The following is a 115,343-nucleotide window of genomic DNA, read 5'->3' as shown; positions in this document are numbered from 1 at the left end:
CGCCGCCAACCCCCGTGAGCGGGCCATGCGCAGCGCACACAGCGGAAAGCCCAGCACCACCCCGGTGGCGAACGCACACAGGGTCACCCCCAGCGTCCACGGCACGCCCGTGAGCAACATCGAGAGAATGTCGTTCATCAGCGGTCCCTCACGGCCTGGAGAAACTTCACCACCCGCTCATGCTGTGGCTGGCGCATCACCCGGGCACTGGGGCCCTGTTCGAGGATACGCCCGTCAGCCATCACCACCACCCGGTCGGACACCGTCTCGGCAAAGTGCATCTCGTGGGTGACGACGATCATCGACATGCCCTCGGCAGCCAGCTCCTTCATGACCGCCAGCACTTCCAGCCCCAGCTCCGGGTCCAGCGCCGAGGTCGGCTCGTCGAACAGCATCAACTCAGGCTCCAGCGCCAGTGCCCGAGCGATGGCGATACGTTGCTGCTGGCCACCGGAGCACCTCGCCGGGTAGTGCCCGGCCTTGTCGACCAGGCCCACCCGCTCCAGCAACTGCAGCGAGCGCGCATCGGCCTCGCGCTGGCTGCGACCGAGGGTGCGCACCTGCGCCAGGCTGACGTTGCGCAGCACGGTCATGTGCGGGAACAGGTTGAACGACTGGAACACCATGCCGATGCGCCGGCGCAGCTTCAGCAGGTCGGCGCGTGCCAGTGGCGTGGCCGCGTCGATGTCCAGCTCGTCGAGGCGGATGCGCCCGCGGGTCGGCGGCTCCAGCTGGTTGATGCAGCGCAGCAAGGTGCTCTTGCCCGAGCCGCTGGGGCCGATGATGGCCACCACCTCGCCCTTGCGCATCTCGAAATTGACGTCGTGCAGCACCTCATAGGGGCCGAACTGCTTGTGGATCGACTCCAGGCGCAGGAACGCAGGTTTGGGCTCAGGCACGGCTGGAACCTGGCGCAGCGGAACGCTCATCGGGTTCATGGGCAGGCCCTCCGCTCAAGACCGCTGGTCATCGACCAGGGGCGTGCTCGACAGCTTGAGCGCGCCCTGGGCGGTGATCAGCACCTGTTCTTCCAGCTTCACGCCTTCACGCCCGCCGCGTTCGCCGATGTAGCTTTCCACCGAGACCACCATGTTTTCCTGGAACAGGCCGTCATAGCCCCACTCGGCGAAGTCCACGGCGTAGGCCACGCTGGGGTATTCGTCGACCAGGCCGACGCCGTGCAACATCATCATGTAGCGGTTGTGCTCGAACTGGCGCGGCACCGGCCAGCAGCGCTCGGCGAACTCGCGGAACGACAGGCCCGGGCGCAGCAGCCCGACGTTATGGCTGATCTGCTGGCTGGCGATGTCGAGCAGTTCGCGCTGGGCCGCCGTCACCGGCTTGCCGGGGCAGACGAAGCTGCGCGAGATGTCCGACAGGTAGCCACCGGGGCCGACCATGTCGGTGTCGAAGCAGACCATCTCGCCGGCCTCGATGACTTTGTCGGTAGCGTCCTGGAACCATGGATTGGTGCGCGGGCCGGAGCTGAGCAGGCGGCTTTCGGCCCACTCGCCACCTTGAGCGACGTTGGTGCCATGGAGGATGCTCCACAGCTGGTTTTCGGTAATGCCCGGCTGCAGGCTGGCGCGCATGCGGGCGATGGCCAGGTCGCAGACCGCCATCGACACCCGGTGACTGGCGACCTCTTCAACCGACTTGATCAACCGCGCCTGCTCCATCAGCGGTTGCGCATCGAACAGCTCGATGCCCTTGGCCTTGAGCTTCTCGGCACCCCATGGATCGCAGCGGTCCACGGCCAGGCGACGGTTGCCACCGCTGTGGCGGACCATCAGCTCGGCCACTTCAGCCGCCCACAACGCGGCTTTTTCGTCGACCCGCGGGCCGGCCAGGAAGTACAGCCATGGCAGCGCCGGGCGGATCTCGTCGATGGTCTCGACGTGCTCGCTGTTGTGCCGGCTGCTGGTGAACTCGAACAGCACCAGCGGGCCCTCGGTGGGCACGAACACATAGCGGCTGGGCGAATGCATGACCCACAGGCCGAGGTTGTTGGTGTCGGTGGCGTAGCGGATGTTGATCGGGTCGGCGAGCAGGATGCCGCCGTAGTCATGGGCGCGCAGCTGCTGGCGGATGCGCTCCAGGCGATAGCGGCGCAGGGCCTTGCGGTCGATCGCGGCCTGGGCAGCGAGCAGCTCGCTGTCCACCGGGGCCAGGGCGTGGCCGGTTACGCTGACGTCGTCACGAAACTGCAGGGATGGCGCGGGGCTCGGTCGGGTACCGATGTGCATGGTTACACTCTCCACTGGATATCGTTGTCGTTGTTGGAGCCAGGGCAGTAACAAGGAAGCGCGAAACGGGTGCTGCTGTTCTTATGGTTTTTGTGGCGCGTGGCTCAGAGGTCTTTGACCAGGCGCAGGGCGTCGTAGATGGCGGCATGGGTGTTGCGCGAGGCCACCGCGTCACCGATGCGGAACAGCTGGAAGCGGCCGTCGTCACGCCGCGCCACAGCCTGTGGGCGGCCGGCGATCAGATCCATGTACTCCACCGCGCCTTCGTTGCTCGACAGCGGGCACAGCTGGAAGTACAGGTCGTCCAGCGGCCGCGTGCCGTGGTTGACCACCACCTGGTCGACCAGCCGGGTCTGGCGCAGCTCGCTGTAGTCGGTGCCGATGGTTGCCAGCAGGCCGTCGGCGGTTCTGCTCACCGCTTTCAGGCGCCAGGTCACGGTGAAAGTGGTGTCCAGCTGCTGCAAGGCGCGCATGTAGGGCACCAGGTTCATGCCCATGACCTCGGGCGAGAAGGTGCGGTCGGGGGTCATGATCTCGGTGCGCGCACCGCTCTGGGCGATGAACTCGGCGGCCTGCAACGCGGCGTGGTCGCCGGCATCGTCGTACACCAGCACATTGCGCCCGGGTTTGACGTCGCCCGAGATGATGTCCCAGCTCGACACCACCAGCTCATTGCCCTGCTCCAGCACCTCGGTGTGCGGCAGGCCGCCGGTGGCGACGATGACCACGTCGGGGGCTTCGTCGAGGAGGATCTGGCTGTCGGCCCAGACGTTGTAGTGGAAGGTCACGCCCAGGCGTTCGCACTGGGCCAGACGCCAGTCGATGATGCTGATCATCTCCTTGCGCCGCTCCGACTGCGCAGTCAGGCGGATCTGCCCGCCAGCCTTGTCGGCCACCTCGTACACCACCACTTCATGGCCCCGTTCGCCCGCCACCCGCGCAGCCTCCAGGCCTGCCGGGCCAGCCCCGACGATGACGATCTTGCGCTTGCGCCCGGCCTTGGGAATCTGGTGCGGCATGGTGGTCTCGCGGCCGGTGGCGGCGTTGTGGATGCAATAGGCGGAACCGCCGTGGTAGATGCGATCGAGGCAATAGTTGGCGCCGACACAGGGGCGGATGTCGTCTTCGCGGCCTTCGATGATCTTGCGCACGATGTGCGGGTCGGTCATGTGCGCGCGAGTCATGCCAACCATGTCCACCTTGCCGCTGGCAATGGCATGGCGGGCAGTGGCCACATCCGGGATCTTCGCCGCGTGGAAGGTCGGGAAGCCGGTCAGCGAACGGATCTCGCCGGCGAAGTCCAGGTGCGGCGCGTTGCGCATGCCCTGGATCGGGATGATGTCGGTCAGGCCGGCGTCGGTGGCGATGTTGCCGCGGATCACGTTGAGGAAGTCGATCATGCCGCTGTTCTTCAGCAGCTGGGAGATCTGCAGGCCCTCCGCTTTCGTCAGCCCGCCGGCCAGCACTTCATCGCCGGTATAGCGAATGCCGACGATGAACTGATCGCCGACCCGTTTTCGAATGGCCGTGAGCACCTCGAAGGTGAAGCGCAGGCGGTTTTCCAGCGAGCCACCGTAGACGTTCTGCAGTTCGTTGGTCAGCGGCGACCAGAACTGGTCCATCAGGTGGCCGTAGGCCTGCAGCTCGATGCCATCGAGCCCGGCGGCCTGCATGCGTTCGGCGGCATCGGCGTAATCCTTGACGATGCGCTCGATGTCCCAGATTTCCAGGCGCTTGGGGAAAGCCCGGTGCGCCGGCTCCTGGTTGTGCGACGGTGACACCACCGGCAGCCAGTCGCCCTTGTCCCAGCGGGTGCGGCGGCCCAAGTGGGTGAGCTGGATCATCACCGCCGCACCGTGCTCGTGGCACTCGTCGGTGAGGTCCTTCATCCAGCCTACCACTTCGTCCTTGTAGGCCAGCACGTTGTTGAACACCGGCGGGCTGTCGCGGGAAATGGCAGCGGAACCGGCCGTCATGGTCATGGCCACGCCGGCCTTGGCGCGCTCGACGTGGTAGGCGCGGTACAGCTGCTTGGGCATGCCGTCTTCGGGGTAGGCGGGTTCGTGGGAGGTGGTGATGATGCGGTTGCGCAAGGTGAGGTGCTTGAGTTGGTACGGCTGAAGCAACGGGTCATTTGACATGATTGTTCTCGCGTTCAGGGCATCAGGCAAAATCGACATTAGACCCCATGTACACCAGTGTCAATAAATTCGACAGTGGTGTACATTGAGCTTGTCAGGCCCCCATGGATACGGAACAATGCGCCTATGAACATGACCTCGAACCACCCGGAAATCGCCACCCGCGGCTCGATCGAGAGCTGGCTCAACGCGGCCTTCGAAACCCTCAAGGAGTCGGGGGTGGATGCCGTGCGCGTGCTGCCGCTGGCCAAGAAACTCAACCTCGCCCGCACCAGCTTCTACTGGTACTTCGAAGACCGCGAAGCCTTGCTCGCGGCGCTGATCGAGCAGTGGAAGAACAAGAACACGCGCAACCTGGTGAGCCAGTCACAGGCCTACGCGGCGTCCATCACCGAGGCGATCCTCAACGTGTTCGACTGTTGGCTGAACAGCGAGCTGTTCGATTCGCAGTGCGAATTCGCCATGCGCAGCTGGGCGCTGCAGTCGGAGCAGGTAGCCGAGGAAATAAAGCAGGCCGACAACCTGCGCATGGCGGCGCTGAAGGCGATGTTCGACCGCTTCGGCTTCAGCGAAGACGCCGCCGCCACCCGCGCCCGCTCGATCTACCTGGCGCAGATCGGCTACATCAGCATGAAGACCGTCGAGCCGCTGGAATACCGCATGCGCTTCATACCGGAGTACCTGCGCATCTTTACTGGTGAAGAGCCGGCGACACATGAGCTGGAGCGGTTCTACCAGCGCAATGACTTTGTGCCGCCCGGCGCTTGAGCTGGATCATGCTGCGACGGCAATTGTCGATTCCCAGCGCGGCGTGGGCGCCTCGGCAAGCAGCTTTGTACTGGCTGCCTCCGGGGCGAATGCCGCCATCGCATCCACCAAGTTGGCAAGGTTGGGTGCCTCCAGGGGTGCCATGCCGGGCAAGGTCGCCGCTGCTGGTGGGGCAAAGATGAAATCGTCAACCGTTACCTGGGCCAGTTCCAGCGCATCCAGATACAGCAGCTGCACCGTGCTGTCCTGCCCCGCCACGGTCACACCGTGTATCTGGGCAAAACCATTCAACTGGAACCGCTCGTCCTTGGTGAGCTGCAAGTCTTCGTAGCGGCTGATGCCGGTCTGGCTCAGGTCGATCTTGTCGATACCGTGCCGGAAGCCACGCACCGTGTTCTTGTAGTTGGTCACACCGTCCTGTTTTTCCACCACGAAGACACTGGGCGCGACACTTGCCGGGCCATAGATCGTGCCTGTCAACGACGCGACAAGTTGCCCCGAGGCATCCGATGTCAGTGACACCCCTCCAGAACCGCCACTGAGCAGCACGGTACCGCTGGATGGCTCCTGCACTTGCCCTTCAGGGCTGCCGTCGAAATATCCCGGCGCAGTAATCAGCGTGTCCAGAAAACGGAAGTTGCTCGGCTGCAGGTCGGCGACAGTCTGTTGTGCAAAGCGCAGAGTCTGCCCATTACCCAGACCAACCACGGCAGTCTCGCCATCCTGGCTCAATTGCAAATCGGTAAAGGCCTTGTTGCCAAAACCAATCAGATCGACGACCTCTCGGGAGCGCTCGAACTGTTCGAGCTCATCACGGCCCTCCGCACGCTTGTGAATGACATAGCGATCCGTTCCGCCGCCGCCTTTGAGCAGGTTGTAACCACGTCCGCCATCGAGCCATGCACCGTCCGCCCCAGCGATGAGAGTGTCGTCACCGTCACCACCGATCAGGTTATGCACCGCGCCAGGTGCGAGGGTGAGTGCGGTCCCGCCAATGCTGGCTATGCCACTGACCAGATCGACCGAAATACTCCGGCTCAGCGCCGCGGCATTGAGGGTATTGCGCCCGCCTGCAGTGCCATTGACTGCATCGTCTAGCACGGCACGCGCTGCGTTCTGGGCAACGGCATCGGCGTAGTCATTGGTGTAGTAATAGACATCATTGGCATTGCTAGGGCTGCCCACGACGCGCAGTGCCCAGCGATCAAGCGTCAGTGGCAGCCCGTTGCCGGCATTGCTGACTTCCAGCCGCCACTCGCCGACCGAGCGTTCACCGCGCTGATGGGTCGACATGAAGCCGTACTTGAACTCGCCCGAGCGTGGATTGCCCTGATCATCGTCAGCCGAACCCGGTGCCTTGCCGGCGCGGTCCAGCAGTACACTGCGTGTCCCGCCAGGCGATATCAGCGTGAGGGTCATGTCACCGAGGCGGCCAACCTGGGAGTGAAAATCGACTTCGACATGCTCCACCAGCACCCCGGCCGGCATGCTCAAGGCAAATGTGCTGACTTGCCCCGGCGCAATCACCTGTGCAAGCGCTTCGCTAGCGGCCGTCAACTGCTGCTCGTTGGCCTTGCTCGCCTGGCCGGCCCACGACTCGGCCAGGCGCACGGCAGCACGAGCGTCGACCATGCCGAAGCCGTAGTCATGGCTGGCGCGCATGCCACCGCCATTCCAGTTGGACCCGGCGTTGTCGCGCCAGACCGTAGCCGGGTCTTCGACCTTGCGTGCGGACAACGCCAGAATCTGCTGCACATCGCGGTAACCAAGCCCGGGGTTGGCCTGCAGCATCAACGCCACCACACCGGAGACGATCGGCGCGGCGAAGCTGGTGCCCTGGGTCGTGCCATAGGCACTGCCAACCTTGGCACCACGCTCGGCCTCCAGGTTGATGCCGCTGGACAGCACATGGCTACCGGGCGCCGCCACCAGCAGGCTCGAACCGGGGTTGGAAAACGGCGCACTGGCCACCTGCAGTACCGAGAGGTCGGCCTTGGCATTGACGGCCGCCACTTCGATGGCGTGACGGCTGTTGTTGATCAGCGACCCTTGCGCACTACCGCCTTGTTCGCGCTGGTTGCCACCCGAGGTGACGATGACGGTACCCAGCCCGCCGCGCCCGTTGGTGGCCGCCAGCGTTGCGCTGAAGGCCAGGGCCAGGGCAGTGTCGACCCTGCCTTCGGGCACGTTGCCGATGGCGAAATCGGTCTTGAAGCCCCAACTGTGGTTGGCGATGTCGTAATTGACCATCTGCCCCAGGTTGGTCAGGTCATCGCCTTTGTTGGCCAGGTAGTGCCCACCGAGTTTCGCATCGTAGGCAACACCGATGCCGCCTTGATCATTGCGCGCACCGACCATGACCCCCGCCACTTGCGTCGCATGATGGGAAGCCAGGGCCGGAAGCGTGCCATTGCTGCGTTGGGTCTGTAGCCAGATGGGGTCGATGTTGGCTTGCAGGTCCGGGTGCTGGATGTCGAAGATCTCCGGCGCAACGGCAAATTCACCCCCGGGCTCGAACTGGCCGATCCTCACGCCCTTGCCCGAGAAGTCACGCCAGACCGGCTGAACATCGATCTCATTGAGGTACCACTGACGCGATGCCAAAGGATCGACAGGTGACTGCTCGTGACGCAAGGTCACCGTGGCGCGCAAGGAGGCCGATGCGCCGCTGGCGACCTCTGTCACGCCCACCGATGGGTTGCCGGCAGCATCGACGAGGTCGTAGCGGAAGGTCACATCCGCGTCATGGCCGGGCATCGGCGTGACTTCGACATCACCCTGATCATTGAGCCGAACGGTCGCGCCCTTGCCGTCGCCGACCGAGGCAATCCGCAGCGGGCCAGTGCTATTGAGTGGCTGGTCATTGGCCAGCAACACCGAGGCAGGAATGACCAGGGCGGTTGGCGTGGTGGTGAATGTAGCCATCTGTTCCGGGGCAAGCGTATCGCCAATCGGCAGTGCGCCGGGGCCCTGCAGGTCGACCGCCGCGATATCGGCGAAACTGATTTTCTGAACATTGCTCAGGGTAAGGCTGCCATCGCGCTCAGCCTGCCGATCGCTTACTTGATAGCCCGTCGCCGTGCGGGTAATCAGGTACTCATCATGGTTGCCATGCAGGGTGACCAGATTGATCCCGCCTGCGCCGTCAATGGTGGCATTGCCGCGCCCGGCCTCGATGACGTCGTCCGCCGCACCGCCCGTAATCTGGTCTGCACCGCCGCCGGCATGGATGATGCTGCCAGCGGCCGAAGCCTGAATGCGGTCGCCATTGGGGCCGGCATAGATGACTGCCTTGCCCGTGCCGCCGATGATGGTGTTGCGGCCCGTGCCGCCAACCAGCACATCGTTACCGCCGCCACCGATCAGCAGGCTGTCACCCGATCCGCCCTTGATGAAAACACCACGCTGCCCGCCACTGACGATGACGTCCTTGCCACGCCCGCCCTGCGCGATGGTCAGCCCGGCTTCGGCCATGTTCAGGCCAACACCGTGCTCACCGACGATCAGAGCAGTGTCACGCCCGCCATTGCCATGGATGTTCGCCGCCTGGTCACTGGCGCTGATCACCAGCACATCATCACCGGCGCCGCCCACATACGTGTTGCTGCCACCGCCGCCAACCAGCCAGCTGCCACCTGTCGCGGCCTTGAGCACATCGTCACCCGCCCCGCCCTGCACGGTATCCACACCCAACACGGCGGCATCCAGCTCGGCGCCCTGCGGGCTGTTGCTGACATAGGATCGGCGCGTGGTCGCTCCGCTGATGGAGGTCAGCACGGTGGCGCCGTCTTGCTGCTCGACAAGGTTGCCGACGGTGTCGGCGAGGTACTTCACCGCCAGCACTTCTCGCTCCACGCCATTGGCCACAAACGCGCCGCGGGAGATGACTTCATTGCCCTGGCGAACCTCGTTCAGCGGCTGGACCTGACGCAGGTCGATCTGCGTGATGCCATGTTCCGGCAGCGCCCTGAGTTCACCGGCATCGGCACGGCCGTCGTGGTTGGCATCGACCCAAAGCTTCAGCTGTGCCCACGCCGCATCGTCGGCGGTAATCAAGCCATCGGCATTGGCATCGACACTGGCCAGTGCGGCGAAACCATCCTTGAACGGCGCCTCGCCTGGGGCGCCATTGCTGCCCGGCTGGCCGCCGAAGTATTCAGAGAACAGCTGGCGGATGCTGACGACCTGGCCACTGCCATCGTCGTGCACCAGCATCCCGGTCTGCCGATCGGCCCAGCCCGTGCGCCGCAGCTGGCCGCTGTTGTCGACATCGAACAGCACCGCGTCCTCGATGCCAGTCAGCCCTGCGCCTTGGCCGCTGAGGTCGAACAGCAGCGGGTCGACGAAGGTATTGACCGTGGTCATTGCGGCCAGGCCGTTCAGCACGGCGGCGTTGCGCAGGCTGAAGTCGGGCTGGTCAGTGGCGTCCTGATAGAACTGGGCCAGGTGCTGGTTGGGGCGGACGTTGGGGTCCAGCTGCAGCTCGCCGGGGCGAATGCCGCCCGTGGCCAGGCTGCCCAGTTGGGCGGAGGTGAAGTCTGTGTTGTTCAGGGTGTTGTCGGTGAAGGCGATGCTGTGGGTCAGTCGGCGGTTGACGTAGCCGGCGGAGACATCGTTGCGGATGTCGTCCTGGCCTTGCAGGTCGCGGCGGGATTCTGAGGTTGGGGTAATTTCGATCTGGATGGGTTGGGAAGGTGCGGGCTCATCTGATCGAACAAGGTCGGAAATCAAGCCATAGATACCATTTGCTGTGACGGCACCTACGCCCAGCACAACCGCCCCTAGTCCTCCAGGTGAATCGATCCTCGCTTTCCAAGATGCTGCTCTTGCACGCAAATCCTCAGGCGCCATCGCTGCAGAAAATGCAACGCTCGCATCAGTTCGAACCGCTAACAAGAGTTCCCAGCCAGGACTACCTGCTGCGTCCAGAACACCTTCCCAGTAGGCCTGCCGATTGTCGGGATGAAGCAGATCAAAAATGGTATTCAGCGTCCAAGCATCTTTTGATCGCCCCAAGTCTTTGAAAACATCAGAGTGAAAATCCCAGACTTCCAAATGATTGACTTCAACACCGATAGTTCCTGCTTTGACCTTTTCACTCAGCAAATCCAGATAGGCCTCGGCCATTTTGAATCGCACGTGCTCGACATCCTCCTCCTGCATAGGACGGCCGGCTCCCTGCTCCGTGCGCTTCATGAAGTCGATCGCCGCAATACCTGCTATTGAGTTCCCCTTTGCCACGCCATTCGCGAGGGTAGCATAACGATCACCTTTGCTTTCCAAATAATCATACATTGCGCCCACTCCCTGAGACTCGAAGAGTTCACGTGCACGCCTTACATCCTCCTGAAGCAAACCAGACATATATCACCTCATATCTTATTGATGAAAATCACAAACATCTGCAGCAAAGCCAACACCTGCCATCGGGAGAAAAATCAAGATCAAAAACAAAACCCTCAGCACGTTCCACACCACGATCAACGCATACATACCCAAGGACTTTTTCACGCAGCCTCCTAAGCCAATCAAACATCAGCCACTCTTCTTGCTGCTGACAAGAAACGCTTCCAGCGCACGCAGCACTTCGAACCAGTGCACAAAATTTTCCGGCGACATCGTAACTTTCACCATCAAATTCCCGCTCATCACAAAGGTCATTTCACAAGCATAAAAATCTGGCTCCTGCGCTTGCCAGTTGCAAAGGCTCACCGACGTAACCACCCCTAACTCTTCGCTCCAATAAAATTTTCTGCTTCTCCTACCCCAAGAATAATCGCTCCCCACGGTTCTATAGAGGCGTAGCGAATTGTCGTATGTAACAACTGACGCGCCCTGAGATGAAAATTTATCCAATAAATGATCTCGCACTTGCCTCAGGTCGTTTTGAGTCGCCTCAACCGGAGTAACTGCAACCATCAAGCCTTGATTATCCAAAAGCCGTTCATAAACCCGTAGATTCTCTGCGGGCTCCAACGCCGGCCATATCATCGCCAGGACAAGTAACTTAATATTGCTATCGCAGTCATGCCTCTCCACATAATACGAACCATCTGTACGTTCCTCCTCATACTCGGGCCAAAACGGAAAATAGAGACGGGAGAACTCATACACCTCACCCGCCATTTTCCCGCAGGCAACAGGAGGTGGCTCATAGGATTGCGCTGACTTTGTATGGATACCATACAAAGCCCAAGAATATAAAACGACCCGCATCATCAAGAGCAAACCAGCACAGACCCTCAGCGCCTGCCAAGCAATAACATATAGCCGAACAGCATAACTCTTCAGCATTTTCGCCCCCAATAAAACCACCCCTAATCAACGTTCCCCTAAGCTTTCCTTAACATGCCGCTGCAACGGACTCAGGAAGTAACTAATCACCTTGCGCTTATCAATAATCAACTCAGCACGCACCGCCATACCCGGAGCAAGTGGCATGTCCTTATCCCCAACCCGCAAACTACTTAACTCCAGTTGAATCCGAGCGTTATAAACCCATCCCCGCCGCTCATCCTCAACAGCATCATTGGAAACACTCTGAACAACCCCCGGCACCACGCCATACTTGGTAAACGTGAACGTCTCCACTTTCACTTCCACCGCCTGCCCCGCCCGAACAAAGCCGATATCCTTGTTCTCGATCTGCACTTCCACTTCAACCGGCTGATCACTCGGCACAATCACCATCAATGTTTGCGCCGGCGTCACAACGCCGCCCTGGGTATGGATGGCCAATTGCTGCACCGTGCCGTCGACCGGGGAAGTCAGTGCCCTGAGTCGGTGGCGTTGTTCGGCCTTGTACAGTTCCTGGCTCAGGGTCGCGATCTGCCGTTCAGCCTCGGCATGCAGGTCGAGCATTGCCCGGCGCAGTTGGGCAATAACGCCTTCGCGGCGGTGCTGGGCCGCCAGGCGGGCAGCGACCAGTTCTTCGATGCGCGAACGTTGAATGGCCAGCTCGCGCTCCTCCTCCAGGCGGGCCTGTTCCTTCTCCAGGTAGGTGTGCTTGGCGACCGCCGACTCGCTGAACAGCTGCTGATAGTCAGCCGTGAGCTGGCGGGTGATCACCAGCAATTGCTGCAGTGCATCGGCGCGGGCTTGTGCCGAGCGGATCTCTGCGCTGCGCTGGGCAATTTCGGCATCGGCCTGTTGCAACGAGGTACGCAGTTCCTGGTACTGCCCTTCCAGCCAGCGTTGCGCGGCCGCTTGCTGTTGTGCCGTGGCCTGGGGAATACGGGGCGCCAGCGAGGTGGGCGCGGTGTGGCCATCGAGTGCTTCGAGCAAGGTAGCGGCGCGGGCCAGGTCGATCCGGGCGGCCAGCAGTTCGCTGTTCAGGCGCTTGATGTCGGCGGCGGTCAGCTGCCCTTCGAGTTCGACCAGCAGGTCACCTTTGCCAACGGTTTGACCGTCCACCACATGAATCGCCTGCACCACCGCGACCTCACTGGCCTGGATCACTTTGCTCCTGCCGCTGGGCACGATCCTGCCCTCGGCACTGGCGACCACATCGATTTCCCCTAAGCATGCCCACAGCAAGGCCAGCGTTATGAGTGCCAGCAAGCTCCATTGCAGACGGCGCGGCAGCGGATGCACCGGGGTTTCCTGCAGGGCCAGAGCTGCGGGCAGGAACGCCAGCTCATCGGGCTCACGTGGCGCCCCCTGCATGGCGCGGCGGCGCCTCCAGGCGTTGCGCCATGTCTCGCGGTAGCGCTCCAGCAAGTCGAGGATCGGCGCACTCATGCTGCCGCCCCCTGCTGCAACCGATGCAGGTAGGCATAGGCGCCTTGTGGGTTGCCCAGCAGTTCATCGTGAGCGCCCTGCTCGATGATCTGCCCACAGTCCATGACCACGATGCGGTCGGCATGGCGCACGGCGGAAAGCCGGTGGGCGATGATGATCACGGTGCGTTGGGCGCAGATGCGCGCCATGTTCTGCTGGATGATCCGCTCGGACTCGTAATCCAGCGCGCTGGTGGCTTCGTCCAGGATGAGGATGCGCGGGTTGCCCATCAGCGCACGTGCTATCGCGATCCGTTGCCGCTGGCCACCCGACAGGCTGGCGCCGTGCTCGCCAACCAGCGTTTCATAGCCGTCAGGCAGTTCGAGGATGAATTCATTGGCGCCAGCCAGCGTCGCCGCTGCAATGACTTCCTCAAGGGAAGCGGCAGGGTTGGCCAATGCGATGTTCTCGCGCACGGTGCGCCGGAACAGCATGTTCTCTTGCAGCACCACGCCGATCTGCCGACGCAGCGACGTGACGTCGGCCAGTGCCAGGTCGGCCCCATCGAGCAATACCCGCCCTCTCTCCGGCGAGTGCAGCCGCTGGATCAAACGGGTCAAGGTGCTCTTGCCGGAACCTGACTTGCCGACGATGCCGATCACCTCGCCAGGGGTGATCCTCAGGCTGACGTCACGCAGGATCTCGTTGCCACCCGGGCGGTAACGGAAGCACACCCGATCGAGTTCGATCCGCCCTTTCAGCACGGGCAACTGCGCGCCCTGGCTGACCTCGGTACGGTTGTTGAGAATGTCGCCCAGCCGCTGGATCGAGATACCGGTCTGCTGAAAGCTGGTCCACAGCTGCGCCAGGCGCATGATCGGCTGCGCCACACGGCCGGCGAGCATGTTGAAGGCAATCAGCTCACCCACTGTAAGCTGCCCGTCGATGACCAGCCGCGCACCCAGCCACAAGGTGCCGACCGTGACCAGTTTGCCGATCAGGGCAACCGTTTCATGGGCGATGTTGGACAGGTTCTGGGTCTTGAAACTGGCGGCAACGTAAGCCGCCAGCTGCTGGTTCCAGCGACGCGTGACGTGCGGCTCGACGGCCATGGCTTTCAACGTGTCGATGCCATTGACCGCTTCTACCAGGAACGCCTGGTTTTCCGCCCCGCGCTGAAAACTCTGGTCGATCCGGGCACGCAACACAGGGGTGACCAGCACCGAAACCAGCAAGTAAAGCGGCAGGGAAGCGATGACCAGTAGCGTCAGCCAACCGCTGTACAGCCACATGACCACGATGAATACCGCTACGAACAACACATCCAACAGTAACGTGATGCTGTTACTGGTGAGGAAACTTCGGATGTTCTCCAGCTCTCGCACGCGGGCAACCGAATCCCCCACTCGCCGTGCCTGAAAATATGCGATCGGCAGTGCTATCAAGTGCTGAAACAACTTGGCACCGAGTTCGACATCGATGCGCGAAGCGGTATGCGCAGACACATAGGCACGCAATCCACTGAGCAGACTTTCGAATATCAATATAGTCAAAAGGCCCAGTGCGATGACATCCAACGTGGTAAGGCCCCGGTGGACCAGCACTTTGTCCATTACCACCTGGAAGAACAACGGCGTCAGCAGTGCGAGGACCTGGATGATGAATGAAACCAGCAATACCTCGCCGAGCAACTTCCTATGTTTGACCACTGCCGGGATGAACCAGGTCAGGTCAAAACGCTCCAGCCCACGAGGCAAGGTAGCGTCCGAGCGAACCAGAATCAGCTCCCCGGCCCAGCGCTGCCCAAGCTCGGCCAGCGTCCAGGTTTGCGGCGCACAAACCCGCGGGTCTTGCACCAGCACGTGCTCGCCCTCCATCCGGGCGATGATGAAACAGCCACCTTGCCGGTCCACCGCGATGGCCGGCAGCGGCATGTGCGCCAGACGCTTTGGGTCAGTGCGTCGATGTTTGGCTCTCAGGTGAAAGCGCTGGAATGCCTGCAGAATCTGGGCAACTGAAAATGGCTTGCCATCGGTTGCAAACTCATGACTCAGTTGTTCGGGAGAAACCGCTACGTCGTGATACCGCGCGAGCATGACCAAGCAGGCCAGGCCGCTATCAATTAAGTGGTGCTCACCGGTTTCAGATTGATCGGACACTTACCTACCCCATGTGCAATAGACATGGGCGAATGTTAGCGCCTGATTAAACGACAATAGTCCTACATAGTTCAGACTTATTCTGTAGGAATAATCCAAGCAAACTTATCACTACTCGGAATAGTGAAAGTAGTGCGTAGGAATTTATTACTGGCATGGTAGGAAATTATGCATCTCTTCAGGGCCGCTCCATACTCAGACGAAGCCGCAGCCCTGAAAAGAGCAGCACGCGCGGTCAGGCCTTTATTGCATCCACGGCGGAGTCGGTTCCTCTGCCTTGGCTGGCCCATGCTCGGCCTCATCCCGCGCCGCACGGCGGCGGGCTTCATCGCGCAGGGTGGCATCGATCTCGCGCATCACCCCAGCCACGTCGGCGGCATGGTCATCTTCCTCGAACTGCCCGCTCAACGGGCTGTCCGGGCGCAGCTCGCCGGCTTCGTACAGCGCCCACATCTCGTCGGCGTAGCGGGTGGCTTTGAGCTCCGGAGCAAAGCGCCCGAAGTAATGCGCCATGTTCGCCACGTCACGGTGCAGCATGCTAAAGGCGTGGTTGTTGCCCGCCGCATCCACCGCCTGCGGCAGGTCGATGATCACCGGGCCGTCCGGGCCCAGCAGCACGTTGAACTCGGACAGGTCGCCATGCACCAAGCCGGCGCAGAGCATCAGCACGATCTGGCGGATGACGAAGGCATGGTATTCACGGGCTTCTTCGGCTTCGAGGTGCACGTCGTTCAGGCGCGGGGCGGCATCGCCGTCGCCGTCGGTCACCAGTTCCATCAGCAGCACGCCGTCCTGGAAGTCATACGGCTTGGGCACCCGCACGCCGGCACTGGCCAGGCGGAACAGCGCCGCCACTTCGGCGTTCTGCCAGGCGTCTTCGGCCTCTTTGCGGCCGTACTTGCTGCCCTTGGCCATGGCCCGGGCCTGGCGGCTGTTGCGGACCTTGCGGCCCTCCTGGTATTCGGCGGCCTGGCGGAAACTGCGCTTGTTGGCCTCCTTGTAGACCTTGGCGCAGCGTACCTGGGCACCGCAGCGCACCACGTAGACGGCCGCTTCCTTGCCGCTCATCAAAGGCCGCAGTACTTCGTCGACCAGGCCGTCTTCGATCAGTGGTTCGATTCGTTTTGGTGTCTTCATCAGGCTGCGTTCGGGGTCCTGGCTGGGGTGGTGGACATCCTCTCACAGGCAGCGGCGACTTGCTCGTTTGTCTGCAAACGCCGATCGACGGTAGCCTCGGCCCAAACCTCACAGCCGCTGCAAGTAGCCCTGCAGGTAGTCGATGAATGCCAGCACCTTGCCACTGGCGCGGCGATGGCTGGGGTAGACCGCGAGGATATCTTCACCGAATGCATCCGGCTCGATCTCGCACTGCTCCATCACCCGCACTAGCCGCCCTTCCTGCAAGTGGCGGCGCACGCTCCATTCCGGCGTGTGCAGGATGCCGTGCCCCGCCAGCGCATTGCATAGCAGCAAGTCATAGTTGTCGCTTTCCAGCCGGGCCTTCTGTGGATACGGCAGGCGCATGCGCGCGCCGTCGCACTGCATCCACCAGAACTTGGCATCCAGTGCCGGATGAATGTACTTGAGCCACTGGTGCTGGCCGATGCTGTGCGCCGTCACCGGCAAAGGGTTGCGTTCTAGGTAGTCGGGGCTGGCGCAGAGAAAGATGCGGTTGTTGCCGATGACCCGGGCTATGAGGCCCGGCAGGTCGCTGTGCCCTTCGCGCAGGGCCAGGTCGTAACCGGCTTCGATCAGGTCGACGAAGGTGTCGGACAACTCCACCCGCAGCTGGATCTGCGGGTAGTCACGCATGAAACCGGCACAGGCATCTGCCAGGAACGCCCGGCCAAATGCCAGCGGCGCGGTCAGGCGCAAGGTCCCGGACACCCCTTGCAGCTGGCTGATCTCTTCACCAGCTTCATGCAGGCTCTTCAACACCTGCCGGGCGGTTTCCAGGTACAGCCGGCCTGCTTCGGTCAGCACGATACGCCGCGTGCTGCGCTCGAACAGCTGGCTGCCCAGCTCGCGCTCCAGGTGGGTGACCGCCTTGGTCAGTGCCGAAGGCGTCTTGCCCAACGCCTCGGCCGCGCGGCTGAAGCTGCCGTGCTCGGCAGTGGCGACGAACATCGAAATCGCACCCAAAGTGTCCATGCGGTTTTTCCTGAATGGCAAAAGGCTTTTTAGCGTTCTGGCGATTCTATGCCAAGCCCGGGCTGGGTAGGCTCGACTCACACCCATAAATACAAGAGGCTACACATGTCGAGATGTCTACCTGGTTTGCTGGCGCTGGCCGTGGCTTTTGCCTCGGGGCAGGTATTGGCCGCTGCCGACCTGGTGCTGGTCAACGGCAAGATCTTCACCGCCGACCGCAACAACCCGCAGGCGCAGGCCATTGCCGTCGAAGGCGGCAAGATTGTCGCCGTGGGCACCGACGCCCAGGCGCGGGCACTCGCTGACCCACAGACCCAAGTCATCGACCTGCAAGGCAAGCGCGTCACCCCGGGCCTGATCGACACCCACTCCCACGCCATCTTCGGCGGCCTGCAACTGAGTGGTGCCGACATGGGCGGCGAGGCAGTACCGCTGGAGGCGTTCGAAGCCCGCCTGCGCGGCTGGCGGGATGACGGGCGTGCCCGCAACGGCGATGTGCTGCAGGTCCTGGGGGTCAGCTCGGCCTATTGGGCCCAGGCCAAGGCGCTGAACGAGCGCTTCGGCCAAGGCGAGTGGGCCTCCACGCCCATCGTGTTCATCGGCGAGGACTACCACACCGCCTGGGCCAACCCGGCCATGCTCAAGCGCGCCGGCATCGACAAGGCATTGCTGGCCACCCTGAGCAAGCAGGAAAAAGACACCATCGGCACCTTCGAAGACGGCCAGCCCAGCGGCTTCCTGGTCGACGCCGGCTGGGACCGGGTTGCCAGCGTACTGCCCAAGGCCGATGCCGCCACCCTGCTCAAGGGTGCACAGGCCGCCGTGCAGTTCAACAACAGCCTGGGCATCACCGCCTGGATGGACCCGGCAGCCAACAGCATGCCCGGCGAGGCGCTGTTCGATATCAAACCCACCGACCAGACCGTCGGCGTGCTGCCCGCCTACAAGGCCCTCGCCGAGCAGGGCGGGCTGAACGCGCATGTCGCGGCGCTGCTGGTGGTCAACCCGAAAAGCACCCCCGCCGACCTGCAGACCATCGACAACGTGCGCAAGCAGTTCGCTGGCGTGCCGAACCTGACCCTGCCCGGCATCAAGGTGTTCGCCGACGGCGTGCTGGAGTACCCCGCGCAGTCGGCCGCCTTGCTCAAGCCGTACCACAACACGCACAAACCTGGCGAACTGCTGATCGACCCGCAGCATTTCGGTGAACTGGTCAGCGCCGCCGACCAGCGTGGCTGGCTGGTGCACATCCACGCCATCGGCGACCGTGCGGTGCGTGAATCACTCAACGGCATCGAACAGGCACGCAAGGCCGGCAACAGCGGCACCCATCACTCGATCACCCACCTGCAGCTGGTCAACCCCCAGGACTTCGCCCGCTTCAAGCCCCTCGACGTGATCGCCTCGATGCAGCTGCTGTGGGCCGCCGGCGACGACTACACCGTCGACATGGTCAAGCCCTACGTCGATGACTCCGCGTTCCGTTACCAGTACCCGGCCCATTCGCTGCAGAAAAATGGCGCGACCATCGCCGGCGCCAGCGACTGGCCGGTGTCGTCACCCAGCCCCTGGCTGGCCATCGCCCAGGCGGCAACGCGCAAAGGCGCGCAAGGCGTGCTCAATGCCGATGAGCGCCTCGACCGCCAGACCATGCTCTATGCCTACACCGTCAATGCCGCCAAGGCCCTGGGCCTGGAGCAGCAGATCGGCTCGCTGAGCCCGGGCAAGCAGGCCGACTTCGTCATCCTCGACCGTGACGTGCTCGCGGTGAACGACCAGCAGCTGGGCGAAACCCAGGTGCTGGCCACCTACTTCGGCGGCCAGCAGGTCTACGCCCACTACTAAGCCCCCGCACCTCGGCATGCCTGCACGGCATGCCGCCTTTTCTATCTGCCACAACAACCACAACACAAGATAGGGATGACCATGAAGCACGCTACCCTGGCAGCCGTGTGCGCACTCGGCTGGGCCGCGCTCGCCCCCGCCGCCATCGCCTTGCCGATCAACGATGACTTCGCGCTCGACCTCGACCTGGCCGCGGTCAGTGACTACCGCAGCCGCGGCATCTCGCAAACCCAGGGCGATCCGGCCGCGCAGGCCGACGTCATGTTCAGCCATGCCAGCGGCCTGTATCTGGGCGCCTGGACCTCGAACGTCGATTTCGGCTTCGACAGCAAGACCCGCCAGGAGGTCGACTACTACGGCGGCTGGGCCTGGCAGATGAGTGAGCACGCCAACCTGGACCTGGGGTACCTGAAGTACACCTACCCCAAGGAAAGCCGGTACAACCAGTCAGAGCTGTACGCCATCCTCGATGTGCATGGCTTCAAGCTGGCGGCCTACTACTCCACGGACGCCACGTCACAGTACGGCAAGGATCAGGACAGCCTCTACACCTGGGTGGGCTACCACACGGTGCTGCCGCTGGAGATCGGCCTGGAACTGCGCTACGGCCGCGCCGACTTCAAGGACCCGAGCTACTGGTCACAGAGCGGCCAGTCACGCGATTCCTACCGAGAATGGGAAGCCAGGTTGACCCGCGACTTCCTCGGCCTCACCTGGCGCCTCAGCTATATGGATACCAACCTGTCTCAGGCCGAATGCGCCAGCGGCTATGGCTTCGACGATGTCTGCAGCGCCACCGTGGTGGCCGGTGTCAGCAAGCACTTCTGAGGCCTCAGGCCATGGCCCGGCGCTGCAGGATGAAGTGCCGGGCCCGGTCGAACGCCCAGTTGTAAAGCACGGTGTAGGGCAGGATGATCACGAAGAAGCCCAGCTCGACCATGAATGCCTGCAGCAGCGAGATCTCCAGCATCCAGGCCGCCACCGGCAGGCACCAGACCACCAGCCCGGCCTCGAAGCCCAGACCATGAACGAAGCGCGCCAGCGCTTTCCACTGGATGCGCGGCGTCACCACGAAACGGTCGACCAGGGCGTTGTAGACCATGTTCCAGATCATCGCGATCAGCGACAGGGTGACCGCCAGGGTACCGGCCGTGGCCAGCGACTTGCCCATGATCCACGAGAGCAAAGGCGCACACAGCAGCACGGCGAAGATTTCATAGCCAACGGCATGGACCATGCGTTCGGTGAAAGAAACCTTTTTCATAATTGATTCCATCATGTGGTTGCGTCGTGGCTCACATTTTCTTTGATGGAACTGATACACGCGACATAGGTCCTATCGGTTTTCTCAATGCCCCGAACACAATTCAGGCGGTATGACCTTCATGACTGACCGCTTTCGCTTTGCCGGACGCTCAGGCAACACTGCCGCTTGCAGTTGCTGCCCAACGGGGTGATCGAACGACAGGTCACCGCTCACTGCGCGGTCCTCGACAATGCGCCCAGCATCGAGCACGACGACCCGCTGACAAAAGTAACGTACCAGGCTCAAGTCATGGGTAATAAGCAGGAAAGCCGTGCCGTGCTCGCGACGAAGGGTGTCGAGCCGTTGGAGCAATTGCAGTTGCAGTACACGGTCCAGGTTCGATAACGCCTCATCGAGCACCACCAGCTTTGGCGAGATCGCGAGTGCTCGGGCGATATTGGCGCGTTGCAGCTGACCACCGCTCAGCTGCTGCGGCAGGCGCTGAGCATGCTCGGCACACAGGCCCATCTGGGCCAGCAACTCAACAGCCCGCATGTGCCGGGCTTCATTATCCAGGTCGCTCAAGTGACGCAAGGGTTCGGCAATGCCCCAACCAATGCTGCGTTGCGGATTGAAGGCGCCGGGGGCGTCCTGGAACACCAGTTGCACGGTGCGCTGGAAGGCTCGCGCTTGTTCGCCACGCAATTGACTGACGGCTTGCCCAGCGAAGGTCACCTGGCCTTGGCTTGGTGCTTCCAGCCCGAGCAACAGACGAGCAAGGGTGCTTTTGCCGCTGCCGCTGCTGCCCAGCAAGCCGACCGATTGGCCTGGCGCAAGCGTCAGGTCCAGATTGTCGAGGACTTGCAGCCAGCCACGTTTGTGCAGAAGGCCGCCCGTGCGGTAACGGTGGCTCACGTGTTGGACATGCAACAGGCTCATGGTTGGCTCCCGCAGAGGATTTGATGGGCTTCAAGCAGCGTGCGCGCGGTGTTACTGCGGGGATGGGAGAACAGCGAATGCACGGGTTGCTGCTCCACGATACGGCCAGCCTCCATCACCGCGACCTGGTCGGCGCAGCGTGCGACTACGCCCATGTCGTGGGTCACCAGCAGCACGCCAAGACCCTGCCGTTCAACCAGTTCCATGAGAAGATCGAGAAAGCGTGCCTGGCTCAACAAGTCCAAGTCGCTGGTAGGTTCGTCAGCCAGCAGAAACGGCGTCTCGGCCATCAGCGCCAGGGCTATCATCAGGCGCTGGAGCATGCCGCCACTGAGCTGGAAGGCGAACGACTGAAGTACCCGGGTATGATCCGTCAGGCCTACGGTTTCCAGGCAATGGGCCATGCGCTCGCGGGCAGCGGCACCGGTCATGCCGCACTGGCGTAGGGTTTCCAAGCAGTGGCTGGCCATGTCGCGTACCGGGTTAAACGCGCTGCGCGGGTTTTGCAGGACCAGGCTAGCCAAGCGACCACGCACCTGGGTGGCGCTCAACGGTTGGCCATCGAGCAGCAACTGCCCGTTTGTGCGCACAACACCCGCAGGTAGCAGGTCAAGCATGCCCAGGCAGCTCAGTGACTTGCCTGAACCACTGGCCCCAACCAAGGCGCTGACTTTACCGCGATGCAATTGCAGATCCACGCCATGCACCAGCGCACCGGCATTGGCTTCGATACGCAGATCACGCACTTCAAGGGTCGATGGGCTCATCTAGTGGTGCTCCCGGGTTGGGTCGAGGCGGTCACGCAGCGCATCGCCCAGCAGGTTGAAGGCCATCACCGAGAAAAAGATCATCAACCCCGGCAACAGCAGCAGGTGTGGATACGTCCAGATGAACTCCTTGGCATCGTTGATCATCACGCCCCACTCGGCGGTTGGCGGTGTCACGCCCAGGCCGAGGAAGGACAGGCCCGAGACGTGCAGCATCATGTGGCCGATGTCCATGGTCGCCAGCACCAGCAGGGGACCGGCGATGTTTGGGAGCACGTGCTGGCGCAAACGGGTCCAGCGCGACGCACCGGCCAGCCGTGAGGCCAGCACGTACTCGCGACCACGCTGGGCAATCACCATGCCGCGCACCATGCGCGCGTACCAGGCCCAGTGCGAGAGGGCGATGGCAATGATGACGTTGGTCAGGCCGGTACCCAGCAGGGTGACGAAGAAGAACGCTAACACCAAGGTCGGGAAGGTCATGAACATGTCGCACAGACGCATCAGTAGCAGATCGGTACGCCCGCCGACGAAGCCTGCAAGGCCACCCACGGCAAGCCCAAGGGCCAGCACCATCGCCAGGGTCAGCATCACGCTGCCCAGCGACAGCCGAGTGCCGACGATCAAGCGTGAGAGCAGGTCGCGACCCAGGTGATCGCTGCCCAGCCAGTGGCTGGCGTCGGGAGGCATAAGGCGTTGGCTGAGGTCGACCAGGTCGGGATCGTGCGGGGCCAGCCAAGGGCCAAACACTGCCAGTACAACCAGCAGCCCAACCAGAACCAGGCCCAGAATCAGGCCAGCATGGCCAGCAAACGCCGGCCGACGAATTGTCGCGAGAACCGTCATGCGCTTGCGCCCTCCAGGCGGCTGCGTGGGTCGAGCCAGGCGTAGCACACGTCCACCAGCAGGTTGCAAACCATCAGCAGGCCGGTCAGCAGCAGCGTGAAACACTGCATCACCGGGAAATCGCGGTTAAGCACCGCCGAAACGGCGAAACGCCCCACGCCGGGCCAGGCAAAGATGGTTTCGATCACCAGCGCACCACCGATCAATTCGCCTACGTGCATGCCGGTGGCCGTGACAAAGGGCAGCCAGGCGTTACGCAGGACATGGTCACGCCACACCAGGCGCTCGGGCAGGCCGCGGGCGCGGGCAAAGAGGACATGGCGTTGGCCGCTGACCTCAAGCAGGCTGGCTCGCAGCAGGCGAGCATTGATCGACATCGACATCAGTGCGATGGCCAGCACCGGCATCACCAGATGCCCGGCCGTTCCGCGCCCGAGCGGCGGCAGCCAGCCCAGCCACAGCGAAAACAGTGCGATCAGCAGGAACGCCAGCCAGAAGTTGGGCATCGACACGCCAAGAAAGGTGACCGCCCGCACCGCATGGTCGGGCCAGCGCCCCTGCCAGCGTGCGGCCAACAGCCCCAGTGGAATCGACAGCAACAGGGTACAGGCCAGTGCCAGCCCGCCCAGCTGAAGGGTCGCAGGCAGGTAGTACAACAGGTCATCCAGTACCGGCCGACCGGTCAGATAGGAAATCCCGAAGTCAAGGTGCAGGGCCCTCCACAGCCATGTCAGGTACTGCGCGTACAAGGGGCGATCCAGGCCCAGGGCGTGGCGGACTTCAGCGATGGCGGCATCGGTGGGCGGGATATGCGAGAGGCGCAGGTAATCCAGCGCCGGGTCCGTGCTGCCCAGGTGCAACAGGACGAATACCAGCAGTGACACACCGAACATCACCGGCACCAGCAGTATCAGGCGCAGCAGAATGTAGCGCAGCATGTCAGCGGTCCTGCTTCGGCGTCATGGCCTCGAACGGCACATCGAACAACGTGCTACCGAACTCGACGTGAGCGACCGAATCACGGCGTACGCTGATGGCGGTGAGGTGCGAGATGGGCAGGTACACCGCTTGCTCATGCAGCGTGCTCAGGATGAAGCGGTACTGCTCGGCGCGTTGTTGCTCGTCGGTGCTTGCCAGCACCTCGCCAATACGGCGGTCCAGCTCGTCCTTGATCGCCAGTCCACGCTGGGCCATGTAGTCGGCGTGGCCGGCATAGCGCATGGAACTTACGAATGAGTGGGGGTCGTAGGGTGCGCCCCAGGTGTCGGCGAAGATCATGCCGAAATCGCCGTCGCGCTGCCGGCGTACCAGCGCACCTTCCTCCACGGCACGCAGCGCGATCTGGATGCCGACCTTGGCCAGTTCGCCTTGCAGTACTTCGGCGAGGCTTTTCTGCAAGGCGCTGGTACCGAGGAACACCAGTTCGATCGAAAGCGGCTCGCCGGCCTTGCTGCGCACACTGGCTCCGGGGGCGAGGGTCCAGCCTGCGGAGTCCAGCATCTGCTTCGCCTGGGCCGGGTCGTACGGATAAGGCTTCAGTCCGATATCGGCATACGGCATGTTGCTGGCAAACAAGGTATCAGCCCTGGGTTCCAGGCCGTAGAGGATCTTGTCGATAATTGCCTGCTTGTCCACCGCCTCATTGATCGCCTGGCGCACAGCCAGGTCGCGAGTAGCGCCACGGCCTGTGTTCATGGCCAGCGTTCGTGTGGCCAGCGGCGCTGAAAGCGCGGTGGCGTAGCCCTGGTCACGCAGGCGGACGAACGTGCCAGCGGTGATCTCACCGGCGGCCCCCTGGATCAGCTCGACTTCTCCGGCCTGTAGGGCCAAGGCGCGGCTGTTGGGGTCGGGAATGACCTTCACCATGACTTCGCCATAGGCCGGCTTTGGTCCCCAGTACAAGGGGTTGCGGACGAAACGATCGAATTCGCCCAGGCGCGACTCGGCGCGCATCCATGGCCCGGTACCAACGGGCTGCCCGGGCTTGGCGGCAGGAGCACCGAAGCGCAGCGGGCGGACCTGGGCCAGCTCCATCAGGGTCGGGTAATAAGGGTGCTTGAGCACCAGGCGCAAGGTCAGGCGATCAGGGGCCTCAACGTGATCAAGCGTGGTCACCAGCTCCATCCAGCGGTGGCGTTGGCTGTTGGCCAGGACAGCGTCCAGGTTGGCCTTGGCGGCCGCAGCGTCGAACGGCGTACCATCGCTGAAACGTACGCCGTCGCGCAGGGTGAATGTGTAGGTCTTACCGTCTTCGGAGACCTTCCAGCCCGTGGCCAGCCACGGCTCAACGGAGCCTGTGTGGGTGTAGCGCACCAGAGGTTCATAAACCATGGCCTGGGCGTACATCTGGTTGGGTGAATAACCGCGGGGATCAAGGGGGCCGGCGTTGACGGGCCAGGAGTACACCAGTGTCGGACCTGGTTGCCCAGTGTCCACGGCCTGAGCGAATGCACTCGCCACTAGGAGAATAAAGCCCCACAGGGCGAGCTTTCGTTTACCAGGCTGCTGCTTCACACTGCGTCCCCCACTTCAACGGAGGCCGTAGGCTAAAGAGTGGTGGGTATGATGTCTATGTAAAATCATCGTACCGGAAGTTACAAAATATTTGGGTCGGTTAGCGCCTCTGAATCGGGCTGACCGTCCTTGTCCTCCCATACCTGGAGGGTCGACAAAAAGGTTGCGTATTCATTGCTGGCGATGGGCCGCAGAGCGGCCCTCCCCCACGGACAGCTCTCATAGCAAATCAGGGAACGCAACACCCAGCACGCCGGGGTCCTTCAAGATCGCTGCACTGCTGATGATATCCGGGGCCAGCCAACGGTCCTGGGCATAGGCCGGGACCCGTTCGCGCAACAACCGCCAGGCAACCCCGGTGCCGGCACCGAAGCGCTGCTCCTTGAGAAACTCGAATGCCTGGGCCGCCAACAGGTATTCGATGGCGAGGATCTGCGTGCAGTTCTCCAGGGCGCGGTGCAGCTTCAAGCCGGCATTGGTGCCCATGCTCAGGTGATCCTCCTGCAGGCCGGAGGTGACGTAGTTGTCGATGACGGCCGGTTGTGCCAGCTGACGGTTTTCCGCACACAGCGAAGCGGCCACGTACTGCACGATCATCATGCCCGAATTCACCCCCGGCTGGCTGACCAGGAACGCCGGCAAGCCGCTGACCAACGGGTTGATCAGGCGATCCAGGCGACGCTCGGCAATCGCCCCGATCTCGGCCACCGCGATGGCCAGCAAGTCGGCCGCCATGGCCACGGACTGGCCGTGGGGATTGGCCTGGGACACCACTCGGTACGACTCGGGCGTACCCAGCAACATCGGGTTGTCGGTCGAGGAGTTGAGCTCGGTTTCGATCTGCCGCGCCGCGTGTGCCAACTGATCGCGCGCGGCACCGTGAACCTGCGGGATCGAACGAATGCTTAAGGCGTCCTGGGTGCGAATGCCATGGCTGCTGGCAATGATTTCACTGCCGTCGAGCAGGCGCCGCAAGTTGCTGCCCACGCGCTGCATGCCGGGGTGCGGCTTCATCGCGATGATTTCAGGGTCGAAGGCATCGAGCTGGCCACGCAGGGCCTCGAAGCTCATGGCGCCGATCACGTCCGCCCATTGGCTCAAGCGCGTGGCGTCGTCCAGGGACAGGCAGCTCAGGCCGGTCATGCATGGGGTGCCGTTGACCAGGCACAGACCATCCTTGGCACCCAGCTTGACCGGTGCCAGACCCACCTCCTCCAGGGCTTGCTGCGCCGGCATGATCTGGCCGCGATAGCTGACCTGGCCGACCCCCAACAAGCTGATGCTGATGTGGGCCATGTGGGTCAGGTAACCCACCGACCCCTGTTTCGGCACCTGCGGCGTGATGTGCTGGTTGAGCAAGGTCAGCAGCGCCTCGACCACCTTGCGCTGAAGGCCGGAACGGCCCTGGCAGAAATTGATGATCGCCGCGCAGATGATCGCCCGGGTCTGCTCGTCCGACAGTGCGGCACCCACGCCACAGGCATGGCTGAGCAAGGTGTTGCGCGACAGCTGGCTGAGCTGTTCGTCCTGCAACGAGACATTGCACAAGGCGCCCAGCCCGGTGTTGACGCCATAGGCACGCTCACCACTGGCCACGATCCGCTGGACGATCGCCTGGGCGTTGTCGATCCGCGCCCAAGCCGATGGGGCCAGCTCGAGCTTTGCCCCGTGTCGCGCCACGGCCACCACGTCCTGCCAGCGAACGGGGGTATCGGCGATGATGATTTTTTCGGCAAACGACATACACGCGGTTCCTTAATGCGAAGCTACGCGGCGCTGCACGAAACGATCGACGTAGTCGTCCGCAGGCTGGTAGAGGATTTCCTTCGGCGTGCCGACCTGGATCAGGCGACCGTCCTTGAGAATGGCGATCCGGTTGCCGATGCGCACTGCTTCATCCAGGTCGTGGGTGATGAAGACGATGGTCTTGTGCAAGGTCTTTTGCAGTTCCAGCAACTGGTCCTGCATCTCGGCGCGGATCAGCGGGTCGAGCGCACTGAAGGCTTCGTCCATCAGGATGATGTCGGTGTCGGCCGCCAGGGCACGGGCCAGGCCGACGCGCTGACGCATGCCGCCCGACAACTGGTGCGGGTACGATTTTTCGTAACCCTTGAGGCCCACCGTGGCGATCCAGTGCAGGGCGCGCTCGGTGCAGGTGGCCTTGCTCTCGCCACGGACTTTCAGGCCATAGGCGACGTTGTCCAGCACCGTGCGGTGCGGCAACAGGCCGAAGCTCTGGAACACCATGCTGATCTTGTGCCGGCGGAATTCGCGCAGGGCGTCCATGTCGTACTGCAGGATGTCCTCGCCATCGACCAGGATCTCGCCGCTGGTGGGGTCGATCAGGCGGTTGAAGTGGCGCACCAGGGTCGACTTGCCCGAGCCCGACAGCCCCATGATCACGAAAATCTCGCCGCTGCCGATGGACAACGAAAGGTCATTGACCCCAACCACGCAGCCGGTCTCGGCCAGTACCTGATCCTTGGGTTTTTTCTGGCGGATCAGCTTCAGGGCATCCTCGGCGCGCGCCCCGAAAATCTTGTAGACGTTCTTGACTTCGATCTTGTTCATCATCTGCTTGGCGCTCATTTGCCCACCCCATGCCGTGGCCGGCCATAGGCCTGGGTAATGCGGTCGATCACAACCGCCAGAATCACAATGGCCAGGCCCGCTTCGAGGCCGCGGCCTACGTTCAGGGTCTGGATGCCGACCAGCACGTCTTCACCCAGGCCACGGGCACCGATCATCGAGGCGATGACCACCATCGACAGGGCCATCATGGTGGTCTGGTTGATACCGGCCATGATGCTCGGCAACGCCAGTGGCAGCTGCACACCGAACAGTTGTTGCAGGCGATTGGCACCAAAGGCATTGATCGCCTCCATGACCTCGCCGTCCACCTGGCGAATACCCAGGTCGGTCAGGCGAATCAGCGGTGGCGCGGCATAGATGACGGTGGCAAAGATCGCCGGCACCTTGCCCAGGCCGAACAGCATCAGCACCGGAATCAGGTACACGAAGCTGGGCATGGTCTGCATGATGTCGAGCAGCGGCATCAACACCGCCCGCAGGCGATCGTTGCGCGCCGACAGGATGCCCAGCGGAATGCCGACCAGCACCGATATCAGCGTGGCCACCAGCATCAGCGCCAGGGTCTGCATCAGCTTGTCCCAGAGCCCTACTGCCCCAACCAGGAACAGCAAGCCGACGATCACCGCCGTGGGTACGATCTTGCGGGTGGCGTGCCAGGCAATACCGCCGACGACAGCCAGCATCAGCCACCAGGGGGTTGCGCGCAGCAGGCCTTCGAGGCTGACGATGGCCCACAGCAGGGTCTCGGAAATGTGCCGGAACACGTCGCCGTAGTTGGTGACCAACGCGTCGACCCAGCCATTGACCCAGTCGGCAATGGAAAACGTGAAATTCTTGGGAAACATGGAATTCTCTCGAGCAAGTGCATGAAGCGGACTGCTGTATGGCGTGCCCGGCAGGCGCCGGACCCGCTCACACCCTCAGAGTGCCGCGTCTACCTTTTTGGCTGCGTCTTCGCTGACCCAGCGGTGCCAGACTTCGGGGTGTTCCTTGAGGAACAGCTTGGCCAGCTCCGGCGACTCGATACGCTCCTTGCTCATGCGCCCCAGGTTCTGGTTCAGCAGGTCGATCGGCAGGTTGATCTTCTCCAGCACCGCCACCAGCTCCGGCGCCTGCTCGTGGAAGGTCTTCGATACGCCCACCTTGATGGTCACGGACTTGTCCACGCCGGGTTTCTCGTCCAGTTTGACCAGGTCGGCCTGGCCCATCAGCGGGGTTGGCGACCAGTAGTAGAAGAGGATTGGCTCGCCACGCTTGTAGCTCGACAACACGGCGGCATCCAGTGCCGGGCCGGTGCCTGGGCGGAAGTTGGTGTAGGTGTTTTCCAGGCCGTAGCTCTTGAGCATTTCGCTGTTGTCCAGCTCGCAGGTCCAGCCGGCCGGGCAGTTGTAGAAGCGGCCCTTGTCTGGTTCTTCCGGGTCCTTGAACACCTGGGCGTATTGGCCCAGATCGGCGATGTTCTTGAGGTTCGGCGCCTTGGCTTCGAGCTTGCGCTTGGCATCGCCTTCGATCACATAACGCGGTACGTACCAGCCTTCGACCGCGCCGACCACCGGCGAGCCGACGCCGACGACCTTGCCGGCGGCCGCGGCCTTGTTCCAGACCTCGCTGCGCCCTACCCACTCTTCGGCAAACACCTGGATATCGTTGCTGCTCAGGGCGTTTTCCATGGAAATGGAGTTGCCCGGCAAGCTGTCGGTATCACAGCCATAGCCATTTTTGAGCACGAACTGCATCACATCCGTGAGCAACATCCCGCTTTCCCAGTTCAAACCGGCGAATTTCACCGGTTTGCCAGACTCGCACCAACCGGCCGCCTGGCTAGCGCCTGCGGACGCCAGCAGCCCGAAAGAAAGAGTCGTGGTCAGCAGAGCCTTTGTAATTGTCATTGTGACGCTCCCAAACATGATGATCACTGCGCAGGAGAAATATTTCACAACAAAAAAAAAGGATAAAATAATAAGTCCTGATGCATCACAACGGAAAAAGCTATGAAGTTCACCCTGCGACAACTTCGCTATGCGCTCGCAGCGGCCAAGCACGGCAACCTGACCACTGCCGCCATGGAGCTTCATGTTTCACAACCGTCCATCTCGGCAGCCATCACCGAGCTGGAGGAGGTGCTGGGGCAAGCGATTTTCATCCGCCAGCGGGGCCTGGGCATATCGCTGACCCCGTTCGGGCGTACCGTCATGGTCCAGGCCCGGCGCGTGCTGGCAGAGGCCCAGACCTTTGCCGAAATCCACGCCAATGCAGGCGAGTGCGTCGGCGAACTGGTGGTCGGCTGCTTTGAGGACCTGGCGCCCTATTGCCTGCCGCAAATCGTGCGGCGGATGCAGGAGTCCTGCCCAAGGGTCACAGTCGACATGCGCGATGGTAGCTTCGATTACGTGGGCAAGCGCCTCAGTGAAGGGGCGATCGAATTGGCAATCACCTACGACCTGGGTTTGCCGCCGAACACGCAAACCACCGAGCTGTGCCAACTGACCGCTCAGGTACTGCTGGCAGCCGATCACCCGTTGGCCAAGGAGCCACGTGTGAGCCTCAAGGCGCTGGCCGAATACACCTTGGTGGTCACCGATCAGGCGCAAAGTTGGCAGCATGTGCTGAACCTGTTCAGCTTTTACGACCTTACCCCCGCCGTTGTGCACCGCGTGCGCACCTTCGAATTGCAGCGCAGCCTGGTCGCCAATGGCTTTGGCGTGGCGCTGATCTACACCCGGCCATTTGGTGATCGTAGCTACGATGGCCAAGCGCTGGTCTGTCGGCCGACCGAGGAAAAGTTGCCCACCCACAGCATCGTCCTGGCCCATGACCAGCGCTATCCGCTGACGCCTTCGGCTGAAGCGTTCAAGGCGCTGGCGGTGGCCTGGTTCGCGGAACGACCGTCGTTTGCATCCGAGTGAACGCACGTCATCCGGGCCGGTCAGAAATCGCACAATTGTTCGGTAATCGCACGAATTCCTCTCCACCCTCTCTACTGTTGCACCGCATTGCGGCACGCTATGGACAAGTCAGCACACAACGCCAACGCGCTGAATGGCCCCACCGCGTAAACACGCGGCCAGGTCGACAATCCATACTCCAGGAAGAACCAGGAGCTCGCTGTGATCAATAAAACGTTTGAGTCCATCGCCAGCGCGGTGGAAGGGATTACCGACGGTTCGACCATCATGGTCGGTGGCTTCGGCACCGCCGGGATGCCGTCCGAACTCATCGATGGCCTGATCGCCACCGGTGCCCGCGACCTGACCATCATCAGCAACAACGCCGGCAACGGCGAGATCGGCCTGGCCGCTCTGCTGATGGCCGGCAGCGTGCGCAAGGTGATCTGTTCCTTCCCGCGCCAGTCTGACTCCTACGTCTTCGACGAACTGTACCGCACCGGCAAGATCGAACTGGAAGTGGTACCGCAAGGCAACCTGGCCGAGCGTATCCGTGCCGCAGGTTCGGGCATCGGTGCATTCTTCTCGCCGACCGGCTACGGCACCCTGCTGGCCGAAGGCAAGGAAACCCGTGAGATCGACGGCCGCCAGTACGTGCTGGAAATGCCGCTGCACGCCGACTTCGCGCTGATCAAGGCGCACAAGGGTGACCGTTGGGGCAACCTGGTGTACCGCAAGGCCGCGCGCAACTTCGGCCCGATCATGGCCATGGCCGCCAGGACCGCCATCGCCCAGGTCGACCAGATCGTCGAGCTCGGTGAACTGGACCCGGAACACATCATCACCCCGGGTATCTTCGTCCAGCGCGTGGTCGCCGTTTCCGGCGCTGCCGCTTCTTCGATCGCCAACGCTGTCTGAGGCCTGCCATGACCATCACCAAAAAGCTCTCCCGCACCGAGATGGCCCAGCGCGTGGCCGCGGACATCCAGGAAGGCGCGTACGTCAACCTGGGCATCGGCGCACCGACCCTGGTGGCCAACTACCTGGGCGACAAGGAAGTGTTCCTGCACAGCGAGAACGGCCTGCTGGGCATGGGCCCAAGCCCGGCGCCGGGCGAGGAAGACGATGAACTGATCAACGCCGGCAAGCAGCACGTGACCCTGCTCACCGGCGGTGCTTTCTTCCACCACGCCGACTCGTTCTCGATGATGCGTGGCGGCCACCTGGACATCGCCGTGCTGGGCGCCTTCCAGGTCTCGGTCAAGGGCGACCTGGCCAACTGGCACACCGGCGCCGAAGGTTCGATCCCCGCCGTGGGCGGTGCGATGGACCTGGCCACCGGCGCCCGCCAGGTGTTCGTGATGATGGACCACCTGACCAAGTCCGGCGAAAGCAAGCTGGTGCCCGAGTGCACCTACCCGCTGACCGGCATCGGTTGCGTCAGCCGCATCTACACCGACCTGGCCGTGCTGGAAGTGACCGCCGATGGACTGAAAGTGGTAGAGATCTGCGCTGACATCGACTTCGAGCAGTTGCAGGCGCTCAGTGGCGTGCCGCTGATTCAGTGATGTGCAGCGGTGGGTCGTTATCGCCAGATTGATGGCGTGATGGCCAAAAGGTGTTCGACGTTGAACAGACAGCGCCTGTAAGACCGAGCGCCGCCCGCGCGGCGCTCGAACTCACAGGCGCTGCACAATTGTCGACGAACACCTGGCAGCCGTGATGCGTTCTCAGACCTGGCCTTTCGCAGCCCCCATGCCTACCTCGGCGCCATCCATCAAGGTCCTGGCCATCACCCATCAACTCCGAAGCCTGCTCTCGGGCGAGCTGGCAAGGGATGACTGGTTCGATACGGTGGACTTCTTCGCCAGGGCGACGATCTTCAGCATTTTCGTATTGAGTCGCCCCCCACTCTGAATACCAACTCAATGCCATAGGTGACATGGGTTCACCTATGCATTGAAAAGCGATCGTTTGAGTCGATCAAATCGCTGAAATCTAATGGTTGGAAACCAACAAGAATTTGCCGCAGCGACCGTGCTGGCCTCGATAATTGCCTTGTGCCTGACCCTGCTGCTTTCGAAGATTGTCTGATCTACTGTGCACAGACTGCGCTACAGGTGAAATCATGATTCACGGAAAAACCTTGCAAGCCTGGCAACAAAGCCACCCGATCATTGCCGAGCTGGTCGCCCTGAAGGAAACCAGCTGGTTCAACCCTGCTATTGCCAAGGCGTCAGAAGCGTTGAGCGACGTGGGCTTGACCGCTGAAGATGTACAGGCCGCGAGCCAGCGGCTGCAGCGGTTTGCGCCCTACCTCGCCACCGTGTTCCCCGAAACGGCCGCTACCGGCGGGGTTATCGAGTCGCACATCGCCCCACTGCCGCAGCTTCGCCAGCAACTGATCGAAGAAGGATCACTGCAGCATGTGGGTAGTCTGTGGCTGAAAGCCGACAGCGACCTGCCCATTTCAGGCTCCATCAAGGCCCGTGGCGGCATTCATGAGGTGCTCAAGCACGCTGAGGACCTGGCCTTGGCAGCCGGCCTGATCACGCCCTCCGATGACTATGCCCTCTTGGCCAGCGAGCAGGCGCGCGCGTTCTTCAGCCAGTACAAGATCGCCGTGGGTTCGACCGGTAACCTGGGCTTGTCGATCGGCATCATGAGCGCGAAGCTGGGCTTCCAGGTCAGCGTGCACATGTCATCCGACGCCCGGCAGTGGAAAAAGGACAAGCTGCGCGCCAACGGTGTAACGGTCGTTGAGCACGCCTCGGACTACAGCGTTGCCGTCGAGCAAGGCCGCCAACAGGCAGCGTCCGATCCCAGCTGCTATTTCGTTGACGACGAGAACTCCCCACAACTGTTTCTGGGTTATGCCGTCGCCGCCGAGCGCCTGGCTCGACAATTCGACCAGGCCGGCATCAAGGTGGACGCCGATCACCCGCTGTTCGTCTACCTGCCCTGCGGTGTTGGCGGCGGCCCTGGCGGCGTCGCCTTCGGCTTGAAGCTGGTATTCGGCGATGCCGTGCACTGCGTTTTCGCCGAGCCCACCCACTCGCCCTGCATGCTGCTGGGGGTGTACACCGGCCTGCACGATGAAACCAGCGTGCAAGACTTCGGCATCGACAACATCACCGCCGCCGACGGCCTGGCGGTCGGGCGACCGTCCGGGTTCGTCGGCAAAGCCATGCAGCGGCTGATCGATGGCTACTACACGGTGACCGACGAAGAACTGTACCGTCTGATGGTGATTGCCTTCGAACAGGACAAGGTCAAGCTGGAGCCCTCGGCGCTGGCCGGCGTACCCGGGATGGTCCGGGTGCTACAGGCGAGCGACTATCTGGCTCGCCTGGGCTACACCCTTGCCCAGCTGCAGCAGGCTACCCACCTGGTCTGGGGAACGGGTGGCAGCATGGTGCCGGACGATGAGTTCAACACCTACCTGGCGAAAGGACGTAGTCTTCCGGCTAAGGCTTAACAGCAGGCGATGAACTCTTCGACTTATTATGCGTGATAATTAAATATTATGCGACGCTACTATTCTTAAGCTGAAACGAAATACGTACCCTGCAAAAAACCAACACCCAAGGAGTAAATTTTCTTCCTCGTGGTCAATTCAACCTTGATTAGCGGTGCTATATCACACAATTGATTCTTAGCTAACCTTTGATCCGGTGAAGCACTCCGATAAGTACCTGATGACAAGGCGTAAGCGCGCTGTATGACGTAGATCCTTATGCGTGATCAGCCAGACTTCATATGGCCTGCTTCTTTCCCTTGAGGGCCATACCCTCTGAAGACCGTCACGTAGCCCCAGTACAACCGGTATCTCACCGATCCCCAGACCCTCAGCTAGCGAACGCCGGACCATCATGCTGGAGTTCACCGCTACCACCACCCTGGCCTGATCTATAGGTTCGTCAACTAAGGTTGGGCTTGGCCGGTCGCGCCAGTATGGCTCGTACATGACCAAATCATGCCCTTTAAATCCATTACCCTCCTCTGGTACGCCATGACGTTGCAGGTATTCAGAGGACGCAAAGAGCCCCATTGGCCAGTCTGCCAACTTCCGTAAAATCAGATCAGGATTGTCCGGACGTTGATTCCTGATAGCAATGTCCGTTTCACGTTTTGACAGATTGACCACTTCGGAGGTGCTGCTGAGGAATACCCTGATGTCAGGATATTCAAGATGCAGCGCCTTCAACGCTGGTATCACAAAGTCACAGGCTAAGGAGTCGGTTGTCGATATCCGAATGTCGCCAGCCAATTCATTGTCCGCACCACGTGTGCGTCGAGCCAGCTCCAAGGCCGCGAGCTCCATTTTCTCGGCCATTTCAAATGCCATCTCTCCAACGCTGGTTAATTGATAGCCGGCGGGAGTGCGCAGGAACAAGGTCGATCCTAGGTCCGCCTCCATAGCAGCAATGCGACGTCCCACTGTAGCCTGGTCTACACGAAGCTCCCGAGCCGCCCGCCGCAATGTCAGCTCGCGGCCCAACGCGAGCAGTACCCGTGCATCATCCCAGTTCATCTGAATACTCTCATGAAGAATTTCTGCGACAGAGCATCGCAAAATCGCCGCGCGCTAACGCTCCGATGCTTGCGTACCCTTGTGTCATCCAGCGGAAACAGCTGGCGCTCACTTTCTCCAAGGATTATTCCATGAATGGCACCCGCAATATGCATGACAAACGAATGATTGCCATTGAGATTACTCAATCAGGCGGTCCCGAAGTACTACAGCCCACCGAACGTCCGATTCCTACCCCGAGTCCACGGGAAATCCTGATCCGAGTTCACTCAGCTGGCGTCAACGGCCCTGATCTGCTTCAGCGTAAAGGGCTTTACGATGCGCCGCCAGGTGCGTCGGACATTCCAGGTCTAGAGGTAGCTGGGGAAGTAGTCGCGCTTGGCAACGAGGTGTCGCACTTCACGATCGGTGACAGGGTAATGGCCCTAATTCCAGGTGGTGGTTATGCCGAGTATGCCGTGGCAGACGAACGCACCACCATGCACCTGCCCGATGGCCTGTCAATGGCCGAGGCCGCTGCGCTACCCGAAACCTTCATGACCGTTTGGGTCAATCTCTTCCAACGAGGCCAATTTAAAGCAGGGGAGTCCGTTTTGATTCATGGTGGCGCTTCCGGCATCGGTACCACGGCAACTATGCTGGCCAAAGCGTTCTCTGCATCGAAGGTATTTACAACCGTCGCCAATGCACAGCAACAGGCAGCTAGCTTGGCCCTTGGTGCCGACGTTGCCATCAACTACACCGAACAGGATTTCGTCGAACAGGTCATGCAGGGAACGAACAACCAAGGTATAGACGTGATTGTCGATATCATTGCCGGGGACTATGTATCACGTAATTTTCAAGCAGCAGCCATGAATGGCCGAATCGTCCAAATCGGGGTGATCAAGGGACCTGCCACGCAAGTCGACTTGTTCCCAATGCTGGTTAAACGCCTCACCCACATCGGTTCTACACTGCGGTCACGCAGTCAGGACGATAAGGCCAAAATCATTGCCGAACTTGAGTCAAACGTTTGGCCGCATGTCCGCAGCGGAAGCATTAAGCCGCTGATCCACAGAACTTTCCCTCTTAAAGAGGCCGCACAGGCTCATGCGCTGATGGAGTCCGGACAGCATATTGGCAAGGTGGTTCTGACCCTGCTGCATTAATTCGATTAGCAGCGGTGAGGTGGTATACAAGCCCCTCACCTTTCACGATCGCCACTACAGTGCCGAGCAGGAAGAATCATGATCAGCCAAGCAGTAACGTTTGAAAGTGGCGACCCAGTGCAGCCGTCATCTTCGATCCATAGCGACCCGGAGCATAATTGCCCAGCTTCGCCTTGTACCCCAGCGGACGTACCTGATCAGCCCAATTCCCCACCTCCTTACCGCCCCTTACCAACAATACGATCCGGCCGCCGCCGACTCAATCCAGCATCCGCAGAGGCCGGTTACTGACGGTTGAGCGAAGGCTCAAGGTTGTGTAAAGCAGCGGTAGTGCAGCTCAACCGCTAGCACGGGGATCGGTGATATCAGTCCAGAGGTATCAGTGCTCAGCCCACCACTTATTGGAGCAAGGGCAGAAACCGATTCATCCACGATACCGCGTGACGGTTTATTAACAGAGTACTGCTTTAAAGACATCGCTCTGACGTTACTTCGAGCATCAGATCAGGCGAGCACTAGAGTTGCGAATCGACAGCCTCTGTAGACCAGGACCACCTCGCACTTCAGCTACAAACGCCTAAAGCGATATGTGCTCATCGCAGCGCAATCCGCTTAAAAGTTCGACCTGCAAATTGCCTGCCCCTAAGCGATTATTAAGCAGGCAGCAACAATGTTTTAACTGAATCAACATTTAATCACAAGCTGCACAGTGCAAAAATCAACTCACACCTTTAGTGCATCAGCCTACTCAAGGCTGACACACATCAAAGGTCACTTTCAATCAGGAGACACAAATGAAAACCTTACTTGCGATCGCCGCACTCACACTGGCTGGTCAGGTATTTGCTGGTCAGCCAGTGAGCAACATGAATAGCTCCTTCCCCTCGGCACCACAGGACTATTCATACAGCATGGATCTTGACATTGCCAAAGTTATTTCCATGACTTCGGAGGGAGCTACTGACTGCGGCATCATACCGGCCACCTTGATATACGCTGATCATGAGGGTCAAGTTCATGCGATCAAATATCATAAACAATCCTACGCTTGCCTGGGTGAAAATGGATGATCAAGGCTTGGAGGCGAGCACTTCGCTCGCCTGGCCTTGCAAGATCCGCTCATCAACGAACAACCGCTCTGGCAACCATTTCTTCAAAAAGTCGATCCACGTTCTCACCTTGGCATCCAGAAACTGGCGAGACGGGTAGATAGCAGAAATATTTCGTTGATTGGCGCGGATTTGCGGCAACACCCGGACTAAGTCGCCATTGCGTATGGACGCCGCCGCTACATAACCTGGAATCAGACAAATACCCATGTTTTCCTTGGCGGCCTGAGCAATCGAATCGGCAACATTCACTGAAAACATTTGCCGAGCGGGGATTATTTCCTCAATGTCGAACCCATCGATCTCCCACCCCTTGGGGAAAGCAGGGTCACGAAGCATCAGGCAGGTATGTCTCGCTAAATCCTTGAGCGACTCCGGGCTGCCACGCTCCTCTAAATAATTGCGGCCCGCGCAAAGTACACTGTAGGTTGAACCCAATGGCTGAGCTATGAAGCCTGAATCAGCAAAGCGCGCATTGGCTGATATCAGTACATCATATCCCTCAGCCAGCATGTCTGGCTCCACCTGCGAGAGACTTAAATCAAAGTCGACATCCAAGTTAAGCGCAGAGTACTGTGCAATTAGAGGGATCACATGATAGTGTCCAATCCCATTTGGTGAGTGCACTCGTAATTTTCCAAATGCTTCCAGATGCGCCCCGGTCGCCTCAAGCTCGGCGAGTTTTACCTCTTCTATTATCCCTCGACACCGCTCGAGATACCGCTGCCCTACCTCCGTCATGGCCAGCTTTCGGGTCGTCCTGTTGAGCAAGCGTGCTTTCAAATGGCTTTCTAATTCAGCGATGCTTCGAGAGACATGCGGTGTGGAGTAGCCCAACGAGTCGGCAGCAGCAGTAAAGCTGCCCTGCTCGACGACTCGTACAAAAATCTGCATCGCATGAAACAGTTCCACCTGATGCACCTCGCATTAATGGATTGAAAGCAAGCGAAGCCCCTGGAAGCTTCGCCCATTTTCTATAGTGTCAGCTCATCCCAGGCTATTTCAGGTTCGAAGTCGCATGATTCAAAGGCCAGCACAGGCATGCCCACCATCGACGATGATTTCTGCTCCTGTCATGCCGCTCCCTGCCCGCGAAGCGAGCAACAGCAAAGCACCATCCAGATCGCTACTCGCACAGAACCGACGGCTGGGTATCCGAGCGCGCAAGCGCTCACCGGCTTCACTGGAAAGGAACGCGTCATTTATCTCGGTAACCACATAGCCGGGCGCAAGGGCGTTGACACGAATACCATGTCGCGCCAACTCCAGAGCCATTGAACGGGTTAAATGACTTAGCCCTGCCTTCGCCGCACAATATGGGCCAACTCCCCCACTGACGCGGCTTGCCAGAATAGAGGTGACGTTGATCACGCTGCCCCCTCGACCCGCCAGGGTCATGCGTCTGGCAGACTCCTGCGCTACAGCCCATGCGCCTTTGAGGTTAGTATCGACGATGCGGTCCCAGTCCTGGTCATCATAGTCCAGTACCCGCTTGGTATCGCTAATCCCGGCATTGTTGACCACTACATCCATGCCGCCGAAATCTCGCTCGATGTTATCCAGGCATTCAATGACTGACTGACGCGAAGTCACGTCCAGCGCATAGGCCCTGGCCTCATGCCCTTCGCAAGCCAGCTCACTGACCACTTCATGCAAGCGGTCAACTCTTCGGGCAGCCATCGCTACGCGGGCGCCGGCTGCGGCCAACGTCTTGGCGAAATGAAGTCCCAGCCCGCTCGAAGCGCCTGTCACCAGCACGCGCTGGCCAGTCAGGTCGAAAAGCTCTCTGATAAAGTCGCTCACAGTGCACCTCCTTCCATGCGGGACACGATTTTGCGCGCAAGGCTCATGCGGTGAACCTCGTTGGGGCCATCGTAGATGCGAAAACCGCGGGCATCACGGAAGATTCGGTCGACAATTGCCTCACTGGTGACGCCCTGCCCCCCCAAGATCTGCACGCTACGATCAATGACACGCCAGATACCCTCCGAACTGATGACTTTGGCCATGCTCGACTCAAAATTGCCACGCTCTCCTTGGTCCAGTATCCACGCGCAATGCCAGATAGCCAGGCGCGTGGTGAGCAGGTCCATCTCGTTGTCGGCGAGCATGAAGCCCACGCCTTGATGCTCACCGAGCCGCTTACCGAAGGATTCGCGTTGGCTGGCATAGGTACACGCCACCTCGTGTGCACGACGTGCCTGCCCCAACCAGCGCATGCAATGGGTCAGGCGAGCCGGCGCCAGGCGCACCTGCGCATAGCGAAAGCCCTTACCCACCTCGCCAAGCACATGACTCGCGGGAACGCGAAGATTCTCGAAGCGCAGCACGCAATGCCCCCCTGTGAAACAGGTGTCTAGCGAGTCCATCATCCGTTCAAGGATAAAACCGGGCTGGTCGGTATCGGTCAGGAACATGGTCGCGTTACCGTCTTCGGTGCGCGCCATGATGATCGCGAAGCTCGCGCCTTCGGCGCCAGTGATCAGCCACTTGCGACCGTTGATGAGGTAGTCGTCGCCATCACGTACCGCGGTGGTCATCAGCATAGAAGGGTCAGAACCCGCCCCTGGTGCAGGCTCGGTCATCGCGAAACAGGAGCGGATCTGCCCCTGTACGAGCGGACGCAGCCAGCGGTCCTTTTGCGCCTCGGTAGCGACGGCCTCCAGCAAGTGGATGTTGCCTTCGTCCGGCGCATGGATGTTCATCGCCGTTGGCCCCAGTGGCGAATACGCCGCCTCTTCAAAGATGACGGCTTTGGCTACATGCGTCAGGCCCAGCCCTCCCATTTCCCGGGAGGCATGAGGGGTCAACAGCCCATTCGCGCGCGCCTTCGCAACGAGCGCCTCGCGCAGGCTGGCAGAAGGCCCGTGAGGCGTCTGGCGAGGATCGCTCTCCATTGGGACGATCTCGTTGGCAATGAATTTCCGGACTCGCGCCTGCAGCGCGATCAAATCATCAGGGAGTGCAAAGTTCATGTCTGATTCCTTGGTAGGTGATAGATCAGGTAGACGGTTTGCTCGGTGCGATGGCGTGGTACAGAGACTCCAGGACGGTGTCATGAAGGCCTGCCTTGTGGGGGTTGTAAGGCGTGAAATTCAGTGTGCGCAGGGTGGCGCAATACCTGTGCTTGCCATGGGGATCGATGTCCATGACGTTCAGGCAGGCATTGTCCTGTTCGAATGCGGCGATGCCTGGCAGGCCTGTACCTGTGGCCCAGGCCAGCACGATGCGATTGACCGCATCGTGGCTGACGATGAGTGCCGACTCCCACGAGTCATCCTCAAGCAGTTCCAGTAAGGTCCCCAGCACACGCTGGCTGAAATCGGACCAGTACTCACCGCCGAGGAAGGTCGCCCCAGGATCGGAGGCGCCCCGATAAGCGTCCGTTACGGTTTCACGCAGGCTCACCGGCGGAATGTCGCGCAAGCGTCCGGCGCGAATCTCCCTGAGTTCGGTCCGGATCTCGATCGGCACATTGCGCCCGCTCAGCAAACGCTCCAGCGTCTGTTGCGCTCGCGGGTAATCGGAGACCAGCACCCGGTCAAAGTGCGTGTCCTGCAACACTTCGCCGAGCGCCGCGACCTGCTGCTCACCGCGAGGGGACAGGCTCACCGTGCGAGGATCCAGCGGCCGCCCCTGAGTGTCGAAATACTCGACATGCCCATGACGAACCAGATAACAGCGGCGACGGCGCGGCACACCGGCACGGTCACTGGTCATCGCGCAGCACCTTTGGATTGCTGATGACCAAACGTGCCTTGGTGATGCGCCTCAACGCATCAAGCATTTGCAATTGCGCGGTATCAGCGCCATCGAAGACACCCTTGCGGATGAAGCCCGCCAGCAGGCTGCGCGCATGTCCTGGCGTCATCTGCGCCAGGCCATGCCGGGCCATGATTTCAGACAGGGATTTCGCTTCGATGCTGGCCAACGCTGCGCCATGTTCGAGCTCCCGTTCGACGATGGATATCGCCCGGGCGATCATCCGGCATTCATAGAGGCGCGCTCCACCGAGTTCGGGGAGCACCACCTCGATCAGCGTGGCCCTGGCGGTGGTCAGAAGGTCGGTCGTGCTGACATGACGCGTGTTCATGCGTGTCCTCCGCTGAGCAACAGGATTTCGTGTTCGAGCTCTGGCAGCAGATACCCCGTGAGGGCCAGCTCCAGGGACGGTTGCTGGCCGCTGAGATGCCGCTGTACTTGCTGCAGTGCCACCACTGCCCAGCGCAAGTGCGCCATCAATTGCCAAAAGCGCAGGTCCTGTTCGCCGATGCGGTACCCGGATATCGCGGCGTACCCCTCCAGGAACGCACTCAACGGCCCCACCCCTCCCGCTTCCCGGTCAGCCCGGGCGAAGCGCCAACAGCGCGCGGTGAACCAGCCAATGTCTTCGCGTGGGTCACCCCAACCGGCGAACTCCCAGTCCAGGACACCGCTCAGGCGCCCGTTATCGACCATGTAGTTGCCGGTCCGATAGTCGCGGTGCAACAGCCGTACGGGCAAAGGAGCCGGCTTGTGCACTTCGCACCAACGCAGCCCCCACTCGATCACCGGGTGCTTCTCAGGCAGTTCGTCCAGGTAGCCTCGGTACTGCTCGATACTCGCCTGTACCGGGTCGCGCGTGGGCGGTGGCAAGAACGCCAGGCCCGGATGCTCGGGCACGATGCGATGAAGTCGAGCGAGATTTTCTCCTAGCGCTCGGCACAGTTCATCGCGCTGGGGCTCCAGAGCCGGATCCGTGGTCAAGCGGTGTCCGCTCGAGATGCCCGTTAGCTTGCGCATGATGAAAAAGTCGCGGCCAATCACCGCGGGATCGCTGCAAAGCCAGAGCGGCTCCGGCACCTTGACGCCCGCTGCATTCACCGCTGAGAGGACCGCGAACTCCTGGCTTCGACTCATGCTGACCGCCACGGAGGACGCTGCGTCAGTGCGCAGGACCCAGCAGTCGCTGGATTGCCGCTCACCGTCGCGGACCGTGCCGCTCAACAGCCAGTTTTCCTGGATTGCACCGCCAGAGAGGCGCTGACAATCCATGATTGATACATCGTCTGCCCCTAGTTGCCGCCGCACGTACTCGCCAAGGCAAGACAGGGCATCCGGGATGCTGACCCGCCCGGAGGCGGATCTTGAGGAACTCGTGCTGTGCATCGCGTCTTCAAACTCGCTAGAAAGGGTTCACAACCCCTTGAGCAAGACCCGCGCCAGCTTTAAAAAACAAAATTTACTCAATACAAATCAACTACTTGGATGCATTTCACAAGACAAATACGGCACGTATCTCTGCAGCATTATTGCAGGTTTGAAATATCGGTTTCACTATAGAAAAAACTGCGGAAGCCAGAGATGCACACCGAAGAGTACCTACCTAGAGTGGTTGCGCTGATCACTCACCTTCGCCTGCCTGACGGCCCTAGTCGGATGGCGCGGATCGTCGAACAGGTGATCCCGGACTATTACGGCAGGGCCCGAGTGGAGGTCGTCGAGACGACGATCAGCCAACTGCTCGATACCGGGCACGCCCTGGAGGCCAGGGAGGACGTCGATGTGATCATCTGTTCTGGCGCGACCTCCGAATACCTCAGGCGGCACCTCTCGACAGCCGTCCTGTCGATTCGCATGGGCGAGTACGACCTCATTCGCGCCCTCGACCTTGCCCGGGCACGCGCCACCAAAGTCGGTATCGTCAGCTTCCAGCATGTCCACCCCGAGCTTCAAGCCATGTCGTCGCTGTTCACCGTCGACATCCGCCAGGTCACCTACAGCACTTACGAGGGGGCTCGCCAACAGATCCATGACCTGGTCGATGACGGGTATCACGTGGTGGTGGGGTCCTCCACCGCAGTGGAGATTGCCGAGGCCGCAGGTGCGCAGGGCATCCTGGCGCTTAACGCCGATACGGTGCGCCGAGCCCTGGAGGATGCCCTGGCGATCTGTCGAAGCCGCCAACAGAGCCTCGTCCAGCAACAGCGCCTCAATGCAGTGTTGCGCAATCTATCCGATGGCGTGATCGCCGTGGATGCCGAGGGAGCCGTCCAATCGCTGAACCCGCGCATGGCGACGCTATTGGGCATCACAAGCGACTGGGCGCGCGGACGCCTCGTCAACGAAGTCGTTCCCGGCCTCGACATCACCCATATCCATTACAGCGACGAAGGCGAGGAAAGCCACATACTCAAGATCGGTGCCCGCACACTGGCCGCCAACGTCACCCCCATCATCGAGAACGGCAAGCCTGACGGGTTGGTGATCACCTGCCAGGAAGCAAACGCGATCCAGCGAGCGGACCGACGTATTCGTAGCCAGGTCAAACCACGGCAGTTCACCGCTCGCTACCGCTTCGAGCAGATGCTTGGCCAAGCCCCAGGCTTTCGCGTCATGCTGGACCTCGCCCAGCGCTATGCCATCGCCGACGCCACCGTGCTCATCCAGGGTGAAAGTGGCACCGGCAAGGAACTGTTGGCACAAAGCATCCATAACGCCAGCCCTCGCCAGTCCGGGCCGTTCGTCGCCATCAACTGCGCAGCCTTTCCCGAGTCATTGCTGGAAAGCGAACTCTTTGGCCACGAAGAAGGTGCCTTCACTGGATCGCGCAAAGGGGGCAAGGCGGGCCTGATAGAAAATGCCCACACCGGGACCTTGTTCCTGGACGAGATCGGAGACATGCCAGTGACGCTGCAAACGCGCCTTCTGCGGGTACTGCAGGAGCGTGAAGTGTTGCGCCTGGGGGCGGCCGAACCCACGCCTGTCGATATCCGCGTGATCGCCGCCACGCACCGTGATCTGCGCGCACGGGTCCGCGAGGGCGAGTTCCGAGAGGACCTCTATTACCGGGTGAACATCTTGCGACTGGCCATCCCTCCACTGCGAGAACGCCCCCAAGACATCCCCATGCTCGCGCGAGCCTTGTTAACGAAGCTATCACCCCGAATGCCAACCAGCGCGGCCCCCCACGCGCTGCTCGATCGGCTCATGCCTTACCTTCAGCAGCACGGCTGGCCAGGCAACATCCGCGAGCTGGAGAACATTATCGAACGCGCCGTGTTGTCGGCCAATGTGCTTCAGGACACGAACACCGACCTGGAGCTGCACGCGCTGTTCGACGAGTTGTTCGAGCCGCCATCAGCCCACTCCCCCCAAGCGGTTGCGCCGCACATAGGCCAGGACTTGCGAAGCCTCAGCCGAGCACAAGAAAGCGCCCGTGTCAGTGAAATGGTCGCGCTTTGCGAAGGCGACATGGATGAAGCGGCCAGGCGCCTAGGCATAAGCCGTACCACGCTCTGGCGGCGTCTGCGTAGCGCAAAGGCCAACTAGCGGCAGACACATCGCTTCATCTCTGAATTTTATTTCAGAAATGAAATGCAAATGCAGCACCACTGCCCTTCTCCGTCTTGACCGCCGACATCCAAAATTCGCCACCTCACTGATTTAAAAGGGTTTTATTTATAAAGAAAAAAGTTTAAGGCACTTGGCACAGCGCTTGCTCCCTCCTGTTTCAGGGTTGCCACCCTCACGTGCGCAGCCCTCTCCAATAAAAAACAAGGCAGGAGGTGCCTGTGCTAGGCATGATGATGAGCTTCAACCTGAGTATCACCGCCATCATGCGGCAGGCCCTCATGGTTGCTGCCGAAACCGAAATCGTCTCGTTGTTCTCCAGCGGTCAGGTGCATAGATACACGTATGCCGATGCATTCGCTCGCGCACGTCGCCTGGCCAATGCGCTGGATGCAATGGACTGCCCCATGAATGCGCGGGTCGGCACGCTGGCCTGGAACGACCATCGGCATTTCGAACTGCATTATGCGATCCCGTGTTCAGGGCGCATCTGTCATACCATCAACCCCAAGCTATTCCCTGAACAGATCAGCTACATCATTCGCCACGCCGAAGACGATGTGCTCTTCGTCGACCCCCAGTTCGTACCGTTGCTGGAAAGCATCCAGCATGAAATCAGCAGCGTGCGTCGGTTTATCGTGCTTTGCGCGGCGGACGCATTGCCCGTCAGCACCTTACCCAATCTGCTCAGCTACGAGGCGTTGCTCCAGGCGGCCGATCACGACTATGACTGGCCCGACCTCGATGAACACCAAAGCAGTGGGTTGTGCTACACCTCGGGGACGACGGGCAACCCCAAGGGCGTCCTGGCAAGCCATCGCAGCACCGTTCTGCACGGCATGGCCCAGAACATGGCCGACAACGTAGGGTTGCGGGCACTCGATGTCGTCATGCCCATGGTGCCGATGTTTCACGTCAATGCCTGGGGCATGCCTTACAACGCAGCCATGGTGGGTGCCAAGCTGGTGCTGCCAGGCCCTTGGGTCGGCGATGCGGGCACCATGGTCAAATTGATCAATGATGAAAAGGTCAGTTTCTCCCTGGGCGTGCCGACGCTCTGGGCCAACATTTCGCAATACCTCGATGCCCAGGGCGGCACGATCCCCTCCTTGCAGCGCGCCGTCAGTGGCGGTGCCGCCTGCCCGCTTGCATTGATCAAGGCCATGCGCCGCTATGGCGTTGCCCTGGAGAACGGCTGGGGGATGACCGAACTGAGCCCAATGGGCAGCTACAACCGACACCAACCTTGGTATGACGAGCTCGCGGATGACCTCTGCGACAAGCAACTGCTCAAATCAGGCAGGTCGTTGTTCGGCGTCGAGATGCGCATCGTCGATGAAAGCCAGCGCCCCCTCCCCCACGACGGCCAGAGTGCGGGGTCGCTACAAGTGCGAGGCCCTTGGGTTCGCAGTGGATACTTCGGCGAAGCGCCCTGCGAGGGTTGGTTCGACACCGGCGACGTGGCGACCATCGACCCCTGCGGCTACCTGTTGATCACCGACCGCATCAAGGATGTGATCAAGTCCGGCGGAGAGTGGATCTGCTCGGTAGAAATCGAGAACGCCGTCATGGCACACCCGCAAGTTGCCGAGGCGGCCGTCATTGCTATCCCGCACGCTCGCTGGAGTGAGCGCCCGCTACTGGTCATCGTCCCCCGGCACGCCGAAACAGCCCCCACGCATGAAGAGCTCATGGCGTTTTTGAACGGCAAGATACCGAAATGGTGGATGCCGGACGGCTGTGAGTACCTGGACGAACTGCCCCATACCGCGACCGGCAAGGTCAGCAAGAAGACGCTGCGAGAGCGCTTCGCCACCTACGTACAGCCCTGACCGACTCCATCCCTGGCGCATTGCCCCGATGACTCGCTCCTGAGTGGGTCACGGGACGGTTTCAACAACAAAAACAAGCGGAGCCAGCATGAACATCTCGTCCAACGCCTATGCAAGCCACTGTCAGCGCATATTCGCAAACCCCCGATTCAAGGTGCTTGTCCAGTCTCGGTCGATATTGACGTGGCGCCTGAGCCTGCTGGTGCTTTGCGCCTATTTCGCCTTCATGGGTGTCGCCGCGTGCTGGCCCGGCCTGCTTCATTCACAGCTTTATCAAGGCAGCCACCTCAGTTGGGGTATTCCTGTCGCGGTCATGCTCATCCTGAGCACCTGGTTGCTGACGGGCTGGTACGTGTATCGCGCGAACACCCATTTCGACAGCCTCAGTGCCAGCATCGTCGAGGAGGGCCAGGCATGAAGCGTCCCTGCGCCCTGCTCAGTCTCGTCTGCCTGCAGCCTGCCTTCGCCGCAGCGGCCGACGCTGCGCAACCGAGCGGCATCAACCTGCACGCCATCGGCATGTTCTTGCTGTTTGTCTCCATGACCTTGCTGATCACCTGGTGGGCAGCCCGGCGAACCCGCTCCACCAGTGACTTCTACACGGCCGGCGGCGGGATCAGCGGCCTGCAGAATGGCCTAGCGATCGCCGGAGACTACATGTCGGCCTCCACATTGCTGGGGCTGTCCAGCATGGTCTTTGCCAAAGGCTATGACGGCATCATCTACGTGACCGGCTTCTTCGTCGGCTGGCCAATTCTCACGTTCCTCATGGCCGAGCGCATGCGCAATCTGGGGCGCTATACCTTTGCCGACATCGTCTCGTTCCGGCTCGACCCCAAACGCGTTCGAGTCCTTGCCGCCTGTGGCTCGCTGACGGTGGTCTGCTGCTACCTGCTTCTACAGATGGTAGGTGCGGGCCAGTTGATCAAGCTGCTGTTCGGCCTGGACTACACCGTTGCGGTGGTCGTGGTGGGTTTGCTCATGCTGGTGTACGTCATCTTCGGTGGCATGCTGGCCACCACCTGGGTGCAGATCACCAAAGCAGTCTTGCTGCTCGTCGGCGGGACGGCGCTCATGCTGCTTGCGCTGGCGCCTTTTGACTTCAGCCTCGAGCGCTTGGCGCAGCGTGCGATAGAAACGCATGCCGCTGGCTGGACAATCATGGGGCCCGGTAGCATGCTGGCCAACCCTGTGAACGTTGCGTCCATGGCCCTGGGCCTGGTGTTCGGCCTGGCCGGCCTGCCACACATCCTGATGCGCTTCTTCACCGTCCCCAATGCGCGCGAGGCGCGAAAGTCGGTGTTCTATGCCTCGGGACTCATTGGCTACTTCTTCCTGGTGGTGGCCGTACTTGGCTTCGCTGCGATCGTCATCGTCGGCACGGATCCAAGCTACTTCGTCGATGGCAAAGTCGGGGGTGCGCTGCTCGGTGGCAGCAACATGGTCGCCATGCACCTGGCCAAGGCGGTGGGTGGGGACCTGTTCCTCGGCTTCCTGTCTGCGGTGGCATTCGCCACCATTCTCGCCGTGGTCGCAGGGCTCACGCTGGCCGGTGCCTCGGCCATCTCCCATGACCTCTACGCGATGGTCATCCAGTCCGGGGCGGCCAACGAGGCCCAGGAAATGCGCGTTTCCCGAGCCGCGGTGGTGCTCCTGAGCTTGCTGGCCATGGCGCTGGGCATTCTGTTCGAGCAGGTCAACATCGCCTTCCTGGTCGGCCTCACGTTCGGCATCGCGGCCTCTGCCAATTTCCCGGTGCTGTTCATGGCCATGTACTGGAAGGGCCTGACCACCAGAGGTGCCATCTACGGCGGCCTGACTGGGCTCGTGTCGGCGCTGGGCCTGGTGACCCTGTCCCCGACGGTCTGGGTCACGGTCCTTGGGCACGAGCAGGCCATCTTCCCCTATGACCACCCGGCATTGTTCTCGATGCCATTGACGTTCCTGGTCATCGTCGTGGTCTCCCGACTCGACCGCAGCGCAAGAGCGGCAAAAGACCGGGACGGCTTCGATGATCAGTTGGTCCGAGCCCAGACCGGCCTGGGGACCGAGGGTGCCCACGAGCACTGACGTATCGGCCATGTCTGCACACTCGCCGTACCTTCAGCCACACACTTTCCAAGAGGTTCAGCCCATGCCCGACTACAAGGCGCCCCTGCGTGATATGCGTTTTCTGCTCAACGAGGTATTCGATGCCCCTGGTCTCTGGCAGACGTTGCCGGCCCTGGCCGAGCGCATTGACAGCACGGTGGCCGACGCCATCCTCGAGGAGGCGGCAAAACTCACCGCAGGCCTGATCGCGCCCCTTAATCGCAGCGGCGACGAACAAGGGGTGCAATGGGAAAACGGTTTGGTAAGAACGCCTGCGGGCTTTCGTGAAGCCTACGCCACGTATGCCGAAGGTGGCTGGGTGGGCCTGGCCGGCAACCCTGAGTATGGTGGGATGGGCATGCCTAAAATGCTCTCGGTGCAGTTCGAGGAGATGGCCTATGCGGCCAACGCCAGTTTCGCACTGTATTCCACACTGTCGGCAGGTGCCTGCCTGGCCCTCGACGCTCACGCCAGCGAGGCGCTCAAGGCCAAGTACCTGCCGGCAATGTATGAAGGTCGCTGGGCAGGCTCCATGTGCCTGACCGAACCACAGGCAGGCAGCGACCTGGGACTGATCCGCACGAAGGCAACGGTAAACGCCGACGGTAGCTATGCCATTACCGGCAGCAAGATCTTCATCACCGGTGGAGAACAGGATCTCACCGAGAACATCATCCACCTGGTGTTGGCCAAGCTCCCTGACGCACCGCCCGGCTCCCGAGGCATTTCGCTATTCCTTGTGCCCAAAGTGCTGGTCGAGGACGACGGTACCCTCGCCGCGCGCAATGCAGTGACCTGCGGCGCCATCGAGCACAAGATGGGCATCAAGGCTTCAGCCACTTGTGTGATGAACTTCGACGGTGCCACAGGCTGGCTGGTGGGCGAGCCGAACAAGGGGCTGGCAGCCATGTTCACCATGATGAACTACGAGCGCCTGTCCATTGGTATCCAGGGCATCGGTTGTGCCGCACGGTCCTACCAGGCTGCCGTGGACTACGCGCGCGAGCGTCGCCAAAGCCGGTCGCCACTGGGCGCGCAACTGAAGCACGATGCCGCCGACCCGATCATTGTGCACCCCGACGTACGCCGCATGTTGCTGACCATGAAGGCCTTTAACGAAGGCGGCCGTGCCTTCGCGACCTATCTCGGACAGCACCTTGATATCGCCAAGTACGCCGTCCACTCCGAAGAGCGCGCCCGTGCCGAGGCGCTGGTGGCGCTGCTCACCCCAGTCGCAAAGGCGTTCTTCACCGATACCGGCCTGGAATCTTGTGTGCACGGCCAGCAGGTGTTTGGCGGCCATGGCTACATTCGCGAGTGGGGCCAGGAACAGTTGGTCCGCGATGTGCGCATCGCGCAGATCTATGAGGGCACCAACGGTATCCAGGCGCTGGATTTGGTTACGCGCAAGGTCCTGGCAAACGGCGGTGAGCTGTTCTCGTTGTTTGCGCAGGAGATCCGCACCTTCGTAGACGCGTCGCCACACGACGTATTCAGTCGCCGCCTGTTGGAAGCGCTGGGCCAACTGGAAGCCCTCACCCACCATTTGCTGGAAACGGCCGGCGCAAACCCATACGAAGCCGGTGCCGCTGCCGTCGACTACCTGCACGTATTCGGCTACACCGCCTACGCCTACATGTGGGCACGCATGGCACGGAGCGCGGGCGGCAAGGCAGAGCACTTCTATCAAGCCAAACTGGCCACCGCACACTTCTATTTCGACCGCCTCCTTCCGCGTATCGAATCCCTGATCAGCGCGGCGCGCGCCGGTAGCGCCTGCCTTTACGTGCTGGACGCCAATCAGTTCTGACGCTTGGACTTTGCGCGGCCCATGCGCCTTGGGGCCGCGCTCTTTTTACCCCGACGCATGACCCACACGCCCCACGCGCCGGCTCGATCAGCGCGCTAACCATCTGTTCTTCATTTCCCGACGGGCACTTGCCCGCCGCAGACCCGACTGTGCCATCAATAACAACAAGAGGAAGTCGACGTGCCAAGAACCACACTGACAACGTACCTTTTATGGGGCGCGAGCATACTGGCCCCGGTTTTTTCAACCGAAGCCAAGATGCTCGAAGACTCGACCGCATCACTGGAGTTGCGCAACTTCTACATGAATCGTGATTTTCGCCAGAGCACTGCGACGCAGGCCAAAGCTCAGGAGTGGGCTCAGGGTTTCCCGATGCGCTACCAATCAGGCTTCAGTGACGGGGCTCTAGGATTTGGACTGGACGGTCTCGGCCTACTGGGCTTGAAACTGGACTCAGGGGGAGGCAGGAGCGGCACGCAAATGCTCAAGCAGGACCGGGAAACCCGACGGGCTCAAGACGAGTACGCCGAACTGGGACTGACGGTGAAAATGAGGCTTTCCCACTCTCTGGTGCGCCTGGGCCCTCGGCCAGCCACTTCGGCAATGACCTGGACGATAACCGACTGATACTTGGCTACACCTTCTCGTTCCAGTAATACCGATGACCTGGCCGACGCCGTCAGCCAGGTCAACTGTTCAGCCTGCTCAGCACACGCGCCGATACTTGCTGACCTGCGGTGCGCCCTGCAACCATCCCGCAACCTGGGAAAGCGCAGCAGCAAGGTGCTCGGATCGCCAATGCGCCGCCTCGTTGTCTTCGTCTTGCCATACTTCAAAAGACGTCAGCTGCAACGGATCTTCCAGCGATTGATAGTAGCCATAGTCCAGGCACCCCGGCTCCAGCAGGGTGTGTTGGCTCAGGGTAGCCAACACCGCTAGCACTTCTTCCAACCCCTGGGCTTTGACCATGAAGCTGGCGGTGACATACAACGTAGACATCTGCGGGTCACTCCCCGTCAAAAGTTGCAAAGGCGCGCCGACATCCACGCCTACTTGAGGTAGTCGTGAACGACCTTGCCCGGCGCCAACATGAAGTTGCCAAGCGTATGACGCACCGCCACGATCTCACGAACGGGTAGCGCGGCGATCGGTACTGCCTGGTGGTCGAACAGATCAAGGCTCGCGGCCCCCGTCCAGGCCTCCTTGAGTTCCACGGTCGAGTACTCGAATCTCACCAGTTCGGCTATGCGTGGGGTCTTGCCGTCGACATCTGGAATTACCTTGAGCACCACCCCGGGCGTGCGCATGGACTTCGTTGCCTCGGCCAGGTCGACCTCTTTGTACTTGTACGCCATGCTCGCCCGGGCGACCACGGTGCCGTCATACTCGAGCGTGCCGACATAGGACTCATTGTTCTGACCCACACGAGGATGGTAATACCCGCCGTGAGTAAAACTTGTCTGCGCGAAAGATCAACTGGGCAATTCATCATTATTTCCCCTGATAGATTGATTCGAAACTGCCAACTTTGCGCACAGACCGACATCATCACGGCGGCAAAGCCGACTCGACTGAGCGCTGCGACGGTCTACTAATCGAGCTGTGTTCTACCCAAAGACTGGAACCACGACACATTGTCCCAATACGCTTTCATTGAGCGAATGAGCCCGTCATCAGCCAGCGTGAGGGGCGCGATATCCTGCCTAGACGCGTCGACTCCATACATCTGACTGCTCTTTCTTGACCATGGCTTCGGCGCTGGCCGGTCGCACCGTCCGGTAGGCAGGTTTGTCTTCTTCAATCACCGCTGCAATGGCGTTGATCATCTCGGCGGGATCATGTTGGCGATCGAGCTCACGCAATGGCCAATGAGCGACAATACGGTCACCGAGACTCCACCACTGATCCATGGTCTGCATTCCGGTATCGTTGAAGCCTGTGCGATAGGCCCCTGGGTTGAAAACCGAGCGAAACACTGACATCGGTATCTCGACGACCGGCCCTGACTCCATGATGCCCGCGTTGTTGAACAGCACATCGATCTCGATTGCCAATGCATGCTTTCGGTCAATCTCGTTGAGCACATCGAGCTTGATGACCTGCATCTGGACCCCTGCCGCCATCGCGGCGTTGCGCAGCTCCCAGACCTGGGGCCAGATCTGGCATCCGGCGATGACCTTGTGTCCTCGCTCAGCCAGCGTCCACGCTACACCTCTGCCCAAGCCGGTTGCCGCACCTGTCACCAGCACGGATTTACTCATCACGCGGCCCTCCTCAGTCGCCAAGTTCACCAAGGTCGCCATTGCGAATGGCGATCTTGATGGCTTGCGCAGTCGTTACCACCCCAAGGCGGCGGCGTGCCGCCCGCAAATGATTTTCCACGGTGCGTTCCGATAAACCGAGCGCTGCGGCGATGTCGGCCTGACGTCGACCAGCAGCCGTCCAGGTCAACACCTCGCGCTCTCGGGCTGACAACTGCCTGACCACGTCACCGGCGGGTAACTCCAGCAACCGGCGAGCGGAAAAAAATGCGGCGGTGGCCACGACACCCAGAAGCACACGAACATCGGGGCTGCTATGGACCTGGTCCCCTCCCAGACTCATGGCGCCCTCAAGACCCAAGGGGCCAAAAACCGGCACCTGCAGGCCGTGTGGGCCGGGTCCAACAGGACGTCGGACCACGCGATAACTACCTCCATTTTCACACTGGGCTTTCGTCCAGAAGAACGGTTCGCGGGCCTCCAGAATGTGACGCGTGACAGGACACCTGCGCACATAGGTTTCAGCATCGACCGTCTGGCCGTCGCTCCACCAATTGCCTTCAACCCAATAAATGCGGTCAACCACATCGTCCTGTACCGGTGACGCAGAAAACAGAACGAAACGATCGTAGCCGAAGCGCTTGGCAAAGGCGCGAACAGCGTCCTGAAGCAAAGAAAGTTGTGAGACCCTCTCTAGCTCCAAGACGGTTTTCAAGGCAGCGTCGGCTACACCAGTAGTCACTTTTTAGCGACCTCTTTCAACAACTCTGCTGCCGCTAACTTACCTAATGCATTACCCGCCAGCGGACTGTCCCCGGTCAACAACTTCCGGTCTTTATGGACCGCACCGGAAATATCCTTGTTGATGATCTTTAAGCCCAGGGCAGAAAGTTTTTCACCAAACTTCCAGGTTAAATGGCCTGGCATGTAGCCAATGTCTGGGGTCTTGGCATCGAGATCATCGGGGAACGCGCAGATTTCGTATCCGTTGAAAATATAGGAGTCTTTGCTCTGGCCAATACCTGCGGCGATTAAAGCAGCGGGGCCGTGACACAAAGAAATCACGAATTTATCCTTATCTGCCGCCCACTCCAGTACCTTCTTCACGTCAGTGCTTTCCGGCAGACCAATCAGTGCTCCGTGGCCACCCGGGATGAAAACCCCAATGTAGTCAGAATCATCACCCAATGCCTGGTCAATCACCTCCGACAGCTTCTTAGGCTGTTTAAATTCATCGCGGTATTTTTCATATAACCCTTTTACCTCGACATCTTCGGATGGCATCGCCCAGAACTCAAACTTCACCGGGTTGCCCGACAACGTCGCGATGTCGAAAGCGAACCCTGCTTTGTCCAGATGATACATCGGGAGCAGTGTTTCTACGGGATGGTTTCCGGTAGAGAACATGGTGCCATTATCCGTCAACAGGTATCGCTCATCTGCGCCAATGACGAGAACTTTCCACCTTCCGCCCGTGTAGGCATCGGGATAGTCGGCACCACTGAGATCGGATTTCGCAGAGGTAAATTGGCTTAGTGAATATGGGGAGGGGAAAAACGCATTGTCCTCAGCTGGATCCGCGGTTGGACGCTTGTCGTCGACTTGTGCATGAGTCATAACTTACTCCACAGTTTCGGCAAAATTCGAGTTCATGCTAGGAGAGTGCCCTAGCACCAGCAATGAGGGATTTCCCTCAGTTCGGATTAATGACAGCTCTCATCACCAGACGTCAGACTGAGATTTTAGTCCATGAACTTGAGCGCTGACGGTGATCGGCTCCACGAGGACTGGCGCATTACACGCGCGCCGCTGCGTCATCGCGAAGAACGCGTGGATCGCCCAAGCAAGTGACCGAGAAAGGCAAACCTGTCGCCGATGTCACCCAGCGCCTGGGCATGTCCGTGCACAGCCTCTACGCCTGGATCAAGGTCTACAGCCAGCCCCAAGAGGAGCGTCAGCCGGATCATCAGCCGGCTGGCCAGTGAACAATGCGGGAAGATGATTGACCCCAGTGATCTGAGTGATACAGCCGATTGATGAAGGCCCTGCTGCCGCCAGCCAAGCGCTGGCGCAACTGCTGGAATACGGTTCAGGCTTGCTGGTCAGTTAGATGGAGTCGATACTCACGCAAATCTTCCATGGCTTTTATCGATACCCATGCGCTACTCCCCCGAAGCCCTCGTCGCCTTTGTCGAAGCCGCCGCCCTCGGCTCTTTTTCCGCCGCCGCGCGCAAGCTGCGCAAGAGCCAGTCGACCATCAGCATCGCCATCGCCAACTTCGAGGCCGACATCGGTTGCCCGCTGTTCGACCGCGCTGGCCGCCACCCCACGCTCAATGCGGCCGGCCATCAGGTGCTGAATCACGTCGAGGCGATCCTCGATGCCAGCGCCAAACTGGATGCCTTGGCCGTGCGCCTGGCTGACCAGGTCGAACCGCTGGTGTCAGTGGTGATGTCCGACAGCTACAGCGTGACCTTCCAGGGCGCGGCGATGGGCCGCTTCGCCGAACACTACCCGCACACCGAGCTGCGCTGCGGCCCCTCCGAAGACGCTGACGTGATCGACCTGGTGCAGCAGGGCCTGGCGCATATCGGCATCCTCGCCGCGCAGGACCGTTACCCCGCGGATGTCAGCGTGGCGCGGCTGCCCGAACAGGCGGAGTTCTGCCTCTATGTCAGCAGCGAACACCCGCTGGCAAAGCTGCCGGCCTTGCAACCGCAGCACCTCGAAAACGAACGCCAGCTGTACATCAAGACCTACGCCCCAAGCCTGCCCCATGGCCACGGCCAAGCGTGGTCGGCACCGGACTACCTGACCTTGCTGGAGTTCGCCGTGCGCGGCTTCGGCTGGGCTGAACTGCCCAAGGCGCTGGTGGCGCGCTTCGGCAATGGCCTGGTGGAGTTGCCCATGGCCGGCTACCCGCGGCGGGTGGCCATGGATGTGGCCTGGTCGCGCCAGCGAGCGCTGGGGCCCGCCGGGCAGTGGCTGGTAGGGCAGTTGCTGGGGCGCTAGGCGAGCTCGCCGGATTTTCCTGACGCGCCTAGAACTCCACCTTGCCCCGGCCCGCCTTGACCGTGCTGCGCCTGGCTTTACCTTCGAGGCGGCGGGTCTTCGAGCCGAGGGTCGGCTTGGTGGGGCGGCGCTTCTTCTCGGTCTTGCCAGCCGTGATGATCAACTCGGCAAGACGCGCCAGTGCGTCAGCGCGGTTCTGCTCCTGGGTGCGGTACTGCTGGGCCTTGATGATCAACACGCCGTCGCCGGTGATGCGACTGTCCCGCAGCGCCAGCAGCCGCTCCTTGTAGAACGCGGGCAGCGACGAAGCGGGAATGTCGAAGCGCAGGTGCACGGCGCTGGACACCTTGTTGACATTCTGCCCACCGGCGCCCTGCGCGCGGATGTAGCTCAGTTCGATTTCGGCATCGGGCAGATGCACGTTGTTGGAGATGGTCAGCATGGCGTGGCCCTTGTGATTGCCCCCCATTATCACAGGCTTCGCCGCTCGTGTATTTCACCAATGCGTGTTTGACTGCCGCTCGCGCCAGCTGTCAGGCAAAGCGTTCGACCTGCGCTGGCGTGCGACGCATCAACACCTTGCCGTTGCGCACCGACACCAGCGCATGGCCCTGGCTGCGGACCATCTCGTAGTCATCCGGCGCCGACAGCAGCAGCAGGTTGGCCGGCCGCCCGACCTCGATGCCATAACGCTCGCCAAGGTGGAGGGTGCGGGCACTGTTGTCGGTGATCAGGTCCAGGCTGCGTTGCAGGTCTTCGTAGCCGAGCATGTGGCAGATGTGCAGCCCGGCTTCGAGAATGCGCAGGATGTTGCCATTGCCCAGCGGGTACCACGGGTCGACGATGGAGTCCTGGCCGAAGCACACGTTCATCCCGGCGCGGTCGATTTCGGCCACGCGGGTCAGCCCGCGGCGCTTGGGGTAGCTGTCGAAGCGCCCTTGCAGGTGGATGCTTTCGGTGGGACACGAGACGAAGTTGATGCCCGACATCTTCAGCAGGCGGAACAGCTTGGAGCAGTAGGCATTGTCGTACGAGCCCATGGCCGTGGTATGGCTGGCGGTCACCCGCGCGCCCATGCCGCGCACCCGCGCCTCTTCGGCCAGCACTTCGAGGAAGCGCGACTGTGGGTCGTCGGTTTCATCGCAATGCACGTCCACCAGGCAGCCGGTACGATCGGCCAGGTCCATGAGGAACTTGATCGACGACACGCCCTGGTCGCGGGTGTTCTCGAAATGCGGGATACCTCCGACCACGTCGGCGCCCATGGCCACCGCCTCGGTCATCAGTGCCCGGCCATTGGCGTACGACTCGATACCCTCCTGGGGGAAGGCGACGATCTGCAGGTCGATCAGATGGCGCACTTCCTCGCGCACTTCGACCATGGCCTTGAGCGCGGTGAGCTTGGGGTCGGTGACGTCGACATGGGTGCGCACGTGCTGGATGCCATGGTCCACCAGCATGCCGATGGTCTTCTTGGCGCGGGTCTTGATGTCGTCGTGGGTGGTGATTGCCTTGCGTTCGGCCCAGCGTTCGATGCCTTCGAACAAGGTGCCGCTCATGTTCCACTTCGGCTCGCCGGCAGTGAGGGTGGCGTCGAGGTGGATGTGCGGCTCGACGAAGGGCGCCACCACCAGGTTCTGCTGGGCGTCCAGGTCATCCGGGATGGCCAGTGCGGCCACGTCAGCCTGTGGCGTGATGGCGGCGATGCGCTCGCCGTCCAGTTCGATGCGGAACAGGCCGTTCTTGCCACGCAGGCGGGCGTTGATGATGTTCATGGCGTTACTCCTTACCTTGGGCTTCGTTCATGCGCCACACAAGCATGGCGACAGAAGCGTTCATGCGAAACAGCGGGTCGTCGAGGGACTGCCCGCTCAGTTGTTCGATACGTTGAATGCGCTGGTTGATGGTGTTGCGGTGCAGGCCCAGGCGCTGGGCTGCCTTGAGCCCGTTGCCGTTTTCCTTGAGCAGGGCGTCGAGGGTGTGCACCAGCACGTGTGGCTGCTTGCGCCCTGGAGCGATCAGCGGGCCCAGGGTCTGGGCGACGAAGTCATCGATCAGCGACCGGTCGACGATACCTTGCAGCAGGCGCAGCACGCCCAGCTCGCTGAAGTCGCAGAAGCCGTTGGCCGGGTGCAGCTGCTGCGCCACCTCCAGGGCCTGGCGCGCCTCGCTGAGCGCCTGACGGTAGTGGGCGCAGTCGGCAGCCAGGCTCGACAGGCCCATGTACAGCGCCAGCTCACCCACCATCGTGCTCAGTTGCCGGTGCAGTGTTGCCAGGGTCACCGGCAGGTCGGCGGCATCCGCCAGCAGCAGCACCTGCAGGTCGCCCGGCAGTTGCGCCGTGACCGTCCCCGGTCGTTCGCGGCACCAGGCTTCGAGCTGGTCTTCCAGGGCCTGGCGGGTAGCCTGCCAGAGGCGCTCGCCCTCGGCCAGGCCATGGCGCTCGAACAGCGGCTCGACGTGCAGCAAGCGCAGCGCCACCACGCGACGCGGCTCATCCAGTGCCAGTTCAAGGTGCGCCGCCCGCTGGCGGGCAATGGCCAGGCTCGGGTAGTCGCCGCTGAGCAACTGGCCGAGGATGTCGTTGCGCGACCGGCGCACCTGGCTCATCTGCACCAGGGCCGTGCCGATCAGGTGGGTGACGATCACCATCTTCAGGGCATAGGGCTGCTCGATCAGCGGCAGGCCCAGTTGCTCGGCACGGGCGATCACTGCCAGCGGGATGCTCTGGATGAAGCTGCCGCCCGTGAGAATCACCATCCCGGCAATGCCCACCGCCTCGCCGTCCTCGACCAGGCTCAGCAGGTTGGCCTCGCCACGCGGGTGGTTAATGCCGGTGACGAACACCAGTTCGCCGCCCATCACCCACTCGGCGATGCCTTCGTTCTCTGCCACGTAGGGCCAGCGCACACGCCGCTGCAGGTTGCGTGTACCGGCGCGCACGGTCATCTCCTGCAGGCCAGGCAAGTGCAGGATCTCGTCCAGTGCCAGGCTCACGGCTCGACACCCGCCTGGCCCAGCGCCCGGCGCCGGCCGCTGATTTCAAGCAGGACGATGTAGCACAGGGCCGAGGCGCCAATACCCACCAGCGGCGCGACCCACGGCGAGGCATAGGCCAGCACCGCACCCAGCGCATAGGCACCAAGGCCCAGGAGGTTGTAGCGCGGCAGCTGCACCGAGGCCAACGCCGGGTACTTGCCGCGGTGGCGATACCAGAAGTCGGCCATGATCACCCCGCCCACGGGCGGAATGATCGAGCCCAGCAGCACCAGGAACGGGATCAGCAATTCATACATGCCGCCGATCGCCAGCACGATGCCCACCGCTGCGGCGACCAGCGTGGCGGTGCGCCGGCGCTCGCTGCGCAGCAAGTGGCAGGCAGCTGCCGAGACGTTGTAGATGGTCGGCCCCTGGATGGTCCAGAGGTTCAGGCAGAGCATCACCACCGCCGCGAACGACAGGCCTTGCAGCATCATCACTTCGACGATGTCGGCCTGCTGGTAGACCATCGCGCACCAGGCGCCGGCGACGACCATCAGGCCGTTGCCGAGCAAAAAGGCGACGATGCTGGCCACCACCGCCACCCGGCCGCTGCGCGACAGCCGGGTCCAGTTGGTGGCCTGGGTGGCCCCGCTGGCGAAGGTGCCGAAAACCATGGTCACCGCAGCCGAGAAGGTCATGGTTTCATGGGGCACCACTGCCGCCAGGCCGGCAAAGCCCCCGGCATCGGCGGTGGCGATGTACATCGACACCAGCAGCAGCGCGAACATCAGCGGCACCGACACCCGCGACAGCAGGTCCAGGCCCTTGAAGCCGATGATCGCGGTGATGCTGAAGCCCAGGCCGAACAGCACCATCAACGGCACCGTGTAGCCGCCCGCCAGGCCCAGCAACTTGACCAGCACGATCGCCACGGTCGCGGTGCCCCAGGCGTACCAGCCAAGTTCTGCGAAACCCAGCAGGAAGTCGGAAAGCCGGCTGCCCGCCTCGCCGAAACAGAAGCGCCCCATCAGCACGGTGTTCAAGCCGCTGCGCGAGGCGATGAAGGCCAGGGCTGCGGCATACAGTGCCAGCAAGGTGTTGCCGACGGCGGCGACCCACAGCATGTCGACAAAGTTGAAGGCCATGCCCAATTTGCCACCGGCAAACATGGTGCCGGTGAAGAAGGTAAAGCTGAACAGCACCATGGCAATGGGCAGCAGCCCCTTGCGCGAGGATGGCGGGGCTTCGCATAGCGGGAATTCGGTAGGTGAGCTCATGGCACGGTGCTCCGGGTTGTCGTTGCGACAAGGGGGAGCAATATGCGAGCCGCTTTTGCCAAGCGCAAAAAACGGAAAATTTGCGGGCAATCGGCACAACCATCCCTGTTCGCTCTGCACACTTTTTATCGATTTGAAGAATGCAATCTGTGCGTCAAGACCTGTTTTGAGGCGCACGCGCACCAAAGCGGAACAGCACTGGGTAGTTTTCACCCAGCCTGCCGCTGGCGGTGCGCGCTGGCCGTCATTCGCTGGCGTTGACGTCTACCTCTTTCCAGCTGTCATCCGGGTCGAAGCGCTTCATGGCCTTGGCAATCTTGTCCCCCTGCGGCCCCAGGTCCTTTTCGAACACCTGCCCGTCGTGGCTGATCATGAAACTCATGACACCACTATCGTCGTATTTCGCCGGCCAGGCGACCAGGGCGAAGCCGCGGCTCATCTGGTTGCCGATCAGGTAGCTGTAGGCGCCACCCGGTGCCGACGGGCCCTGGGCATCGAGGATGCGGAAGTGATAACCGTACCAGGCATCACCCACCACATCCTTGCCGAACAGCGGCCCCAGCGGGCTGATATCGCCGCCCTCTTCGTCCGCCCAGAACAGGCCGTCATGCTTGCCGGGCGTGCTGAAGATCTGCTGGGCATATTCCAGTGCGCCGTTGCCGTTGCGGTCCTTGGAGGCGTAGTCCATCTGTGCGTCGTGATAGGCAAGCACCGACTGCATGGCCGCCAGTTCGTTACGACCGATACGCCGGGCGCGGATTTCGGCGCTGCCGGCCTTGAGGTCGAAGCGCCAGCCGTTGGTAACCTTGGTCAGCGGAATGGGCAAGGTCCAGTGATCGGGGCCAACGGCCAGGATGGCCTTGTTGTCGCCCTGCTTGTCGATCTGATGCTCGGCCTTGTATTGCGCCAGGAAGGTATCGACATCACTGCGTTGCACACCGCCACGTGGTATGTACGTGCGCCAGTCATCTCCGAGCAACTGCCCCAGCCGCGCTTCGTCGGCGTGCTCGACGCCCAATGCCTGGACGAACGCTTCGACCGCTTTCTCCGGGCTCGGGAATGCTTCCTGCGCCGTGGCCAGGTTTGCCCAGGCCAGGCCCAGGCCGATCAGCAACGCAGCAATCGTTGCCTTGATGTTCATCGACGGCCACCTCCACCACCGCGACGCATCGGCGCACTGGGCCGGGATATCTGATGCCCCGCTGCGCGCGAGGCGTTGGGCCGTTGGGCGAACGACTGGCTGGTGCGACCGCGGTTGGCCTGGGCCAGGGTGCGCGACGGTGAACGTACCCCGTCGAAGGCATTGTTGCGGGCCCTGCCTGCACTGTTGCCCGGGCGGTTCTGCATGGCCTGCCTGGCCTGGCCTTCACCCTGGCGGCGCTGCTCGAGCTGGTTGCGCGCCTGCTGGCTGTCACGGCTATTGCGGGGTTCTGCACGGCGATCGGCGAGGCGCGAGTCGTTCGCGCCACCCTGCATGCGGTTGCCCACGCCGCCTTCGGCCCGGGCTTCGCGCGCACTGTTGAGGGCTTCGCGGTTACTGGTGGCAGGGCGTTCGATACCTGCGCGGTCCATTGAGGCCCTGGCGCGGTCACGGGCCTGGGTGCGCTGAGCATCATCGCCACGGAACGCGGCGCGTTGGGTGGCCCCGTCGAGCTGGCGACCATACTGCTGGCGGCTGCGGTTGTCGCGGTATGGCACGCCATCGCGGTGCACGGCATTGTGCTGCCACTTGTTCTGGTTGTTGGTGATGCGGTTGTTGGCGTTGATGTTGTTGTAGCGATTGACGTCGATATCGACGTCACCGTGGCCCCAGTCGCAATCGCCCCACAGCGAGTTGACGATTGCCACGCCGGTACCGAATGCCAGCCCGGCCATCAGCGCGGTGCCCGCGTAGTACATCGGCGACGGCGGGTAATAGACTGGCGGCGAGGCCGGGTAGGCCCAGGTTCCGTAGGCAGTGGTCGGGTTGTAGGTGGGTACGTACACCACCTGCGGGTCGGCCGGCTGAATGATGATGGTACTGGTCGATGAGCTGCTGGCAGGTGCAGCCTGCGAACCGCCCGAGCTGGTCGGAGCCGGAGCCGCTGCGGGCGCGGCCTGCACCGTGACGTTCTGGTACTGGTTGCTGGTCAGGTTGCCAGCCGCCTGGGCTTGATGGCGCAAGCGCTGAACGCCGGCCATGACGTCATCGGGTTGCGCCAGGAAGGCATCGCCCAGCCGCTGGACCCAGACCGGATCCTGGCCGAGCACCACCAGTACCTGCGGGAACGCCACCAGTGCCTGCACGCTCGGGTCCCAGGTCTGCTTGGCCACCTGCTTGACCGCGTCATCGCCCTGGGCCTTGGGGTTGGCCTTGGACCAGGCCACCGCCTCGGTCACCTCGCCTGGATAAGTCGAAGCCATCAACACCTGGGCCAGCAGCGCATCGGGATACAGGGCAATCGGCGCGAGCATCTGGTCGAGCTGCTCCTGGTTGAACACCGCCTGCTTGGCTTCGGCAGGTGCAGGGTCAGGTGCTGGCGGGTCGTCGGCCAACGCCAGGCTGGTAACACCGTCAAGGCACAACACCAACGACAGGACGCATAACAATGGCAGGCGCATCGCAGTTCCCCATCTGGCCAAGATACGTGAAATGAATGACTTGCAACGCGGGCAGTCGACGCAGTGCGATAAGGGTAGCAAAGGGGCAGCTTTCGACCACTGCGCTGCAACTTGCAGCAGCCTCGATAGTCACTATCGACAACACCAATTTCTACCGATCGCCAGCAATCAATAACCTAGCTCCATCGATTCCCACCGCCCGAATCCTGGAGCTTCCCCCGATGAACACCACGGCCCGCCTGCTGCTCGCTGCACTCTCCGCCACCGCGATCGCCGTGCTCACCGGTTGCGCCAGCCATCCCGAACTGCGCCCCTACACCGCAGAAGAGACCCGTCAGTTACAACTTGAGTCCATCCAGCGCCAGAGCCTGTCACTTGACGAGTACGAACTGCGCAAACGCGTCATCGAGCGTTCTACGAGCCAGCAAGCGGTCACTGATGTCGCCGAGGCTCAGCCTGCGATCAAAGGCTGAGTTGAAAGAGCGGATCAGCGCACTATCATGGCCCTGCCCGGACTGATCGCCTTCAGTCCCTGTCACCGAGGCTGGCCAATGATAGATCACCTGGACCATCTGGTCCTCACCACCACCGATGTCGAAGCCTGCACCGATTTCTACACGCGCGTGTTGGGCATGCAGCTGGAAACCTTCGGCAATAACCGCCTGGCGCTGCGCTACGGTAACCAGAAAATCAACATCCATGTCCGCGGCCATGAGTTCGAGCCCAAGGCACATCTACCGGTACCCGGCGCCCTGGATCTGTGCTTCATCAGCCAGGTCAGCCTGGAACAGGTGATCGCTCACCTGCAGAAGGTGCAGTGGCCAATTATCGAAGGTCCCGTTGCACGCACTGGCGCAACTGGCCCGATCCGTTCGGTGTACGTACGTGACCCTGACCTGAACCTGATCGAAATCGCCGAACCCCTCGGGGTATGAACTGCCCTGACCAATGGTCGAGTAATGGCCACCGCCGGTAGCCTCCTGGCAGCCAACACAGGTATCCTCGGCCGCTCAAGCGCAAGCCTTCCAGGACGGTGACCATGACCAGGCCCCTGCTGTTGCTGACGGTGGCCCTTCTCTCGAGCCCGCCACTTCACGCGCAACAGATCCAGCGCCAACTGGGCGATTTCGACTTCAAGCTCGGCACCACGCCCTCGCGCAGCATGGCCCAGGGGCTGATCTCGCCGAGCGCGGTGGGCGCCTTCCACGGCGGCATCGACCTCAGCCATCCCAACGGCTGGTACCTCGGCCAGTACGCGCCGAGCATGGGCGTGACGCCCGACTCGACCCTGCGCCTGGACAGCTACACCGGCTACAAGCACCACTTCGACAGCACCCTCGGCTACGAAGTGGGCCTGATCCACTACAGCCAGCCGAATATCGCCGGCGCCGACAGCTTTGCCCTGTACGGCGGCATCTCGGTACTGGGCAGCCGTTTCGGCGGCGCCTGGCGCGACAACCCGGACAACCGCACCGGCACGCTGTTCGCCGACTTTGGCCAATTGCCGTTGTTCGATATCGACCTGACCGTCAAGCTCGCCCACCACCGCCTGGGCACCCCCTTCACCATCGGTGACGGCAGCCAGATCAACGGGTTTTCCGACTGGTCGCTGGAGCTGTCGCGGCCATGGCTGGGCATCGACCTCAACCTGATCTACAGCAACTCCGACCTCAGCGGCAGCGGCTGCGACGCCTATGCCGGCATCAACACCTACTGCGAAAGCATGGTCACCCTCAAGGCCCAGCGCAGCTTCTTCTAACGTGGCCTGACCGGCAGCAGAGCCAGCGCCACGCCACCGAGCACCACCAGCGAGGCAAGCAGCAGGCGCAGCGACATCGGCTCGCCGATCAGCACCACACCGCCCAGCGCGGCGATGACCGGCACACTGAGCTGCATCGTCGCCGCCTGCTGGGCACTGACCTGCTTCACCACCCCGTACCACACTGCATAGCCCGCACCGGAGGCCAGCACCCCCGAAGCCAGGGCATACAGCAACCCGGCCGGGCTGACATGGGTGCGCGCCAGTGCCAGCATGGCCACGCCCAGCACCAGTAGCAGGGGCAGACTGCGGACGAAGTTGCCAGCGGTGTCGGCCAGCGGGTTGGGCGAACCTTTACCCAGCAGCGAATAGGCGCCCCAGGCCACGCCGGAGGCCGCCATCACCAGGGCACTGAGCAGCGGGGGCGCTTCAGCACCGGGCAACAGCAGCAGGACCAGGCCGGCGAACGCGATCAGCATGCCCAGCAAGGTACGTGCGCTGAGGCGTTCGCCCCTGAGCCAGGCGACGGCGAACATGGTGATCTGCACGGCACCGAACAGCACCAGGGCACCGACGCCGGCACCCAGCTGCAGGTAGGCCACGGAAAACAGGTAGGCATAGAGGTACAGCGCCAGCCCGCCCTTCCAGCTGCCACCCAGGACCATGCCCGGCTTGCGCAGGCGAATCAGCATGAGCAGGAACGCCGCCCCGCTGGCCAGCCGCACGACGGTGAACGACTCGGCATCGATAGCGCCATCGCGCAGGGCCAGGCGGCAGAAAATCGAATTGGCGGCGAAGGCCACCAGGCTGAACAGCGCTGGCCAGAGCCAGGGATTGTTGCCTTGACCGGCGATGGCGGTAGTGCGGGCACTCATGGTGTGGTCACCTCTGAGATGGAATTTCTTATTTGTGGGCGTTTTAAAGCCTTTATCGAGATCCCACAACAGCTGATCATAGGTGGGTACCTGTCCCGGCCTTTCAACATCAGGAAAACCGCCATGCTCCCGGACCGCCTGAACGCCGACCTGACCTTGCCCGCCATCATGCACGGTGCCGACCTGCCGTGGCTGGCCAGCCCGCTGCCCGGCGTCGAGCGGCGCCCGCTGTTTCGCATCGGCGGCGAGAAGGCCCGGGCCACCAGCCTGGTGCGTTATTCCCCCGGCAGCCATTTCAACGCTCACCAACACCCTGGCGGCGAGGAATTTGTAGTTCTGGAAGGTGTGTTCGAAGATGAGCGCGGCCAGTACCCCGCGGGCAGCTATGTGCGCAACCCGCCTGGTAGTGCTCACGCGCCACGGTCTGGCGAGGGCTGCACGATCTTCGTTCGCCTGCAGCAGTTACATCCTGAAGACGGCCAACAGCTGGTCGCAACGTTATCGGCGCTGGGCAATCAACTGCTGTTCTCGAACGCCCATGAACAGGTGTATCTGAAGCACGTGCTACCCGGCGCCCCTGTCGACCTGAACAACGCGCGTGGACTGGAATGCATGCTTCTGCAAGGCAGCCTGGACGGCGCGGACTTTAGCCTTCAGCCGCTGAGCTGGATGCGCCTGCCGCCAGGCACGCCCTTGCAGGCACGCGCCGGCGCTCAGGGTGCTCGTTTCTGGATCAAGGACGCTGCACTCAACCTGGGCCTCTGATCTTGCGAAGGGAGGTGACGGGCATGGATGCCCGTCACTGCGGCCCAGGATGGGCCGTTCAGCGCGGTCCTCCCGGGAGCAAGACCGGAGCGAGGGAACCCCGGAGCGCAATTTGCGTCGACTGAACTACCGCGCGCTTAGAAGCCAAAGCAAAAGCAGAGCAAGAGCAAGAGCAAGAGCAGCGTTACTGCCTCAATGCCCCGCCGAAGCCGGCCCTGCCTTGGCGGTAAACGGCGGCTTTGCCAGCCACACCAGCAGAATCAACCCGGCAAACACCCAGGTCATCAGGGTGAAGTAATCCACCGTCGACATCATGTACGCCTGTGCATTGACGATCTGCTCCAGCTGCGCATAATTCTGCGAACTCGCCCCGCCCAACTGCTCCAGCGTATGTCGCGTCGCCGGGTCGAACTGGCTGATGTGCTCGCTCAGGTACGCATGATGCTGATCCGCCCGACGAATCCAGATCCACGTTGTCAACGACGCCGCAAAGCTCCCCCCCAACGTCCGCAGGAAGGTCGCCAGCCCCGAACCATCCGCAATCTGATGCGGCGGCAGGTCCGACAGCAGGATGCTCAAGGTCGGCATGAAGAACAGCGCGACGCCAATCCCCATGAACAACTGCACCAGGGCAATGTGCTGGAAGTCCACCTCGCTGGTGAACCCCGCGCGCATGAAGCAACTGGTGCCAATCGCCAGGAACGCCAGCCCCGCCAGCACCCTCAGATCGAAGCGGTGCGCGTACTTGCCCACGAACGGCGACATGATCACCGGCAGCAAACCGATCGGCGCCACCGCCAGCCCCGCCCAGGTGGCGGTGTAGCCCATCTGCGTCTGCAGCCACTGCGGCAGGATCAGGTTGATGCCGAAGAACCCCGCATAACCGCCGACCAGCACGATGGTGCCGACGCGAAAATTGCGGTGCACGAACAGCCGCAGGTTGACCACCGGGTGGCGGTCGGTGAGTTCCCAGATGATGAAGATCGCCAGGAACACCACCGAAATCAGCGTGCCAATGATGATGAACGACGACTCGAACCAGTCCAGGTCATTACCTTTGTCCAGCACCACCTGCAACGCGCCCACGCCAACGATCAACGTCAGCAGGCCGATGTAGTCCATCGGCTGGCGGCTGGTGACCACTGGCCGCGTGCGCATCTGCTGGCGTACCACGGCCGCAGCGAACAGGCCAATCGGCACGTTGATGAAGAAGATCCACGGCCAGCTGTAACTGTCGGTGATCCAGCCACCCAATATCGGCCCGGCAATCGGCGCCACCACCGTGACCATCGCCAGCAAGGCCAGGGCCATGCCCCTTTTCGCGGGTGGATACACGGCAATCAGCAAGGTCTGGGTCATCGGGTACAACGGCCCGGCCACCACACCTTGCAAGACACGGAAGCCCACCAGCTCCGGCATCGACTGGGCGACACCACAGAGGAACGACGCCAGCACGAACAGCAGCGTGGCCCAGATGAACAGCTTCACCTCGCCAAAGCGCCGGCTCAGCCAACCAGTCAGCGGCAAGGCAATGGCGTTGCTCACCGCGAACGAGGTGATCACCCAGGTGCCCTGCTCGTAGCTCACCCCCAGGTTGCCGGAAATGGTCGGCAGCGCCACGTTGGCGATGGTGGTGTCGAGCACCTGCATGAAGGTCGCCAGCGACAGGCCGATGGTGGTCAGCAGCAGGCTCGGCGGGGTGAACTGCGCCGGGGCGTTGTTGCTCATCGCTGCGCCGTCTTGCCGGTGGCGCTGTTCTCATGGATCAGCCGGGCGATCAGGTTATCGGCCTCGACCAGCTGGCGGTCGTACACCTGGGTGGTGTAGCTGGCCTGCTGCGGTGGCTGCTGGGCCAGGGTCGGGCCGCTCTGGTCGTGCAGGTCGACCTCGACCACGGTGGACAGGCCGATGCGCAGCGGGTGGTCCTTGAGCTGGTCGGGGCTGAGGTGAATGCGCACGGGTACGCGCTGGACGATCTTGATCCAGTTGCCGGTGGCGTTCTGCGCCGGCAGCAGGGCGAAGGCGCTGCCGGTACCGGCGCCGAGGCTGTCGACCGTGCCGCTGTACTTGACCGCGCTGCCGTACAGGTCGGCGCTGATTTCCACCGGCTGGCCGATGCGCATGTCGCGCAGCTGGGTTTCCTTGAAGTTGGCGTCGATCCACACTTCGTTCAGCGGGATCACCGCCATGGTCGCGGTGCCCGGCTGCAGGCGCTGGCCAAGCTGCACGGTGCGCTTGGCGACATAGCCGGTCACCGGCGCCACCAGGGTGGTGCGGGCGTGGTCGAGGTAGGCCTGGCGCAGGTCGGCTGCGGCCGCCATGACCTCAGGGTGCGAGGACACCACGGTGTCGTCGACCAGCGCGGTGCTGGTGTTGAGTTGCTGGCGGGCGGCGTTGACGGCGGCCTGGGCCACGGTCAGGTCGTCACGGGCGTGGGAGATTTCCTCGGCGGCAATCGCACCGCTGTCGGCCAGCACCTTGCGCCGGTTGTAGTTCTGCTGGGCCTTCTGCAGTTCGGCCTGGCGGGTTTCCAGTTGGGCCTTGAGCGAGTCGACGTTGCTGTACAGCCCGCGCACCTGGCGCACGCTGCGCGCCAACTTGGCTTCGGCGGACTGCAAAGCCACTTCGCTGTCGGACGGGTCGAACTGCAACAGCACCTGGCCGGCATGCACCAGGTCGCCGTCATCGGCGCCGATGCTGGTGACGGTACCCGTCACCAGCGGGGTGATCTCCACCACGTTGCCATTGACGTAGGCATCGTCGGTGCTTTCGTGCCAGCGCCCGACCAGGCTGTACCAGGCCCAGGTGCCGGCGCCGGCGAGCAGCACCAGCAACAGCAGGCCGAGCAGCCAGGCCTTGCGCTTGCCCGACGCTGGCGCGTCGGCGGAGGGAGTTGCGGTGTCTGTGGGAGTGGCCATGACAATACCTTGGAATATGCGTAACAGGGATCAACGATCGCCGAAGCGGCGGATCGTCAGAGGGTCGCCGGCGCCAAGAAGAACCTTGGCCAGCAGGCCTTCGAGGGTCTTCAGCTCGTCTGGCTGCAACACGCCGACCAGTTCGTTCATCGCCGCCGCGCCGATCTCCGGCAGGCGGTCGGCCAGGCGCTGGCCATCGGCGGTCAGCGCCAGGCGCACCTGGCGGCGGTCATCGGCGCAGCGGTTGCGCAGGATCAGGCCCTTCTGCTCGAGACGGTCGAGCATGCGGGTCATCGAACCGCTGTCCAGGCCCAGGTAGCGGCACAGTTCAGCCGGGGTATCCACCTGGTACTGGGTGACGATGATCAGCACCTTGAACTGTGCGGCGGTGACGCCCTCCGATTCGAGGTGCCAGTCGAGAATGCGGTCCTTGAGGATCGCCGCACGGCCCAGCAGCATGCCGATGGCGCAGGTCTGGAAGTTTTCCGGGTTGAAATGGGACATCGGGGTCGGCTCGGGCAATTGTTTAAAAATATTACTGCCTAGGCAGTGAATGTCAAAGCTTTGATTAGGGGGCTATGCAAATATTCATGAAACGGCCGTTGCCGGCGACGTTTCACAGGGCGCGCAAACCCAGCGCCTGCACGGCCCCGCAGGCAATCGCCATGCCCACCAGTTCGGCCAGGCTGCCGGCCTGCAGGCGCTTCATCACCCGCCCCCGGTAGAGGTCCACGGTCTTCACGCTGATGCCCAGGCGCTCGGCAATCTCGCGGTTGTTCAAGCCTTGGGCCAGCGGCACGAACACGTCGCGCTCACGGGGTGTGAGGGCATCCACGCGTGCCTGCACCGCGGCCAGCACCAGGTCGTCCTGACGTGCCTGCCCTGCCCGCTCCAGTGCCGCCTGCACGCTGTCGAGCAGCAGCTGGTCACTGTAGGGTTTTTCGATGAAGTCGCTCGCCCCGGCCTTGAACGCCCGTACCACGATCGGCACGTCGGCATGGCCGCTGACGAAAATCACCGGGATCTGCAGGCCGCGCTCGCGCAGGGCCTGCTGCACCGCCATGCCACCCAGCCCGGGCATGCGCACATCGAGCAGCACGCAGGCCGGCCCATCGTCCACACAGGCCTCGAGAAACGCCTGGCCGCTGGCGAACGGCACGCCCTGCAGGCCAACCGATTCCAGCAACCACACCGTCGAATCACGCATGCCCTGGTCGTCGTCGACCACATACACCTTCGCTAGCACCCTGCTCTCTCCTTATCCCCGGTTCACTGCCAGGCGGCAGCACAACACCAACCCGCCCACCTCACCCGCACGCGCCCAGAGGCTGCCGCCAAACCCTTCGATCAGGCTGCGGCTCATGCTCAGGCCCAGGCCCAGGCCATCGGCCTTGCTGGTACTGAACGGGGTGAAGATCTCATCCAGGCGCTCGGCAGCCACGCCCGGCCCCTGGTCGGCGACCTCGATCAGCACCCCATCGCCCTCGCGCGCGGCGCCGAGCAGGATACGTGACGGCTGCGCGCCATGCTGCTCGCGGTTGGCCTCGATGGCATTGCGCAGCAGGTTGAGCAGCACTTGTTCGAGCAATACCCGGTCGGCGAACACCGCCGGCAATTGCCCGCTGAGGCGCAGTTCGACAGTGACCTGATCACGTGCGGCCTCCCAGGCGCACAGGCGCATGGCTTCGGCCGCGACTTCGGCCACTTCCACCGCCTGCAGACGCCGCGGCCCCTTGCGCAGGAACGCACGCAGGCGGCGAATCACCTCGGCGGCGTGGGTCGCCTGCTCGGTGATGCGTTGCAGGCCCTGGCCGACCCGCTCACGCGCCTGCGGGTCGCGCTCCAGGCCTTGCAGGTAGCGTTGGCTGGCATTGGCATAGTTGACCACCGCCGCCAGCGGCTGATTCATCTCGTGGGCGATCCCCGACGCCAGTTCGCCCAGGGTGGCGAGCCGGGCGCTGTGGGCCAGGTTCTCCTGGGCCTCGATGCGCAGGGTGATGTCACGCGACACGCTGACCACTTCCACCACGGCGCCCGTGTAGGTCTCGCGGATCGCCCGGCTGGCGATCTCGAACCAGCGATAGGCGCCGCTGGCATGGCGAACACGACAGGTCGTGGTGTGGTAACCGTCCTGATCCAGGGCGGCGGCGGCCTGGCGTAGTACCTGGCGCCGCTCGCGCGGGTGCAGCAGCGCCCGCACCGGCATGCCGCGCAGTTGCTCCGGCCATAGGCCAAGCAGGCGGTAGGCAGCCGGCGAGGCGTCGAGAAAGCGGCCGTCCGGGCTGTGCCGGGAAATGAGGTCGGTGGTGTTCTCGATGATCAGCCGATAAAGGCGCCGGGCGCGGCTGGCCTCACGGGCGCCCTGGCGCTCTTCGCTGGCATCGCGACAGCGTGCCAGCACCCACTGGCCCTGGTCATCGGGAATGAAGGTCCACAGCAGAATGCGTTCGCCGACCTGTTTTTCCACATCGGCGATTGCCCGGTGCTGGCGCAGGCAGGCTCGCACCAGCGCCGCGGCATTGCTCGGCAGCCAGTCGCCCAGCGTGGCGCCCGCGCCGATCAACGCCTGCAGGGCCGGGTTGCTTGCCAGTACGCTGGCATCGGCAGCCAGCAGCACACTGGGTTGTGGGTCCTTGGCGAGCAAGGGTGAAAGGGTCTGATCCACTGTCGGCGCTCTTTAATCTAGTAGTTTTACTATATTGCTATAGTCGATATTCCATCTACGATAGCGGTTCGCGTAAAACTGCGACAGGGGCAAGCGGCCATCGGCGCGCTGCCCGCACCCTGATCAGAGCTAACAATCAGCCACCGGGGGGCCACACGCACAACCTGCGTCTGCCTCCCCTACAGGATTACCGTATGTCGATCTTCGCCCAGGGCCTGATGCCCGCTGCCGTCAACCACGTCGCCCTCACCCCGCTGAGCTTCATCGAACGCACCGCCGCCGTGTACGGCGATTACCCGGCCGTGATCCACGGCGCCATTCGCCGCGACTGGCGCGAGACCTACCAGCGCTGCCGGCGCCTGGCCAGCGCCCTTGCCGGGCGTGGTGTCGGCCGCAGCGACACGGTGGCGGTGATGCTGCCGAACATTCCGGCCATGCTCGAAGCGCACTTCGGCGTGCCGATGATCGGCGCCGTGCTCAACACCCTCAACGTGCGCCTGGACGCCGAAGCCATCGCCTTCATGCTGCAGCACGGCGAGGCCAAGGTGCTGATCACCGACCGCGAGTTCCACGGAGTGATCGCTGCGGCCCTGGCCTTGCTCGAACACCCGCCGCTGGTGGTCGATGTGGATGACCCCGAATACGGCGAAGGCCGTGCGGTCAGCGACCTCGACTATGAAGCCCTGCTGGCCGAAGGCGACCCGGACTTTGCCTGGGAATGGCCCGAGGATGAATGGCAGGCGATTTCGCTGAACTACACCTCGGGCACCACCGGCAACCCCAAGGGCGTGGTCTATCACCACCGTGGTGCCTACCTGAACGCCATCGGCAATCAGATGACCTGGGCCATGGGCCACCGCCCGGTGTACCTGTGGACCTTGCCGATGTTCCACTGCAACGGCTGGTGCTACCCCTGGACCATCACCGCGCTGGCCGGCACCCACGTGTTCCTGCGCCGGGTCGACCCGCAGAAGATCCTCACCCTGATCCGCGAGCACCGGGTCAGCCACCTGTGCGGCGCGCCCATCGTTCTCAACGCCCTGGTCAACATGCCCGAAGCCGCCAAGGCCGCCATCGAACATCCGGTGCAAGCCATGGTCGCCGGCGCCGCACCACCGGCCAAGGTCATCGGTGCGGTCGAGCAGATGGGCATCCGGGTCACCCACACCTATGGCCTGACCGAAGTCTACGGGCCGGTCACCGTCTGTGCCTGGCATGACGAATGGGACGAACTGCCGTTGGAGGAGCGGGCGCGGATCAAGTCGCGTCAGGGCGTGCGCTATCCCACCCTCGACGGTCTGATGGTCGCCGACCCGCAGACCCTGCAGCCGGTACCGCAAGACGGCAACACCCTGGGCGAGATCTTCATGCGCGGCAACACGGTGATGAAGGGCTACCTGAAAAATCCCGAAGCCACCGCCGAGGCCTTCCGCGGTGGCTGGTTCCACACCGGCGACCTGGCCGTGTGGCACGCCGATGGCTATGTCGAGATCAAGGACCGGCTCAAGGACATCATCATTTCCGGCGGCGAGAACATCTCGACCATCGAAGTCGAAGACACCCTGTACAAGCACCACGCCGTACTCGAAGCCGCCGTGGTCGCCCGCGCCGACGACAAATGGGGCGAAACGCCCTGCGCCTTCGTCGCCCTCAAGCCCGGCCACGAGCAGACCCGCGAGAGCGACATCATCAGCTGGTGCCGCGAACACCTGGCCGGCTTCAAGGTGCCCAAGACCGTGGTCTTCGGCGAGCTGCCCAAGACGTCCACCGGCAAGATCCAGAAATACGTCCTGCGCGACCGCGCCAAGGCCCTGTGAACCGTTATCGAGCCTGACATGACCGACTACACCGCTCCATTGCGCGACATGCGCTTCATCCTCCATGACGTGTTCCAGGGCCCTGCCCTGTGGGCGCGCCTGCCCGCCCTGGCCGAGCGTGTCGACGCTGAAACCGCCGATGCCATTCTTGAGGAGGCCGCCAAGGTCACCAGCCAGTTGATCGCCCCGCTCAGCCGCAACGGCGATGAGCAAGGCGTGCACTTCGACGCCGGCAACGTCACCACTGCGGACGGCTTTCGCGACGCCTGGCGCACCTACCGCGAAGGCGGTTGGGTGGGCCTGGGCGGTAACCCCGAGTATGGCGGCATGGGCATGCCGAAGATGCTGGGTGTGCTGTTCGAAGAGATGCTCTACGCCGCCGACTGCAGCTTCAGCCTCTATTCGGCGCTGAGCGCCGGCAGCTGCCTGGCCATCGATGCCCATGCCAGCGAAGCACTCAAGACCACCTACCTGCCACCGCTGTACGAAGGCCGCTGGGCCGGCACCATGTGCCTGACAGAGCCCCACGCCGGCACCGACCTGGGGCTGATCCGCAGCCGCGCCGAACCCCAGGCCGACGGCAGCTATCGCATCAGCGGCAGCAAGATTTTCATCACCGGTGGCGAGCAGGACCTGACCGAGAACATCGTCCATCTGGTGCTGGCCAAGCTGCCGGACGCCCCTGCCGGGGCCAAGGGCATTTCGTTGTTCCTCGTGCCCAAATACCAGGTCGAGGCCGACGGCAGCCTCGGCCCGCGCAACGCCGCGCACTGTGGTTCGATCGAACACAAGATGGGCATCAAGGCCTCGGCCACCTGCGTGATGAACTTCGATGGCGCCAGCGGTCACCTGGTCGGTGAGCCGAACAAGGGCCTGGCGGCGATGTTCACCATGATGAACTACGAGCGCCTGTCCATCGGCATCCAGGGCATCGGCTGCGCCGAAGCGTCGTACCAGAGCGCCGCACGCTACGCCAACGAGCGCCTGCAAAGCCGCGCCGCCAGCGGCCCAAAGGCGTCAGAGAAAGCCGCCGACCCGATCATCGAACATGGCGATGTAAGGCGCATGCTGCTGACCATGCGCGCCCTCACCGAAGGCGGCCGCGCCTTCGCCGCCTATGTCGGCCAGCAGCTGGACCTGGCGCGCTACGCCGAGGACGGTGGTGAGCGCGAGCATGCCCAGCGCCTGGTCGCGCTGCTGACCCCGGTGGCCAAGGCGTTCTTCACCGACAACGGCCTGGAAAGCTGCGTACTCGGCCAGCAGGTGTACGGTGGCCATGGCTACATCCGTGAGTGGGGCCAGGAGCAGCGCGTGCGCGACGTGCGCATCGCGCAAATCTACGAAGGCACCAACGGCATCCAGGCCCTTGACCTGCTCGGGCGCAAGGTACTGGCCGATGGTGGCCAGGCCCTGGCCTGTTTTGCGGCTGAAGTGCGGGCCTTCAGCGCCGGGGCACCGCTGCACCGCGAAGCCTTGCAGGCCAGCCTGGCACGCCTGGAAGCCACCAGCGAATGGCTGCGCACACGAGCACGCGAGGACGCCAACCTGGTCAACGCCGTGGCGGTGGAATACCTGCACCTGTTCGGCCTGACCGCCTATGCCTACATGTGGGCGCGCATGGCGGCGGTGGCCCAGGCCAGGCACGCCGAAGACCCGGCCTTCCATGGCGCCAAGCTGGCCTGTGCGGCGTTCTTCTTCCAGCGCTTGCTGCCGCGCAGCCTGGCCCTGGATGCCAGCATCCGCGCCGGTAGCGCCAGCCTGTACGCGATGACGGCCGAGCAATTCTGAGGCGGCAAGGGAGCGCTTCGTGCTTGCCGCGAAGCGTTCTCAAACGCTGGAAATCCCTTGCGCAACCGACGAAAAACACACATAACTGATAGTCATTCGCCATTACCTCGGTTCTCGGGAGCCCCTTTGCAGGGGTAGAATGCGCAAAACCCGGAGCCATGATGAACCAAGACCGCCTCAATCCCAGCCCAGACGAAGCCATCACCGATGCCGCCGCGCACTGGTGCATGCGCCTGCACGCCGACGATTGCACGCAGGTCGAACGTGAAGCGTTCGCCCGCTGGCTGGCGGCCGACCCGCGTCACGCCGAGGAATACCAGGCGATGCTGGAAATCTGGCAAACCGCCGACCTGTTGCCCCGCACCGCCACGGTCATCGACTTCAATCCACCTGCACGGCACGCGCCACGGGCACGCAACTGGCGGCCATTGGCGTCGGCAGCGGCGTTGGTCCTGCTGGCGTTGCCGCTGGCCGGATGGGTGGGTTGGGAGCAAGGCTGGGTGCCCAATCACTACCAGCATTTCGAAGCAGGCAATGACACGCGGACCGTGCAGTTGAGCGACGGCAGCACGGTCGAGCTCAACCTGCATACCGAGCTGACCTACCTCAACTACAAGGACCAACGTCAGGTCACCCTCAAGCGTGGTGAAGCCTTCTTCAAGGTGCAGCACGACAGCAGCCACCCGTTCATCGTCCGCGCCGGCCGCGGCCAGACCCGCGTCACCGGTACCCAGTTCAATGTCTGGAAGTATCAGGACCAGGTCAAGGTCACGCTGGTGCAGGGTTCGGTGCTGGTCAGCAGCGACGGCGGTGCTGGTGGCTACCGCCTGGGCCCTGGCATGCAGGCCAGCTACCACACGGGGGATTTCGAACCGCAGCTGGCCGAGAACGACGACTACGACAACAGCCTGGCCTGGCGCAACGGCAAGCTGGTGCTCGACAACCTGAGCCTGGAACAGGCCCTGCCGGTGATCAACCGCTACCTGGACGCCCCGCTGCTGCTGGCCGACCCCGGTACCGGGCGCATTCGCATCAGCGGCATCTACAACACCCGCGAAGTCGAGCGGCTGGTGGACAACCTGCCCAAGGTGCTGCCGATCTACCTGACCCGCAGCAAGGACGGCAGCACCGTCCTCAACAGCATCTCGCCACCGCCCGACAAGGGCTGACGCCTTACAGGGTCATTGCCGCCAGCCAACCGAATGCCAGCAACGGCAAGTTGTAGTGGAGGAAGGTCGGAACCACGGTGTCCCAGATGTGATGGTGCTGGCCATCCACGTTCAGCCCCGAGGTCGGGCCGAGGGTCGAGTCCGACGCCGGTGAGCCAGCGTCGCCCAGGGCACCTGCGGTACCGACGATGCACACCGTGGCCAGCGGGTCGAAGCCCAGTTGCACGCACAGCGGCACGAAGATCGCCGCCAGGATCGGCACCGTCGAGAACGACGAACCGATGCCCATGGTCACCAGCAACCCCACCAGCAGCATCAGCAAGGCGCCAATGCCCTTGCTGTGATCGATCCATTGCGCCGAGGTCTCGACCAGGCTCTGCACCTCGCCGGTGGCTTTCATCACATCGGCAAAGCCGGACGCTGCGATCATGATGAAGCCGATCATGGCCATCATCTTCATGCCTTCGGTGAACAGGTCGTCGGTGTCTTTCCAGCGCACGATGCCCGACAGCGAGAAGATCAGGAAACCGACCATGGCGCCGATGATCATCGAGTCCAGCCACAGCTGCACGATGAATGCCGCGGCGATTGCCAGCCCCGCCACCAGCAGGGTCAGCGGGTTGTACTGCACGCTGACCTGCTCGACCTGCTCGATGCGCGCCAGGTCGTAGTCGCGCTTCTTGCGGTAGCTGATGAACACCGCCAGCAGCAGGCCGACGAACATGCCGGCCGCCGGAATGGCCATGGCGTGGGTGACATTGACCCCGCTGACATCGACCCCGGCACGGGCGACGTTGGCCAGCAGGATCTCGTTGAGGAATATGTTGCCAAAGCCCACCGGCAGGAACATGTACGGCGTGATCAGGCCGAAGGTGATCACGCAGGCGATCAGCCGGCGGTCGATGCGCAGGCGCGTCAGCACGTACAGCAACGGCGGCACCAGCAGCGGGATGAAGGCGATGTGGATGGGCAGGATGTTCTGCGACGACACCGCCACCACCAGCATCAGGCCGATCAGCAGCCATTTGACCTTGCCGCCGTTGGCATGGCCCTGGCGGTCGATCATGTTCAGCGCGCGGTCGGCCAGGGCATGGGCCAGGCCCGACTTGGCAATGGCCACGGCGAAGGCGCCGAGCAACGCGTAGGAAAGTGCCACCGTGGCACCGCCACCGAGGCCACCGTTGAAGGCCTTGAGCGTGCCTTCGATGCCCAGCCCGCCGACCAGGCCACCGACCAGTGCGCCGATGATCAGGGCGATGACCACATGCACGCGGGACAGGCTGAGTATGAGCATGATGCCGACGGCGGCGATCACTGCGTTCATGGTTTGGGGTTCCTCGTAACGGCAGACAAAAACCGCGCACTCTGACGGAGTGGGAGGGAGATGTCAAAAGCGCCATATTTCGGCGTATTTCGCTGGAATTTTAAATTGAATGTTTGAATAAAGAAAAATAGGCGTGAGCCGATATAGGGGGAGGCTCAGAGGTGCTTGCCTTTAGGTCTTCAGTGCCTGTGAGATCGAGCGCCGCCCGCGCGGCGCATCGCGAGCTGCGCTCGCTCCTACGTTTGTTTCGGGCCAATCATTCCTGTGGGATTTGCGCGCGGACGCCTTGGCGCATGGCACGAGACCGCGTCGTACGAACAAGGCGGTCGCGCGCGCCTGTCACAGGCGTTACTGGCCAGAAATAAACGTAGGAGCGAGCGCAGCTCGCGATGCGCCGCGCGGGCGGCGCTCGATCTCCCAGGCGCCAAAAACCCCAAGGCAAACACCTCTCAGCTCCACCACCAAACCCTTACTGCCAGAAAAAGGGATTCACCCCCATGCCTTTGCGACAACTTTCCATCCAGTGGAAGATCACCCTGCTCGCCGGTCTCTGCCTCGCCGGCATCGTCACCCTGCTCGTCGGCCTTTCACTGTACCGCATGGACCACAGCTCGGACCTGGTCAAGGCCAGCAGCATGCAGATGCTCACCGAAGCTGCGCAGTCGCGGATCGAGTCGCAAGGTGAAGTCCAGGCCCTGAACATTCGCCGCCAGTTCATGGATGCCTACCAGTACGGCGCGGGCTTCTCGCGCCAGGTGCTGTTCCTGCGTGAACAGGCAGAAAAACGCTTCCTCGACGCCTTCGACCTGCGTGAGGACCTGACCCGTCAGGTACGCGCCGCGCTGCAGGCCAACCCTGACCTGCTCGGCCTGTCGCTGGTGTTCGAGCCCAATGCGCTGGACAACAAGGACAGCCTGTTCGCCGGCAAAGCCGAGCTGGGCAGCAACGAAACCGGGCGCTTCGCCCTGTACTGGTCGCAACCGCGCGCTGGCCAGCTGACCGCCATGGCCCTGCCCGAGCACGACATGGCCAATACCGAGATCGGCCCCAGCGGCCAGCCGGCCAACACCTGGTGGAGCTGCCCGCGCAGCACCGGCAAGGTCTGCGTGGTGGAGCCGTACTTCTACGACATCGACGGCCAGCGCGTGCTGATGACCAGCATCGTCTTCCCGCTGGCGGTCAACGGCAAGATCATCGCCACCCTGTCCATCGACATCAACCTCAACAGCCTGCAGGCCCTGAGCCAGGACGCCAGCCGCAGCCTCTACGAAGGCCGCACGACGGTCGGCATCCTCAGCCCGGTCGGCCTGCTGGCCGGCTACAGCGCCGACGCCAGCAAGCTGGCCCAGCGTTTCGACCAGGTCGACCCGCGCCAGGGTGCCGAACTGGTGCGCAAGCTGGCCACTGGCAAGCTGAGCATCCTCCACGACCAGGCACGCCTGAAAGTTCTGGCCGCTTTCGAACCGATCCCTGGCGCCCAGCCCTGGGGCGTGCTGCTGGATGTGCCGGAAAATGCCTTGACCGGCCCGGCCGAAGCGCTCAAGCAAGAACTGGACACCCTGAACACCAGCGGCACCCTGCTGGAGCTGGGCCTGGGCCTGGCCGCGGCGATCGCCGGCCTGCTGCTGGTGTGGTTGATGGCCCGTGGCGTGACCAAGCCGATCCTCGGCGTGGCCGCGATGCTCAAGGACATCGCCAGCGGCGAAGGCGACCTGACCCGCCGCCTGACCTACGACAAGCGCGATGAACTCGGCGAGCTGGCCGGCTGGTTCAACCGCTTCCTCGACAAGCTGCAACCGACCATCGCCGAGGTGAAGCGCTCGGTGCAGGCCGCCCGCGGCACCGCTGACCAGTCCTCAGCGATTGCCACTGAAACCAGTGCTGGCATGGAGCAGCAGTACCGCCAGGTCGACCAGGTGGCCACCGCCTCCCACGAAATGAGCGCCACCGCCCAGGACGTCGCCCGCAGCGCCGCCCAGGCCGCGCAAGCCGCCCGCGAGGCCGACCAGGCCACCCGCGAGGGCCTGGCGGTGATCGACCGCACCACCACCAGCATCGATGCCCTGGCCGCCAACATGAGCCAGGCCATGGCCGAAGTCGAAGGCCTGGCGCAGAACAGCGAGAAAATCGGTTCGGTGCTGGAAGTGATCCGTTCTATCGCCGAGCAGACCAACCTGCTGGCGCTGAACGCCGCCATCGAGGCGGCCCGTGCCGGTGAGGCCGGCCGTGGTTTTGCCGTGGTCGCCGATGAGGTGCGCAACCTGGCCCAACGCACCCAGGAGTCGGTGGAAGAAACCCGCCAGGTGATCGAGGCCCTGCAGACCGGCACCCGCGATGTGGTCGGCAGCATGGACCACAGCCATCGCCAGGCCCAAGGCGGTGTCGAGCAGGTCGGCCAGGCGGTGACCGCGCTGCAGCGCATCGGCCAGGCGGTCAGCGTGATCACCGACATGAACCTGCAGATCGCCTCGGCCGCCGAAGAGCAGAGTGCGGTAGCCGAAGAGATCAACAGCAACGTCGCGACCATCCGCGATGTCACCGAATCGCTGTCGGGTCAGGCCAACGAATCGGCGCGGGTCAGCCAGTCGCTGAACAGCCTGGCCAACCAGCAGCAGGCGCTGATGGACCAGTTCCGCGTCTGACCTGCCGGGGCCGCTCGCGGCCCCGAAAACCTCCTCGTCTACACTTGCCCGCAACGCAAGAAGCAGTAATCGACGAGGCTCCTCATGAAAAAGATCCCTGCGCTGCTGGCCGGCCTTTTGCTCACCTTCGGCCTGGCCAGCACCGACAGCGCCGCATCGGCGGAAAACAGCAAACCCATCCACTTCGGCGCGCTCGGCTGGGAAAGCGGCGCCCTGACCACGGAAATCCTGCGCCACATCGTCGAGCACGGTTACGGCTACCCCACCGACACGCTCCCCGGCAGCACCGTGAGCATGGAAGTGGCACTGGCGCGCAACGACCTGCAGGTGATCGCCGAAGAATGGGCCGGGCGCAGTCCAGCTTGGGTCAACGCCGAAAAGGCCGGCGAAGTGTTCGCCCTGGGTGACACGGTGAAGCACGCTGAAGAGGGCTGGTGGGTACCCGCCTACGTGGTCAAGGGCGACAAGGCCCCTGCCCCTGACCTGCGTAGTGTCGAAGACCTCAAGCGTTATTCGTCTGTGTTCAAGGACCCTGAAGACCCAGTAAAAGGCCGCTTCCTCAACAGCCCCAGCGGCTGGACCTCGGAGATCGTCAATAGCCAGAAGCTCAAGGCCTACGGCCTGGAAGGCTTGTACACCAACTTCCGCACAGGCTCGGGCGCTGCGCTGGATGCCGAGGTGGACTCGGCGATCCGCCGCAAGAAACCCGTGCTGTTCTACTACTGGAGCCCCACGGCGCTGATTGGTCGTTACGACCTCGTGCGCCTGCAGGAACCCCCGTTCGATGCAGCAGCCTGGGCCACCCTGACCGACGCGAAAAACCCCAACCCCAAAGGCAGTCAGTCGTTGCCGGCAAAGCTTTCGATCGGCGTGTCCAAGGCATTTCGCGATGGCTACCCGCAGCTGGTGGCGGTGTTCGAGAAAGTCGACCTGCCCATCGACCGGCTGAACAAGGCCCTGGCAGAGATGAACGAAAAGCGCCTGCCAGCCACTGATGCCGCCAAGGCCTTCCTGCGTGCCAACCCGGATGTGTGGAAGGCCTGGCTACCCGCCGACGTGGCCGGCAAGGTCGAGGCTAGCCTGTGAGTACGGGCTTCCCCGAAGCCCTGCAACTGTCCTTCGCCGACACCATCAACCGCCTGGTCGACTGGTTGGTGCTGCACTATGGCGACCACCTGCGCAGTGTCTCCGACCAGTTGCTGCAATTGTTGGTCGGCCTGGAGAACCTGCTACGCCTGATGCCCTGGTGGCTGCTGTTGCTGCTGGTCGGCCTGCTGGCCTGGCACGCCAGCCGCAGCCTGCTGCGCAGCGTGGTGCTGGTCGCGCTGCTGGCGTTCATCGGCGTGCTCGGGCTGTGGGACAAACTGCTGCAGACCCTCGCCCTGGTGCTGGTCAGTACCGGCCTGTGCGTGCTGATCGGCGTGCCGCTGGGCATCCTCCTGGCCACCCGCCCGCTGGCCCGGCGCCTGCTGTTGCCGGTGCTGGACGTGATGCAGACGCTGCCGGCCTTCGTCTACCTGATCCCGGTACTGATGCTGTTTGGTTTGGGCAAGGTGCCGGCGGTGTTCGCCACCTTGATCTATGCCCTGCCGCCGTTGGTGCGGTTGACAGAGCTGGGCCTGAGCCAGATCGACCCCTCGTTGCTGCAGGCCGCCCACGGCCTGGGTGCCGGCCGCTGGCAGCGGCTGCGTCGCATCGCCCTGCCGCTGGCGCTACCGAGCATCATGGCCGGGCTCAACCAGTCGGTGATGATGGCGCTGTCGATGGTGGTGGTGGCGTCGATGATCGGTGCCCGCGGGCTGGGTGAGGATGTGCTTGCAGGGATCCAGACCCTCAACGTCGGCCAAGGGGTCGAAGCGGGGCTAGCCATCGTTGCGCTGGCGATGGTGATCGACCGAATCAGCCAGGCGTATGGGCGCACCCGCCGCTAGGCGCGCTCACAAACCTGGATTGACTCAATACCTGATCATCACCGACTTCAGCTCGGTGTAGTCCTCGATGAACGCGCTGCCGAACTCGCGCCCCACACCCGAAGCCTTGGTCCCGCCAAAGGGTACTGCCGGGTCGAGGAAGGTGTGCATGTTGACCCACACCGTGCCGGCCTCGATCTGCGGAATCAGCCGCAATGCCTTGGACAGGTCGTTGGTCCACAGGCTGGCGGTCAGGCCATAAGGGCTGTCGTTCATCAGCTCGACCAGCTCTTGCTCGTTGTCGAACGGCAGCACGCAGACGATCGGCCCGAAAGTTTCCTCATGCAGCAGCGGGTCGCTGGCACCGTTGGCCAAGACCACGGTCGGCTCGACGAAGTAGCCCGGCCGGTCCACTGCCCTGGCACCACACACCACCGTGTTGTTGGCCCGCGCCCGCTCGAAGAAACCAAGAATCTTCTGCAGGTGCGCGGCATTGGCCAAGGGCCCGAACTGCGCCTCGGGGTCCAGTGCCGAACCGATCTTCATCTGCCCCAGCGCCACACCCAGCTTGCGGGTGAACTCCTCGACCTTGCTGTGGTGCACATACAGCCGCTCGGGCGATGCACAGACCTGCCCCTGGTGCACATAAGCCGTTTGCACGATACCGGCCACGGCTCCATCGACATCGACATCAGCCAGCAGCGCTGCGGCATTCTTGCCGCCCAGTTCCAGGGTGGCGCGGGTCAGGTTGGCCGCCATGGCCGCCTTGCCCACCGCTATACCGGTCGGCACGGAACCGGTGAAGGCTACCTTGGCCACGTCTGGATGCTCGATCAGCCGCTGCCCGGCCTGCCCCCGGCCGTTCAGCACGTTGAGCGCGCCTGCCGGCACACCCGCCTCGATCGCCAGCTCGGCGATGCGCAGCAGCGTCAGCGGGGTGAACTCGCTGGGTTTGATGACGATGGTGCAACCGGTGACCAGCGCCGAGGCGATCTTCCAGATGCCGATCATCACCGAGAAGTTCCACGGCACGATGCCGGCCACCACGCCCACCGGCTCGCGCAGGGTGAACGCGGTGTAGCGCTCGCCGGCGAACGATGGGATCGACGGCGTCATGGTCTGCCCGGTGATCTTGCTCGCCCAACCGGCGAAGTAGCGCAGGAACACCACGCTCTGGGCGATCTCCAGGCCGCGAGTGAGGTTGATCGACTTGCCCGAGCACAAGGTTTCGAGCTGCGCCAGCTCTTCGGCATTGGCCTCGATCAGGTCCGCCAGGCGGTTCAGAACCACGCCTTTGTGATACGGCGAAGCCTCGGCCCAGGCGCCCTTGAAGGCTTGCCGCGCACTGCGCACCGCGCGCTCGACCTCGGCAACGCTGGCCTCGGCCACTTGAGCGATGACCGTGCCGCTGGACGGGTCATGGATGGCGATCGACGGCCCCGCCTCGCCCGCCAGGTACTGGCCCTCGATGAAATGGCCATGGGGCCTGGCGAGGAACTCGACCACGGCAGGTAACAGCTGGATATCGCTCATGACATGACTCCTGGATGGCAGTGCAAGAAGGTGTGCCGAGCGATATTCAAACGCCCGCCCACCCGCCTGCCAGCCCCGCACGACGTTTTGTCAGGCAGCCTCAAGAGAATGTCACGCTGGCCAAATCGCCGCGCTGGGTCGGGCGGCACACTGCGATGACTGTGCGCTCCCACTGAATCACGCAAGCGTTGTACCTTTCGCCCGCTCGGTCAGCGGGCTTTTTTTCGCCCGTACATGAAGCCCTGGCCAACCAGGGCTCCACCCGTGCGCTCAGGGGTAACGGTAGGTCAAGCAGTTGCCTCGCGTTCCTGGCGATAGTTCTGCAGGGAGGCGATACGCTGATTGCTCGCGGCCTCACGCTCCTCGATGATCACCTTGAGTTGCTGCGACGCCTGTACCAGGTAAGCCTGAAGCTCATCACCTGTAATGTATTGACCCGACAGCTTGTTCAACTTGCTCCAGCCATCGTTGAACAACTGCGCGAAACGCTCCGAAACAACCCCTACAGCAAGCCATTCCGCAGCCTGGGAGACGAAGAATTCATCGGTACTGAGCCGGATCGCTTCCAGGCGGCTCTTGCGCAACACTTCACTATTGCCTGCCTTTTCGTACTCTTCCATGCGAACCGTGGCTTCATCGACGATGCACTGCATGAAGTCCGCGAAGGATTTGAAGAAGAAGGCAATCTCTTCGACGATTTCCTTGCTGCGCTTGAGTGCCGAAACACTCAGGTTCAGCGATCTGACTGCAAGCTCGATGGTTTGCTCTTCACTGCGCTTGGCATCGAGCAGCACGGTAATCTTGGCCAACTCCGCAACCTGGCCGCGCTTGACCTCTTCGTACTTCTCGACATTGTCGAGCATCTGCCGCTCAAGTTCGCGCAGCGATGCACCTTGACGCTGCTGCTCTGCGCCTGCCTCATCTGCCGCAGCGCCCAGTTGACGCAAAAAAGCGCCCAATTGATTTTCAGCTTGGCTCAGCTGGTTCTGCTCCTCACGCAATTCACCCTGAGCCTTTTCAAGCGCACTGCTCAATTCCTGTCTTTCGGCATCGGTGGTTGCCGCCGCCTGCTGCTGCTCAAGTTCATCCGCGCGTTGCTGGCGTGCCTCTACAATCTTTGCTTGAGCATTGCGCGCCGCTTCAAGGTTGGACTTTTCCACCACCTGCTTCGGGTCGACATTGCTGTTACCGAGCAGCCCCGGTGTACCTGCAGCGGCAGCCCCGAGCGCTCCACCAACCCCGCCCGTCGCCGCCATGGCGGCAATCGGCAGTACAGCAGACACCACTTGCGTGACGGACTTGACCACCGAGGCCCAGAAGGACTTCTGCTCGGCACTTTGGGCTTGCTTGCCATACTCGACGGCCATTTTCTCGAATCGCGCTATCTGCTCCTGCAGCGCACTGACCAGTGAATCCAGTTCTTCTTTACGCGCCGTGGCCTGAACAATCTCTTCCTCGATTGCCTTGTTGGCTGCGATGGTCTCGCTCAGGGCGATTTCGCTGCTGTCAGTAACGTCTTTGATGTCCTTGAGAATACTGTCGTACTTGACGATGATCGTATTCAGGCTGCTGCGCACGTCCATGGCAGCCGTGCTGATGCGCTTGGCCATGTCCAGCAGCTCTGCCTTGACGAACTGTTTGATTTCTTCAGGATCGGCACTGTCGCGGACATCCAGCCAGTCCGGCAGCAGTGACGCCAGCTGCTTGCCGATCATAGCGGCAATGCGAACCGAATCCTTGATCCGGCGCTCACTGTCTTGCTGAGCCTCGACCAACTGGCTCATGATGCGACTTATCTTGACCCGAATGTCGCCGTGTTCCTGCGGCGTCGTGTTATAGGCGATGTACAAAAGACTGATTGCATGATCAGTATCCGTCTTCGCCCGTGACGTGTCGTAGTTACCTTCGATCTTACTGACAAATCTGTCGACCAAGGGCGACTGAGCTGTCGGCAATTGCAGTTTTTCCTGCCCAATGATCTCAGCAACCTCGTTAGTGATATCATTATCCAACAGGACATTACGATCAGTAATAGAAATGACGTTCGACATGAGCTTGAAACCCCAATAAACAGAAATTGAATAGCGGACAAATGTTAGTGCCCAGCAATACCTTTAATAATCGGGAAATCTATCCGGTCAATGTTCACCCTCAACGCGCACCTGTAAAATCTGGCGCCCGGCATGCAACCCACCATTCGTTCTCCATCGGTACATAGGCATTTATCATGCGCGGCAAAAATTGCCCAAGTTGTTTATGAGCATCCTGGAAATATGCCTCAAGCTGCCTGATAGCCTCGCCCCGGCAAGCCGCTGCTTCCGCCGGTTTGGCCGGGCACTGAGCCCACGCATAGGTAACGTCATCCAGCTGTTCACGAAGCCTGAAACGTTCCGATATAAAATCCGAATGCGATCTACTTAGAGATTTCATGTACCACTCATCCGCGCCTGTGCGCAGATACCTCTGATTGGCTGCGTTCAGCGCATCCCTCAACGTCTGCAGCTCACTATTCAAGGCGGAGTCATTGGGGGAGTAACGATGAGCGTTTCTGTCCCAGAAATCTTTCAATGCGTCCATTGCTTCTCTGTGTTCTTTGGGATAGAGCCGTACCCCGGTGCCTATGCCCACATCAAAACCAGATAATTTATCGAGCATGCGCTCGTTCATGGTGTGATAAACACCCAGGCAGTCATTGACACTGGTTTCAATCACCTTATCTCCGGGCGTGAGTGCGAATGCGTCGATTAAAGATTCAGCCGAAACAGCATTCGACAATGCGGTCGTTAGCGCGATCCCGCAGATTAAATAACCCTTGACAGCTGTCATCGTTGATTGTCCTCAGACTCGATTATTGGCGTTGCACTGACGCGTGCGCCAAACGATTTAAAGTCCGTTCTCACAATCCGCTAAGCAGGAACTCTATACTCATCACCACTAATAACCAAATGGAATATAAATATCCTTTATTATTATTTTAAAGGCTAACCGTCATTCGCTATAAAGGCTCTCACTGTACAGCCGCCAACACTTGGCCAACTGTCTGCAGCGCAACAGTCGATCAACAGCAAACAGGCAAAGGCCAACACCCACAGTGCGCATCAAGGCTGCCAGGCGTTGATTTTCAACAAAGTTCAAACAGGCACGACGATTGCTCAAGCAAAGTCCCGCTTATTCATCCGGAGACCAGCCCATGAGCACCCCCTTGAACGTCGTAGCACTGTCTGGCGGTACTACCCGCCCCTCTCGTACCCTGGCCCTGACCGAGGCCATCCTCGCCGAACTGGGCCAGCACCTGCTCATCAAGACGCACCTGATCGAACTGGGTGAAATCGCCCGGCCACTGGGAGCCGCGTTGTGGCGCAGCGAACTGCCCGACGCGGTGGAGCAACAGTTGCGCCTGGTGGAAAAGGCTGACTTGTTGCTGGTCGCCGCCCCTGTCTACCGCGGCAGCTTCCCCGGCCACTTCAAGCACCTGTTCGACCTGATCGGTCAGGACGCCCTGGTCGATACCCCGGTGCTGCTCGCCGCCACCGGTGGCAGCGAACGCCATGCGCTGGTACTCGACCATCAACTGCGCCCGCTGTTCAGCTTCCTGCAGGCCCTGACCTTGCCAATAGGCGTCTACGCCAGCCAGGCCGAGCTTGCCGACTACCGGGTTTCCAGCGATGCCCTAGGCGCGCGCATTCGCCTGGCTGCAGAGCGCGCCGTGCCGCTGTTCGGCGCCCATCACGCACTCCGTGAAAGCGCCTGAGGAGCCGCCATGAATGCACCTTTGAATGCGGCCCGACCAGCGCTGGCGATAGCACGCGAACTGGCCACGCAGTTCGCCCAGACCGCGGTGGAGCGCGACGAGCGCGGCGGCACGCCCAAGGCCGAACGCGATGCCTTGCGCAGCAGCGGTTTACTGTCGCTGGTGATTCCGCAGGCGTTCGGCGGCCAGGGCGCGAACTGGCACGACACCTTCGAGGTGGTACGCGAGTTCGCCCGGGTCGACAGTTCGATCGCCCACGTGTTCGGCTTCCACCACCTGATGCTGGCTACCGTGCGCCTGTTCTCACGCCCGGAGCAGTGGCAGCCGTGGTTCGAGCAGACCGCACGCAAGCACTGGTTCTGGGGCAACGCCCTCAATCCACTGGACACCCGCACCGTGGTCAAGCACTTCGACGGCTGGTGCGAGTTTTCCGGTAAGAAGAGCTTCTGCTCCGGCGCCAGCGATTCGGAAATGCTGATCGCCTCGGCAGTGGACGAGCGCGCCGGCGGCAAGCTGCTGATCGCCGCGATCCCCAGCGGGCGCACCGGCATCACCCTGCACAACGACTGGAACAACATCGGCCAGCGCCAGACCGACAGTGGCAGCGCCAGCTTCGAACGAGTTCGGGTCGAACACGATGAACTGCTGCTCGACCCCGGCCCGTTGAGCACGCCTTTCGCCGCGCTGCGCCCGCTGATCGCCCAGCTGCACTTCGCCAACCTGTTCCTCGGCATCGCCGAAGGAGCCTTCGACGAAGCACGCCAGTACAGCCTCAAGGAAAGCCGGCCGTGGTTCCGCTCCAGCGCTGCCAGCAGCGCCGAAGACCCCTACGTACTGCGCCACTACGGTGAGTTCTGGGTGGGCCTTGAGAGCGTGCGCCTGCTGATCGCCCGCGCCGCCCGCCAACTCGACAGCGCCTGGACCAAGGAGCAGTCGCTGAGCGCCGAGGAGCGCGGCGACCTGGCCCTGGCCATCGGCACCGCCAAGGTCGCGGCCACGCGCCACGGCCTGGACATCTGCAACCGCCTGTTCGAGGTGACCGGCGCCCGCGCCACCCACGCCTCGCTGCGCTTCGATCGTCACTGGCGCAACCTGAGGACGCAAACCCTGCACGACCCGGTGGATTACCGCCTCCACGAGCTCGGCGAGTGGGCCCTCGGCGGCAAGCGCCCCGTCCCATCCTTCTATTCCTGAGTATCGCCCATGCAACTGCTGACCCTCCCCCCGTCACCGACACTGGCTACCTCGATCAGGGCGACCGCACAGGTCTTCGAAGACCCCAGGTCGCAGGCGCTGCTCGCCCACCTGCAACAGGTCGCCCCCAGCGAGGCCAGCGTCCTGATCATTGGCGAAACCGGCACGGGCAAGGAGCTGGTCGCGCGCCATATCCACAACCTCAGCGGCCGGCGCAACGGCCCGTTCATCGCAGTCAACTGCGGTGCGTTCGCCGAATCGCTGGTCGAGGCCGAGCTGTTCGGCCATGAAAAGGGCGCCTTCACCGGCGCCCTGGCGGCCAAGGCCGGCTGGTTTGAAGAGGCCAACGGCGGCACGCTGTTCCTCGACGAGATCGGCGACCTACCGTTGCCGATCCAGGTCAAGCTGCTGCGCGTGTTGCAGGAGCGCGAAGTGGTGCGCCTGGGCTCGCGCAAGAGCATCCCGATCAATGTGCGGGTGCTGGCGGCAACCAACGTGCAGCTGGAGAAAGCCATCAATGCCGGGCACTTCCGCGAAGACCTGTATTACCGGCTGAACGTGGTGACCCTGCAACTGCACCCTCTGCGCGACCGGCCGGGGGACATCCTGCCGCTGGCCCGGCACTTCATCCGCAGCTACAGCGAACGGCTGGGCTACGGGCCGGTGGAACTGAGCCCCAAGGCCCAGGCCAAGCTGGTCGAGTACAGCTGGCCGGGCAATATCCGCGAGCTGGAGAACGTGATTCACCACAGCCTGCTGACCTGCGGCGACGGGCTGGTACAGGCCCAGGACCTGCGCCTGTCCAACCTGCGCCTGGAGCGCCGGGAGGAGGAGCCGACGAGCCATGGTGTGGACGATCTGCTATTGCAGGCGTTCGGTCGGCTGTATGAGGAACAGCCTGGCGATCTGTACGAGAAGGTCGAGAATGCCCTGCTGCGTTCGGCGTATCATTTCTGCCATTACAACCAGGTGCATACCGCGCAGTTGCTGGGGTTGTCGCGCAACGTCACGCGAACTCGACTGATCGCCATCGGGGAGCTGGTGGTGAACAAGCGCCGGGCGCAGGCGCCGCAGGTGCTGGATAACCGGGTGGTGCGTCTTTCTATCTGAAATTTACATGTGTCTGCACTGGCCTCTTCGCGGGACAAGCCCGCTCCTACAGGGACCGCGTCGTACCTGTAGGAGCGGGCTTGTCCCGCGAAGAGGCCGGCACAGGCAACACAACAATTAGCCCGCCAAACGCCGGAACACCAGGCCAGATGCCCCACAGACCCCAGCGCACAGCAGCATCACCGTGGCTATGTCGGCCACCGAGGTTTCACTGCGCCCGTCCAGCCCGGCCAACAGCCCCAGCATCACCCCGGCCAGGCTCACCGACATGGCCATGGTCAGCTGCACCGACATTGCCGACAGCGAGCTGGCCGCCGCTGAGCGTTCTCCGGGCACGTCCTGATAGCTGGCAGCACCCAAGGTCGAGAATTGCAGTGAACGCACCAGGCCTGCCGCGAACAGCACCGCCGCCATCAGCCAGACCGCGGTATCGCGATCAAAGCCGGCACACAGGGCAATCCCCGCAGCGCTGAGCACGGCGTTGCAACTGAGCACCCGCCGATACCCATAGCGCCGCACCAATGGCACCGCCAGCAACTTCATCAACAGGGCCCCCACGCCGCCGCTGACCACCAGCCAACCGGCCGCCAGCGGGCTCATGCCCAGGCAGTTCTGCAACAGCAGCACGATCAGGAACGGCTGCGCCGCCGAACCCAGGCGAAACAGCCCGCCGCCGGCCTGGGCCACGCCGAAACTTCGCAGGCGCAGCAGCGACAGATCAACCAGTGGGCTGGGGTGGCGCCGCGCATGTAGCAGGTAACCCAAGGCGCATGCCAGGCCAGCGGCAACCAGCGCCAGGGCCCAGGCCCGAGGCAGTTGCCCCAGCCCCAGCGACTCCAGGCCGAACACCAGCATCGCCAACGCGCCACCACTGAGCAGCAAGCCGCGCACATCCAACGGCGGCACCGGGCGTGCCGGGTAGTCCGGCACATGGCGCAGAATCAGCCAGCAGCCGACCAGGCAGATCGGCAGGTTGATCAGGAAGATCCAGTGCCACGACAGCACCGTCACCAGCAGCCCGCCGAGCAGTGGCCCGATCAACGGACCGATCAGGGCCGGCAAGGCCAACCAGGACATGGCTTGCAGCAGCTGTTCACGGCTCGACCAACGCAGGATGATCACCTGGCCCACCGGCGTCATCAACGCCCCCGCCGCGCCCTGCAGCATGCGCCCCAGGCACAGCTGCCAGAGTGTCTCGGCCAAGGCGCAGGCCAGCGAGGCCGCGGTGAACAAACCCATCGCCAGCAACATCACCCGGCGCGGGCGAAAGCGTTCGGCGGCCCAGCCGCTGACCGGCACGCACAGTGCCAGGGCGAGCATGTACAGCGACACCACCAGGTTCATGCGCAGCCCCGGCTCGCCGAAATCGACGGCCATCTGCGGCAGGGCGGTCATCACCGCCGTGCTGTCGAGCAGCTCCATGAACAGCGCAGCGCCGATGATCACCGGCACCTTGGGGCTTTGCAGGTGGCCGGCCAGCAAGGCCGGCTGGGCGGTCAAAACAGCCCCGAAACAGGCGGACGGGTGCCTTTGAGCTGCCAGGCACCGACCACGGCCGCCTTCCACTGGCGCGGGTTGTGGTTGGCCACGGTGCGGGCGTTGCGCCAGTGTCGGTCAAGGTTGTGCTGGCGGCCAGTGGTGGAAGCACCGCCAACATCGAACAGCGTTTCCGCTGCTTTGAGCGCAAGCTCTGCGACCAGGTACTGAGTCTGCGCCACCTCGATCGCGGCCTGCTCCACGGCCGCTTCGTCCAGCTGTGCGGCCCATGCCCTGTCGATCGTCGCCGCAGCCTTGAGTACCAGCGCCTCGGCGCCATAGGCGCGAGCAGCGATATCGCCTACCGACAGCTCAACATACGGGTCATCCACCGAACGGCTCGCCGTGCTGTGCTTGATCGGCCGGGCATGCTCGCGGGCGAAGCGCGTGGCGTCATGCAGCGCGTTGCGGGCGATGCCGGCCAGCACTGTGCCGAGGAACAGCTGCAGGAACGGCGTGACGACTGTGCGCTTGCCCTCCTCGACGGTACGGGTGCGGATCTCGCTGGCCTCGACCCGCACATTGTGCAGGTGCGTGGTGCCGCTGGCGGTGAGGCGCTGGCCCATGGCGTCGAAGTCGTCAACCAGCTCCAGGCCCTCGCGGTCGCGTGGCAGGATGAACGACACCGGTTGCTCGTCCTCATCCAGCGCCACGGCGCTGACATAGTCGGCGAACAATGCGCCGGTGCTGTAGAACTTGCTGCCGTTGGCGCGAAAATGCTCGCCCTCGCGCACCAGCCGTGCCGCGATGGAACCGTTGGCACCGCCCAGCTCCCAGCCGGCATTGCCGATCACGGCGCCTTGCAGATAACGGGCAAACCAGCGCTCGCGCTCCTGCTCGGCACCCTCGGCCTGGGCGGCCAGCAGCCCTTCGACAAAGGCAAAGCCTGGGCGCAGCGCCTGGGCGACGTTGGAGTCGACTGAGGCGACCTGCAGCAGTAGTTCGATCACATCGCTCACGGTACCGCCGGGGCCGCCGTACTGGGTCGGGATACGCGCAGTGTAGAGCCCGGCTGCCGCGAGTTGGGCGATTGCCTCATGGGGCAGCTGGCGTTCGCGCTCGCGCTGGGCGGCGCCCGCGCCGATAGCGGGTAACAGGGCAGTAATGCGGGCCTTCAGCTGCACAATGCTGATGGCGGGAGACTGGGCGGGGAAACGTTGGAATGTGGTCATTGTTCAGTCCTTTAAATGGCGATTTTCCAGAGGCGGTTTTCGTCGAACAGGTCGAAGGCTTCGTGTTCGAGGTCCAGCGGCGGCACCACCAATTCGGCGCCGCTGCCAGGCAGGCGCGGTACCGCACCAAGCAGACGTTGGGTGTATGCGTGAGCCGGCCGGTCGAACAGCTGCTCGACCGGTGCCTGCTCCACCACCTGGCCGTGGCGCATCACCAGCACGTCGTCGCTGACATGGCGGATCACCCCCAGGTCGTGGGAAATGAACAGGTAGGCCAGGCCCAGTTGGTCCTGCAGATCCGCCAGCAGGTCGAGCACCTGGGCCTGCACTGATACATCCAGCGCCGAGACCGGCTCGTCGCAGATGATCACCTTCGGTTCGCTGGCAATCGCCCGGGCAATCGCCACCCGCTGGCGCTGGCCGCCAGACAATTGCAACGGCCGGCGCTGGGCGAGGTCCGCCGGCAAGCGCACCTGTTCGAGCAGCACGGCAATCCGCGCCGGCCGGGCCGCCGCTTCGATACCAGCCACTTGCAAGGCATCATCAAGAATCTGCGCCACGCTCCAGCGCGGATCGAACGAGCCCAATGGGTCCTGGTAGATCACACTGATGTCGCGGCGCAGCGGCCGGCGCGCCGCTTCGCTCACGGCATTGGCCGGGCGGTTCCACGGCTGGCCGCGATACAGCACCTCGCCCTGGTCGGGCTGCAACAGGCCGAGGGCGATGCGCGCCACGGTGGTCTTGCCCGAGCCGGACTCGCCAACGACGCCCAGGGTGCGCCCGGCACGCAGGGTGAAGTCGACGCCCTGCACCACCTGGCGAACCCGCCCGTCCGGGCCGAGGTAGCGCTTGCCCAGGCCACGGCCTTCGAGCAGCACGTCGCTGTGTACGCGTGCACGCGGCTCACGGCGCACACCAGCCCGCTCCGGCGACAACCGGCTGCCACGCGGATGCTCGGCTGGCACTGCCGCCAGCAAGGCCTGGGTGTAAGGATGCCGAGGCTGGCGCAACACCTGCAGCATCGGCCCCTGCTCCACCACCTCGCCATGGCGCAGCACCACCACGTCGTCGGCCAGTTGCGCGACCACCGCCAGGTCATGGCTGATGATCAGTAACGAGGCGCCACGGGCCTTGATCTGCTGAAACACCTCGAGGATCTGGGCCTGGACAGTGGCATCCAGCGCGGTGGTCGGCTCGTCGGCGATCACCAGCGCGGGGTCCATAGCCAGGGCACTGGCGATCAACGCACGCTGGCGCAGGCCACCGGACAATTGCCCGGGGCGCTGGCGAGCGCGCAGCTCGACGTCGGGCACACCGACCCGTTCAAGCAACTCATGCACCCGTGCGGCGCGGCTTTGGCGGTCACCGTAACGATGGGTCTGCAGCACTTCAAGAATTTCCTTGCCCACGGGGCGCAACGGGTCGAGTGACACCAGCGCATCCTGCAGCACGAAGCCGATGTCCTTGCCGCGTACTTCTCGCCACTGGCGCTCGCTCAGGTCGAGCAGATCATGCCCGGCAAAACTCAGCTGGCGGGCGCTCACCTGAGCCTTGGCACCGGCAAGGCCGACCAGGCTGCGGGCACTGACGCTCTTGCCCGAACCCGACTCACCGACAAGCGCTACGCAACGGCCTGGTTGCAAGGTGAAGGACAAGTCACGCACCACGCTGCGGCCTTCGAAGGCCACGCTCAGGCCCTCGACGATCAAGGTCTTGTCACTCATGGCAGGCGGCCCTCCAGGCGTTGTTGGATGTAGCGGCCAGTCACCGTCGTGGCCAAGGTGGTGAGGACGATGAACAGGCCAGGGAAGAAGGTCAGCCACCAGGCGTTGGCGATGAAGTCGCGGCCCATGGACAACATGGTTCCCCACTCCGGCGCCGGAGGCCGTGCTCCGAGGCCAAGGAAGCTAAGCGCCGAAGCCCAGACGATGGCCTGGCCGACACCCATGGTCAGCGTCACCACCAGTGGCCGCATCGCGTTGGGCAACAGCTGGCGCAGCACGATGCGCGAAGGCGGATGCCCCAATGCCCGCGCCGCCTCGATGTAACCGGCATTGCGCACCGCCAGCACCTGGCCACGCACCATGCGCGCATAACCCGGTGCACCGCCCAGCCCGGTGGCGACGATCAGCGGGCCGACGCCGCTGCCGAACACCGCCACGAACAGCAGCGCCAACACCAGGCTGGGGAAGGCGAACAGCACTTCCAGCAGCCAGCCCAGCGCACGATCAATACGGGCACCGCCAAGGCCACCGAGCAAGCCGAGGGTGATGGCGATGGCCATGGAAATGGCAGTGGCCGCCACGCCGATGAGCAGGCTTTGCCGCGCGCCGTGGATGATCCGCGCAAAGATGTCGCGGCCCGATTGGTCGGTGCCCAGCCAGTGCGCCCAGCTTGGCGGCTGGAAGGCGTCACGGGGGACGATGGCCAGTGGGTCGATACGGGTAAACAGCCCCGGCAGCAGCGCGGCCAGCACCAGGGCGAACAGGAACAGGATCGCCAGGCTGGCGCCCAGTGGCGGCAGCTTCAATTGGCGTTGCCGACGCAAAGGCGCGAGGGTTCGATCAAGGGTCAGGTCCGTCATGCTGCAGCCTCCTGTTGCCGTGGGTCGATCCACTGGTACAGCAGGTCGACCAGAATGTTCGCCAGTACATAGCCGGCCGCCACCACCAGGCTGACGCCGATCACCAAGGGCATGTCCTGGGCCTGCACCGCCTGGTACAGCTGGCGGCCGATACCTTTGCGCGAGAAGATCACCTCGCACACCACAGCGCCGCTGATCAGTGCACCGATGGCCCAGCCCGACAGCGAAACGCCGGGCAGCAAGGCATGACGCAGGGCGTGGCGGAAGCGCACGGCCAGGTCGCTGAGGCCCCGCGTGCGGGCAGTCAGTACGAAGGGTTGTTCGAGGGTCAGCTCCAGGGACTCGCGCGTGACCTGGGCAATGAAGCCGGCCAACGGAATCGCCAGCGAGAACGCCGGCAGCACCAGGCTGGCGAAACTGTCGCTACCAGCGGGCGGGAACCAGCGCAGGCCGAAGGCGAACACCGCCAGCAGTACCACGCCGAGCCAGAAATGCGGCAACGCCGCGCTGAGGGTTTCGGCCAGCGAAGCGATGCCGCCCACCACCCGGCCACGCCCGGCAGTGACCACCGTCAGCAGCAGGACCAGCAGCCAGGCCAGCACCAACGCGGCGATGGTCAGCTCCAATGTCGCCCCTCCCTGCTCGGCCAGCACGCGGGTGACCGGCAGGTGCTGCGAGTAGGACACGCCGAGGTCGCCTTGCAGCAGGCGCCCGAGGTAAAGCAGATATTGCGTGGCCAAAGGCTTGTCGAGGCCGAATTCCACACGGGCAGCCTCGATGGCTTCCGGTGTTGGGTTGGCGCTGGGGCCACCGAGAATGGCCAGCACTGGGTCACCCGGCATCAGGCGCAGGGCAAAGAACGTCAGGGTCGCCACCGCCCACAGCACCAGCACGCCGCCGCCCAGGCGGATGGCGGCGCGCCGGCCCAGGGCGGCCAGGCGTTCGCGGCCCGGGTCGGTCACCGCGCGTGTCGTCGTACTCATTTGTTCACCCATGCGTCATAGAGGTAGGTCACTGCCAGCGAAGGCTCCAGGCGCACACCGTGGGCGGTCTTGTAGATGCCCAGGCGCGTGCTTTGCGGGTAGGTGGTGAGTTGCAGGTACTGCGCGGCGGCCTGCTGTTGCGCCTTGAAGTAACGCTGGCGGCGCTGGTCGGCGTCCTGGGTGGCCAGGGCACTGTCGAGCAATGCGTCGTAGCCTTCGTCGGCATAGCCGGAGGAATTCTGGTGATAACCGCCGACCCCGGCCGGCTGCACGAACGCGGTTGTGAAAATGATGCGCAGCACGTCGGGGGTGTTGGTGTTCCAGTAGCCAGTGCGGATGTCGTAGTCCCAGGCGGCCTGGCGGGCGGTGACCTGGGCGTCGCTCATCTGGTCGAGCACCAGTTCCAGGCCGGCCTGGCGAGTGGTGGCTTGCACCTGTTCCCACAGGGTCAGTTCCGACGGTGGCGTACGCGCGCCGATCAGCACCACAGCGCGCAGCCGCTGGCCGTTCTTCGTGCGATATCCCTCGCTGTCGCGGCGGGTCCAGCCGGCTTCATCGAGCAGTTTGGCGGCGCGGGCCGGGTCGTAATCCTGGCTGTGTTCGAAGTCGCCGCTGTAGAACGGCGTGGCGATGCTCAGCGGGCCACCGGCGCGGGGGAACTCGCCGAAGTACACGCTCTTGAGCGCGCCCTCGACATCGGCGCTGCGCACGAAGGCCTCGCGCACGCGGATGTCGTCGAACGGCGCGCGGCGCAGGTTGAAGGTGCCATTGGTGGGGTTGCCGGGGCGCTGGGCGATGATCAGATCGACGTCCGGGTTGCGGCGCGCCGCTTCATGGGATTCAGGCGGCACGGCCTCGATCACGTCGACCTCGCCGGCCTGCAAGGAAGCAAAGCGTACCGACGGTTCCTGGATGAACTTCCAGACGATGCGGTCCAGGTACGCCGGGCCCTGATGCTGCGCGGTCGGTGGCGCCCAGTTGTACTCGGGGTTGCGCACCAGCTCCACCTGGTTCTGCCGGTCCCAGCGCACCACCTTGAACGGCCCGCTGCCCACCGGGCTTTCACAGTTCTGGTCGCGGCTGCGCAGCAGCGCGGTGGGTGACTGGATGCCGAGGAAGCCCTGGGCCAGCACTTCGAGGAAGGCTGCGTAGGGGGTTGCCAGCGTCACCTCGGCGGTATAGGCGTCGAGCACTTTGGTACCGCGGTACTGGCGGATGTAGCCACCGGCGGTGCTGGACTGGGTCTTGGGGTTGGTGATGTGGTCGAGGTTGGCCTTGAGCGCTTCGGCGTTGAAGGGGGTGCCATCGGTGAAATGCACATCGCGGCGCAGGTGGAAGGTGTAGCGCAGGCCGTCCGGGGAGACCTCCCAGCTTGTGGCGAGCCAGGGGCCGATCTGGCCTTGGCTGTCCATCGACACCAGTGAGTCGAGGTACTGCTGGGCGACAAACACCTGGGGCATATCGCCGGCCACGTGCGGGTCGAGGCAGGTGGGCTCGCGGTCGGTGGCGTAGACCAGGGTGCCGCCCGATTGGGGCGTAGTGCTTTGCGCGGCGTGCTGCTCGGTTTTTTCGCAGCCGAGCAAGGCCAGTGCGGTGCAGAGCGGGATCAGGGGGAGGATGGGTGTGTTCAAGGGCGCTCCTGCGGGGACTGGGCTTTGGGAGGCCTGTTGCAGGAGTTGTGCCGGGTTCAAGGGGTTGATTTTGTTGGGCTTGACGGGGATTGGGTGCTGGGGCGGGGGCAAAATGTCTGGGGAGTGTTTGGGGGGCAACAGTGTTCGCCGACAGATGTGCAGCGCCTATCAGATCGAGCGCCGCCCGCGCGGCGCTCGATCTGATAGGCGCTGCAACGTTGTCGACGACCCCTAGACGGCAATCCGCTCAACCCAGCGAGGCCGTGCCGCCGGAAGATGCGGCACTGCATCGAGCAATGCCCGGGTATAGGCATGACGTGGCTGCCCGAGCACCTGCGCCACCGCCCCTTGCTCCACCACCCTTCCCCCTTGCATCACCAGCACCTGATCACTGACCTGCTCAACCACCCCAAGGTCATGTGAGATGAACAGACACGCCAGGTTCAACTCTGCCTTCAGCTCCGCCAGCAACCCCAGTATCCGCGCCTGCACCGACACATCCAGCGCCGACACCGGCTCATCCAGCACCAGCACCTTGGGTTTCATCGCCAGCGCCCGGGCAATCGCGATGCGCTGGCGCTGCCCCCCCGACAACTCCAGCGGACGACGGTCGAGCAGCCCCGTCGGCAGCTGCACCCGCTCCAGCAACGCAACCGCCTCGGTACGTTGCAACCCTCGGGGCACGCCAGCCTGGGCCAGTGCTTCGGCCAGCACCCGCAACACGGTGTAACGCGGGTCGAACGAGGCCAGCGGGTCCTGGAACACCACCTGAATGCCCTGCCGGGCCTGGCGCTGCTGGGCAGCAGAAAGCGCCATCCAGTCCTGCCCGGCCAGCTGCACAGTCCCCAGCTCCGGCCGTTCCAAGCCCATCAGGATGCGGCCCAGCGTGCTCTTGCCGGAACCGGACTCGCCGACCACACCGAGGGTCTGCCCGGCACGCAATTGCAGGGATACATCCTTGAGTACCTGACGCGGCTGGCCATCCGGCCCGACGAAAGCCTTGTGCAAACCACGCGCCTCCAGTACCACCGGTCGCTCGTTCACGGTATTCTCCAGCAGCGCCAGCGCCGGCACTGCCGGGCGCTGGAAATGCACCGCCCGCGCCGCGCTCAGCAGGCGTTGGGTGTATGGGTCCTGCGGGTCTTGCAGGACCTGTTCGACACTGCCCTGCTCCACCACCACACCATGGCGCATCACCGCCACCCGGTCGGCCAGGCGCGCCACCACGGCCAGGTCATGGCTGACCATCAGCAGACTATTGTCACGTGCACGCAGGTGCTCCAGCAGGTCGAGGATCTGTGCTTGTACCGTCGCGTCCAGTGCGGTGGTAGGTTCGTCGGCGATCAGCAGGCGTGGCTGGCAGGCGATGGCCGACGCGATCAGGGCGCGCTGTCGCAGGCCTCCGGACAGCTGCCATGGATATTGCCGAGCGCGGACTTCGGGCTCGGGCACGCCGACCTGGCGCAGCAGTTCGAGCACGCGCAAGCGACGCTGCTCGGCAGGCAGGTCGGTGTGCAACAGCAGCGGCTCTTCGATCTCGGCACCCACCCGCCGCAACGGGTCGAGCGAACCCAGCGCATCCTGCATGACAAAGCCGATACGCCCACCGCGCAAGCGCTGCCAGTCCGTCTCGCCAAGCCGGCGCAGGTCCTGCCCGGCAAAGGCCAGGCGCTGTGCCTGCACCTGAGCGCCGGCCCCGGTCAGGCCAACCAGCGTGCGGGCAGTCACGCTCTTGCCCGAGCCCGATTCGCCCACCAGTGCCAGGCACTGCCCGGCGTGCAGTTGCAGGTCGACGCCGCGTACCACCGGCACGCCGTTGAAATTCACGCGCAGGTCGCGGATATCCGCCAACGGTGCCGGGTGCTGTTCGAAGATGCTCATGGGTTTCTGCCCTCGCTACGGCGCAGCCAGTCTCGGCCGATGACGGTGATGGAAATGACAGTCAGGGTGATCGCCAACGCCGGCCAGGCCATCAGCCAGGGTGCGTTGGCCATGAAGTTGCGCGCCACCGCCATCATCGCGCCCCACTCGGGCGCGGGCGGTGGCGCACCAAAGCCGAGGAAGCTCAGCGCGGCGGCAGCGGTGATGGCGCCGCCCAGGCCGATGCAGGCCAGGATCAGCACCGGTTGCACGGCATTGGGCAGCACGTGGGCCAGCACCACCGCCGAGCGTTTGCGGCCCAGGGTGACGGCGGCTTCGACGAAGCCGGCGTGGCGGATGGTCAGGGCCTGGGCGCGGACCAGGCGGGCGTAGCGCGGCACTGAAGCGATGCCGACAGCGAGGATCAGGTTGCTGGTGCCCTGGCCGAACAGGGCGATGATGACCAGCGCCAGCAGCAGGTCGGGGAACGCCAGCAGGACGTCGACGGCGCGCATCAGCAGGTTGTCCAGCCAAGCGGGTGCCAGGCCTGCGAGCAGGCCGAGCGAAGTGCCCAGGCCGAGGCCGACCAGGGTGGCGGCCAGGCCGATGTAGAGCGATGGGCGGGCGCCGTGGATCAGGCGGCTGAGGACGTCGCGGCCGTTTTCGTCGGTGCCTAGCCAGAAGGTGGTGCTGGGTGGGAGGTAGGCCAGGCGGGCATCGGCGGCCAGAGGGTCGTTGGGGGAGAGCCAGCTGGGGCAGGCTACGGCCAGCAGGAGCAGGGCCAGGATGGCCCAGGCCAGCGTCAGGCCTGGACGAAGCCGCCAGTTGAGGGTCGAGGTGCTGGGTGTCAAAGCGATCGCGTTCATGTCTGTCCTTCTTGTGTCGCCTGTACCGGCCTCTTCGCGGGACAAGCCCGCTCCTACAGGGAATCGCGTACCCTTGTAGGAGCGGGCTTGCCCCGCGAACAAGGGCGAAGCCCTTGCCATGCGGGCTATGGTGCCGGGTTGGGAATGCGGTGGTGCACGGACTGGACCGCAGCCAGCACCTCTTCGGTCAGCTGCACATCCAACGCACTCAGGTTCTCCTGCAACTGCAGCAGCGTGGTCTGCCCGGTAATCGCACTGGCCACGAACGGCTGGCGGATCACGAACGCAAGGGCCAGCCGGGCCGGTGTCAGCCCATGCTCGCGCGCAATCTGCACATAGCGGCCGATAGCGCTGTTGGCCTCCTCGCTGCCATAGCGATTGAACGTGCGATACACCGACGACAACCGCGAACCCTCCGGCTTTGCGCCGTTCAGGTACTTGCCGGTCAACGCCCCGAACGCCAGTGGCGAATAGGCCAGCAGGCTGACCCCCTCGCGATGGCTGAACTCCGAAAGCCCGTTTTCATACAGCCGGTTGAGCAGGCTGTACGGGTTCTGGATGCTGGCGATACGCGCCAGCCCTTGGTCCTCGCTGTGCCGCAGAAACTGCCCGACACCCCACGGCGTTTCGTTGGACACGCCGATATGGCGCACCTTGCCGGCCTTGACCTGCTCGTCGAGCACCGCCAGGGTTTCTTCGATGGCGGCAGTTTCCGGGTGGTCATCGGCATAGGGGTATTCGCGGATGCCGAAGAAGTTGCTGGTGCGGTCGGGCCAGTGCAGCTGGTAAAGGTCCAGGTAGTCGGTGTTCAGCCGGCGCAGGCTGCCTTCCAGAGCGGCGACGATATTCTTGCGGTCGTGGTGCGACAGGCCATCGCGAATGTGCGCCTGGCCACCGGGATCGCGGGCGGGTCCGGCGATCTTGCTGGCGAGGATGAGCCTGTCGCGGTTACTGCGGGCTTTGATCCAGTTGCCAAGGTAACGCTCGGTAGTGGTCCAGGTTTCGGCGCGGGTGGGCGTGGGGTACATCTCGGCGGTGTCGATGAAGTTGATGCCGGCGGCGATGGCGGCGTCCAGTTGCTGGTGGGCGTCCTGTTCGGTGTTCTGGTGGCCCCAGGTCATGGTGCCGAGGCTGAGCAGGCTGACCTGAAGGTTGGTGTGGCCGAGGGGGCGGTAGCGCATTGGTTTTTCCTGATCAAAGTTTTTTTGATTACGCAGCGAACTGGTTCACGGCCTTGGGCAGCCCCAAGTGCTCGCGCAAGGTGGTGCCGGTGTACTCGGTACGGAACAAGCCGCGCTTCTGCAGCAACGGCACCACCTCCTCGACGAACACCCGCGCCCCGGACGGGAACATGTCGGGCATGATGTTGAAGCCATCCCCTGCCCCGGCCAGGAACCACTCGGCCAAGGTGTCGGCGACCTGTTCCGGAGTGCCGACAGCCAGGCGATGCCCGACCAGTATTCGCCGCGACAGCTGGCGGATGGTCAGGTTCTCGCTGCGCGCCAGGTTCAGCTGGGCTTCCAGGAAGCCATGCGAACCGCGCTCGAAATCCGCCACCGCGCCAATCCGTTGCCACGGCAACGGCGCATCCGGGTCCAGCTCGCGGGCGTCGATGCCGATGCGCCCCGCCACCTGCTGCAACAGGCCATGCTCGCCATGCCAGGCATTGAGCTCGTCAAAACGCGCATGGGCTTCGGCCTCGGTGCTGCCGATCACGGTCGACAGGCCGGGCATGATCTTCAGGTGCTGCGGGTCACGCCCCCAGGCCTTGGCGCGGGCTTTCATCTCCTGATAGAACGCCTGGCCGTCGGCCAAGGTGGTCTGGGTGGTGAAGATCGCGTCGGCATAGCGTGAGCCGAGTGCCTTGCCGCCTTCGGAGGAACCGGCCTGCACCAGCACCGGCCGCCCCTGGGGCGAGCGTGGCAGGTTCAGCGGGCCCTTGACCTGAAAATGCTTGCCCTGGAAGTCGAGGGTGTGAACCTTGCGCGGGTCGGCGAAGTGGCCAGCAGCGCGGTCGCCGATGATCGCGTCGTCTTCCCAGCTGTCCCACAGCTTCAGGGTCACATCGACGAACTCTTCGGCGCGCCCGTAGCGGTCGACATGCAGCGGCGCGCCGGCCAGGCCGAAGTTCTGCGCGGCCGCATCACCGGCATTGGTAACCACGTTCCAGGCCGCACGACCGCCGCTGATATGGTCCAGCGAGGCGATACGCCGGGCCAGGTTGAACGGTTCGTTGTAGGTGCTGGAGCAGGTGGCGATAACACCGATACGCTCGGTGGCGGCGGCCACCGCGGTGAGCAGCACGGTCGGCTCCAGGCGCCCGCCGGGTTGCGCGGACACGTCCGGCGGCAGCGCCGGCCCATCTGCAAGGAAGATCGCATCCAGGCAGCCACGCTCGGAAATGCGCGCGATGTCGCGGTAGTAGTTGACGTCGATGTAAGCATCGAGTGCTGCCTCGCCCTGGCGCCAGGCACCGGAGTGCGAGCCGAAGCCGAGGATGTTCATGCCCAGGCTCATCTGTTTGGTGGTCATGCAGGTTCTCCTGATCAGACTGCGCTGGCTTCGTCGCCGCTGCCCTGCCCTTCACTGGCGGCAGCATGTCGGGCGCGCCAGGCCTGGGCCGGGCTGATGCCGTTGAGGTAGTAATCGCCCAGTGCCTGCTCGCGGTAGATCGCCGGGTTGTGCGAGGCCAGGGTGCGAGCATTGCGCCAGTGGCGGTCGAGGCGACGGGTGTTGCTGGTGGCCGAGGCGCCGCCGACCTCGAACAGCAACGTGCTGGCCTGCAGCACTTGCGGCAGGACGATCTGCTGGGCCTGGAAGGCATGGATTTCGGCGTCGGTGTACAGCTGCTCGGGCACCTCGCCGTGCTGCCCCGCTTCGAATACCACCTGCAGGCTCTGGCCCACGGCAGCCACCTGGGCCTCGGCGGCGAAGGCCAGGCTCGACAGCCGACCGATCACCGCCTGCACCAGCGGGTCGGCGGCCGGTTGCGATTGCCCGGGCACACCAAAGGCGCGGGTGCGCCCCTGGACGAAGGCCACGGCATCGGCCAGCACCGCTCGGCTGATGCCGGCCAGCGTCGCCAGGTGCACCGCTTGGTAGAACGCCGTGAGATACGACTCTGCGCGCAACTCCCCTTTGGCGAAGCGGCGCAGCAGATGCTCAGGCTGCACCTTCACTTGGGTGAAGCGCGTGGTACCGCTGCCGGTCAGGCGCTGGCCGAAGCCATCCCAGTCATCGACCCGCTCCACGCCCGGCGCGCGAGTCGGCACCGCCAGGCTGACGAAGTCATCACCGTGGTTGGCCACCGCTGCGACCCAGTCGGCGTAGAGGGTACCGGTGCAGTAGTACTTCTCACCGTCCAGGCGGTAACCGCCCTCGCCCTCGCTGAGCTGCACGGTATTGCCGGTGCTGTCGGTGCGCTCGGCCATGGCCGCACCCCACAGCTCACCGGCGACCACGCGGGCGAACCAGTAGTCCTGGGAAGCGGCGTCGTTGGACGACAGACGCCCTTCGACAAAACCGAAGTGGGCGCGGAAGATCTGCGGCAGGTTGGAATCGGCCTGGCCCAGGCGCACCAGCTGGCGCAGCAACTGCGGCAAGGTCGCGCCAAGGCCGCCGTGGCTGTGGGGCACGCGCAGGGCGCCAAGGCCGGCCTCGCGCAGCCAGGCCACCGGCTCATGGGCCAGGGTGCGCTGCTGCTCGCGGGCCACCGCGCCTTCAGCAATGCGCGCGTAGAGCGGCGCAAAGCGCTCATCCAGTTCGGCGTCGGTAATCGGGGTTTGACTCATGACAGTTCCTTTCTCTTGAATTCAGGGGCGCGCGGTGCGCGGGTCGATGGCTTGGGTCGCCAGGTCCACCAGCAGGTTGACCAGCACATAGAGGGCCGCCGCCAGCAGGGTCACGCCGAGCACCAGTGGCACATCCTTGATAGCGGTGGCGTCGAGCATCAGCCGGCCGATGCCCTGGCGGCCGAACAGCAGTTCGAGCACTACGGCACCACCGAGCAGGCTGGCAAACACGTAGCCGGCCAGGGTCACCAGCGGCACCAGGGCGTGGCGCAAGGCATGGCGCAGGCGCACGGCGGTCTCACCCATGCCGCGGGCGCGGGCCTGGGTGATGAAGGGTTGTTCCAGCACTTGCTCCAGCGACTGGCGCAGCACTTGGGCCAGCACCGCTGCGATGGGCAGCGCCAGGGCCAGGCTCGGCAACACCAGCGAGCGCCAGCCGCTTGAACCAGAGGGTGGCAGCAGGTGGAAGTAAAAGGCGAAGGCCAGCAGCAACACCGTGCCGATCACGAAGTTGGGGGCTGACGAGAGCACCAGTTCGATGCCCGACACCAGCGCGCGCAAACGGCGCCCACGGTTGGCGGTAAGCAATGCCGAAGCCAGCGCCAGCAGCACCGCCAGTACCGCCGCGCTGCTGGCCAGGGCCAGGGTCGCTCCGGCCTGTTCGGCTATCGCCTGGCCGACCGGAATACGCAGCCGGTACGACTCGCCCAGCTCGCCCTGGGCCAGGCGCAGCAGGTAATGGCCGTACTGCACCCACAAGGGCTGATCGAGGCCGTATTCGGCACGCACCTGGGCCAGCAGCGCTTCGCTCGGCATGGCATCCGGGCCGCCGAGAATCGCCAGGGCGGTGTCGCCACCGCTGTGCTGCATGCCAAGGAAGGTCAGGCTGGCTGCCGCCCACAGCACGATCACGCCGTCACGCAGGCGACGCAGCAAGGTGGCCAGCAGTTTCATGGTTGCTCCTTCGCCAGCCACACGCTGGTGAACAGGGGAACGTTGTGCGAACCGTCGAACAGCACGCCGCCGACTGCATTGCGATAGGCCAGGAGCATCTGGCTCTCCACCGAGGGCACGGCAGGCACAGTCTCGCCCAGGCGCTGCTGGGCCTGGCGATACAGTGCGCGGCGTTGTGCCGGGTCGGTGCTGCGTCGGGCGTCGCCGAGCAGCTGGTCAAGGCTGGCGTCACGGAAGTGGCCAACGTTCTGGCCGATCATCCGGGCACTGGGGATCGACTGGCTGTGGTAGAGGATGAACAGCCCGTCAGCGGTGTTGGTGTGCCAGTAGCCGCCGCCGAGGGCATCGAAATTGCCCCGGTAGCGCAGCTCCATGACCTTGCTGATCGGCAGCAGCTCGATACGCAGGTCGAAGCCGACCTTGCGCAGGTCCGCCTGGGCCGCCACCGAGACGTTGGCCGGGAACGCCGGGTTGTCGTAGGTCAGCAAGGTCGCCCCGAGGCGCTGGCCGTAACGGGTGCGGTAGCCCTCGGCATCGCGTCCGGTCCAGCCGGCGCTGTCCAGCAGGCGGCCCGCTTCGGCCGGGTCGAAGGCCAGGGCATTGCGTGCCACGGGGTCATAGCCGGGGGTGTTCACGGCGAGGAAATCGCCCTTGGCCAGGTACTCGCCGAAGCCGGAGATCCACGCCAGGCCGTCACGGTCGATGGCCTTGGCCACGGCCTGGCGCACCCGCACGTCATCGAACGGCACGCGCTCTACGTTGAAGGTGATGCTGCGCATCGGGTTGCCCTTGCGGATACGGTTGCGCAGGATCAGCTGCGGGTTGCCACGGATCGCCGTGGCGTTCTGTGCCGGGGCGTCCAGGGCCATGTCGTTGTCGGCGGCTTCCAGCGAGGTGTAGCGGATCATCGCCTCGGGGACGTAGCTCAATTCGATGCCGTCGAGGTAGGCCTCGCCCTGGTGGTTGATCGCTGCAGGCGCCCAGTCGTAGCCCGGGCGACGGGCGAAGCTGGCGCGCTGGTCACGCACCCAGCCGGTCAATACGAACGGCCCGGTGCCGATCGGCTGGCTGGCGATGGTCGCGGGCGCCTCGATGATCTGCCGTGGCGAGATCATCCCCAGCCAGGCTTGCGACAGCACATCGAGAAATGGCGCATAGGGCGCGCGCAAGGTGGCCTCGAAGGTGAATTGATCGACCACCCTGCCCTGCAGGTACGGCGCGATGTAGGCTGCCGCCAGAGGCGACTTGGTTTTCGGGTCGCGCATGTGTTCAAGGTTGACCCGTACCGCTTCTGCGTCGAAGCGCTCGCCGTCGCTGAAGGTGACGTCTTCGCGCAGGTGGAAGGTGTAGGTCAGGCCATCGGCACTGATCTCCCAGCGCTTGGCCAGCCACGGTGTGAGGGTGCCGTCCTCGGCCTGGTAGACCAGGCAATCGAACAGGATGCGGCCCATCCACTGCATGTTGCCGTTGGACAGCGCATGGATATCGAAGCTGCCAGCGTCGGTCGCTGCCGACACACGCAAGGTGCCGCCGCGCTGTCCGGCCTGCTGTTCGACGAAGTCGCTGGCTGGGTAGCGCATAACGCCGTTCACTTCGCCGACTGCTTCGCCCTTGAGGGCATTTTGGGTTTGCGGGGGCGTGGCGGGCGAGCAGGCGGCAACTAACAGCGCACTGGCCAACAGGTATACATTGAATAATCGGGAATATCGCTGCACAGCAGGCCCTTTATATAGACGGCTACATAAAGTGCTATTGCAGTTGTCGTGCCAGCCTTTTTTTCCACGTATTTACTGGACGCCAGCAACCGTCCAGACACGCCAACCAGACAAACTGCCCATCTACTGTTGGACTGCAGACAGTCAGGCATTGCAGCCCTGCGGGAGCGGGCTTACTGTTGGACTTGGATATTTGTATATAACCGGCACTGTTTAAATTCCAACACACCCACAACAAAACTTGCTGTTTCGTTCATCAGCGCACACTTTAGAACCGGTCAAAAACCCAACTTACGGCCTTTTGCCAGCTGGCACAAAAACTGCTCTAACCGATTTCGACAGGCCTGACTATTCCCATAGAACGCCGAGGACCCAAGATGACTTTCAAGGAATACAACGATGCGTGTGATTCATCCCCATCCCTTGCGCGTGGCCATCGCGGCCACGGCCCTGCTGGCCCCGGTCACGGTACTGGCCGCTGACCCGACCCTCGGCACGGTGACCGTGCAGGCCGCCAAGCAGACTGAAGTGCAACAGGCCGCCAGCGCCCTCGCCGAAGTGCCTGGCGGCACCAGCGTGGTCGACAGCGAAGAGGTCGCCAAAGGCCGTACCGCCACCTTGCAGGACACCCTCGCCTACCAGCCCGGCGTATTCGTGCAGTCTACCGGCGGCAACGACGCGGCGAAAATCTCGATCCGTGGCTCCGGTGCCAACACTTCGCCCGGCTACTTTCGCGAAGGCATCAAGTTTCTCTTCGATGGCCTGCCGCTGACCGGCCCCGGCGGCACCCCGTACGAATTCCTCAACGCCAGCGGCGTCAACTACACCGAGATACTGCGCGGCGCCAACGCCTTCCAGTACGGTGCGCTGACCCTCGGCGGCGCAGTCAACTTCGTCAACCACAGCGGTTACAGCGCCCCCGGCCTGCGCGTGCGCGCCGAAGCCGGCAGCTACCACTACCAGAAACAGAGCATCAGCTACGGCGGAGTCGAAGGCGACCTGGACTACTACCTGCAGGCCGACAACTACCGCAACGACGGCTACCGCGACTACAGCCTGTCGAAAAGCTCCGGCATCGTCGCCAACGCCGGCTACCGTTTCACCCCGAAGCTGGAAACCCGCCTGCTGCTGCGCTACCGCGACGAAACCCACAACGACCCCAGCGCCACCACCCTCGATAACGCCCTGCACCACCCGCGCCGGGCCAGCGCCACCGCCGAAAGCAGCGGCGCCGGGGCGCGCCGCCCGGGCAGCATCTGGGTCGGCAGCAAAACCACCTACACCTTCGACGACGATGCACGGCTGACTTTCGGCCTGTCGTACCACGACTACCGCCACACCAACAGCCCGCGCAGCCCGAGCAACCCCAGCTACTGGGACTGGCACGACCTCGGCCTGCTGCTGGGCTACGACCGCGTCGACTATTTGTTCGGCCATGAGAGCCGCAGCAACATCGCCTTCACCTCGACCCAGCACCTGCGCGGTGGGGTCGATTCGGCCAACGGCAACAAGGTGTCGCTCAAGCAGGTCAACTACAAGGACTCGTTCGACCGGGTAATCGCCCTGGGTAACGACATCAACCTGATCGACAACCTGTGGCTCACCAGTGGCGTGTCGTTCATCAACGTGCGGCGCAAGGTCAACATCGACTACGCGGTGAACCCCAACACCACCACCTTCCCGCAGCATGTCGACTACGACAACTGGAGCGTCGCCCCGCGCATCGGCCTGCGCTACGAGTTCAGCCCCGAGCTGCAGGTGTTCACCAACTTCAGCCGCAGCATCGACCCGCCCGCCTCCTGGGAATACTCCGGTTCCGGCCCGACCCTGCCGTACATCCGCCCGCTGGTGGAACAGAAGGCCAACACCTTCGAGGTCGGCATCAAGGGTTCGCACGGCATCTTCGACGGCAGCCTGGCGCTGTACCGTTCGTGGATCCATGACGAACTGCTGAACGTGCAGATCATCCCCGCCACCTCTACTGCAGCAGCGGTCACCGGCGCGTTCAACGCTTCGCCCACCATTCACCAGGGCGTCGAGGCCGGGCTCAACACGCGCCTGTGGGACAACCCCCAGGGCGACCTGGTCCGTTGGCGCCAGTCGTACACCTACAACGATTTCTACTACCGGCATGACGACACCTTCGGCGACAACCATCTGCCGGGCGTGCCCAAGCATATCTACCAGGGCGAGTTGCAGTACCAGGACCACAGCGGCTGGTACACCGGGGTCAACGTGCAATCGGCATCGCGTACGGCGGTGGACTACGCCAACAGCCTGTATGCGCCGTCTTACACGATCTGGGGGGCGAACCTGGGGTATGAGGCTCCGAAAGGCAACTGGAAGGTGTCGCTGGACCTGAAGAACCTGGCGAACAAGTCCTACGTGACGGCGGTGACGCCGGTGTACAACGCGCGCGGGCTGGATACCGCATCGTTCTGGCCGGGTGATGGGATCGGGGCTTATGTAGGCGTTGAGGTCCGCTACTGAAATCTGTTTTTCCTGTACCGGCCTCTTCGCGGGACAAGCCCGCTCCTACAGGTGCGACGCGGTCCTTGTAGGAGCGGGCTTGTCCCGCGAAGAGGCCGGTACAGGCTTACGCCGTCCGGGGCATCAAATCATAGGGAAGCTTCCACCCCGGCACCACCTGAATCCGCTGCTTCCACGCCTCGATATGGCTGAACTCGGTCAGCACGATCCCGGTATCCTCCGGCATGAACACATACCCTGCCAGCGACAGGTCGGCGATGGTCAGGCGCCCGCCAACCATGAACGGTGTCTTCGCCAGGTGCGCATCGACAATCCGGTACGCCGCCGTGGCCCGCTCGCGCAGAAAGCCAGTCACCTCGGTCTCACCGGTCTTCTTGAGGCATAGCAGGAACCGCAGGGCCGCGTAGTAGCTGGTGAACTTGTGGTTGTCGAACAGCATCCAGCGCCAGATCTCGCGTTTCTCGTTGTCGTCACGCGAGCCGAACTGGCCGGTGCGCTCGGCGAGGTATTCAAGAATCAGCGCCGACTGGGTGAGCCGTTGCCCGGCGTGCTCCAGCACGGGCACCTCGCCCTGCTCGTTGACCTCGTCGCGCCATTGCGGGTCGCGGGTCTGGCCGTTGAAAAAATCGACGAACACCGGTTGCCAGTCCTGGCCGGTGAGTTCGAGCATCAGCGCAGCTTTGTAGGCGTTGCCGGATTCGGCGAAGCAATGCAGCGTGTATTCGGGCATGGGCGGACCTTCAGTTTCCTTTGAATGATCGGTTTGGGCGTTCACGGCAAACCCGCGAAACGGCTCGCACAGATTACACAAAAATGTGCTTAGCTTGCCCGATCAACCCGCCCTGGAAGGCCTGTAATGCCCTACCCCGATCTGCCCCGCACCTTGTCCACGCCCCGAACCCTGGTGGTCCGCCCCGCGCCGGCGTTCGCCCAGCAATTGCGGCAGGCACTGCTCGACAGCTACGCGCTGCATGAGCCGTTCCTGGCCTGGGCCAAGCCCGACTGGACCTTGAAGGAAGTGCAGGAAACGCTGCAACTGAGCGCCGAGGAATTTCTCGACCCGGTCAAGGAAAAGCGCTATTTCGTGCTTGCTCCGGGCTCTGGGGATGTCATCGGCTGCATCGGCCTGCGCCCGGGCAATGACGAGTATGAAGTAGGCTATTGGGCAAACCAGGCCAGCAGCGGTCAGGGCCTGATGCGCGAGGCGTTGACCTGCCTGCTGGACAATGTCGATGCCCCGGTGTGGCTGACCACCGACATCGACAACCTGGCCAGCCAGCGCCTGGCCGAACATGCCGGGTTCGTCGCGGCCGGCAGCCACTTGACCGAAATTGACCCCAGCACCCCGCGGCCGCTTTACCGCCGTGCACCTGCCGGGCACAGGTGAGCCCGAACATCCCACCACCCGTCCCTCCCGTTATATGCCCGCCGCAAACCCCGATGCGATAGTGAAGAAAACAACACGGATAAAATCCCATGTACAGAAACACCTCTACCCCCGCGGACGACAACGGTTGCGGCTGGTTCCACCTCAGCCCCAAGCGCCAGCCACGCGCCGCGCACCGGGGGCGGAGCGAGGCGCGCTGGGTGGTGCTCGGCGCGGGCTTCACCGGCCTTGCCGCGGCGCGGCAACTGGCGCTTCACCACCCTGACGACGAGATCATTCTGATCGAAGCCCAGGAGGTCGGTTTCGGCGCCTCGGGGCGCAACTCCGGCTTTGCCATCGACCTGCCCCACGACATCGGCGCCCCCGACTACATCGGCGACCTGGCCACGGCGCGGATGAACCTCAAGCTCAACCTGCGCGCCCAGTCGATCCTGCGCGGGCTGATCAACCAGCACGGCATCGACTGCCAGATCCGCCCGGACGGCAAGTACCAGGCGGCGGTCGAGGACAAAGGCCTGGCCGTGCTCGAGGCCTACCGCAGCGGCCTCGACAAGCTCGGCCAACCTTATGAAATGATCGACACCCGCGACCTGCCCGAGCACTTCGGCACCGCCTTCTACCGCAAGGCGCTGTACACCCCGGGCACCCAGTTGCTGCAGCCCGCCGCGCTGGCCAAGGGCCTGGCCGAAAGCCTGCCGGGCAACGTCACGCTGTACGAAGGCACCACCATCACCCGCCTCGAACAGGGCCGGCGCATCACCCTCAAGCATGCCCACGGCGAGATCGTCGCCGACCAGCTGCTGCTGACCAACAACGCTTTCGCCTCGTACTTCGGCTTCCTGCCGGGCCGGCTGCTGCCGATCTTCACCTACGCCAGCATGACCCGTGCGCTGACCGAAGAAGAACAGGCGCGCCTGGGCGGCAAGGCGACCTGGGGCATCATTCCCGCCGACCCGTTCGGCAGTACCCTGCGGCGCACCCCGGACCAGCGCCTGCTGGTGCGCAACAGCTTCAGCTTCAATGCCAACGGCCGCGCCCAGCAGCGCTACCTGGACCGCGCCGGGCGTCAGCACCGTGAATCGTTCGAGCGGCGCTTCCCGATGCTCTCGGGCCTGCCGTTCGAGTTCACCTGGGGTGGCTCGATGTGCCTGTCGCGCAACCACCTGTCGCACTTCGGCACCCTGGCGCCGAACGTGCACGCAGCGCTCTGCTGCAATGGCCTGGGCATCACCCGTGGCACTGCCACCGGCACCCTGCTGGCCGACTGGCTGAGCGGCGAGCGTGACGAGCTGATCGACTTCCTGCTCGGCTCCGATGGCCCCAACCGCAACCCGCCGGAACCGCTGCTGAGCGTGGGGGTCAACCTGAACCTGCACTGGGGCCAGCGCCGTGCCGGCCTGGAAAGCTGACAAGGAGGCAACATGCACAGCCTGGGTATTCTCGGGGTCGGCGAGCTGACCGAAAAAGTGGTGGTCGGCCTGCGCCGCAGTGGTTTCGAGGGCGCGCTCTACCTGTCGCCACGTAACGCTCAGCGGGCCGAGGTGCTTGCTGTGGAACAAGGGTGCGAGGTGTTGTCGAGCAACCAGGCGGTGGTCGATCAGGCTGACCTGGTTATCCTCGGCGTGCGCCCGGAATCGCTGGCCCAGCTGGCCGGCGAAGTGCGCTTGCGCCCCGGCCAGCGCCTGATCTCGCTGGCGGCCGGGGTCAGCCTGGAACTGCTGGGTACGGCCTTCCCGGGTGCGCATTGCGTGCGGGTGATGCTGTCGTATGCGGCGCAGTACAACCAGTCCACCGTGGTGGTATGCCCGGCCGATGCGCTGACCGAACAGTGGCTGGGGCCCTTGGGCAACCTGGTGGTGGTGCAGGATGAGCCGGCCTTCGAGCTGGCCACGGTGGCGGCGTGCATGAATGGCTGGTTCTACTTCCTGCTGCATGACTTGCAGCAGTGGCTGACCGACAAGGGCTTGCCGGCGGCCGAAGCGCGAGCCTTGGTGCTGGGCAACCTGCAGGATTGCGTGACCAGCGCGCAGCAGCAGCCGGAGTACACCCTGAAGGCGTTGGGGCAGGCGATCGCCACGCCTGGGACCTTCACTGCCGACGGTTTGGCGGTGTTGATGCATCAGCCGGTGAGTGCCAACTGGGGGGCGGCTTGCGAGGTGGTGCTGGATGCCTTGCTGACCCGGTCGGGGTTGCCTGGGCGATAGAGGTTGCCTGGTCCGGCCTCTTCGCGGGGCAAGCCCGCTCCTACAGGATCACCACAGGCCTGTAGGAGCGGGCTTGCCCCGCGAAAGGGCCAGCGGCCTTGATGAAGATCTAAAGCTGGCGATAAACCCGGGCAGTGTCCTCTTCGAAATGCTTCAGTTCCTCCTGGCGCCGCGCCTCTGACCAGCCCATCGCCGCCGCCGCACGGTGTGACAACTGCTCCACCCGCTCGCGCCCCAGGTCCGGGTCCAGCCCCCACGGCAAACGCCGGCGCACCAGATCCACCAACCGCACCACATGCTCGCGGCCAACGATGCGGGCAATGTCCTCGCCATCGATGCGCTCGCGCTCGATCATGCCCTTGGGCGCCTTGCCCCGCTTGCCCAGGCGCGCCTCTACGCCACGGGCGATCACCCGCGCGGCATGGCGGTGGAGCATGATGGTCGAGCCGGTCAGGGTCAGCAGATCGGGCTTGCCGGCCGCCTCGCTCAGGCGCACCGGCAAGTAGGTGCTGCGGCCATCCAGGGTCGAGGTCGGGCGCACGCCGCACCAGCAGTGCTGCACATCGGCGCGGGTCAGTTGCAGGTCGGGGAACAGGTGATTGGCTTCGGCCAGGATGTAGTCGATCTCGCCGTCCTCGACGCGCACCGTGTCCGGGTCGTCGGTGAAGTGCGACTCGGTCGGGCCGATGAAGTGGAATTCACGCCAGGGGAACACGTAGTAAGGCTCGCCCTTGCTGGAGAACGCTTCGAGGCCTTGGCCACGGTAGGCCTCTGGCAGCCTCACCATCACATTGACGCCCTTGATGCCGAGCACCCGCGGGCCACGGTCGGCCGCACCGGCCACACGATCGACCCAGGGCCCGGCGGCGTTGATCACCACCTTGGCCGTGACGTGCGCCTGGCCGAGCGCCTCGGGGGCCTGCTCGTCCAGGGTCAGTTGCCACTGACCCTCGCTGCGCTGCAGCTGACTGACGCGGGTATAGGTGCGCACCGTCGCGCCGCGCCATTGCGCGTCCAGCGCGGTATCGACGCAGATGCGCTCGGGCCAGGCGTACATGTATTCCTCGAACACCCCCACGCCACGCAACGGGCCGCCCAGGCCGGCAGCCATGGCACTGTCGCTGGCCGCCTGCTGGGCCGAGTGGCGGCGGTAGGCCAGGGGTACCTTCCAGCCACCGAGCGCCTCGACCAGGCGAAAGCCCATGTCCACCAGCCATGGCGGGTAGCGGTCGCCCTTGCGGAACGGGTAGTGGAAACGGTGCTTGGTCAGGTGCCCGGGCATGTCCTTGACCAACTCGGCGCGGCAGCGCATCACCTCGCGGGTGTAGCGCAGGCGCTGCCACATGTCGAGCGGGCGAAACGGGATCTGCCACAGCGGGTAGCGCGTGGCCAGGTAGCCCAGGCCCGAATAGAGCATGCGGCTGGAGCGCGACGAGGTGCCGGCGCCGATGTCGCCACGGTCGACCAGCAGGGTACGGAAGTTGCGCGCGGCCAGTTGCCGGGCGGCGGCACAGCCGACCGCACCGGCGCCGATGACCACCACGTCGTAGTGGTCGCCGTCGAGGGATTCCAGGGGAGGACGGATCATGAGTTCGGTTCCAGGTTCTTGTGATTGTTCTGCAGCGAAAAACCAAGCCACCTGCACACAGTAGAAAAGCCCCCACCCTCGCCTCTAGAACATCCAGGACAACTTGCATAAGCCCTGAGCAAGCCCCGCCAGCGCATCCCATGACTCGTCCCAGCCGTTATATGGAGCCCCGCGAAGCCAGTGCCATAGTGCCGCGACGCTGATGCGTGAATAACAACAAGAGGTAAGTTGAATGACCACATCCAAACGCTCTGTCGAAGATGCTCCGCTCAATGCCTTCCATCGCAAACTGACCGTCTACTCCGCAGGCGGGCCGTTCCTCGATGGCTATGTGCTGAGTATCATCGGCGTGGCCATGCTGCAGATCACCAACGCCTTGCAGCTGTCGGCCTTCTGGGAAGGCCTGATCGCGGCTTCGGCACTGATTGGGGTGTTCCTCGGCGGTTTCATCGGTGGCTGGTTCACCGACAAGTACGGGCGCAAGGTGCTGTACCTGGTGGACCTGATCGCCATCGTCGGATTCTCGGTGGCGCAGTTCTGGGTCGAGTCAGC

Annotated in this window: 99 protein-coding genes and 3 pseudogenes (2 of these 102 only partly in view); 37 read left to right on the top strand and 65 right to left on the bottom strand. The window is 63.2% G+C overall.

Annotated elements, in window-relative coordinates; all coding sequences use genetic code 11:
• From C2H86_RS23295 to C2H86_RS23280, 4 genes are all read right to left on the bottom strand, one after another.
• A protein-coding gene (locus C2H86_RS23295; RefSeq protein ID WP_159410034.1) for an amino acid ABC transporter permease crosses the window boundary here: on the bottom strand, positions 1 to 138 show its 5' end (the start). The gene continues 504 nt to the left of window position 1, outside the view; 138 of the gene's 642 nt are visible here — the first part of the coding sequence; it begins with the start codon at positions 136 to 138; its stop codon lies off the left edge, out of view.
• Positions 138 to 929: an amino acid ABC transporter ATP-binding protein gene (locus C2H86_RS23290; protein ID WP_159412984.1), complete on the bottom strand. Its 792-nt coding sequence runs from the start codon at positions 927 to 929 to the stop codon at positions 138 to 140. Before C2H86_RS23290 ends, C2H86_RS23295 begins: the two co-directional genes overlap by 1 nt.
• Before the next feature lie 24 nt (positions 930 to 953).
• A complete protein-coding gene (locus tag C2H86_RS23285; protein ID WP_159410033.1) occupies positions 954 to 2,246 on the bottom strand; it encodes a M24 family metallopeptidase in 1,293 nt (430 codons plus the stop codon).
• Positions 2,247 to 2,350: 104 nt separating this feature from the next.
• Positions 2,351 to 4,387, bottom strand: coding sequence for an NADH:flavin oxidoreductase (locus C2H86_RS23280; protein ID WP_159410032.1), 2,037 nt, complete (start codon positions 4,385 to 4,387; stop codon positions 2,351 to 2,353).
• A gap of 126 nt (positions 4,388 to 4,513) precedes the next feature.
• Between C2H86_RS23280 and C2H86_RS23275 the strand changes: the two genes are divergently transcribed.
• Entirely contained in the window at positions 4,514 to 5,155 is a 642-nt protein-coding gene (locus C2H86_RS23275; RefSeq protein WP_159410031.1) for a TetR/AcrR family transcriptional regulator, read from the top strand.
• Positions 5,156 to 5,161: 6 nt separating this feature from the next.
• On the opposite strand, the gene C2H86_RS23270 is transcribed toward C2H86_RS23275, so the two are convergent.
• The 7 genes from C2H86_RS23270 to C2H86_RS23245 all read right to left on the bottom strand — a co-directional run bounded on the left by C2H86_RS23270 (position 5,162) and on the right by C2H86_RS23245 (position 17,184).
• Positions 5,162 to 10,519: a S8 family serine peptidase gene (locus tag C2H86_RS23270; RefSeq protein ID WP_430738563.1), complete on the bottom strand. Its 5,358-nt coding sequence runs from the start codon at positions 10,517 to 10,519 to the stop codon at positions 5,162 to 5,164.
• Positions 10,520 to 10,534: 15 nt separating this feature from the next.
• Positions 10,535 to 10,666, bottom strand: coding sequence for a hypothetical protein (locus C2H86_RS28570; RefSeq protein WP_275898213.1), 132 nt, complete (start codon positions 10,664 to 10,666; stop codon positions 10,535 to 10,537).
• Positions 10,667 to 10,690: 24 nt separating this feature from the next.
• Positions 10,691 to 11,449: a hypothetical protein gene (locus C2H86_RS23265; protein ID WP_159410029.1), complete on the bottom strand. Its 759-nt coding sequence runs from the start codon at positions 11,447 to 11,449 to the stop codon at positions 10,691 to 10,693.
• 27 nt (positions 11,450 to 11,476) lie between these two features.
• Positions 11,477 to 12,895, bottom strand: a complete 1,419-nt coding sequence (locus C2H86_RS23260) for an HlyD family type I secretion periplasmic adaptor subunit (protein ID WP_159410028.1) — start codon at positions 12,893 to 12,895, stop codon at positions 11,477 to 11,479.
• Positions 12,892 to 14,970, bottom strand: coding sequence for a type I secretion system permease/ATPase (locus C2H86_RS23255; protein WP_240349734.1), 2,079 nt, complete (start codon positions 14,968 to 14,970; stop codon positions 12,892 to 12,894). Before C2H86_RS23255 ends, C2H86_RS23260 begins: the two co-directional genes overlap by 4 nt.
• A gap of 306 nt (positions 14,971 to 15,276) precedes the next feature.
• Positions 15,277 to 16,170, bottom strand: a complete 894-nt coding sequence (locus C2H86_RS23250; protein WP_159410026.1) for a PA4780 family RIO1-like protein kinase — start codon at positions 16,168 to 16,170, stop codon at positions 15,277 to 15,279.
• 108 nt (positions 16,171 to 16,278) lie between these two features.
• A complete protein-coding gene (locus C2H86_RS23245; protein ID WP_159410025.1) occupies positions 16,279 to 17,184 on the bottom strand; it encodes a LysR family transcriptional regulator in 906 nt (301 codons plus the stop codon).
• 105 nt (positions 17,185 to 17,289) lie between these two features.
• Here C2H86_RS23245 and C2H86_RS23240 point away from each other — a divergent pair, with 105 nt between their 5' ends.
• Positions 17,290 to 19,029, top strand: a complete 1,740-nt coding sequence (locus C2H86_RS23240) for an amidohydrolase (RefSeq protein ID WP_159410024.1) — start codon at positions 17,290 to 17,292, stop codon at positions 19,027 to 19,029.
• Between the two features lie 81 nt (positions 19,030 to 19,110).
• Positions 19,111 to 19,857, top strand: a complete 747-nt coding sequence (locus tag C2H86_RS23235) for a TorF family putative porin (RefSeq protein ID WP_159410023.1) — start codon at positions 19,111 to 19,113, stop codon at positions 19,855 to 19,857.
• Between the two features lie 4 nt (positions 19,858 to 19,861).
• Here C2H86_RS23235 and C2H86_RS23230 read toward each other — a convergent pair whose 3' ends face one another.
• The 10 genes from C2H86_RS23230 to C2H86_RS23185 all read right to left on the bottom strand — a co-directional run bounded on the left by C2H86_RS23230 (position 19,862) and on the right by C2H86_RS23185 (position 29,774).
• Complete coding sequence (locus C2H86_RS23230; protein ID WP_159410022.1) at positions 19,862 to 20,293, bottom strand: multidrug/biocide efflux PACE transporter; 432 nt, start codon at positions 20,291 to 20,293, stop codon at positions 19,862 to 19,864.
• 84 nt (positions 20,294 to 20,377) lie between these two features.
• On the bottom strand, positions 20,378 to 21,214 hold the full coding sequence (gene nikE / locus C2H86_RS23225) for a nickel import ATP-binding protein NikE (RefSeq protein WP_159410021.1): 837 nt from the start codon (positions 21,212 to 21,214) through the stop codon (positions 20,378 to 20,380).
• A complete protein-coding gene (gene nikD / locus C2H86_RS23220; RefSeq protein WP_159410020.1) occupies positions 21,211 to 21,981 on the bottom strand; it encodes a nickel import ATP-binding protein NikD in 771 nt (256 codons plus the stop codon). The genes nikE and nikD overlap by 4 nt, the downstream gene beginning before the upstream one ends.
• Complete coding sequence (gene nikC, locus C2H86_RS23215) at positions 21,982 to 22,827, bottom strand: nickel ABC transporter permease subunit NikC (RefSeq protein ID WP_159410019.1); 846 nt, start codon at positions 22,825 to 22,827, stop codon at positions 21,982 to 21,984.
• On the bottom strand, positions 22,824 to 23,765 hold the full coding sequence (gene nikB, locus C2H86_RS23210) for a nickel ABC transporter permease subunit NikB (protein ID WP_159410018.1): 942 nt from the start codon (positions 23,763 to 23,765) through the stop codon (positions 22,824 to 22,826). Before nikB ends, nikC begins: the two co-directional genes overlap by 4 nt.
• A 1-nt stretch (position 23,766) precedes the next feature.
• Complete coding sequence (gene nikA / locus C2H86_RS23205; RefSeq protein ID WP_159410017.1) at positions 23,767 to 25,341, bottom strand: nickel ABC transporter substrate-binding protein; 1,575 nt, start codon at positions 25,339 to 25,341, stop codon at positions 23,767 to 23,769.
• 219 nt (positions 25,342 to 25,560) lie between these two features.
• Entirely contained in the window at positions 25,561 to 27,084 is a 1,524-nt protein-coding gene (gene hutH / locus C2H86_RS23200; RefSeq protein ID WP_159410016.1) for a histidine ammonia-lyase, read from the bottom strand.
• 12 nt (positions 27,085 to 27,096) lie between these two features.
• Positions 27,097 to 27,915, bottom strand: a complete 819-nt coding sequence (locus C2H86_RS23195) for a quaternary amine ABC transporter ATP-binding protein (RefSeq protein ID WP_430738602.1) — start codon at positions 27,913 to 27,915, stop codon at positions 27,097 to 27,099.
• Between the two features lie 11 nt (positions 27,916 to 27,926).
• On the bottom strand, positions 27,927 to 28,778 hold the full coding sequence (locus tag C2H86_RS23190; protein WP_159410014.1) for an ABC transporter permease: 852 nt from the start codon (positions 28,776 to 28,778) through the stop codon (positions 27,927 to 27,929).
• Positions 28,779 to 28,853: 75 nt separating this feature from the next.
• Entirely contained in the window at positions 28,854 to 29,774 is a 921-nt protein-coding gene (locus tag C2H86_RS23185) for an ABC transporter substrate-binding protein (RefSeq protein ID WP_240349733.1), read from the bottom strand.
• On the opposite strand from C2H86_RS23185, the gene C2H86_RS28425 reads away from it, so the two are divergent.
• The 4 genes from C2H86_RS28425 (at position 29,677) to C2H86_RS23170 (ending at position 32,386) form a co-directional block, all read left to right on the top strand.
• Positions 29,677 to 29,928, top strand: coding sequence for a hypothetical protein (locus C2H86_RS28425; protein WP_240349744.1), 252 nt, complete (start codon positions 29,677 to 29,679; stop codon positions 29,926 to 29,928). The two genes, C2H86_RS23185 and C2H86_RS28425, sit on opposite strands and share 98 nt — an antisense overlap.
• Complete coding sequence (locus C2H86_RS23180; RefSeq protein WP_159410012.1) at positions 29,925 to 30,839, top strand: LysR family transcriptional regulator; 915 nt, start codon at positions 29,925 to 29,927, stop codon at positions 30,837 to 30,839. Before C2H86_RS28425 ends, C2H86_RS23180 begins: the two co-directional genes overlap by 4 nt.
• Before the next feature lie 201 nt (positions 30,840 to 31,040).
• On the top strand, positions 31,041 to 31,736 hold the full coding sequence (locus C2H86_RS23175) for a 3-oxoacid CoA-transferase subunit A (RefSeq protein ID WP_159410011.1): 696 nt from the start codon (positions 31,041 to 31,043) through the stop codon (positions 31,734 to 31,736).
• 8 nt (positions 31,737 to 31,744) lie between these two features.
• A complete protein-coding gene (locus C2H86_RS23170) occupies positions 31,745 to 32,386 on the top strand; it encodes a 3-oxoacid CoA-transferase subunit B (protein ID WP_159410010.1) in 642 nt (213 codons plus the stop codon).
• Between the two features lie 211 nt (positions 32,387 to 32,597).
• On the opposite strand, the pseudogene C2H86_RS28810 reads toward C2H86_RS23170, so the two are convergent.
• Positions 32,598 to 32,675: pseudogene (locus C2H86_RS28810) on the bottom strand (DUF3077 domain-containing protein); the annotation flags it as partial.
• 271 nt (positions 32,676 to 32,946) lie between these two features.
• Here C2H86_RS28810 and C2H86_RS23165 point away from each other — a divergent pair.
• Positions 32,947 to 34,296 carry a D-serine ammonia-lyase gene (locus tag C2H86_RS23165; RefSeq protein ID WP_159410009.1) on the top strand — a complete coding sequence of 450 codons (1,350 nt, stop codon included), beginning with the start codon at positions 32,947 to 32,949 and terminating at the stop codon, positions 34,294 to 34,296.
• A gap of 177 nt (positions 34,297 to 34,473) precedes the next feature.
• Here the strand turns inward: C2H86_RS23165 and C2H86_RS23160 are convergent, their stop codons facing one another.
• Entirely contained in the window at positions 34,474 to 35,352 is an 879-nt protein-coding gene (locus C2H86_RS23160) for a LysR family transcriptional regulator (protein ID WP_159410008.1), read from the bottom strand.
• 164 nt (positions 35,353 to 35,516) lie between these two features.
• On the opposite strand from C2H86_RS23160, the gene C2H86_RS23155 reads away from it, so the two are divergent.
• Together C2H86_RS23155 and C2H86_RS23150 are read left to right on the top strand one after the other, a co-directional pair.
• Positions 35,517 to 36,503, top strand: a complete 987-nt coding sequence (locus tag C2H86_RS23155) for an NAD(P)H-quinone oxidoreductase (protein WP_159412983.1) — start codon at positions 35,517 to 35,519, stop codon at positions 36,501 to 36,503.
• Positions 36,504 to 37,297: 794 nt separating this feature from the next.
• Positions 37,298 to 37,573 carry a DUF2790 domain-containing protein gene (locus tag C2H86_RS23150; protein ID WP_159410007.1) on the top strand — a complete coding sequence of 92 codons (276 nt, stop codon included), beginning with the start codon at positions 37,298 to 37,300 and terminating at the stop codon, positions 37,571 to 37,573.
• Here the strand turns inward: C2H86_RS23150 and C2H86_RS23145 are convergent, their stop codons facing one another.
• The 6 genes from C2H86_RS23145 to C2H86_RS23120 form a co-directional block, all read right to left on the bottom strand.
• On the bottom strand, positions 37,574 to 38,524 hold the full coding sequence (locus C2H86_RS23145) for a LysR family transcriptional regulator (protein ID WP_240349634.1): 951 nt from the start codon (positions 38,522 to 38,524) through the stop codon (positions 37,574 to 37,576). It lies immediately after the preceding gene.
• Positions 38,525 to 38,635: 111 nt separating this feature from the next.
• Positions 38,636 to 39,415 carry an SDR family NAD(P)-dependent oxidoreductase gene (locus C2H86_RS23140; RefSeq protein ID WP_159410006.1) on the bottom strand — a complete coding sequence of 260 codons (780 nt, stop codon included), beginning with the start codon at positions 39,413 to 39,415 and terminating at the stop codon, positions 38,636 to 38,638.
• Positions 39,412 to 40,587, bottom strand: a complete 1,176-nt coding sequence (locus tag C2H86_RS23135) for an acyl-CoA dehydrogenase family protein (protein WP_159410005.1) — start codon at positions 40,585 to 40,587, stop codon at positions 39,412 to 39,414. The genes C2H86_RS23140 and C2H86_RS23135 overlap by 4 nt, the downstream gene beginning before the upstream one ends.
• A gap of 25 nt (positions 40,588 to 40,612) precedes the next feature.
• A complete protein-coding gene (locus tag C2H86_RS23130; protein ID WP_159410004.1) occupies positions 40,613 to 41,332 on the bottom strand; it encodes a histidine phosphatase family protein in 720 nt (239 codons plus the stop codon).
• Positions 41,322 to 41,705 carry a DUF6285 domain-containing protein gene (locus tag C2H86_RS23125; RefSeq protein WP_159410003.1) on the bottom strand — a complete coding sequence of 128 codons (384 nt, stop codon included), beginning with the start codon at positions 41,703 to 41,705 and terminating at the stop codon, positions 41,322 to 41,324. The genes C2H86_RS23130 and C2H86_RS23125 overlap by 11 nt, the downstream gene beginning before the upstream one ends.
• Positions 41,702 to 42,760: a phosphotransferase family protein gene (locus tag C2H86_RS23120; RefSeq protein WP_159410002.1), complete on the bottom strand. Its 1,059-nt coding sequence runs from the start codon at positions 42,758 to 42,760 to the stop codon at positions 41,702 to 41,704. Before C2H86_RS23120 ends, C2H86_RS23125 begins: the two co-directional genes overlap by 4 nt.
• Positions 42,761 to 42,955: 195 nt before the next feature.
• Here C2H86_RS23120 and prpR point away from each other — a divergent pair, with 195 nt between their 5' ends.
• From prpR to C2H86_RS23090, 6 genes are all read left to right on the top strand, one after another.
• On the top strand, positions 42,956 to 44,923 hold the full coding sequence (gene prpR, locus C2H86_RS23115; protein ID WP_159410001.1) for a propionate catabolism operon regulatory protein PrpR: 1,968 nt from the start codon (positions 42,956 to 42,958) through the stop codon (positions 44,921 to 44,923).
• A 251-nt stretch (positions 44,924 to 45,174) separates the two neighbouring features.
• On the top strand, positions 45,175 to 46,776 hold the full coding sequence (locus tag C2H86_RS23110; protein WP_240349732.1) for a long-chain fatty acid--CoA ligase: 1,602 nt from the start codon (positions 45,175 to 45,177) through the stop codon (positions 46,774 to 46,776).
• A gap of 88 nt (positions 46,777 to 46,864) precedes the next feature.
• Entirely contained in the window at positions 46,865 to 47,194 is a 330-nt protein-coding gene (locus tag C2H86_RS23105) for a DUF485 domain-containing protein (protein WP_159409999.1), read from the top strand.
• Positions 47,191 to 48,846, top strand: coding sequence for a cation acetate symporter (locus C2H86_RS23100; protein WP_159409998.1), 1,656 nt, complete (start codon positions 47,191 to 47,193; stop codon positions 48,844 to 48,846). Before C2H86_RS23105 ends, C2H86_RS23100 begins: the two co-directional genes overlap by 4 nt.
• Positions 48,847 to 48,910: 64 nt before the next feature.
• The gene (locus C2H86_RS23095) at positions 48,911 to 50,677 is read left to right on the top strand and encodes an acyl-CoA dehydrogenase C-terminal domain-containing protein (protein WP_159409997.1); all 1,767 of its coding nucleotides are present in this window, start codon (positions 48,911 to 48,913) and stop codon (positions 50,675 to 50,677) included.
• Between the two features lie 180 nt (positions 50,678 to 50,857).
• Positions 50,858 to 51,304, top strand: coding sequence for an OprD family outer membrane porin (locus tag C2H86_RS23090; protein WP_346266726.1), 447 nt, complete (start codon positions 50,858 to 50,860; stop codon positions 51,302 to 51,304).
• A gap of 78 nt (positions 51,305 to 51,382) precedes the next feature.
• On the opposite strand, the gene C2H86_RS23085 is transcribed toward C2H86_RS23090, so the two are convergent.
• The 5 genes from C2H86_RS23085 to hchA form a co-directional block, all read right to left on the bottom strand.
• Positions 51,383 to 51,676 (bottom strand): putative quinol monooxygenase, encoded by a 294-nt coding sequence (locus tag C2H86_RS23085; RefSeq protein ID WP_159409996.1) that lies wholly within the window; start codon positions 51,674 to 51,676, stop codon positions 51,383 to 51,385.
• Between the two features lie 50 nt (positions 51,677 to 51,726).
• A complete protein-coding gene (locus C2H86_RS23080; RefSeq protein ID WP_159409995.1) occupies positions 51,727 to 52,101 on the bottom strand; it encodes an acetoacetate decarboxylase family protein in 375 nt (124 codons plus the stop codon).
• 279 nt (positions 52,102 to 52,380) lie between these two features.
• On the bottom strand, positions 52,381 to 52,938 hold the full coding sequence (locus C2H86_RS23075) for an SDR family NAD(P)-dependent oxidoreductase (protein ID WP_159409994.1): 558 nt from the start codon (positions 52,936 to 52,938) through the stop codon (positions 52,381 to 52,383).
• Positions 52,939 to 52,951: 13 nt separating this feature from the next.
• Positions 52,952 to 53,653 (bottom strand): PA1136 family autoinducer-binding transcriptional regulator, encoded by a 702-nt coding sequence (locus C2H86_RS23070; RefSeq protein ID WP_240349632.1) that lies wholly within the window; start codon positions 53,651 to 53,653, stop codon positions 52,952 to 52,954.
• 23 nt (positions 53,654 to 53,676) lie between these two features.
• Complete coding sequence (gene hchA / locus C2H86_RS23065; protein ID WP_159409992.1) at positions 53,677 to 54,555, bottom strand: glyoxalase III HchA; 879 nt, start codon at positions 54,553 to 54,555, stop codon at positions 53,677 to 53,679.
• A gap of 170 nt (positions 54,556 to 54,725) precedes the next feature.
• Here hchA and C2H86_RS23060 point away from each other — a divergent pair.
• Together C2H86_RS23060 and C2H86_RS23055 are read left to right on the top strand one after the other, a co-directional pair.
• A pseudogene (locus tag C2H86_RS23060) lies at positions 54,726 to 54,905 on the top strand (transposase); the annotation flags it as partial.
• 190 nt (positions 54,906 to 55,095) lie between these two features.
• Positions 55,096 to 55,950, top strand: a complete 855-nt coding sequence (locus C2H86_RS23055; RefSeq protein WP_159409991.1) for a LysR family transcriptional regulator — start codon at positions 55,096 to 55,098, stop codon at positions 55,948 to 55,950.
• Between the two features lie 28 nt (positions 55,951 to 55,978).
• Here C2H86_RS23055 and arfB read toward each other — a convergent pair whose 3' ends face one another.
• The 6 genes from arfB to C2H86_RS23025 all read right to left on the bottom strand — a co-directional run bounded on the left by arfB (position 55,979) and on the right by C2H86_RS23025 (position 62,810).
• Positions 55,979 to 56,392 (bottom strand): alternative ribosome rescue aminoacyl-tRNA hydrolase ArfB, encoded by a 414-nt coding sequence (gene arfB, locus C2H86_RS23050; RefSeq protein ID WP_159409990.1) that lies wholly within the window; start codon positions 56,390 to 56,392, stop codon positions 55,979 to 55,981.
• 91 nt (positions 56,393 to 56,483) lie between these two features.
• Positions 56,484 to 57,725 (bottom strand): cytosine deaminase, encoded by a 1,242-nt coding sequence (gene codA, locus C2H86_RS23045; RefSeq protein WP_159409989.1) that lies wholly within the window; start codon positions 57,723 to 57,725, stop codon positions 56,484 to 56,486.
• A 4-nt stretch (positions 57,726 to 57,729) separates the two neighbouring features.
• On the bottom strand, positions 57,730 to 58,947 hold the full coding sequence (locus tag C2H86_RS23040) for a PucR family transcriptional regulator (RefSeq protein WP_159409988.1): 1,218 nt from the start codon (positions 58,945 to 58,947) through the stop codon (positions 57,730 to 57,732).
• A complete protein-coding gene (gene codB, locus C2H86_RS23035) occupies positions 58,944 to 60,209 on the bottom strand; it encodes a cytosine permease (RefSeq protein WP_159409987.1) in 1,266 nt (421 codons plus the stop codon). The genes C2H86_RS23040 and codB overlap by 4 nt, the downstream gene beginning before the upstream one ends.
• Before the next feature lie 244 nt (positions 60,210 to 60,453).
• Positions 60,454 to 61,350 (bottom strand): DUF2950 domain-containing protein, encoded by an 897-nt coding sequence (locus tag C2H86_RS23030; protein ID WP_159409986.1) that lies wholly within the window; start codon positions 61,348 to 61,350, stop codon positions 60,454 to 60,456.
• Entirely contained in the window at positions 61,347 to 62,810 is a 1,464-nt protein-coding gene (locus C2H86_RS23025; RefSeq protein ID WP_159409985.1) for a DUF3300 domain-containing protein, read from the bottom strand. Before C2H86_RS23025 ends, C2H86_RS23030 begins: the two co-directional genes overlap by 4 nt.
• Before the next feature lie 221 nt (positions 62,811 to 63,031).
• Here C2H86_RS23025 and C2H86_RS23020 point away from each other — a divergent pair, with 221 nt between their 5' ends.
• The 3 genes from C2H86_RS23020 to C2H86_RS23010 all read left to right on the top strand — a co-directional run bounded on the left by C2H86_RS23020 (position 63,032) and on the right by C2H86_RS23010 (position 64,569).
• On the top strand, positions 63,032 to 63,283 hold the full coding sequence (locus C2H86_RS23020) for a hypothetical protein (RefSeq protein WP_159409984.1): 252 nt from the start codon (positions 63,032 to 63,034) through the stop codon (positions 63,281 to 63,283).
• A 78-nt stretch (positions 63,284 to 63,361) separates the two neighbouring features.
• The gene (locus C2H86_RS23015) at positions 63,362 to 63,745 is read left to right on the top strand and encodes a VOC family protein (protein ID WP_103446933.1); all 384 of its coding nucleotides are present in this window, start codon (positions 63,362 to 63,364) and stop codon (positions 63,743 to 63,745) included.
• A gap of 104 nt (positions 63,746 to 63,849) precedes the next feature.
• Positions 63,850 to 64,569, top strand: a complete 720-nt coding sequence (locus C2H86_RS23010) for a TorF family putative porin (protein WP_159409983.1) — start codon at positions 63,850 to 63,852, stop codon at positions 64,567 to 64,569.
• Here the strand turns inward: C2H86_RS23010 and C2H86_RS23005 are convergent.
• A complete protein-coding gene (locus C2H86_RS23005; protein WP_159409982.1) occupies positions 64,566 to 65,444 on the bottom strand; it encodes a DMT family transporter in 879 nt (292 codons plus the stop codon). The two genes, C2H86_RS23010 and C2H86_RS23005, sit on opposite strands and share 4 nt — an antisense overlap.
• 123 nt (positions 65,445 to 65,567) lie before the next feature.
• Between C2H86_RS23005 and C2H86_RS23000 the strand changes: the two genes are divergently transcribed.
• Positions 65,568 to 66,209 carry a cupin domain-containing protein gene (locus tag C2H86_RS23000; protein ID WP_159409981.1) on the top strand — a complete coding sequence of 214 codons (642 nt, stop codon included), beginning with the start codon at positions 65,568 to 65,570 and terminating at the stop codon, positions 66,207 to 66,209.
• Positions 66,210 to 66,401: 192 nt separating this feature from the next.
• On the opposite strand, the gene C2H86_RS22995 is transcribed toward C2H86_RS23000, so the two are convergent.
• The 5 genes from C2H86_RS22995 to C2H86_RS22975 form a co-directional block, all read right to left on the bottom strand.
• Entirely contained in the window at positions 66,402 to 67,937 is a 1,536-nt protein-coding gene (locus C2H86_RS22995; protein ID WP_103447873.1) for a DHA2 family efflux MFS transporter permease subunit, read from the bottom strand.
• Positions 67,934 to 69,127, bottom strand: a complete 1,194-nt coding sequence (locus C2H86_RS22990) for an HlyD family efflux transporter periplasmic adaptor subunit (RefSeq protein ID WP_159409980.1) — start codon at positions 69,125 to 69,127, stop codon at positions 67,934 to 67,936. Before C2H86_RS22990 ends, C2H86_RS22995 begins: the two co-directional genes overlap by 4 nt.
• Positions 69,128 to 69,157: 30 nt before the next feature.
• Positions 69,158 to 69,631, bottom strand: a complete 474-nt coding sequence (locus C2H86_RS22985) for a MarR family winged helix-turn-helix transcriptional regulator (protein ID WP_159409979.1) — start codon at positions 69,629 to 69,631, stop codon at positions 69,158 to 69,160.
• Between the two features lie 112 nt (positions 69,632 to 69,743).
• The gene (locus C2H86_RS22980) at positions 69,744 to 70,373 is read right to left on the bottom strand and encodes a response regulator transcription factor (RefSeq protein ID WP_159409978.1); all 630 of its coding nucleotides are present in this window, start codon (positions 70,371 to 70,373) and stop codon (positions 69,744 to 69,746) included.
• A gap of 12 nt (positions 70,374 to 70,385) precedes the next feature.
• A complete protein-coding gene (locus C2H86_RS22975) occupies positions 70,386 to 71,792 on the bottom strand; it encodes a sensor histidine kinase (RefSeq protein ID WP_159409977.1) in 1,407 nt (468 codons plus the stop codon).
• Positions 71,793 to 71,986: 194 nt separating this feature from the next.
• Here C2H86_RS22975 and C2H86_RS22970 point away from each other — a divergent pair, with 194 nt between their 5' ends.
• From C2H86_RS22970 to C2H86_RS22960, 3 genes are all read left to right on the top strand, one after another.
• Complete coding sequence (locus C2H86_RS22970; protein ID WP_159409976.1) at positions 71,987 to 73,609, top strand: acyl-CoA synthetase; 1,623 nt, start codon at positions 71,987 to 71,989, stop codon at positions 73,607 to 73,609.
• Positions 73,610 to 73,627: 18 nt separating this feature from the next.
• On the top strand, positions 73,628 to 75,397 hold the full coding sequence (locus C2H86_RS22965; RefSeq protein ID WP_159409975.1) for an acyl-CoA dehydrogenase C-terminal domain-containing protein: 1,770 nt from the start codon (positions 73,628 to 73,630) through the stop codon (positions 75,395 to 75,397).
• Positions 75,398 to 75,558: 161 nt separating this feature from the next.
• The gene (locus C2H86_RS22960) at positions 75,559 to 76,566 is read left to right on the top strand and encodes a FecR family protein (protein ID WP_159409974.1); all 1,008 of its coding nucleotides are present in this window, start codon (positions 75,559 to 75,561) and stop codon (positions 76,564 to 76,566) included.
• Between the two features lie 4 nt (positions 76,567 to 76,570).
• Here C2H86_RS22960 and C2H86_RS22955 read toward each other — a convergent pair whose 3' ends face one another.
• Positions 76,571 to 77,890 carry a Na+/H+ antiporter family protein gene (locus tag C2H86_RS22955; RefSeq protein ID WP_159409973.1) on the bottom strand — a complete coding sequence of 440 codons (1,320 nt, stop codon included), beginning with the start codon at positions 77,888 to 77,890 and terminating at the stop codon, positions 76,571 to 76,573.
• A gap of 389 nt (positions 77,891 to 78,279) precedes the next feature.
• Here C2H86_RS22955 and C2H86_RS28805 point away from each other — a divergent pair.
• From C2H86_RS28805 to C2H86_RS22940, 4 genes and pseudogenes are all read left to right on the top strand, one after another.
• Positions 78,280 to 79,626 (top strand): annotated as a pseudogene (locus tag C2H86_RS28805) (chemotaxis protein); the annotation flags it as partial.
• A gap of 150 nt (positions 79,627 to 79,776) precedes the next feature.
• On the top strand, positions 79,777 to 80,532 hold the full coding sequence (locus tag C2H86_RS28800) for a methyl-accepting chemotaxis protein (protein ID WP_422764118.1): 756 nt from the start codon (positions 79,777 to 79,779) through the stop codon (positions 80,530 to 80,532).
• A gap of 84 nt (positions 80,533 to 80,616) precedes the next feature.
• The gene (locus tag C2H86_RS22945) at positions 80,617 to 81,618 is read left to right on the top strand and encodes an ABC transporter substrate-binding protein (protein ID WP_159409971.1); all 1,002 of its coding nucleotides are present in this window, start codon (positions 80,617 to 80,619) and stop codon (positions 81,616 to 81,618) included.
• Complete coding sequence (locus tag C2H86_RS22940) at positions 81,615 to 82,463, top strand: ABC transporter permease (protein ID WP_159409970.1); 849 nt, start codon at positions 81,615 to 81,617, stop codon at positions 82,461 to 82,463. Before C2H86_RS22945 ends, C2H86_RS22940 begins: the two co-directional genes overlap by 4 nt.
• A gap of 24 nt (positions 82,464 to 82,487) precedes the next feature.
• Here C2H86_RS22940 and C2H86_RS22935 read toward each other — a convergent pair whose 3' ends face one another.
• From C2H86_RS22935 to C2H86_RS22925, 3 genes are all read right to left on the bottom strand, one after another.
• A complete protein-coding gene (locus C2H86_RS22935) occupies positions 82,488 to 83,975 on the bottom strand; it encodes an aldehyde dehydrogenase family protein (RefSeq protein WP_159409969.1) in 1,488 nt (495 codons plus the stop codon).
• A gap of 287 nt (positions 83,976 to 84,262) precedes the next feature.
• Positions 84,263 to 86,026 (bottom strand): tyrosyl-tRNA deacylase, encoded by a 1,764-nt coding sequence (locus C2H86_RS22930; protein ID WP_159409968.1) that lies wholly within the window; start codon positions 86,024 to 86,026, stop codon positions 84,263 to 84,265.
• A 100-nt stretch (positions 86,027 to 86,126) separates the two neighbouring features.
• Positions 86,127 to 86,801, bottom strand: a complete 675-nt coding sequence (locus C2H86_RS22925; protein ID WP_159409967.1) for a hypothetical protein — start codon at positions 86,799 to 86,801, stop codon at positions 86,127 to 86,129.
• Positions 86,802 to 87,165: 364 nt separating this feature from the next.
• On the opposite strand from C2H86_RS22925, the gene msuE reads away from it, so the two are divergent.
• Genes msuE through sfnR form a run of 3 tightly spaced genes read left to right on the top strand, consistent with a single transcriptional unit; the run spans position 87,166 to position 90,030 of the window.
• A complete protein-coding gene (msuE, locus tag C2H86_RS22920) occupies positions 87,166 to 87,726 on the top strand; it encodes an FMN reductase (RefSeq protein ID WP_159409966.1) in 561 nt (186 codons plus the stop codon).
• A 9-nt stretch (positions 87,727 to 87,735) separates the two neighbouring features.
• Complete coding sequence (locus C2H86_RS22915; RefSeq protein WP_159409965.1) at positions 87,736 to 88,920, top strand: acyl-CoA dehydrogenase family protein; 1,185 nt, start codon at positions 87,736 to 87,738, stop codon at positions 88,918 to 88,920.
• Positions 88,921 to 88,929: 9 nt separating this feature from the next.
• The gene (sfnR, locus tag C2H86_RS22910; RefSeq protein WP_159409964.1) at positions 88,930 to 90,030 is read left to right on the top strand and encodes a sigma54-dependent transcriptional activator SfnR; all 1,101 of its coding nucleotides are present in this window, start codon (positions 88,930 to 88,932) and stop codon (positions 90,028 to 90,030) included.
• 117 nt (positions 90,031 to 90,147) lie between these two features.
• Here sfnR and C2H86_RS22905 read toward each other — a convergent pair whose 3' ends face one another.
• From C2H86_RS22905 to C2H86_RS22845, 13 genes are all read right to left on the bottom strand, one after another.
• Positions 90,148 to 91,530, bottom strand: coding sequence for an MFS transporter (locus C2H86_RS22905; protein ID WP_159409963.1), 1,383 nt, complete (start codon positions 91,528 to 91,530; stop codon positions 90,148 to 90,150).
• Positions 91,527 to 92,738 (bottom strand): acyl-CoA dehydrogenase family protein, encoded by a 1,212-nt coding sequence (locus C2H86_RS22900; protein WP_159409962.1) that lies wholly within the window; start codon positions 92,736 to 92,738, stop codon positions 91,527 to 91,529. Before C2H86_RS22900 ends, C2H86_RS22905 begins: the two co-directional genes overlap by 4 nt.
• A gap of 11 nt (positions 92,739 to 92,749) precedes the next feature.
• Positions 92,750 to 94,462, bottom strand: a complete 1,713-nt coding sequence (locus C2H86_RS22895; RefSeq protein ID WP_159409961.1) for a dipeptide ABC transporter ATP-binding protein — start codon at positions 94,460 to 94,462, stop codon at positions 92,750 to 92,752.
• A complete protein-coding gene (locus C2H86_RS22890; RefSeq protein WP_159409960.1) occupies positions 94,459 to 95,322 on the bottom strand; it encodes an ABC transporter permease in 864 nt (287 codons plus the stop codon). Before C2H86_RS22890 ends, C2H86_RS22895 begins: the two co-directional genes overlap by 4 nt.
• Positions 95,319 to 96,305, bottom strand: coding sequence for an ABC transporter permease (locus tag C2H86_RS22885; RefSeq protein WP_159409959.1), 987 nt, complete (start codon positions 96,303 to 96,305; stop codon positions 95,319 to 95,321). The genes C2H86_RS22890 and C2H86_RS22885 overlap by 4 nt, the downstream gene beginning before the upstream one ends.
• A complete protein-coding gene (locus tag C2H86_RS22880) occupies positions 96,302 to 97,936 on the bottom strand; it encodes an ABC transporter substrate-binding protein (protein ID WP_159409958.1) in 1,635 nt (544 codons plus the stop codon). Before C2H86_RS22880 ends, C2H86_RS22885 begins: the two co-directional genes overlap by 4 nt.
• 231 nt (positions 97,937 to 98,167) lie before the next feature.
• Positions 98,168 to 99,817: a dipeptide ABC transporter ATP-binding protein gene (locus tag C2H86_RS22875; protein WP_159409957.1), complete on the bottom strand. Its 1,650-nt coding sequence runs from the start codon at positions 99,815 to 99,817 to the stop codon at positions 98,168 to 98,170.
• Positions 99,814 to 100,662: an ABC transporter permease gene (locus tag C2H86_RS22870; RefSeq protein ID WP_159409956.1), complete on the bottom strand. Its 849-nt coding sequence runs from the start codon at positions 100,660 to 100,662 to the stop codon at positions 99,814 to 99,816. The genes C2H86_RS22875 and C2H86_RS22870 overlap by 4 nt, the downstream gene beginning before the upstream one ends.
• A 125-nt stretch (positions 100,663 to 100,787) precedes the next feature.
• The gene (locus tag C2H86_RS22865) at positions 100,788 to 101,843 is read right to left on the bottom strand and encodes an NADP(H)-dependent aldo-keto reductase (RefSeq protein WP_159409955.1); all 1,056 of its coding nucleotides are present in this window, start codon (positions 101,841 to 101,843) and stop codon (positions 100,788 to 100,790) included.
• Between the two features lie 28 nt (positions 101,844 to 101,871).
• On the bottom strand, positions 101,872 to 103,194 hold the full coding sequence (locus C2H86_RS22860; protein ID WP_159409954.1) for an LLM class flavin-dependent oxidoreductase: 1,323 nt from the start codon (positions 103,192 to 103,194) through the stop codon (positions 101,872 to 101,874).
• 14 nt (positions 103,195 to 103,208) lie between these two features.
• Positions 103,209 to 104,453, bottom strand: a complete 1,245-nt coding sequence (locus C2H86_RS22855) for an acyl-CoA dehydrogenase (RefSeq protein WP_159409953.1) — start codon at positions 104,451 to 104,453, stop codon at positions 103,209 to 103,211.
• A gap of 21 nt (positions 104,454 to 104,474) precedes the next feature.
• Positions 104,475 to 105,407 (bottom strand): ABC transporter permease, encoded by a 933-nt coding sequence (locus C2H86_RS22850; protein ID WP_159409952.1) that lies wholly within the window; start codon positions 105,405 to 105,407, stop codon positions 104,475 to 104,477.
• Entirely contained in the window at positions 105,404 to 106,987 is a 1,584-nt protein-coding gene (locus tag C2H86_RS22845; RefSeq protein WP_240349631.1) for an ABC transporter substrate-binding protein, read from the bottom strand. Before C2H86_RS22845 ends, C2H86_RS22850 begins: the two co-directional genes overlap by 4 nt.
• A gap of 534 nt (positions 106,988 to 107,521) precedes the next feature.
• On the opposite strand from C2H86_RS22845, the gene C2H86_RS22840 reads away from it, so the two are divergent.
• Positions 107,522 to 109,612 (top strand): TonB-dependent receptor family protein, encoded by a 2,091-nt coding sequence (locus tag C2H86_RS22840; protein ID WP_159409950.1) that lies wholly within the window; start codon positions 107,522 to 107,524, stop codon positions 109,610 to 109,612.
• Between the two features lie 106 nt (positions 109,613 to 109,718).
• On the opposite strand, the gene C2H86_RS22835 is transcribed toward C2H86_RS22840, so the two are convergent.
• Entirely contained in the window at positions 109,719 to 110,342 is a 624-nt protein-coding gene (locus tag C2H86_RS22835) for a glutathione S-transferase family protein (RefSeq protein ID WP_159409949.1), read from the bottom strand.
• 126 nt (positions 110,343 to 110,468) lie between these two features.
• On the opposite strand from C2H86_RS22835, the gene C2H86_RS22830 reads away from it, so the two are divergent.
• The 3 genes from C2H86_RS22830 to C2H86_RS22820 all read left to right on the top strand — a co-directional run bounded on the left by C2H86_RS22830 (position 110,469) and on the right by C2H86_RS22820 (position 113,203).
• Positions 110,469 to 110,999: a GNAT family N-acetyltransferase gene (locus tag C2H86_RS22830; protein ID WP_159409948.1), complete on the top strand. Its 531-nt coding sequence runs from the start codon at positions 110,469 to 110,471 to the stop codon at positions 110,997 to 110,999.
• Positions 111,000 to 111,088: 89 nt separating this feature from the next.
• Positions 111,089 to 112,408, top strand: coding sequence for an NAD(P)/FAD-dependent oxidoreductase (locus tag C2H86_RS22825; protein WP_159409947.1), 1,320 nt, complete (start codon positions 111,089 to 111,091; stop codon positions 112,406 to 112,408).
• A 12-nt stretch (positions 112,409 to 112,420) separates the two neighbouring features.
• Positions 112,421 to 113,203: an NAD(P)-binding domain-containing protein gene (locus C2H86_RS22820; protein WP_159409946.1), complete on the top strand. Its 783-nt coding sequence runs from the start codon at positions 112,421 to 112,423 to the stop codon at positions 113,201 to 113,203.
• A gap of 109 nt (positions 113,204 to 113,312) precedes the next feature.
• Here the strand turns inward: C2H86_RS22820 and C2H86_RS22815 are convergent, their stop codons facing one another.
• Entirely contained in the window at positions 113,313 to 114,791 is a 1,479-nt protein-coding gene (locus C2H86_RS22815; RefSeq protein ID WP_159409945.1) for an FAD-dependent oxidoreductase, read from the bottom strand.
• A 232-nt stretch (positions 114,792 to 115,023) separates the two neighbouring features.
• Between C2H86_RS22815 and C2H86_RS22810 the strand changes: the two genes are divergently transcribed.
• Positions 115,024 to 115,343 carry the 5' end (the start) of an MFS transporter gene (locus tag C2H86_RS22810; RefSeq protein WP_159409944.1) on the top strand. Its footprint extends 1,060 nt past the window's final position, so the window shows 320 of its 1,380 coding nt (coding positions 1-320); the start codon lies at positions 115,024 to 115,026; its stop codon lies beyond the right edge, outside the window.

Origin of the sequence: Pseudomonas putida, from assembly GCF_009883635.2 — a bacterium.
In the GTDB taxonomy this organism is placed as follows: Bacteria; Pseudomonadota; Gammaproteobacteria; order Pseudomonadales; family Pseudomonadaceae; genus Aquipseudomonas; species Aquipseudomonas putida_W.
Note: the sequence above shows the minus strand (reverse complement) of the source record. Positions and strands in the feature narration are given on the sequence as shown.

Excerpts from the sequence above, each read along its gene's own strand:
- nikC (WP_159410019.1), bottom strand. The coding sequence starts at position 22,827 with ATGACGGTTCTCGCGACAATTCGTCGGCCGGCGTTTGCTGGCCATGCT.
- nikB (WP_159410018.1), bottom strand. The coding sequence starts at position 23,765 with ATGCTGCGCTACATTCTGCTGCGCCTGATACTGCTGGTGCCGGTGATG.
- C2H86_RS23275 (WP_159410031.1), top strand. The coding sequence starts at position 4,514 with ATGAACATGACCTCGAACCACCCGGAAATCGCCACCCGCGGCTCGATC.
- C2H86_RS23240 (WP_159410024.1), top strand. The coding sequence starts at position 17,290 with ATGTCGAGATGTCTACCTGGTTTGCTGGCGCTGGCCGTGGCTTTTGCC.
- C2H86_RS23085 (WP_159409996.1), bottom strand. The coding sequence starts at position 51,676 with ATGTCTACGTTGTATGTCACCGCCAGCTTCATGGTCAAAGCCCAGGGG.
- C2H86_RS23005 (WP_159409982.1), bottom strand. The coding sequence starts at position 65,444 with ATGAGTGCCCGCACTACCGCCATCGCCGGTCAAGGCAACAATCCCTGG.
- C2H86_RS23180 (WP_159410012.1), top strand. The coding sequence starts at position 29,925 with ATGAAGTTCACCCTGCGACAACTTCGCTATGCGCTCGCAGCGGCCAAG.
- C2H86_RS22815 (WP_159409945.1), bottom strand. The coding sequence starts at position 114,791 with ATGATCCGTCCTCCCCTGGAATCCCTCGACGGCGACCACTACGACGTG.
- C2H86_RS22995 (WP_103447873.1), bottom strand. The coding sequence starts at position 67,937 with ATGAGCAACAACGCCCCGGCGCAGTTCACCCCGCCGAGCCTGCTGCTG.
- prpR (WP_159410001.1), top strand. The coding sequence starts at position 42,956 with ATGCACACCGAAGAGTACCTACCTAGAGTGGTTGCGCTGATCACTCAC.
- C2H86_RS23135 (WP_159410005.1), bottom strand. The coding sequence starts at position 40,587 with ATGAACTTTGCACTCCCTGATGATTTGATCGCGCTGCAGGCGCGAGTC.
- C2H86_RS22925 (WP_159409967.1), bottom strand. The coding sequence starts at position 86,801 with ATGACAGCTGTCAAGGGTTATTTAATCTGCGGGATCGCGCTAACGACC.
- C2H86_RS23190 (WP_159410014.1), bottom strand. The coding sequence starts at position 28,778 with ATGTTTCCCAAGAATTTCACGTTTTCCATTGCCGACTGGGTCAATGGC.
- C2H86_RS23075 (WP_159409994.1), bottom strand. The coding sequence starts at position 52,938 with ATGAGTAAATCCGTGCTGGTGACAGGTGCGGCAACCGGCTTGGGCAGA.
- C2H86_RS22930 (WP_159409968.1), bottom strand. The coding sequence starts at position 86,026 with ATGTCGAACGTCATTTCTATTACTGATCGTAATGTCCTGTTGGATAAT.
- C2H86_RS23195 (WP_430738602.1), bottom strand. The coding sequence starts at position 27,915 with ATGATGAACAAGATCGAAGTCAAGAACGTCTACAAGATTTTCGGGGCG.
- C2H86_RS23255 (WP_240349734.1), bottom strand. The coding sequence starts at position 14,970 with ATGCTCGCGCGGTATCACGACGTAGCGGTTTCTCCCGAACAACTGAGT.
- C2H86_RS28800 (WP_422764118.1), top strand. The coding sequence starts at position 79,777 with ATGGAGCAGCAGTACCGCCAGGTCGACCAGGTGGCCACCGCCTCCCAC.
- C2H86_RS22830 (WP_159409948.1), top strand. The coding sequence starts at position 110,469 with ATGCCCTACCCCGATCTGCCCCGCACCTTGTCCACGCCCCGAACCCTG.
- C2H86_RS22970 (WP_159409976.1), top strand. The coding sequence starts at position 71,987 with ATGTCGATCTTCGCCCAGGGCCTGATGCCCGCTGCCGTCAACCACGTC.
- C2H86_RS22990 (WP_159409980.1), bottom strand. The coding sequence starts at position 69,127 with ATGGCCACTCCCACAGACACCGCAACTCCCTCCGCCGACGCGCCAGCG.
- C2H86_RS23285 (WP_159410033.1), bottom strand. The coding sequence starts at position 2,246 with ATGCACATCGGTACCCGACCGAGCCCCGCGCCATCCCTGCAGTTTCGT.
- C2H86_RS23095 (WP_159409997.1), top strand. The coding sequence starts at position 48,911 with ATGCCCGACTACAAGGCGCCCCTGCGTGATATGCGTTTTCTGCTCAAC.
- C2H86_RS23120 (WP_159410002.1), bottom strand. The coding sequence starts at position 42,760 with ATGCACAGCACGAGTTCCTCAAGATCCGCCTCCGGGCGGGTCAGCATC.
- C2H86_RS23020 (WP_159409984.1), top strand. The coding sequence starts at position 63,032 with ATGAACACCACGGCCCGCCTGCTGCTCGCTGCACTCTCCGCCACCGCG.
- nikE (WP_159410021.1), bottom strand. The coding sequence starts at position 21,214 with ATGAGCCTGTTGCATGTCCAACACGTGAGCCACCGTTACCGCACGGGC.
- C2H86_RS23165 (WP_159410009.1), top strand. The coding sequence starts at position 32,947 with ATGATTCACGGAAAAACCTTGCAAGCCTGGCAACAAAGCCACCCGATC.
- C2H86_RS23025 (WP_159409985.1), bottom strand. The coding sequence starts at position 62,810 with ATGCGCCTGCCATTGTTATGCGTCCTGTCGTTGGTGTTGTGCCTTGAC.
- C2H86_RS23125 (WP_159410003.1), bottom strand. The coding sequence starts at position 41,705 with ATGAACACGCGTCATGTCAGCACGACCGACCTTCTGACCACCGCCAGG.
- C2H86_RS22870 (WP_159409956.1), bottom strand. The coding sequence starts at position 100,662 with ATGAACGCGATCGCTTTGACACCCAGCACCTCGACCCTCAACTGGCGG.
- C2H86_RS23000 (WP_159409981.1), top strand. The coding sequence starts at position 65,568 with ATGCTCCCGGACCGCCTGAACGCCGACCTGACCTTGCCCGCCATCATG.
- C2H86_RS23270 (WP_430738563.1), bottom strand. The coding sequence starts at position 10,519 with ATGTCTGGTTTGCTTCAGGAGGATGTAAGGCGTGCACGTGAACTCTTC.
- codB (WP_159409987.1), bottom strand. The coding sequence starts at position 60,209 with ATGAGCTCACCTACCGAATTCCCGCTATGCGAAGCCCCGCCATCCTCG.
- C2H86_RS22895 (WP_159409961.1), bottom strand. The coding sequence starts at position 94,462 with ATGAGTGACAAGACCTTGATCGTCGAGGGCCTGAGCGTGGCCTTCGAA.
- C2H86_RS23250 (WP_159410026.1), bottom strand. The coding sequence starts at position 16,170 with ATGAAGACACCAAAACGAATCGAACCACTGATCGAAGACGGCCTGGTC.
- C2H86_RS23155 (WP_159412983.1), top strand. The coding sequence starts at position 35,517 with ATGATTGCCATTGAGATTACTCAATCAGGCGGTCCCGAAGTACTACAG.
- hutH (WP_159410016.1), bottom strand. The coding sequence starts at position 27,084 with ATGTCGTTTGCCGAAAAAATCATCATCGCCGATACCCCCGTTCGCTGG.
- C2H86_RS23010 (WP_159409983.1), top strand. The coding sequence starts at position 63,850 with ATGACCAGGCCCCTGCTGTTGCTGACGGTGGCCCTTCTCTCGAGCCCG.
- C2H86_RS22890 (WP_159409960.1), bottom strand. The coding sequence starts at position 95,322 with ATGACGGACCTGACCCTTGATCGAACCCTCGCGCCTTTGCGTCGGCAA.
- C2H86_RS23015 (WP_103446933.1), top strand. The coding sequence starts at position 63,362 with ATGATAGATCACCTGGACCATCTGGTCCTCACCACCACCGATGTCGAA.
- C2H86_RS23230 (WP_159410022.1), bottom strand. The coding sequence starts at position 20,293 with ATGAAAAAGGTTTCTTTCACCGAACGCATGGTCCATGCCGTTGGCTAT.
- C2H86_RS23105 (WP_159409999.1), top strand. The coding sequence starts at position 46,865 with ATGAACATCTCGTCCAACGCCTATGCAAGCCACTGTCAGCGCATATTC.
- C2H86_RS23100 (WP_159409998.1), top strand. The coding sequence starts at position 47,191 with ATGAAGCGTCCCTGCGCCCTGCTCAGTCTCGTCTGCCTGCAGCCTGCC.
- sfnR (WP_159409964.1), top strand. The coding sequence starts at position 88,930 with ATGCAACTGCTGACCCTCCCCCCGTCACCGACACTGGCTACCTCGATC.
- C2H86_RS22985 (WP_159409979.1), bottom strand. The coding sequence starts at position 69,631 with ATGTCCCATTTCAACCCGGAAAACTTCCAGACCTGCGCCATCGGCATG.
- codA (WP_159409989.1), bottom strand. The coding sequence starts at position 57,725 with ATGAACATCATCAACGCCCGCCTGCGTGGCAAGAACGGCCTGTTCCGC.
- C2H86_RS22945 (WP_159409971.1), top strand. The coding sequence starts at position 80,617 with ATGAAAAAGATCCCTGCGCTGCTGGCCGGCCTTTTGCTCACCTTCGGC.
- C2H86_RS23265 (WP_159410029.1), bottom strand. The coding sequence starts at position 11,449 with ATGCTGAAGAGTTATGCTGTTCGGCTATATGTTATTGCTTGGCAGGCG.
- C2H86_RS23055 (WP_159409991.1), top strand. The coding sequence starts at position 55,096 with ATGCGCTACTCCCCCGAAGCCCTCGTCGCCTTTGTCGAAGCCGCCGCC.
- C2H86_RS23160 (WP_159410008.1), bottom strand. The coding sequence starts at position 35,352 with ATGAACTGGGATGATGCACGGGTACTGCTCGCGTTGGGCCGCGAGCTG.
- C2H86_RS23235 (WP_159410023.1), top strand. The coding sequence starts at position 19,111 with ATGAAGCACGCTACCCTGGCAGCCGTGTGCGCACTCGGCTGGGCCGCG.
- arfB (WP_159409990.1), bottom strand. The coding sequence starts at position 56,392 with ATGCTGACCATCTCCAACAACGTGCATCTGCCCGATGCCGAAATCGAA.
- C2H86_RS23245 (WP_159410025.1), bottom strand. The coding sequence starts at position 17,184 with ATGGACACTTTGGGTGCGATTTCGATGTTCGTCGCCACTGCCGAGCAC.
- C2H86_RS22840 (WP_159409950.1), top strand. The coding sequence starts at position 107,522 with ATGCGTGTGATTCATCCCCATCCCTTGCGCGTGGCCATCGCGGCCACG.
- C2H86_RS22845 (WP_240349631.1), bottom strand. The coding sequence starts at position 106,987 with ATGCGCTACCCAGCCAGCGACTTCGTCGAACAGCAGGCCGGACAGCGC.
- C2H86_RS23110 (WP_240349732.1), top strand. The coding sequence starts at position 45,175 with ATGATGATGAGCTTCAACCTGAGTATCACCGCCATCATGCGGCAGGCC.
- C2H86_RS22955 (WP_159409973.1), bottom strand. The coding sequence starts at position 77,890 with ATGAACGCAGTGATCGCCGCCGTCGGCATCATGCTCATACTCAGCCTG.
- C2H86_RS22900 (WP_159409962.1), bottom strand. The coding sequence starts at position 92,738 with ATGACCACATTCCAACGTTTCCCCGCCCAGTCTCCCGCCATCAGCATT.
- C2H86_RS22960 (WP_159409974.1), top strand. The coding sequence starts at position 75,559 with ATGAACCAAGACCGCCTCAATCCCAGCCCAGACGAAGCCATCACCGAT.
- C2H86_RS22885 (WP_159409959.1), bottom strand. The coding sequence starts at position 96,305 with ATGAGTACGACGACACGCGCGGTGACCGACCCGGGCCGCGAACGCCTG.
- hchA (WP_159409992.1), bottom strand. The coding sequence starts at position 54,555 with ATGACTCATGCACAAGTCGACGACAAGCGTCCAACCGCGGATCCAGCT.
- C2H86_RS23290 (WP_159412984.1), bottom strand. The coding sequence starts at position 929 with ATGAGCGTTCCGCTGCGCCAGGTTCCAGCCGTGCCTGAGCCCAAACCT.
- C2H86_RS23170 (WP_159410010.1), top strand. The coding sequence starts at position 31,745 with ATGACCATCACCAAAAAGCTCTCCCGCACCGAGATGGCCCAGCGCGTG.
- C2H86_RS23280 (WP_159410032.1), bottom strand. The coding sequence starts at position 4,387 with ATGTCAAATGACCCGTTGCTTCAGCCGTACCAACTCAAGCACCTCACC.
- C2H86_RS23130 (WP_159410004.1), bottom strand. The coding sequence starts at position 41,332 with ATGACCAGTGACCGTGCCGGTGTGCCGCGCCGTCGCCGCTGTTATCTG.
- C2H86_RS22835 (WP_159409949.1), bottom strand. The coding sequence starts at position 110,342 with ATGCCCGAATACACGCTGCATTGCTTCGCCGAATCCGGCAACGCCTAC.
- C2H86_RS22915 (WP_159409965.1), top strand. The coding sequence starts at position 87,736 with ATGAATGCACCTTTGAATGCGGCCCGACCAGCGCTGGCGATAGCACGC.
- C2H86_RS22865 (WP_159409955.1), bottom strand. The coding sequence starts at position 101,843 with ATGCGCTACCGCCCCCTCGGCCACACCAACCTTCAGGTCAGCCTGCTC.
- C2H86_RS23150 (WP_159410007.1), top strand. The coding sequence starts at position 37,298 with ATGAAAACCTTACTTGCGATCGCCGCACTCACACTGGCTGGTCAGGTA.
- C2H86_RS22820 (WP_159409946.1), top strand. The coding sequence starts at position 112,421 with ATGCACAGCCTGGGTATTCTCGGGGTCGGCGAGCTGACCGAAAAAGTG.
- C2H86_RS22875 (WP_159409957.1), bottom strand. The coding sequence starts at position 99,817 with ATGAGCATCTTCGAACAGCACCCGGCACCGTTGGCGGATATCCGCGAC.
- C2H86_RS23260 (WP_159410028.1), bottom strand. The coding sequence starts at position 12,895 with ATGAGTGCGCCGATCCTCGACTTGCTGGAGCGCTACCGCGAGACATGG.
- C2H86_RS22965 (WP_159409975.1), top strand. The coding sequence starts at position 73,628 with ATGACCGACTACACCGCTCCATTGCGCGACATGCGCTTCATCCTCCAT.
- C2H86_RS22825 (WP_159409947.1), top strand. The coding sequence starts at position 111,089 with ATGTACAGAAACACCTCTACCCCCGCGGACGACAACGGTTGCGGCTGG.
- C2H86_RS22850 (WP_159409952.1), bottom strand. The coding sequence starts at position 105,407 with ATGAAACTGCTGGCCACCTTGCTGCGTCGCCTGCGTGACGGCGTGATC.
- C2H86_RS22855 (WP_159409953.1), bottom strand. The coding sequence starts at position 104,453 with ATGAGTCAAACCCCGATTACCGACGCCGAACTGGATGAGCGCTTTGCG.
- nikD (WP_159410020.1), bottom strand. The coding sequence starts at position 21,981 with ATGAGCCCATCGACCCTTGAAGTGCGTGATCTGCGTATCGAAGCCAAT.
- msuE (WP_159409966.1), top strand. The coding sequence starts at position 87,166 with ATGAGCACCCCCTTGAACGTCGTAGCACTGTCTGGCGGTACTACCCGC.
- C2H86_RS23030 (WP_159409986.1), bottom strand. The coding sequence starts at position 61,350 with ATGAACATCAAGGCAACGATTGCTGCGTTGCTGATCGGCCTGGGCCTG.
- C2H86_RS22935 (WP_159409969.1), bottom strand. The coding sequence starts at position 83,975 with ATGAGCGATATCCAGCTGTTACCTGCCGTGGTCGAGTTCCTCGCCAGG.
- C2H86_RS22860 (WP_159409954.1), bottom strand. The coding sequence starts at position 103,194 with ATGACCACCAAACAGATGAGCCTGGGCATGAACATCCTCGGCTTCGGC.